Origin of the sequence: Bacillus sp. V26 (assembly GCF_034296245.1) — a bacterium.
GTDB classification, from domain to species: domain Bacteria; phylum Bacillota; class Bacilli; order Bacillales; family Bacillaceae; genus Bacillus; species Bacillus halotolerans.
On the sequence record NZ_JAXKQF010000003.1, the window covers coordinates 403,513 to 503,306 of the forward strand.

The following is a 99,794-nucleotide window of genomic DNA, read 5'->3' on the forward strand; positions in this document are numbered from 1 at the left end:
AGTTTTGTTTGCGATCTGAAAACCCGCCATTATTTCGCCTCCTTGCCCGGCCAAATGTGGTAATAGTAATATGATTGAACAGCGGTGAAGCCCATTCTTTCATATAGGCGGATCGCTCTGACATTATGAAGCTGCGTCCCCGCTGTTACCGTTTTATGCTTCAGCGTCTCCGGTTGTTCTATGAGATGCGCCAATAAATGAAACGCGATACGCTTGCCTTCATACCCCGGCTTCACAGCCATCAAATCAAGCACATACTCATCACCTTTTGATAAACCTTGCAGGTAGCCGATTATTTCCCCATTATATTTAGCGGCAATATTGATATCCGCTCTCCCCATCAGATTGTTTCGTGTCCACTCTTGAAAGATTTTGTTCGCCGCCTCACGGCTGAGATAAGGATCGTGAAAATATCTGCTTTTCGTAAATGCGTCGCTGGCTAACCGGCAAATCTCTTCGGTGTCTCCAGGCTCAGGCTGAACCAGTTCAAAAAATGGCGGCGTTTTTTCAAATATAGACGGGGTCTTCGCCAGTTTAAGCAAACTGCCGACAAAATAAGAGGAAGGCTGCTGCTGAATGACATGTACTGCCCCGATATCCTCTGCCGGTACACGCACAAACACAAAATCCGTTTCATCCGTTTGCCGAACAGAATAAAAGGCCTGAAATAGCCGTTTCAGCTGTCCTGTGCTGTTGGCCGCGAGAAGCTTTACGTTCATGACTTTTTTCTGAAGCATTTTGCTTTCCCAAAGGGCGTCTTCATACAGCATCACGCCTTGAAGCTGGCTGTTTTCAAATAGGCCGAGCGAAAATTGATACGACCCGTCAAGTGTCATCTGTTTGCTTTGGAGAAATTCCATAATCGCCTCTTTGGAAACATTCTCTTTTATCGTATACACCTAACCAGCCCCTTTTGCGATGTCCCGCACGGCCTCTATCACGTCGTTGACATCTTCGTCAGACATTGATGGATACAGCGGGAGTGACAGGGTGCGTTTGTAATACTTCATGGCGAGCGGGTAGTCTGTTTCCTCAAATCCGAATTCCTTTTGATAATACGGATGAATATGCACTGGGATAAAATGAACACTGGTCCCGATATTGTATTCATCCTTTAGAGCCGTAATCATTTCATCCCGAGTGACGCCGGCCTGTTTTTCATCAACTTGCAGAACATATAAATGCCAGGCGTGCCGTCCTTCGTTGTGAACAAACGGCGTGATCAGCCCCGGGATTTGCTGAAAAGCGGCTTGATACTGACCTGCAATCTCTTCTCTCCGTTTTTGCATATCATCCAGCCGTTTCAGCTGATGAAGCCCCAGCGCCGCCTGCAGATCAAACATGTTCATTTTGTAGCCGGGCGACTCGACCTCATAGTACCAGCTGCCATTTGAAGAATAACGGTTCCACGCGCCTTTGCTCATGCCGTGAAGGCTCAGAACCCTGATTTTATCGGCAAGCTCCACATCATCCGTCGTCAGCATGCCGCCTTCCCCTGTCGCCAGGTTTTTGGTCGCGTAGAAGCTGAATGCTGTCGCATCCCCGATGGAGCCGATCATTCTCTGCTTATAAGTGGTGTATACTGCGTGCGCCGCATCCTCGAGCACAAATAGACCGTGCGTTTGGGCAATGGCTAAAATTGCGTCCATGTCACAGGACTGCCCCCCAAAGTGGACGGGTACAACGGCTTTCGTCCGCGGTGTGACCGCCGTCTCAAGCTTTTTCGGATCAATGTTAAGCGTCTTTTCATCTATATCCGCAAACACCGGCGTTGCTCCGGTATGAATAATCGTATTGGCGGTTGAGCTGAACGTCAGTGGAGAGGTTATGACTTCATCACCCGGTCCGACCCCCTTTGCTTTTAAAGCCAAAAATAAAGCAGCGGTACATGAATTCAGCGCCACGGCGTGCTTAGCTCCGACAAACGCGGCAAACTCCTTTTCAAACTGCTGAACCTTCGGGCCTTTGGAAAGCCATCCGGATTCAAGCGTTTCTGTGACCTCCTGAATTTCTTCCTTTCCGATCAGCGGCAAGGAATAAGGAAGAAAATGATTTCTCTTTTGCACCATTTCTTTGCGCTCCTATCGTTTTATTCAGAATGATCCCGCCTGTAATCAACCCCTGTTTTTGCTTTCAGTTCCGAAAACAAGGCGAGCGTCGACTCAGTAACCGGGTAATTAGAAGCCGTAAATGACAGACGCGCCGCTTCTGCCTTCTGATACATGGCGGGATTTTGAAGAACCTCAATCAGGGTGCGCGCTAATTCCTCCGGTTTTTCAAATATAAAATCGCCAAGAGACTCGTAATACGGATACGTGCGGTTTCCGGTCGATTTCCCGATCAGTGCGGGCTTTTGAAACAGCATGGCCTCAAGGCCCACCGTTGAGGTTTGTGTCACAGCGGCGTCAGCATACGCCAGAATATCGTACAGATCCATCTCTTTTTTGATGACTCTGCATGCTTTATGTTTTTTTGCCGCCGCATGATACAGATCCAGCTTGTTTTTTCCGATTTCCCATGGGTGAGGTTTAATGATGATTTGCAGCTGTTTTTGCGTGGTAAGCTCCGCTAACACACTTGAATAAAATTCCTCGGAAAAGGGCTGTGTCGCGATCAAAACGATTTTTTTAGACGGGTGAAAGGCCAGCTTTCGATAAAATACTGACATGTCCATAGGTGTCCTGTTAAAGATTTCGTCAAAGCGGGGATGTCCCGTTATGAGAATCTGTTCTGGTTTGCAGCCTTTTTGCTGATACCAACCAGCTTCATATGCGCCAAAAACAGCCTGATAGGTTGTAAAAACGGGCAAGAAGGCTTCATCACCCATCAGCGCTCCATGCTGAAGGCAGACGCTCACGGCCCCTCTCCTTTCGCACATAAGAGCGAGCACCCTGCTGTAAATGTCTTCTGTCGTTCCTACAACAACGGCAGAAATGTTCTCTTTCTTGAATAAAGCATCTACTGTGTCAATGGCTTCCATGAACAAAGGAATATCCTTGAAAAGCCGTTCACGAAATGCTTGATCACCGAATGCCGGGTGGTCATCATAAGCCGAAAGAATCGAAAAAGCCTTTTCAAGATACGGCTTCGGATCGCCTTTTTCACATGAAGCAGCCACTTCAGGCTTGCTGATCACAGGCAAATCGCAATAATTCGGCATACTCCATCTTGCCAAAACAGCTGTTTTCTCAGGATCAAATTGGTAGTAATTAGCGTTTACAAAACGAAGGTGATCAAAATGCAAGATCACTTTTCCCTTAACAGGCGCGTCATTTGTTTTGGCAATGCTCTGTTTTTTCTCTTCAAAAAACGTCTGAATCTGGCCTTCATCGATATGCTGATCCGCAGGCCCGAATAATTCCGGTTCTTCTTCCATCATCACTCTCAGCTCAGGGCTGATGTATTGGTAAAAATTACTGATAAGCCCGAGCGGAATCCCCTTGTAGCGAAGCCTGTCAAAAAGCTCCGCATACTTCCGGTACAACACCCAATAATTGCTTAAATAGGCCGACAAACTCTCACCCCATTCCAAGCTTTTTTAATGATTCACGCAGTTCGCGGCAGTTGCGCTGCGGAGGAAGATTCCGAACGAACTCGTTTTTTTCTGACTCAAACAGCTGAAAATGAATGGATTGGTCTGTAATATAGTTCAGATCAAGCTCCTCGGCCAGCGGGTAAAACGGATAAAAATGATTGACTCTCCAAAAGAACCGGGCATCACCGATCCGATAAAACGCCGGGCTTTCATCCCAATAAGAGCCAAACGCCTCCTTCACCTTCTCAAGCACCGAATACCTGTGCATCACCGAGCAATGGTCAATTGCGCACGGAGCGTTCCACGTTACTTGACTGGCGGGCCTGACAGTTTCTTTTATAATGTCTCGATTCTGGTTTAAATGATAGGTTTTCGAGCTTGAGTAGATCACAGCCTTTTCCGGGTGATCATCGAGTTCACGCACCATCTTTAACAGCCGATCCGGCATATAGATGTTGTCATCCGTTGCATAGGTGATATATTCACCCTCTGCCATCTCAATCGCTTGATTGATCAGGGCCGCGTATCTCGTTTTTTCCGTTCTTTCCTTCACTCCAGATACATCGCTTTGATAGAAATGCACACGGTTATCATTCAAAAAGGGACGGATTTCATCCAGCGTCTCTTCATTTGAGTTGTCATCCATAATAAACAATTCAAAATCAGAAAAAGTTTGTGAGAGTATGCTTGAAATGGACTTTGCCACATAATCGCTTTTGTTATAGCTCGTCATAATCACTGAAACTTTCGGCAAATCCTACACCTCCTTCTTGAATTTTCACACCTGAAACTAACGTTATCTTATGTTGCTTAAGCGCAAGTTGCGCTAGGAATACAGACTAATATGCGAAAAGATTGTGTACGTCCATTGAAAAAACAGTGATCGGCCAGAGAAATCGGCACGCTCACTGTTCTTTTTTTCAGCATATTCCAAGCTTTGGCCTCATAAGGTGAAAGAGATAAAAATCGCAATAGCGACTAAGATCGTTTGTCATCGGAGGTGAGTCATCTCGGATCGTTTATTTATACATCCGGAACATGTTCTGAATGGTTTTCATAAAAAGGAGGAACGATATGAAACCGAAAAAAAATCAATATCAGCAAATGCAGGGATATGATATGCAGGGGTATTCGCCTCAATTCGGCCCAAATCCGTACCCGCAGCCGCAAGGGCAAGGCCCGCAAATGCAAGGCCCACAAATGCAGACTATGGGACAAATGCAGCAAATGCCCATGCAGCAGGGGCAGCAAGGCTTCGGATTCCCCACTCAGCAGCAAGGCCAGGGCGGCGGGTTTCAAATTCCATCGGGGCCGACGCCATCGGGCGGCCAAAACATTCCCGGCATGCTGCCTGTCGAGGAATCATATATCGAAAATATACTGCGCCTGAACAGGGGAAAAACAGCTACCATCTATATGACATTTGAAAACAGCAAAGAGTGGGGATCAAAGATTTTTCGCGGCGTCATCGAGGCTGCGGGCCGGGATCACATTATTATCAGTGATCCAAAGACAGGAACCCGCTATCTTCTGCTGACGATCTATCTTGATTACGTTACCTTTGATGAAGAAATTGCATATACGTACCCATACTCGATGTCATCCTATTCGCCAAGATAAAGAAATAAAGCCAATCTCTCATATCATGAGGATTGGCTTTTTTATTTATAGATATTTGACGGCTGCGACAACGATCATGATCCAAGAAATAATGAACGCCACACCGCCGAGCGGCGTGATTGCCCCGAGAATGGAAATTTGCGTCACGCTGAGGATGTATAAGCTTCCGGAAAACAGCACAATCCCCGCAAACATCAGCCAGCCGGCTGTTGTGACGCTGCCGATGCCAGACAGTTTATCCGCAAGAAACGCGACAACAAAAAGCCCCAGCGCGTGATACATATGATACTGCACGCCTGTGTGCCAAACCTGAAGATATTTATCAGGAATTTTCCCTTCTAATCCGTGTGCGCCAAATGCCCCGAGGCCCACGGCAAGCATGGCATTAATAGCGCCTAATATGATAAATACTTTCATCTATTCTCTCCCGCCTTTTCGTTAAACTCATATCAATTATCATATCGCACCTGTATGAAAATTCAATGTTTGTTCTCTGATGACACGAGATTGTCGGATTTTCTCCTGCGCCAAAGCTGAAACTGATCCATCGCTATTGCAGCAAGCGTCCCTAAGACAAGCCCGTTGCTTAACAGAGAAATAAACACCGGATGCATATCCTTTAATGCACTTTCTGGCACAAACATAATGCCGACACCTGTAAGCAGTGAAATGCCGATCACAGCCCGCACTCTTTTCAGCTCTGATTTCTCATAGGAATCAAATTCAGTAAACGCCAAACCAACCATTGCCGAGAACACAACAAAGTTTACCGCGAATCCAACGGGTGACGGCAGACTCGCAAACGCATTCATAAAAAACGGAATCACGCTGATGAAAACGACCAGCATACTGCCGAGGACAAACGGCTTTTTAGAAGGCATCTTTGTCGTTTCAATAAAACCCGCGGCTCCCGAAATCGGAACCGGTGCAATGGCTCCAGACAAACCGCTCAGCAAATGGCTGAATGCAGCCGCAAAACCGGCAGGGCGCTCATGACGCTTTCCATCTGTCTGTTTGCCGAATTTTTTCACCGCAATGTCCACAACCTTCATACTTGCCAGCATGTTAACGATCAGCAGGATCGTAATAAAAACCGAGGTGATGGCTAGGCCGCTGTTAAATAACGGAGCACCGAACGGAAACAGAGACGGCAGCTGAAACAGCCGATCCGGCATTTCGATCGGTTTCGCAACGCCCGCAGCCGCAAACAGCACCCATCCGCCGAAAAGGGCCAATAAAATAGAATATTGCCTTAAAAAAACGATATTAGAATTTGACATGATAAAAGCTGCGGCGACGACAACCAGCGCGAGGACAAATACAAGACCGTCCACGCTGTCTTTTAAATAGCCGATGCCGAGAAGCCCTTTTATTATCGGCTGGCTCAGCTGCATGACGAGCAGCAGCAAATAGACCCCTGTCACAACTGGAGTAAACAAGGCAGCAAGCCGATCAATGACCTTGAAGACACTTAACAAAAAGAAACATACAGCGCTTACAAGAAGCGCCCCCTGCAAGCCGCGCAATGTTTCGCCATATGTCGCAAACACCGTTCCGGTCAGGCCGCCGTAGATCGTGTACACTCCCCACCACAAGCCGGCAGGGCTTTCATTTATAGGCAGTTGGTGTCCTTTCAAACACTGAATAACTGCGGCAATTCCCAATACAAAAAAAGTGCTTTGAATCAGCCGTGCAGAATCTGAATGATCCAGATGAAACGACTGGGCAACCGCCACCGGAACAACAATCGCCGCCGCAATCATAAACGCTGTCCATTGCAGAGCGCCAAGAACCAATTTCACGTAAGCTCAACCTTTCTGATTAAAAATCAAATAAAGACTCTCCGTTTCCATCCTCTTCCTGCTTATCTTTTTCCTGCTTCCGATATTTGTTTAATCCCGCGCTGCCCATCATTTTTTCCATCAGCAGCTGGTCTGTCGAAGGCGGCGCCGAAGGACTTGCCGTGACACTCGGCTGAATGCGCGGCGCGCTCCCCGTCTCCGGCTGATCCAGCACGACGTCGCACAAAGAACGGACGACCGCCACGTGACGCTTCAGCTCCTCATCACCTTCAGCCGTCTTTGCTTTCTTCAATTCCTCTTCCATCTTCTGAATCAAAGCGGATATATGAATGTTCATGAAAAATCCTCCAAAAATAAAATGTAGTCTCCCTGCATTTTATCAAATTCCCGCCGCAAACGCAGACAAGAGTTTGTTATTTTTTCTGACAAGCGCCTCGCATTTGACAAGCAGAAGACAATTTTCACATAATGAATCACCATGACCCGCAGGAAGGAGAGAGAATATGAACAGTATCCCCTCGATTGTCAGCAGCCATCAAGCATTTTTCGCGGCAGGGCATACAAAATCAATTGACTCAAGACTGGACGTCTTAAAGAAATTGAAACACACCATCAAAGCGTATGAAGCAGACATCACAGCCGCTCTCTATCAGGATCTTCACAAATCTGAACAAGAAGCATACTCAACGGAAATCGGCATCGTTCTGGAGGAAATCAGCTTTGTGATGAAACGGCTGAAAAAATGGGCCAAGCCGAAAAGAGTCAAAACGCCATTGACCCATATCGGTTCCAAAAGTGTCATTATCCCCGAGCCGTATGGCACCGTCTTGGTGATTGCGCCATGGAACTATCCTTTGCAGCTGGCGCTTTCTCCATTGATCGGAGCCATTGCGGCCGGAAACACGGTCGTTCTCAAACCCTCAGAATATACGCCAGCTGTTTCGGCTGTTCTTTCCGATCTCATCCGCGACGTTTTTCCGGATCATTATGTCGCTTTGGCGGAAGGCGGGCCGGACATCAGCACAGCTTTATTACAGCAGCCGTTCGACTACATATTTTTTACGGGAAGCGTCGCCATAGGAAAAGTTGTCATGGAAGCGGCGGCCAAACAATTAATTCCTGTCACCTTAGAGCTCGGAGGCAAAAGCCCCTGCATCGTGCATAAGGATGCTGACATCAAGCTTGCCGCCAAACGCATCGTCTTCGGGAAATTTACGAATGCGGGCCAAACCTGCATCGCACCGGATTATTTGCTCGTTCACGAAGACATCAAGACAGTGCTTGCGGAAGAAATGAAGCGTGTCATTGGCGAGTTTTACGGACCGCAGCCCGAACTGAATCCGGCTTATGGCAAGATCGTCAGTGAACGCCACTATCAGCGGCTGCTGAGCTTTCTGAAAGACGGTGTCGCGCTAAGCGGCGGCCAAGCCGATCACAGGCACCACAAAATAGCGCCGACCATCCTCGATCAAGTCACAGATGATTCCCCTGTGATGCAAGAGGAAATTTTCGGGCCCATTCTTCCGCTGTTTACATATCGCGGCATCGATGAAGTCATTGAGAAAATCAAGTCGCGTCCCAAACCGCTCGCCCTGTATGTGTTTACGGCAAACCAAACAATTGAACGAGAGGTATTAGAAAACCTGTCGTTTGGCGGCGGCTGTGTCAACGATACGTTAATGCATGCCGCGACACCGTATTTGCCATTTGGCGGCGTGGGAGAAAGCGGAATCGGCAGCTATCACGGATTTGACAGCTTTAATACATTTACGCATAAAAAAAGCGTCGTCAAGCAAACGAACCGCTTCGACTTCGCTTTCCGTTATCCATCCTCCAAAAACGGCTTGCGTTTGATTCGAAAAATCCTCAAATAAAAAAGCGCAGGCCATCTGCGCTTTTTATAAATCCTTTATACACCAATCAATCGGAGCCTTCCCCATTTTCTCCAAGAAGGCATTTGCCCGTGAAAATGGCCTGCTGCCAAAAAATCCGTTTCTTGCTGAGAACGGGCTGGGATGCGTCGATTCAATAATAAAATGCTTGGACGTATCGATCCGTTCTTTTTTCATTTGGGCATGCCGGCCCCACAATATAAAGATGATCGGCCGCTCTCTTTCATTCAGCACGTCAATCATCCGGTCAGTCAGCCGCTCCCAGCCTTTTCCCTTATGGGAATTCGCCTGTCCGCGCCGCACCGTAAGCACGGTATTCAGCAAAAGAACTCCCTGCTTCGCCCAGCTGACGAGCGACCCGTGATTCGGTATGCTGCAGCCGATATCATCCTGAAGCTCGAGAAAAATATTTTTCAATGAAGGCGGCTGCTTCACGCCCGGCTTTACGGAGAAGCTTAAGCCTTGCGCCTGTCCAGGCCCGTGATACGGATCTTGGCCGAGAATGACCACCTTGACATCATCGTACGGCGTATAGTGCAGCGCATTAAAGATATCGCGGCTGTCCGGATAGACCGTCTCCTCCATGTATTCCCGCTTCAGCATTTCTCTCAGCTCTTGATAATACGGTTTTTCAAACTCTTCCTTCAGCTGTTCCCACCAGCTGTCCTGTAAAAGCTGTTTCAAGATGCAAACCTCCTTACGAACGATGAAGTCTGGAATAGACAGGTTTGCCATCCCAAACAATCTCACTTTGTGCTTCCCGCCTCTTCATGTCAGGCTCTTCAAGCAGGACGGCAAAGTTTTTCGTCGGCAGTTCCCCTAGTCCGTGCTTCTCGCTTAAACGATCCAAAAATTGCTTCCGCTTGGCGCCAAGGTCTGCGGACTGATTGTCTCCCGCGTCACTGAATGCATATATCACACTGGCACAAGGCACACGCTTGACCCGGTAATCCTTCGCTGCACGCAAGTAAAAATCCCAGTCCCAATAATTATGCACATCAGCATCGAAATACCCGATCTCATCGTGCAGGAAACGTCTGTACATGCTGCCCGACGGCACGTAGGTCGAGAACACTCTCATATCCTCATAATCAGCGGTATACGCAAATAACTTCCGCGAAATCGGATATCTTGTCCCTTCTCTCTCTTCAAACGACACAATTTCGGCATCAGAATGAACGAAATCTGCCGTTTCCATTTCTTTCGCCATTCTTTCCAGATGGCCCGGCGTGAAGAAATCATCATCATCACAAAGCATGATACAGTCGCCTGACACCTCTTTGACACCCGCATTTCTCGCCGCCACATGGCCTGAGTTCTTCTCTAAATCAATCACAACAATCGGCAGCTCCGGATACAGTGCTTTGGCCCGCTCAACCGATTCCCCGGCATCATTGACAATAATGACTTCATACGGCTTCATAGTCTGCTGCGAAATCGACTCCAGCAGCTCGCACAAAGCCGGAATCCGATTATAGGTCACAATTACGATAGAAATCTTCATGATGCTCTCCTTCTCATTTTCATAGTCATGTACTATTAAAACATATATTGGATGGGAGATCAGTGGGAAGATCCTACCGAACTGTGAAATGGAAACTACAGAAACAGCAAAGTGACGCCTACCAGAAGCACCATAATCAGCATCAGATCTGCGCATACACGAACGACATCTTTCAGGCGGACGCCATTCGGCAGGACGAGATGCCACAGCTTCGATTGATAGACCGGCAGCAGCACCAATGCGTAAGAAAGGCACAAAAAAGTGAATGCCGGCGGAACAAAAGCACAGCCTGCATCGTCCCAATCCCTCACAATTTCAGAAACACTCGTTCCATCTGACAAGAACAAACCAATCAGCAAAGCCAGCAGAACAAAGGACCCCAATTGAACATCAAACAGACGCATGCGTTGGTGGCAAGCAATCCAGAGCGCCCAAAACCAGCCAATAGAATAGAAGAATAATAAAAAAATGATTGCACCAGCAGTAAAAACAACATCTGGCAGCCTATCGAGCAAAAAAACAAGCGGTACGGACACAGCCATAATCAAAAGCATGGAGGCACCCACAAACAAAAATACAGCCACATGAATAACAAAACCATATAAACAAGAGCCGAGTCTCATGACAATCCCCCTTATTACATAGAAATTCTATGTATATACCTAAAAAATCAGGCAAGCTGGCGCCTGCCAAAATAACAGCCTATTCGCCCGCACGCCGGAAATAACAGCGTAGCACAAGCACACGCCCCTATAAACCAAGGTGTCAGCAAAGATTGAAACAGTGCAGCAGGAACGAGATCAAACAGAAAAACAAACATAAAAATAACGTTCGGCACCATGGAAATAAGAATCGTATGCAAAACAAGCCGTTCACCCCGTTGCCCGAACTCCCTGACGCCTTGGTACCCAATCAGCACCCAATAGAGAATATAAGCAGCTAAAATCAGCCACATAGAAACAGAAATGCCTTTCCACACTGCATGAACAAAGGGAGATTCTAACCATGCATGCAATGCCGTAATGGTAATACCTGCTGCAAATAAAGCACTATTGCAGAAAAGATGGAATAATAAAAACGTACGGGCGGATACAGGCTGTTCTTTCTGAAAGGAAGACACAATCTCATCCGGTGTGCCAAATTCCCGAAGCAAACATTCCATGGCTTCCGCCTCACTCTTCCCCTCTTGAATGGAGTGAAACAAGTGGTGGTCAATATGGTTTTCGATCTCTTCGATCATCGCTTCACAATCAGAAACCCCTTTAAGCCCGTTTTTCACTTTATATAAATAAGTCTCTTTATCCATTCTGTCCGCCCCGCTTCAGCATTCGGTCCATCATCGCTGAAAACACGCTCCATTCCTTTGTGCGCTCTGCAAGAATCTCTCTGCCGTCTTCTGTAATCCGATAATACTTACGATCCGGCCCTTTCTCCTGCTTCTCCCAATAGGAAGAAATATATCCTTGCCGTTCAAGTTTATGAAGGGAAGGATACAATGTTCCCTCTTTCATCTGCAGTTCATGATCGCTGCGGCTTCCCATCTCTTTTACAAGCTCATAGCCATACATCGGCCTCTCATTCAGGAGCGTTAATACCAATATCACAGTGCTGCCTTTAATCAGCTCACGATTTAACATGACAAAACCCCTACCTAGTTTTCTTATGTAGCATTTTACGAAATCACCCTGATATTGTCAATTGATTCCTATAAACCTTTCATATTGTGATAAGCAGAAAATCTAACTATAATGAGATATAAAACATTGATGGAGGTTCAACACATGTCTATGCATAAAGCACTCACGATTGCCGGCTCCGATTCCAGCGGCGGCGCGGGAATTCAAGCTGATTTAAAAACATTTCAAGAAAACAACGTATACGGGATGACGGCCTTAACGGTGATCGTCGCGATGGACCCAAACAACAGCTGGGACCATCAAGTCTTTCCGATCGATCCTGACACGATTCGCGCCCAGCTCGCAACGATTGTAGACGGCATCGGTGTGGACGCCATGAAAACAGGAATGCTGCCAACCGTTGAAATTATTGAGCTTGCGGCGAAAACAATCAAGGAAAAACAACTGCAAAACGTCGTGATTGATCCGGTTATGGTTTGCAAAGGGGCAAATGAGGTCCTTTATCCAGAGCACGCGCAAGCCCTGCGTGAACAATTGGCACCGCTCGCTACCGTGATTACGCCAAATCTGTTCGAAGCCAGCCAGCTCAGCGGCATGGGTGAGTTAAAAACGATTGAAGACATGAAAGAAGCGGCGAAAAAAATCCACGCCCTCGGTGCTCAATATGTTGTGATTACAGGCGGAGGCAAGCTGAAGCACGAAAAAGCTGTAGACGTTCTGTATGACGGAGAAACAGCGGAAGTCCTTGAAAGCGAAATGATAGATACGCCTTATACACATGGCGCCGGCTGTACGTTCTCCGCAGCAGTGACAGCAGAACTCGCAAAAGGTGCGGAAGTCAAAGAAGCGATTTACGCGGCGAAAGAATTTATTACTGCTGCGATTAAAGAGTCCTTCCCGCTGAATCAGTATGTCGGACCTACGAAGCATTCTGCATTGCGCCTGAATAAGCAATCATAAGCGTAACAGGCTGCCTTATAAAGAGGCAGCCTGTTTTTATGTTCAATCTTACATATTGGGACGCTCTGTCGCATTCCATTTCACATCTTCGTAACCGCCCGCCTCAAAAATGTCTATATCATAAGAGTCTTTGTGCGTTTGATCTGCCGCTTCCATACTTGAAAGTAGTCCTCTTTTGCAACAGAAAAAACTGCCGATCACATCGGCAGCCTGTTTATTTGGTTTTTAAATTGTTCGCAGATGACCTCAAAAATGTTTCTATCGACTGAACAAAAAGCGCATATTCCTTCATTTGTTCATATGCCCTTGAAAGGGTTTCTGCCGCTTCACTATGCGGCGATGTTCCCCGTAGCATTTTTTTCAGCTGAAGAAGCACATCCTTATATTCTTCCCGCTTATCCTCAACATGATCCGCAGCCTTTTCTAAACATTCCGGTGTTATCTTCTGTTCATGTATATTCAAGAAAACAACTCCTTTTACAGAAAAAAATAGTAGGTTATCGTTGAAGAATAGCACAGATGGCACAGATTTCACATAAGAAAATAGGAGGATTTTCTACATAATTGTCCAAATTCCGACTTTCATTTCAGATTTTCCATTTGATCTCGCTGTCACTTCATCATTTCCCGGGAAAGGAAAATATCTCGCACTGAATACCTCTTCCCCATGATTGATAAAGACTTCCACTGATGACGCGTCGATAAACATGTGTACTGTGTGAAGATTGCTGATACGGCAATGTCTCGCTTCTGTTTTTGTATCGTCAAAGCTTGTGCGCGTCAGCGTGATAAGCCCTTCTTCCTTCTGAAAAGAGAATGTGGCAGTGGCGCGGATATCGATTTCAAAACCAGACTCCGTATTAATGTCTTCAATCAAAATCTCAGCTCTTTCAGGATTTTCAACTGGCAGCGTACCAGACGATCCATACATGTTGATTTGAACTTCCTGCCCATTTTTCCGCATCGCTTTCAGCTCAGGAAGCGGCTGCTGAATCAGCTTCTCCCCTGATAGCGTCAGCTGTCTCGGCAGCGTCATGCAGTGAATCCAGTGATAATCTTTCGTCGGATGATAATTCTCATCCTGATCAGGTACAGCCATCCACGCAAACAGTATCCGGCGTCCCTGATCGTCTTCAAGTGTTTGCGGCGCGTAAAAATCAAAGCCTTGATCAAGCTCCGTAAACACAGCATGCATCAGCCCCGTTTTTTCATAATCAAGCCGGCCTACAAAATATCCGGATTGATACACATTTTGATAATGATAGCCGTCCGCTTCAAGTCCTTGGGGCGAGACAATCAGCACTTCGGAGCCTTGAAGAGAAAACAGGTCAGGGCACTCCCACATATACCCGAAACCGTTCAGTCCGTTGAGACCGGCACCTGTTATCGGGCCGAGAAACGCCCATTCTGTCAGGTTATCGGAAGTAAACAAAACAGCTTGGCCTTTCATGTTCTCCGTTTGTGCACCGATCACCATATACCATTTTCCTTCATGCTCCCACACCTTCGGATCGCGAAAATGAGCTGTATAGCCTTCCGGAAGGCGGGCGACAACCCCTTTTTTCTCAAAGGTCAGCCCATCATCCGATACAGCAAGGCACTGATACGTTTCCCGATTCCCATCCTGATCCCTGACATTTCCTGTGTAAAACAGATAGAGCCGGTCATCTTTGACAACAGCGCTGCCCGAGTAGCAGCCGTTTTTATCAAACCAATCACTCGGAGCCAGCGCAATCTCTTCCCGCTTCCAATTCACAAAATCGCGTGTCGTATAATGCCCCCAAAACTTTGCGCCGTGCCCCGTCTGAAACGGCTGCCACTGAAAAAACAAATGATAGACTCCTTTCCAATACACAACGCCATTTGGATCATTCAGCAAACCAACCGGAGGCATGATGTGAAAGTGCTGGCGGTGCGGATCGCTGTCAGCGATATGTTCTTTTTTCTCAACTTCTTCATAAGCCCGGCGACGCAGCTCCTGATCATGTGCCGTCATTTTTTTCTCTCCTCATCTTCGTTAATTTTCATGACAAACGCCGCAATGAATGCTGATACTGCTGCAATAACCATTCCAATCATATAGTTTACTAGATTTCCAAAGCCAAACGGTGCTGCAATGGCGATCATCGGAATGCCTGTTAACCCGTAAGCGTTTGCAGCAACATGTGTAAATACGACATACGCGCCGCCCAACGCGCCCCCGATCATCGCGGCGATAAACGGCTTCCGGTATCGAAGGTTCACCCCGAAAATGACGGGCTCAGTAATACCAAGAAAAGCAGAAAATGCCGCCGGAAGAGCGATTTCCTTCGTTTTTGCCTTTTTCGCTAAAAAGAAGACGGCAAGGCCTGCCCCGCCTTGGGCGACATTCGCCATAGACCAAATCGGCAATAAATAGTTCCTGCCAAGATCTGAAATAAGCCCCGCCTCAATCGCATGGAAGCTGTGATGAACACCTGTCAGGACGATCAGTGAATAGGTGCCGCCGAAAAGCAGGCCTGCGACAAAACCGGCATGATCGTACACATATGTTAAAGCAACAGTAATACCGGAGCCAAGCGCTCTTCCTAGAGGACCGATGGCAATAAATGCGACAAAACCGGTGACAATGACAGTAACAAAAGGCGTAACAAGCAAATCGACCGCATGCGGAACCACTTTTCTTGTCCATTTCTCTACCTTGCTCATGACATAAACAGCCAGCAGAACAGGGATGACGGTTCCCTGATAACCGAGAAGCGCGATATCAAACCCGAAAAGATGCATATAATCAGGTGACGCTTCCGCCAGACCCCATGGATTCAAAAGAGTGGGGTGTATCATGATTCCCCCGATGACCGCTCCTAAATACGGATTGCTTCCAAACTCTTTTGAAGCGCTGACCCCGATCAAAATCGGCAGAAAGATAAATGCCGCGCTTGAAAACATATCGAGGAGTTGCAGCAGCGCAGAGTCCTTACTCATCCAATGAAAGGCATTGACCATTCCCAATAATCCCATTAACAGACCGCTGGCTACGATGGCTGGAATGATCGGAACAAAAATATTCGAAAGCGTTTTCGCGAATCTTGCCGCAGGGTTCAGTTTCTCTTTAGCAGCATCCTGGTGATTCACATGTTCTTCACGCTCTACATCGGCTTCCTTAGAAAAAGCGTCATACACTTTATTGACAAGGCCTGTTCCAAAAATAATCTGGTATTGGCCTGAACTGCTGAAAGCGCCTTTGACGCCTTCAAGCTCTTCTATTTGCGATTGGTCAATCTTTGATTCATCCCTGATCACTAAACGCAGCCTTGTCGCACAATGAGCCGCGCTGATGATGTTTTCTTTTCCTCCGAGAAGCTCAATGAGGCGTTTTGCAGTCTCTTTAATATTCATCTATTTCTCCCCCTTTTATAAACAAAAAAGACCTAAAATTCGCCAACGAATAAAGGACACAGCGATCCTTTTTCATTTACGCAAATTTTAGGTCTTGCCTGCTTTACCAGTCACAATCCCGCTTATTCGAATGAAGAATACGCTTTCATCATAATTGATGATAGCGTTTTCGTCAACTGTTTTTTTAGATAAAAAGTGATGTAAAACAATTAGACAAAAAGTCGTAAATATTAGTTGTGAAAAGTTTCACAATGTCGTGCTATACTATGCTCATCTATCAAAGAAAGCAGGAAAAGACAATGGAAACTCAAGCATTGCAAAAGGTTGAACAGTATGCTTTAAGAAAACAAAACATATTCGTTTCAAGCAAAATCCGTTATTTGCTCAGATCCATTTTAGCCAGCATGTTTATCGGTTTTGGCATTACAGCCGCAAGCAAAACAGGCAGCTATTTCTCTATTGCTGACTCACCGTTTGCCTTTCCGGCTGCCGCTGTGACATTTGGAGCTGCTATTGTATTAATTGCCTACGGAGGCGGGGATTTATTCACCGGCAACACCTTTTATTTCACTTATACCGCACTCCGGAAAAAAATCCGCTGGCGCGACACCCTGTACCTGTGGGTTTTCAGCTATACCGGCAATTTGATCGGAGCCGTTTTGTTTGCGATTCTTATCAGCGCAACCGGGCTTTTTGAGGGGGCATCCCATTCCTTTTTGATTCATCTGGCAGAGCACAAGATAGAGCCGCCTGCCTCAGAGCTGTTTTTCCGAGGAATGCTGTGCAATTGGCTTGTATGTCTCGCTTTTTTCATTCCGATGTCTCTCAAAGGAGAAGGGGCAAAGCTGTTTGCCATGATGCTTTTCGTTTTCTGCTTTTTTATTTCCGGTTTTGAACACAGCATTGCCAATATGTGCACATTTGCGATTTCACTTTTGATCGATCACCCTGATACAGTCACACTGGCGGGAGCAGTCAGAAACTTAATTCCTGTTACACTCGGCAATCTGGCCGCAGGAATTGTGATGATGGGCTGGATGTATCACACGCTGAATGCCGATCAATAAAAAAACTTCCAGAGATCACTCCCTGCAAGTCAAAGCGGTTTTTCCGAGAGATCTTGAAGACGCTGGACATGCAGCGTGATATAGCCGGCCTCGGACTCCGACAAATGTAATTGATATTCATTTTTCAGAAACTCCGCCAGCTCCAGCGCACATTGATAGGCAAATGAATACTTTTTTTGGATGAAATAAAGCATCTCTTCGTCCATGACATGAAACGCTTCATTTGATTCCAACCGGCTGACCGCGTATCGCAAATGCGTGACAAGGCGTTGATAGGAAATGCTGTTTTCATCCACCTTTCGATTAAAGTAGTTTTCTATTTTCTCTATCATTTCTTTGATCATCGTCGTATGCTTCAGCGCTGAATACATACTCTCTGCATCCATCTTTGCCGTATGGATGTGAAGGGCAATATAACCCGCTTCATCTTCAGGCAGAGACACGCCCAATGTCTCTTTTACATGTCCGATCGCCCACAGGCCGATCTCGTATTCTTTTTTATAGAGCGCCTTTATCTCATGCAATAATTTATTTTGCACAAGCAGCCCATTTTGAATCCTTTCGATCGCAAAGGACAAATGGTCAGAAAGCGCAATATGAATATGGTCGCTCAGCGGCGCCGCGAGCTCCCCTTCCGCATAGCTGATGATATCCTCAGCTATGTCAATATGCTCCTCAGGCAGTGTTTGCAGGATTTGTTTAAATTTTTCATTCTCGTCGTGCACGACAAAAATCTTTTCTACTTTATTCATAGGGATGAGATCATTTTTCTTTTTTTGAAAAGCGATGCCCGGACCCATGACGATTTTTTCCTGATCATCCTCTTTGATTAAAGCCGCATTGTTGTTTAATACCTTATAGATTTTCAAGAGGCTCTCTCTCCCGCCAATTAGCTTTTATGACTGGGATTTTACCTCCTTTTGACCGCCATGTAAAGCTGCGGGCCGGCCCTCTCCTGCTTTGGCGATTCCTTGAAGGCTTGCAGACATCTTCTTTTATAGAGAGCGGCGGCTTTCGCTTTCTGTTTTTCTTCGTCATTCACAGCCATCCGCCATTCATAAAACGAAACCAGTCCTGCGGCTTGCACCGCCGCTTTTCTTTGATATGTACGCTGAGCCGAATAAATAGCGGCAGCCGCATGTTTTCGGTCCGGCGCCACCCAGTTCATCAAAAAGACCATCCACACCCGTAAAGATACAAGCAAACGTTTCATAAAAAAACATCCCTCCGCTTCTTTTTGGCAGGCAGCCTTTTTAGCAGCCCGTTTTTTCAGCCGCAGCTCACAGGAAAAGACGGCCGATTTCTTTTCTCGCAAACTAGCAGCTCTAGCAAAACTCATGACTCTATGATAGACCGTGGAAAGAGAATTCTTTGTCACAATATGAGTGAAAAAACAAACTAGTTTTAAGAAGTTTTGTTGAAAGCTGAAAGAAATGAAATGAAAATTGGAGAACCGCTTTAAAAAGTTTATACACAAGTTATCCCAAAGATAAGAACAACTTAATCACAAGAGATATCCACATGTCCACAAACCCCATCTATATTTTGTATAAGAACATATATTCCCAACTATATATATACACAGCTTTATTCACTTATACACAGGGTTCTGTGTATAACTCCTTCCTTATACACAACCAAAATCCAATAAATGGTCCAAATGACACAAGGATTTTTTTGAATTTTCAAGAAATATATACTAGATCATCACCATTTTTTCTAAACACAAAGGGGGAAACACATTGAAAAACGGGATTATTCGTTTTCTGCTTCTAGGTTTGGTTTTATTCTTTACGTTATCCACAGGCATTACAGGTGTACAGGCAGCACAGGTATCTTCAAAAGGATCGGCGGATCTGGAAAAGGCCGAGGTATTCGGTGATATTGACATGACAACAAGCAAACAAACAACGGTGATTGTGGAATTAAAAGAAAAATCCTTAGCAGAGGCGAAAGAAGCGGGAGTAAACCAAACGAAAAGCAAGCTCAAAAACGCCCGCTCAAAAGCAAAAAATAAAGCCGTGAAAGCGGTGAAAAACGGAAAAGTAAAACGAGAATATGAGCAGGTATTCTCCGGATTTTCTATGAAGCTTCCAGCTAATGAAATTCCAAAACTTCTAGCAGTAGATGATGTTAAAGCTGTGTACCCGAACGTCACTTACAAAACAGACAATATCAAGGAGAAAGACATCACCATCTCCGAGGACGCTGTCTCTCCGCAAATGGATGACAGCGCGCCATATATCGGAGCAAATGATGCATGGGATTTAGGCTACACAGGGAAAGGCGTCAAAGTGGCTGTTATTGATACAGGGGTTGAGTACAATCATCCTGATCTGAAGAAAAACTTCGGACAATATAAAGGATACGATTTTGTAGACAATGATTACGATCCGAAAGAAACACCGACAGGCGATCCAAGAGGCGGAGCCACTGACCATGGAACACACGTGGCCGGAACTGTCGCTGCAAACGGTACGATTAAAGGCGTAGCGCCTGATGCAACACTTCTCGCTTACCGCGTTCTCGGACCGGGAGGAAGCGGCACAACAGAAAACGTCATCGCCGGTGTAGAACGTGCAGTTCAGGACGGAGCAGATGTGATGAACCTGTCTCTCGGAAACTCGTTAAACAACCCGGATTGGGCGACGAGCACAGCGCTTGACTGGGCCATGTCAGAAGGCGTTGTCGCCGTTACATCAAATGGCAACAGCGGACCAAACGGCTGGACAGTCGGATCGCCAGGCACATCCAGAGAAGCGATTTCTGTCGGCGCAACGCAGCTTCCGCTCAATGAATACGCCGTCTCATTCGGCTCTTACTCTTCAGCAAAAGTCATGGGCTATGACAAAGAAGAGGACGTCAAGGCGCTTCACAATAAAGAGGTTGAGCTTGTCGACGCTGGCCTCGGCGAAGAAAAGGACTTTGAAGGAAAAGATCTGAAAGGCAAAGTGGCACTCGTCAAACGGGGCAGCATTGCTTTTGTGGATAAAGCAGATAACGCAAAAAAAGCAGGCGCCATCGGCATGGTTGTGTATAACAACCTGTCCGGAGAAGTTGAAGCCAATGTGCCAGGCATGTCTGTGCCAACGATTAAGCTTTCATTAGAAGACGGCGAAAAACTCATCAGCGCCATGAAAGCAGGCGAGACAAAAGCAACATTCAACTTGACGGTCTCAAAAGCGCTCGGTGAACAGGTTGCCGATTTCTCATCCCGCGGCCCTGTGATGGATACGTGGATGATTAAGCCGGATATTTCCGCGCCAGGCGTCAATATCGTCAGCACCATTCCGACACATGATTCTGACAATCCATATGGCTACGGGTCAAAACAAGGAACAAGCATGGCATCACCTCATATTGCCGGAGCGGTTGCCGTCATCAAACAAGCTAAACCGAAATGGAGCGTTGAACAGATCAAGGCTGCCATCATGAATACCGCCGTCACATTAAAAGATGGCGACGGAGAAGTATATCCGCATAACGCTCAAGGCGCAGGCAGCGCAAGAATTATGAACGCGATCAAAGCCGACTCGTTCGTCACACCGGGAAGCTACTCGTACGGCACATTTTTGAAGGAAAAAGGAACCGAAACGAAAAAAGAAACCTTTACAATTGAAAACCAATCTTCCATTAGAAAATCATACACGCTAGAATACTCATTTAACGGAAGCGGCATTTCCACATCCGGCACAAGCCGTGTTGTGATTCCGGCTCATAAAACCGGAAAAGCCACTGCAAAAGTAAAGGTCGACACAAAGAAAACAAAAGCAGGCACCTATGAAGGAACAGTCATCGTTAGAGAAGGCGGAAAAACCGTCGCCAAGGTTCCTACATTGCTGATCGTAAAAGAGCCGGATTATCCGAGGGTAACGTCTGTCTCAGTTAATGAGGGCTCTGAACAAGGCACCTATGAAATTGAAACCTACCTTCCTGCGGGAGCGGAAGAGCTGGCATTCCTCGTCTATGACAGCAACCTTGACTTTGCAGGCCAAGCAGGTATTTATAAACATCAAGATAAAGGCTATCAGTACTTCGACTGGGACGGCACGATCAATGGGGGCACAAAGCTTCCAGCCGGTGAATATTATATGCTCGCCTATGCAGCGAACAAAGGCAAATCAAGCCAGGTTCTGACCGAAGAGCCGTTTACTGTTGAATAAAAAGCAGCCCTGCCGAGAAACATCGGCGGGGCTTTTTTCATTCAGGCTTTAGCGGCTTCATGCCTCAGCAAACGCCTCCTGTAAAAGGCGATAAGAATGAAGTTTATCCTCAAATCGGTTCGTAATGGTCACCGCCATGATTTCCTCTGTACCATAAGCCTTACTCAAGGACATCAGCTGTTCCTTGACCTGTTTTTTCGTACCGACAATCATTCGGTTTCTGTTATCAGCAATTCGTCTTTGTTCATAAGGAGAGTACGTATTTTGCCGGACAGCTTCATAATCAGGAACGCCTTCTAAAGGTATGCCCTGCTCACCCGCCAAGAGAGTAAAATCAAGCACTGCCCCCAGCTGCTCCGCTTTCTCCTCTGTATCCGCACATAGAACAAAAACAGCAACTGCCGCCCGAGGTGTTTCTCCTAACACAGACGGCTTAAATCGTCTCATATATTGTCTGACCGTATCCTCCCCGCCCTCGCCATTGATAAAATGGGCAAACATATAGCCGGCACCCGATTCAGCGGCGAGCAGCGCGCTTTCTCCAGATGAACCGAGCAGCCACACATCAGGCGCAGTTGAAATATGCGGTGCAGCCGTTAAATTAGGAAACCGGTGACTGTCATCCGCCAAATCATGCAAATACATGGTCAGCTCCTTGATTTGCTGCGGATACTGATCAGCATTGCGTTTCCCGCCGTCATTCAGCGCCCAAGATGCAATCGGCATTCCTCCCGGCGCTCTGCCTAGGCCGAGATCAATTCTTCCCGGTGTCAGCCCCTCCAGCACACGGAAATTCTCCGCTACTTTATAGGCACTGTAGTGCGGCAGCATGACACCTCCTGATCCCACCCTGATCCGGTTCGTTTTCGCCGCAATGTGGCTGATCAGCACCTCTGGACTGGACCCTGCCAGACGCTTTGAAAAGTGATGCTCTGAAACCCAAAATCTCTTATACCCAATATCCTCAGCCGCCTGAGCAAGCTCAACAGTTTCCCGTAATGCCGTTTCTGCAGAGCTTCCCTCGGACACCGGAGATTGATCTAATATACTTAATGATAACATCCCTACCACCTCGTCCTCATCGTATCACTGATCCATTATTTTTTCTTCTAAGCCGCTCACACTGTTCATCAGTGTCCCCCGATCAATCGTCATTTATTTGTGTCACCTTGTCTCTATTTGTCGAGATATGTTACACGTGAAACATAAAAACCTCTCCGCCAGCGGAGAGGTTTCACATTTAGTTCTTATTAAAGCCTTTTTTCTTCACATATTCATTTAAGTACGTACGCGGTTTCTGCTTCATAAAGTTCAGAATTTGATCAGACCACGTTTCCACCCGCTGACCGTTTGTTCTTTCTCTATAATAATCAGAAATGGTTTTGTCATATGCACTCATATGTTCACGAAAGTCATCGTCATTCACATTATACGTATTTTCATGATAAACAGCCTGCTTCGGCAATCTCGGTTTTTTACCGGATAGGTTGGCAGGATGTCCTACAGCCAGGCCAAAAAGCGGAAGCACATGGTCAGGCGTTTGCAGCACCTCTGTCACCTTGTCCAGTTCATTCCGAATGCCTCCGATATAACATATGCCAAGCCCCATTGATTCCGCGGCGATGCTCATATTTTGAGCCGCAAGCGCAGCATCAATTAAACTGACCATAAACATTTCCGTATTTTCCAGCAGCTCAGAAATAGGTTCGCCTTTTTCTTCAGCCAGTTTTTGATGACGGTACAAGTCCGCACAAAACACAAAAAAGTGCCCGTTATTTTCTACATAAGGCTGATTCCCCGCAAGCACAGACAGCTCACGTTTTTTCTCCGGATCGGAAACACCGATAATCGAATAAGCCTGTACATAGCTGGACGTAGGCGCAGCCTGCGCGCTTTTCACTAATGTATCAATTTCCTCAGCTGTCAGAAGCTGATCAGTAAAAGATCGGATCGACCGATGGTTTAAAATGGTTTCAATTGTGTTGTTCATCACAAGGACCTCCTTATCTGTTTATCATATCCCAAAAAAAGTGAAGCCAAAAGTGAAATGCTCTGAAACAAAAAAGACAGCCCTTTAAAGGCTGTCTGCATTTTATGAATTAAACAAATAACTTCTGTATCTCGTCAACTGAACACTCGCATTATACACAATGCCGAAACCGATTAACGTGGCAAGCGTCGAGCTCCCCCCATAGCTGACAAACAGCAGCGGAATCCCGGTAACAGGCATAATACCGATATTCATCCCGATATTCTGGAATGTGTGGATAACAATTAACGCCGTATAACCTACGCAAAAGAAAGAAGCAAAACGGTTGAATGGATGGATCTTGTCAATCAAAACGACAAGTCTATAGATTAAGAAGAAGAACATGATAACAACAATGGCACAGCCTAAAAATCCGAAGCTTTCTCCTAAAATAGCAAAAATAAAGTCAGTTTGTCCCTCTGGTACATAAACCTTCAAGTTATGAACACCATTTCCGATAATACCGCCTGAGCCGATAGCCATGACGGCCTGATCAACCTGCCAGCCGCTATTTGCATCTTCCTGAGTTGTTCCATTTGAATCAGAAACCCAAGATGTAACCCTGTTAATTTGATACTCTTGAATACCCACTGACTTAGCGACATCAGGAAAATTAATCATGACTAACAACGCAAGAGAAATAAGTAAGATACCTGAACCGCCAATGATCGCGATCAGCTTCCAGTTTACTCCTGACATAAAGACCATGACAATCACAATGAACATACAGATCCCAGCTGTACCAGCATCCTGCAGAAGGATAAGTCCGATTGGCACTACTGCAACGCCTGCTATCTTCAACAAAAGATAGACATCATCTCTAAGTGAACGAACTTTTTTAGGATTCGCCTTAGATATAACCGAGGCCACCATCATCATGAGCCCTATCTTCATAAATTCAGAAGGCTGCAACGTAACAGGTCCAAATTGGAACCAGCTCTTTGCACCATTTTTCACAGGGGCGATAGACTCAGGGCTGATTCTTAATATCAACAGCAATAAGATTCCAAATATAAACACATATAAACTAAGTTTTTCCAGCTGCTCTAAATCGAAATAAAGTAGTGCCGTTATTGCAACAATGCCCAATACATAATAGACGATTTGTTTCTTCCAAGCACCGTCTCCATACTGCCCAAACTGACCGGCAGCATAAATTGATACTACGCTTATGATAAAAAACACACCTAATATAAAAATCAAATCCCCCTGGTAGAAGGGGCTTTGCTGTTTCTTATATCGACTCATTCTATCCCGCCTTACATTTTCATCGGAAAATCACTAATGTTTATTATACATGAACCAAGTTCAAGATGACACGTGAAGCTCGTTTCCTTTTTTGTTTTTTGCGCGCATTTGCGGCGCTTTTTCAGCTACACGAAATATGACGTATGATAAACCGAAATGTTTCGATTGACACAAAACTTTTCAAATGAAAAAACCCTATTTCTCAAGGGTTATGAATGCAGTCTCTTAATAAATATGTATTTATTGAAGGTTCCTATCGTACATCAAGTTCCCAGAAAACCAATGCCTAAGTAAACAAACTGTTCCATTCACGGTTTCCATACATTCTCCTAGCGGATTGGCGATAAAAAATAAGGCAATAGTGCCAGACCATTTCTGCAAATACCTGTATCAATTTCTGGAAAACATGGTATAATAATTGTAACAAAATGTTCACAAAACAACCACAAAACAGACACAATTCATTTCCTCTACTTCATTTTTGTAAACGCTGTCACAAAATGAAAGGAGACGGGTATGATGGACATGTTTTTTGCTTATTTATTGGTTGCCAGCGCTACTCCCCTCTTTATTTGGCTCGATAACAAAAAAGTCGCACTCTCTGCTATTCCGCCAATTATTTTAATGTGGGTATTCTTCTTCTTTTACGCAACAGAAAGCCTTTCTCCACTCGGACACACTCTCATGATTATCCTGTTTGCCGTCAACGTTATTGTCGCTCATATCGCGGCCTTTATCATTTATGGCCTTCCTTACCTTCGCAGAAAGCGAAGCAGCAGCTGAAACAGCAAAAAACCCTCTTCTGACGAAGAGGGTTTTTGCTTATTCGTTGTGGCCTGAGTGCTCTGAGTGTTCAGCGCCTCCAGGAGGATTTCCGTCCATATGGTCACCGTGATGATAGTGAGCCGCGAAAATCCAGATGGATCCAAGCACGATAACGATCGCGCCGAAGAATCCGAACAGCGTGTTTCCGACTTGGATACCGCCGTTTTCGCTCTCTGTCATGTGCATGAACATGAGAAGCTGGAGCGCCGCCTGAATGAAGGCGAAGCCGAAAATGATCCAAAGTTTTGCTGATGGACTCAATTCAGTATACACTGCAACCCATAGAGCCAGCAGGGTCAAAACAATAGACAGTGCAAAACCTACAATGTGCTTCCATGGAAAGTGACTGTGTTCAGCAGATTTGTTTGCCATTTTACAGACCCCCCAATCCCATGAGATAGACACCTGTAAAGATGAAAATCCATACAACATCTAAGAAGTGCCAGTACAAGCTTGAGATAAAGATTTTAGATGAAGTTTGCGGAGTTAAGCCGCGTTTCTTCAACTGAATCAGAATTCCTGTAATCCAGAAAATACCGATTGTTACGTGAGTTCCGTGAGTTCCAAGTAAAACAAAGAATCCAGACCAGAACGCACTTGTACCGAGAGATGCTCCTTCATGTACATAGTGGACAAACTCGTTGATCTCACAACCGACGAAGCCGGCGCCGAGAAGAAGAGTAATAATTGTCCAAATGACTACGCCTTTTAAACTTCCGCGGCGCATTTCATGAACAGCGATCCCGCAGGTAAAGCTGCTGATAAGCAGCAAGAACGTCATAATCATTACCAGATTCACTTCAAACAGTTCGTCCGGTAAGACACCTCCTGCTGTTCTGTTTTGAAGAACGAAGAAGGTTGCAAATAGTGTTGAGAACAACACAATTTCTGCCCCTAAAAAGATCCAAAACCCGAGAATATTAAGTCTACCGGTTTCAGATTGATATTCCATAGGCGCGTTAGAATTGCCGTGTTCTGCATGTTCCATAACTCACGCCTCCTTATTCGGAAATCTTTCTTTCCGTCTCTTTTATTTCATCAACACTAACGTAGTAGCCATTGTCGTATTCGAATGAACGCAGAACCATGCAGAGCAGGACTCCGATCAATCCGACTACGCCCATCCAGTACCATTCAAAGACAAGTCCAAAGCCGGCGATACCGAAGGCAACAGACATAAAGAACGGTCTGCCTGAGTTGCTTGGCATATGGATTTTCTTGAATTTGCTTTCAGGGTATAATTCAGTTTTTTCTTCTTTCATATGCAGGAATGCATCTTGAGATTTGACTTCAGGAAGCACCGCAAAGTTGTAGTGCGGCGGAATCGCAGATGAAGTCGCCCAATCAAGCGTACGTCCCACACCCCATGAATCTCCGCTGATTTCCCGAGTAGAGTAACGGAAGCTGTAGTAGATGTTATAGCAAAGGATTAAGAATCCTACACCCATCATGAAAGCTCCGACTGTTGAGATAAAGTTCAATGTTGTCCAGCCGTCATTCGGTCCGTATGTGTAAATACGGCGAGGCATGCCTTGAAGCCCCAAGAAATATTGCGGGAAGAAACAAATATTGAACCCGATCATAAAGATCCAGAAGAACCATTTTCCGATTTTTTCGTTCAGTTTGTGGCCGAACATTTTTGGATACCAGAAAATAAATCCAGCGAAACAAGCAAATACTGTACCCGCGATCAGCACGTAGTGGAAGTGAGATACCAGGAAGTACGTATTATGGTATTGATAATCCGCTGCTGCCATCGCAAGCATAACCCCTGTAACCCCGCCGATAACGAAGTTAGGAATGAACGCAAGCGCCCACAGCATAGGCGTTGTAAAGCTGATTCGGCCTTTATACATGGTAAAGAGCCAGTTAAAGATTTTAACCCCGGTCGGAATTGAGATTGCCATTGTCGTAATTGAGAAGAATGAGTTAACGGACGCACTGTTCCCCATTGTGAAGAAGTGGTGAGTCCAAACTAAGAAACTCAATACGGAGATGGCGATAATAGAACCGACCATCGCTTTGTAACCAAACAGTTGTTTTCTAGCAAAGCTTGAGATAATTTCTGAGAAAATACCGAACGCCGGAAGAATAACGATATATACTTCAGGATGTCCCCAAATCCAGAACAGGTTGGCCCAAAGCATTGGCATACCGCCTGCTTCCAGTGTGAAAAAGTGAGCGCCGAACAAACGATCAAATGATAATAGTGCTAAAGCTACTGTAAGCACAGGGAAAGCAAACACGATAATAACCATTGTGATCAGTGTTGTCCATGTGAACATTGGCATACGCATCAGTGTCATGCCTTTTGTTCTCATTTTTAAGATTGTGACCATAAAGTTGATCCCTGTCATCAGGGTACCGATACCGGCAATCTGAAGTCCGAGGAGGTAGTAGTTCTCACCCGGCCCAGGGCTCATGTCGTTACTTGCAAGCGGCATATAACTTGTCCAGCCTGCGTTCGGAGAACCTCCGATAACGAAAGAAATATTGAAAAGCATAGCCCCTACGAAGAACGTCCAGAAGCTCAGGTTGTTCAAGTAAGGAAATGCAACGTCGCGAGCACCGATTTGAAGAGGTACAACAACGTTAATAAGACCGATTAAAAACGGCATCGCCATGAAGATAATCATGATCGTACCGTGAGTCGTAAAAATTTCATTATAGTGGTTTGAGTCTAAAAAACTGTTATTCGGAAGCGCTAGCTGGGCACGCATCATTAAACCGTCGACACCGCCGCGGAATAACATAATTACAGCAGAGATAATATACATGATTCCGAGTTTTTTGTGGTCAACAGTTGTTATCCATTCAGACCAGAGCCATTTCCATTTCTTGAAGTAGGTAAGTACAACAATGATGGCGATGGTAGATAGTGCAATGGAAACTTGTGCGCCCAGAATTAATGGGTCACCTGTTACAAAAAATTCATCCCATTTAAATTTCATGCGGGCTTCCTCCTTTCCTGATCAATATCATTCTTCTGTATCATCAGACTTCTTAAATTCATTTTCCTTTACGTTTTCAAACGGATCTGTTTTAGAGTGCGGTGAAACGGCTTGATAGCCAAGGCGTTTGCGGGCCTCCATCGCGTATTCTGCGTCTTGTCCGTGATCAACGTATTTTAAGTGAGTAGAAGAGAACGTTAATTCGTCCACATTTTCAGGAAGCATCAATTGATCATACTTCTCTTTTGTCAGCTTAGGAGCCTCATTTTGAGTCTTTTTCACCCAGCTGTTAAAGTCTTTTTCTGTTACAGCATTCACATCAAACTCTTGGTCGGCAAAATGTTCACCTGTGAAGTTCGCGTTGCGGCCTTCATAAGTTCCCACTTCATCAGCCTGTAAGTATTGATCCATCAGCATTCCTGCCATCGCGTATTTTTGTCCTCCAAGCTGAGGAATCCATAGCGATGCCATTGAATCTGCAGATGAGATTTTAAACAAGATCGGGCGGTCGACAGGAATGTTTAAGTAGTTGACCGTTTCAATATCCTGTTCAGGGTAGCTGAATACCCATTTCCAGTCTACCGAAGTAGCGTAAACAACAAGAGGCTCTTTATCCTTTGTTGCTTCAGGAGCTTTTTCTAACGAATATATCGTCTGTACGGTTGGCACAGAAAGTGCGATGACGATTAAAATTGGGATCACTGTCCAGACTACTTCTAAGAACGTGTTACCGTGAATTTCTGGGTTATAAGATCCATTATCTTTGCCTTTACGGTCGCGGTATTTTACTAAAATAATGGTAAATAGAACAAAGACGACCCCGACAATAAACAGCATAAATCCGATAGATAACAGGATTAAATCACTTTGCTGATCAGCCACAGGCCCTTTCGGATCTAGTACTGAAGCATTGCTGCATCCCCCAAGGACGAAAACCACAGTTAACAGCGCTAATACAAGTAACGGTTTTATTGCTCTGAACAAGAAGATCACCATCCTTCCTATTGATGTAATAAATCTGAAGTGCATACTTCCTCAAAATCTTTTCTCTACTTTGTTATGCTATCAAAAACTTCACTTATTAGCTTTATTTTTTTATAAACTTCAGCCCATTTTCGCTTAAATGTCATAAAATCGACAAAAATTGCTCCAACTTTATTCATATCTATCGCTTAAGATGAAAAGTTTCTAGTTATTTCCGCATATAAGTAAAGAAAGATGATGAAGAACTAATTCTACTGACAAATAAAGGTTTACCACAATAAAAAACCAAGGTCAATCAAAAATTTCATTTTGTTAAACTTTCTACAAGGGAATTAATTTTTCCTTGCCTAGCATCTTTTCACACGATTACCATTTTAACGCAACCAATATTGAAAGAAAAGGCTCAATAGACCGGCGATATGCTCTGAACTGATCCCGCTTTTTTATTAGCACATTCAATTGTTTATCTTATACAAAAAGGAGGAATGATATAAGCAAATAAATTTAAAATAGGATGTGTTGCATGATGAGTTTCATAATTTCACTTATCGTCGCTATTATTATCGGATGGGTTGGCAGCCTGTTTGTAAAAGGAGATATGCCCGGAGGAATTATCGGGTCGATGATCGCAGGTCTTATCGGTGCCTGGATCGGCCACGGGCTGCTTGGAACATGGGGACCGCACCTTGCCGGATTTGCCATTATCCCGGCGATTATCGGTTCAGCCATTGTTGTATTTCTAGTAAGCCTCTTAGCAAGAAAAAGAGGATAAGAGCGACAGAGCCCAAAGCGTCACGTTTTGGGCTCTTTTTTCAATAGTAAAAAGCCTCTCCCTTAACGGTTGAGGCTTTTTACTTGTTTGACGCCTAAACAATGGATAAACCTGTTGAAGGCCTGTTTTCCTTCGGGTGTCTGTTTAAATACGCCGGCATGTTCAAGAATGCGTGCGAATACATGGCCAAGCTCTTCTTTTATAACCTGTTCCGCATTCTCTTTTGTTATGGTTCTTCTTTCCATCAGACGAAGAGCCCAATCCTTATGTTTAGCCGTCAGCTCATTTTCTTCTAATGCTGTTTTCGGATCAGCAGAGCACAAGGACGCTGCCGTTGCTTTCATTTCTTCCTGTAAACGGCCCGGCAAAATCGCTAAGCCCATAACCTCAATCAGGCCGATATTTTCTTTTTTAATATGATGAACCTCCTGATGAGGATGGAAGATTCCTAATGGATGCTCCTCATCCGTCCGATTGTTTCTCAGCACGATGTCGAGTTCATATGTGCCTCCCCTGCGTCTTGCAATCGGTGTGACCGTATTATGTGGCGTATCCCCTGTGAAGGGGACTATGCCGGCTTTTTCATCTGAATATCGCTGCCATGCACGGAATATATGGTCCGCTGCCTCAGCGACAATATGCGGATCGTCTCCCTGAAGCCTGAGCACAGACATCGGCCATTTCACTAAGCCCAGTGACACGCCGGGATAACTGTTTAATTCATATCTGTCCGTCATTTCGGCACGCGCCATCGGAAAATCGTGCGCCCCGCCCTGAAAATGGTCGTGGCTTAGAATGCTGCCTCCGACAATCGGCAGGTCTGCGTTTGATCCGATAAAATAATGCGGATATTGCCCGAGGAATGAGAGCAGTCTTTCAAACGTCTTTTTGCTGATCTCCATCGGTTCATGCTCACCCTTTAAAACGATGCAATGCTCCGGATAATACACGTATGGCGAGAACTGCAAATACCATTGCTCGTCTCTGAGAATAACAGGAATCATTCTGTGATTCTGCCGGGCCGGATGGTTCACACTTCCCTCAAAGCCGACATTTTCCTTACAAAGCACACACGGCGGATAATCCGTCTGCGTCTGTTCTTTGGCAGCCGCAATCGCCTTCGGGTCCTTTTCGGGCTTTGACAGGTTAATTGTCATTTCCAGCTCGCCATATTCGGTCGGCACCGTCCAATGAACGTTTTTGGCGATTCTGTCAGACCTGATATAATAGACATCCTCTGCATACTGATAAAACTCTTTTGTCGCCTGTTTCGGTCCGTATAACGCCTTTGTCTCTTCAAACTTGCGGATGACCTCAGACGGAGGCGGGACAAAACAGCCCATCAGCTTTGCACTGAGCAAATCTCGATAGGTGTCTGTATTTGCTTCTATACGGCCGGTTTCTGCCGCCCACTTGTAAATGGGAGAAAGCAAGTCAGGAAGACGCTTGCTCTGCTTAATGAGTGTGCTTGAGACCGGCTGGGGATGTTTGATGTCCAGCGCTTCATAAAGTCGGTTTCTCGTATATTCCTGATCCCAAATCGATATCAGCTTTCGTTCCAGCCCATACTCTATCAGCTGTTCCAGATGTTCAAAAATGCTCATGTGTCACTCCCCCTTTAATTCTCTCGCTCCTTCTCCAATATCAGCGACATAAAAATCCGCTTTCAGTCCTGTTTTTTCTTGATATTTGTCTCCAACCTTTTGGATAAAGTCATCAACAAATTCATCCTTTACAATACTGATCGTGCAGCCGCCGAAACCCGCTCCCGTCATTCTTGAGCCGATCACTCCTTCTTGCTCCCACGCTGCAAATACGAGCTCATCAAGTTCCGGGCATGTCACCTCGTAATCATCCTTCAATGAAAGGTGGGATTCCTTCATTAACCGCCCGATTTCCTGAATATTGTTTTCTTTAAACATGTCGGCTGTCTTGATGGCGCGGTGGTTTTCATATACGGCATGCTTTGCGCGGCGTCTGTTCGTTTCATTTTGGATCAGGCCAGAGTGAGCGTCGAAGTCAGAAGGCTTGATGTCGCCAAGTGATGTAATGTCGAGCTCCTTTTGCAGATCCAGGAATGCGTCACTGCACTCTTGGCGTCTCGCATTATAGCTTGAGTCCGCCAATGTCCTTTTTTTGTTCGTGTTCGCAATAACCAGCGCAAGCCCGGAGACATCGAGTTTGCTATATTCATAGTCCAGCGTATCGCAGTTCAGTAGGATCGCATGATGTTCTTTCCCCATTCCGATTGCGAATTGATCCATAATTCCGCAATTGACCCCGATAAATGTGTTTTCCGCATGCTGTGCCATTTTGACAAGCTCCAGCGCCTCGAGTTGAGGATGAAAATAGCTTTGGAGCACGACCGCCATCAGCAGCTCAATGGAAGCGGAAGATGAAAGCCCTGCCCCGTTTGGAATATTCCCTGAAAACACGATGTCAAAGCCATGCGGAATCGAATAACCCCTTTGCTGAAATTCATATATGACGCCTTTCGGATAATTGGCCCAGTCATCTTCTTTTTGATAACGGATGCCGTCAAGACTGCATTCCTTTATGCCGGCTTCCTGAAAGTTGTCCGAATACAATCTGACCAGCCCGTCTTTTCTTTCTGCAACAGCAGCATATGTACCCATGGTCAGCGCGCACGGAAACACGTGCCCGCCGTTATAATCCGTATGTTCTCCAATCAGATTCACTCTTCCCGGTGCGAAAAAAAACCGTAATCCCTCTTTCTCTCCGAATACACTTGCAAATATCCCCTTCAATTCTTCCCGCATGTGCATCACCTTTCATGGTTTTTATTATTTGTTTCCCGGTCTTTCTGTAACGAAAACGGAAGATCATATGCTGCCGCCCTTGTCATACCCCTTCTTCTTTTGTCTTTTTAAAGACGAGCCATTTGCTTGCGACATAGTTGACGACAACAATCACCGCATTGTCGAGTATTTTGGCCAGCGTTTCATTTGTATGGAACTGTCCGACAAGGATGATCATCATGCCAAGGTCTATGCCGAGAGACAGCACCCGAACGCTGAAAAAGGCAGTGAGCTCTTTCAGCAGGCTTTGCAGGTCATCTGTCTTCTGCTGAAACACATATACTTTATTTGTGATGTAAGCAAACAGAACAGACAAAATCCAAGCAGCTACTGTTGCAGCTTTATAATCCACATTCATGATCTCTACCAATATATAAAAGCTGGCAATATTCACGATTGTCGTGAAAATCCCCATAATGATATACATAATCATTTCTCTATACTTCACCGATGTTCCTCGCTTTCTGAAAAACTTTTCAAATTTCTTAGCTTTGCGTATTCGCGGTTAAAAGTAACAAAAACGGAAAGCGCGTCAAAAAAGCTGCGGAATGTGGCCGGATGGCCCAATACACGCGATTGTTTGATGATTCCGTCGAGCACCGCACATATTATTTTAGCCGTATACTCAGGATCAATACTGTCGTCAACCAGCTTTCTCTCCTTCAGCCAATGAATATATGACGTATTTTCTTCCACCCACAATTCGTATAGCCCTACATAAGCCTTGCATTTTTGGACAGCTTTAAAGGTCGGCATATTCATTGCAAACGAGGTGATGTCCCATGATGGTTTATTTTTGTAGTAAGAAAACAGCAGCTCTGCGGCATGTTTTGCAGCCTCATACAGCGTCAGCGGTTTCGCAGATGTCCGCTCGATTTCATCCAGGTAACCGATGATAATCTGTTTTTTCATTTGATGATTTTCGAAGATATGCTGCAGGAAGTCTTCCATGTTGTCAAAATGAACATAAAATGCGCCTTTACTGTACCCGGCAGCTCTGCTGATTTCTTCCACAGACACAGGGTCATACGCTCGGTCAATCAATAGATTCAGGCCAGCCTCTATAAATTTTTCAAATGTTTGCTCTCTTTTAATTTGAAATTTGTTTTTTTTCATATTTTTCTCCAGCCGGTATGATTACCCTTATCTTACACCGGATCAATCTTTTGCGGTATTTATTTCTTTCCAGAGGTATGCTATTCGGTTGTTAAGGGGTCATATTTAATAGGCAATAGGATTTATTTTCATTTACATACTATCCAGTCAGTATTTAATTGTTTATTATTATAAATAAGGTTCATTGGTTATATTAGTCATTTTTTTAGGGAATAGGTAGGTGATTTTTCCTTCAGTTTGTGAACACCGAGCAACTATGTGTGAAATTTGTTGTACTCGCCTCATCATCGCACCGGCTTGTCTTTTATTGCCAGGATGTTGCAGGAAAACATTTTATACAATTGGAGGTTACTATGAAAACTCAAGTTAAAAAAGATTTGGACAAAGATTGGCATATGTTGATTCAAGAAGCTAGATCCATTGGGTTAGACATTCATGATGTGAGGCAGTTTTTAGAATCTGAAACAGCGATGAGAAAAACCAATCACAAAAAAACCGTCCGCCAAGACTAATCCGGACAGGCGGATCTTTTACCTCTGGCTTTTCTATCATCTGATCTGAGTTTTCACCATTTCCTCTATTCGATAGCTTATATACTGCGCCGATTTTGAGGACAATCGGTGTTTCAGCCTAAAATATGACAGACAGCTGGTGATGCGGTCACCTCTTGGCACATGCATTGTCATAAAGAGGTGATGCGAACATGAAACCGGACTTTAGAAAAAGAGCAGCTTTGCATAGGCTGCAATTGGTGAGGTTTTGAAAGCAAACTTGTTTATATGCGGCAGCTGGAAAACCTTCGCCCGTTTTATACCCCCGCGTCTTATCTTCACGTTTCCTGCTTTTTTCGTCCACTTTATGATCCTGAAGAATAAATCAGACTTTCTGTACATACCTATTGGTGTACCTTTATGCTTATTTTTCAGCAGAATAAAAGGAGGAAAGCCATGTACAGATCGCAAGCTGATTACCAAAAGATTGCTGGGTCTCCATCTTTTCAAGCCTTTTTGAAGCAGAAACGGGCCTTTATTGTTCCAACTGCGATTTTCTTTTTTGTCTTTTATTTTTCACTCCCTGTTTTAACGTCTTATTTCACCTTTTTGAATACTCCGGCAGTTGGTGCTGTTTCATGGGCTTGGCTGTTTGCCATCGCTCAATTCGCTATGACGTGGACACTCTGTACGGTGTATTCCCGAAAGGCAGCTCGTTACGACCAATTTGTAAACGCTTTAAAAGAAGAGCTGAAGGGTGAACAGACATGAACCTGACAGCGTTTCTGTTATTTGTAGCGATTGTCGGTCTAACGCTTGTGATTACGTATTTTGCCGCGAAACAAACAAAAACGACGAGTGAGTTTTATACGGCCGGCGGCGGGCTCACCGGTGTTCAGAATGGACTGGCAATTGCCGGCGACTACATGTCTGCCGCGTCGTTCCTCGGCATTGCCGGAATGATTGCGTTATATGGGTTCGACGGATTTTTTTACAGCATCGGTTTTCTTGTCGCTTATCTCGTTGTCCTCTATATCGTGGCGGAGCCGCTTCGGAATCTCGGAAAGTATACGATGGCGGACATGATTGCGGCGCGTTTTAAAGAAAAGAAGATCCGCGGTGTCGCCGCTCTCAATACCATCGCCATCTCTACCTTTTATATGATCGCTCAGCTCGTGGGGGCAGGGGCGCTGATTAAACTGCTGCTTGGGCTCGATTATACCGCGGCCGTTCTGATTGTCGGAGTGCTCATGACCATTTATGTCGTGTTCGGCGGAATGATCGCGACGAGCTGGGTTCAGATTATCAAAGCCGTTTTGCTGATGGCCGGCACCCTCGTCATCTCCATCATCGTTTTTTCTAAATTCGGTTTTAACCTTAATACAATGTTTGAGCAAATGAAAACCGCTACCCCGCTTGGCGCTGATTTTTTAAATCCAGGGAACAAATACAAGGTCCCGCTTGAAACCCTGTCGCTGAATTTGGCACTTGTGCTGGGGACCGCCGGCCTTCCGCATATCTTAATTCGCTTTTATACAGTTAAGGATGCCAAAACTGCCCGGGCATCAGTCGTTTCAGCAACATGGATCATCGGTGTGTTTTACATTATGACGGTATTTCTCGGATTTGGCGCGGCCGCGTTTGTCGGTTTTGACGCGATTACAGCGGCCGATCCAGCGGGAAACATGGCGGCGCCGCTTCTGGCAAAAGCACTCGGGGGAGATTTCCTGTTCGCGTTTGTATCAGCCATCGCCTTTGCCACGATTTTGGCAGTGGTGACAGGCTTGGTGCTGTCTGCCGCTTCAGCGTTTGCCCATGATATCTACAGCCAGATTATCAGAAAAGGAGAAGCAACTGAGAAAGAACAGATGAAAGCGGCCAGATGGGCATCTGTCGCCGTGTCAGTGCTGTCTATCATTCTTGCGATTTTTGCTCAATCCTTAAATGTCGCCTTTCTTGTCGCATTGGCATTTGCCGTTGCCGCCAGCGCAAACCTTCCGCTGATTGTGTTTACTGTGTTTTGGAAAAGATTCAATGCCTCAGGCGCATTATGGGGCAGCCTGACTGGGCTGATCAGTGCTCTTGTCCTCGTGTCGATGAGCCCGAGTGTGTGGGACCCGGCCGGAGGTGCTATTTTTGCAGGCGAGCCGCTTATCCCGCTGTCTAATCCGGGCATCATTTCGATTCCGCTCGGCTTCCTCGGTGCGTGGCTTGGAACGCTTCTGTCTTCTGATAAAACGGCTAATGAAGAGACATTTGTTGAAATACAGGTGAAGGCGCATACGGGAATTCATATGGATCAGGATTAAAAAAAGCTCTCTAAACAGATTTTTGTTTAGAGAGCTTTCTTAGGTTACGTTTTCTGTTGTTCCTGAGAAATCGCATTTTCAAATACTTCCTTGCCGGCTGCTCCCGGAATCACGGTGTCGCCGATGACAAAGGTTGGTACGGCTGTAATGTCAGCTTCTTCATAGGCGTGCTTCAGAGCTTGCCGCTGCACGTCCTGATATGTTCTTGCTTCCAGCGCAGCTTTGAATAATGCTCCGTCTAAGCCAACTTCCTCCGCCAGCTTCGTTAAGATATCAATCTCTCCGATGTTTTGGCCCTCTTGGAAAAATGCTGCAAATACACGGGTATTGTACTCATGTCCTTTGTTGTATTCTTTGGCAAAGTGAAAGCCTTCAAAAGCCAAGTCTGTATATGGGTGAGGCGAGACGTTTGGAAATTTGATATCGACTCCCAATTTCTCCGCCATCGGTCTGATCGAGGTTTGCCACATATACTTCTTGGAAGGGTCGTTTACAGGATCAAGCTGCGGTGAAGGACTTGGACGCAATTCAAACGGCATCCACTCGACTTCAACATCCTTTCCTTTTATCGCCTCTTCAAAAGCGGCTTTTCCAATGAAACAAAATGGGCAGACGTAATCTGAATAAACTTTTATTTGTACTGTCATGATTGTCTCCTTTCGTATAGGTTGATTTTAAACTGTAACAATAAAAGTTACAACTGTTTTTTAAAAAAGAAGCCTGCATGGCTTCCTTTTACGATTCAAGCAACCGCTGAGCGATATATTCTCCTTTTTTACACCCGCCGGGAATTGCATATAAAGCAGAACCAATCGTTTGCGTATATTCATTTAACGCATCCTTTGCCGAAAGTGCCTTCAGCATGGGAATGAACTGATTGTCGGGATTTTTTTGAAAGCTGATAAACAGGAGACCTGCATCCATATAACCGGTTTTGGAGTCAATGCCTTCCGTGTAAGAAAAAGCTCTTCGCAAAATTTGTTTCCCTGTAGATTTCGCAAGGCTGACGTGCGAATTTGACGGAATTTGATTCAGCTTGACGGGGTCTGTTTCCTTTTTTTGGCCAAAAGGCGCCCCGGAGCTTTTTCTGCGGCCGAAAGTATCCTCTTGATCCTTCAGGGAAGAGCGGTCCCAAATTTCAAGGAACATTTTGATTTTCCGAAAAGCCATATAAGTTCCGCCTGTCATCCAGTCAGGCTCGCCAGACTGAATCCACACGATCGAGTTCATCAATGTGTCATCCTTGGTGCTTTGGTTCCCTGTTCCATCTTTAAACCCAAATAGATTGCGCGGCGTTTCTCCATTTTTGCCCCCGCTTAAAAAGCCTTTGTTTATAAAGCGGACTTCACAGGTTCCCACCGCTTGATTCAGCAGGTTTCGCAGCGCGTGAAACGCCACTTGTTCATCATCTGCGCATACTTGGATGCAGATGTCTCCGTTTCCCTGCTTCGCATCGAGATTGTCATTCGGCATCGCCGGAAGAGCAGCAAGGTGTTTCGGTTTCTTGCCTTTCAGTCCGAAACGATCCTTTCCATCTTTTTCGAAAAAGTCAGGCCCGAAGCCAAAAGTAACCGTTAAGTTGGAAGGCGGTAAATCAGCCGATTCACCCGTATCCTGCGGCGGCAGATATTGATTTTTCTGCTCGCTCGACATTTTGTTTCCTGATGTCAGCATTTGTGTCAGGCTGGTCCAGTTTCTGAATAACGTGATGATATCGCTTTTCTCCTTCGCCGTCACATCAAGCGCGGCAAAATACACGTACGTCTGATGGGCAGTGGTGATTCCGGCCTGATGCTTTCCGTAAAACGGAACAACCTGGTCATCCTCTTTTTCGTCCTTCTCCGATGGCTTAGCCGCGGTCTGAACAAGCGGAGCGAGACCGCCGAGGCCGCTGGCGCCAATCGCCACGGCCGCCCCAGCCATCGCTCCCCATTTTAAAATGTCCCGTCTGTGAATTTGTTCTGGCTTTTTCTGTTCATCGCTCATGCTGTTACAAAACTCCTTTTATAGCACATTCGCAATCTTCGACATGGTTTCAGAAAGAGTCGTCAGCTTTGTGCTCAGCTCTCTGATTTGATCTTCACTTAATTTATCATAAGACGTATAGGCCTGATCATTCGTTTTGTATTTTGCCATTAAAACTTCAAATTCGCTGAATTCGGTATCCAGCTTTTCCGTCAGATCAGAGTGGTCTTTTACGAGCGCGCTTTTCACAGTTTGATACACAGCCTCGGAGCCTTCAACATTTGCCATAAGATCGACTAAATCGATTCGTGAGTAGCGCTCCTCTTCACCCGTAATTTTAGAAATACCTGCTTCGTTCAGAAGCTCCATCGCGCCAGCCACAATTTGTTCAGGCGTTAATGTCAATGATTCAATCGAACCGTCAAGCTCTTTTACATCCTTGACAAGCTGGTCAGCCGTTGCCTTTTCCCCGGAAATATTTTTATCCTTCCAAATGGCTTTCTCAAGCTTGTGGAACCCTGTCCATTTGTCTCCTTCTTCTACATCGTTTTCACGGGCATCCATTTTCGGGTCAAGATCTCCGAGGCTTTCGGCAATCGGTTCAATTCTTTCGTAATAGACGCGCGCTTTCGCATATAACGTCTTTGATTTTTCAATATCGCCTGCCTTCACGGCAGCTGTAAATGCTTCAGTCGCCTTCACAAGCTGATCGCTCTGCTCTTTGACGTATTCTTTATATTCATCTGCCGCTTTTGCCAGCTGATCGCTTGCCTTTTTGCTGCTCTTCTTCGCTTCTGTCAGGTCTTCTAAGGACGCTTTCAGTGACTCGGATTCTGTCTTGATTTTGTCTGAATCCGGTTTGGATTTTTGTGCTTCTGTGTAGATTGGCTGAAGATGCTTTTCGATTTCTGTGTATTCGAACGGATAGTCGCTGCGAATATCATTTTCAAAAGAAAGCCAGTAGCTGTTTAATTCTTTCCCCTTCTTTTGTATCTCTTTTTGATCGGCTTTTTCAGCTGATTCATTCAGCTCGGAAATCATGTTCTCCATTTTATCAACGGAAGTTGCGATCTCTTTGCTTACTCCGCTTTTATCAGATGACGCTTTTTCTTTAGTTGACGAAGTGTCATTGGCTCCGCATCCCGCACACAGTGCAAGGATGCATCCGGCTGTTACAGCAATCTTTGTGATATTCATTTTGTCAGTTCCTTTCCGTTTGTATAATGTTTTGCCGCTTCTGAGATAAGCGTGATCAGTAAAAATAGCAAAATCAGCAATTGCGGAATCGTACTGTACACCGACGGATAAATTCCGAGAACGGACACAGACGGCAGCCAGCTTTCTGCGTCAGACGGAAGAATCCCCGCGAGCTGCAGGCTGTGGACGCCTGTTCCGAGAAATTTCACGCACATATACAGGACAACCGCCATTGACAGCAGAAAAAACGGCTTCAATGGAATGCGCATTCCGAGCTTCATCATAAGAACACCGACGATGACGAGAACGACAAGCCCCGTGGCTGTCCCGCCGATCAGCTCAGTGAGAGAGAGCTTTCCAACAAGGCCGATGAAAAAGATGACTGTTTCTAGCCCTTCCCTCACGACTGCCAGAAATGCAATGAGCGCAAAGGAAAGCAGGCTTCGTTTTTTCAGCGCCTGTGATTTCTGGATATTGATTTTTTCTCTCCACTTGTCCATCGAGGCGTTTCTATGCAACCACACCCCGACATACAAAAGCATGACAGCGGACAGCAAGCCGGTGATTCCGCCTAGCAAGAAATTGTTTTCTCCGAATACATTCGAGGAGAACAGGAGGGTGACGCCGATTCCGGCTGCTAAGGAAACGAACATGCCTGCTGACGCGCCGCCCCAGATCCAAGCGGAAGAACGGGTGACACGGGCTTTTTTTGTCATGGTCAAAAGCGCCCCGATGACAAGCAGCGCCTCCATTCCTTCTCGAATTGGGATCAAGGCCGCGTCCCACCAGCTGTAGCTGCTCGAAGCAATCGGCTCAAGCAATTGAATCATTTCGTCAATTTGTTTTATGACCTGATCGGGATGGCTGTCGATTTCAGCCTTCATGAGTGCCAGATTTTCCTCCGATGTGGTATACGCTTCTTTGGATTGGGATACGACGTCTCCTTCTACGGCCAGCCAAGATGTGATTAAGTTGTCGATAGCGGCTGACGCTTCACCCATCTGTTTTTTTTCTATCAATTGTTTTGTGTCTTTTAAGCTTTGAATATAGGCTGTTAAGGACGTCCTTGATTGACCCGAGGATGCCTTCTTCAGTACAACAGCCTGCTGGTAGGTTTCTAAGTGAGAAGAAAGCTCTTCAAGCTGTGTTTCGAGTTTGTTCGCGTCTTGATTAATGAAAGAAAGAGAAATCATAGCGATATTCGAGTCCATTTTGCTGTGGGATGAAAGGTTTTCCTTCTTAATAGATGGTTCTTCCTTTTTCCACGCCGATTTGAAGGTCTCAAATGTTTGCTGTGCGGCATCTATATCTCCGTCTCGTACAGATTTGATCATTTGCTTGTTTAATTCAAGCAGGGAAGCAATCGGATCATTTTCCGCATGCACCGCCGAACCGAAAAACATCAACAAGCTGAGTAATATAAGTGTCAGCCCCCGTGCCATCATGTTCCTCCTATAATTGAAAATGATTATCATTGTATATCATAATCATAGCCAGTTCCCGATCTTTGTCAATGAAAATTTGAAGGTCTGAAAACCTTGGCGGAACAGCAAAAAGGCTGCCCTTTACAGGACAGCCTTTTGAAGGCAATTCGGGTTATCTGCCGGTCTTATATGTGTGAATAACATCGTAAAATTTGCGTGCGGCTTCTTCCGGATCCTCCGTCAGACTGATTGCGCTGATCATACTGACACCATCAGCCCCCGCTTCGATGACGGGAGCGGCATTTTCTATTGTGATGCCGCCGATGCCGACAATCGGAATGCTGATGCCTTGACGTCTCACCGCTTCAATCAGAGACACACCCTGTACAGCTCTCGTATCCTTTTTCGTTTCCGTCGGATAGATCGGCCCGAGACCGACATAATCTGCTCCATCCTCCTCGGCTTGCCTCACCTCAGACATCGTATGGGCGGACACGCCAAGAATCATATCGCCAATGGCGTCACGGACCTCTTTTGCTTTCGCATCCTCTTGGCCGATGTGCACACCGTCTGCCTTCAGCTTCAGTGCCAGCTCCACATCATCATTGACAATAAAAGGGACGCCGGCTTCACGGCATGCCGCCTGAACCTTTGCGGCGAAGGCAATCCGCTTCTCTCCTGACAAAGCGCCTTCGCCCTTTTCACGAAACTGGTACAGAGTGGCACCGCCTTTTAATGCGTTTTGCACGACTGCCACAGGATCGGCTTTCGTATTGTTTGAACCCATAATGAAGTAAACAGATAATAGCTTTTTCATCATTTCCCGAGAAATACGTGTCATGAGACTGTCACCCTTTCTATTGTCGCTAGCTCTAGTACATCTTGTTCAGAGACAGAAGACAGCTTGTTCAGCAATTCAATCTGAAAACTCCCCGGACCTTTGTCAGCTGTCTGCTGCGCGGCAAGCTGTGCCGCAACACCATATGAGGAAATCGCAGCGATGGCAGCGAATAACGGATTTTTTTCCACTGCACAAAATGCACCGACAACTGAAGTCAGAAGACATCCAGCGCCTGTCACCTTCGTCAGCAGCTTGTGGCCGTTATGAAGAGTGTATACGTTAGATGCGTCGGCAATTACATCGACTTCCCCAGTAATCGCAATGACCGTGTTCAGTTTTTGCGCCGCCTGTTGAGCCAGACGGATGATGTCGCCTCCGCCTTCACCGGCATCGACTCCTTTGATCATCCAATCCGAAACACCGACGGTATGTGCAATTTCCGCGGCATTTCCCCTGATTGCAGAGAGGCGCATCTCACGAATCATCTCACGTGCCGATTCAGTGCGGAACGGTGTCGCTCCAGCACCGACGGGATCAAGAATGACGGGTACGCCATGTTCATTCGCTGATTTACCCGCAATGATCATAGCTTCGACGGTTTCTTTGCTTAGCGTTCCGATATTTAAAACGAGCGCGCCCGCGATTTTCGCCATGTCGGCGACCTCTTCCTTCGCATAAGCCATTACGGGTGATGCACCGAGGGCGAGCAGGCCGTTCGCTGTAAAATTTGTCACAACATTGTTTGTTATACTGTGCACCAGAGGGCTATGCTTCCGGACGGCTGTTAGACGTTTTGCTGCTGATTGTGCATCCATATTAGCATCATCCTTTACTCTCTCTTTTTTTCGGATCCCACAAATACGATTTCGTATGTTCAAGCCAAGCTCTTGCCGCAAAGGACAAATAGCGGTCCTTTCTCCATATAATCGCAAGATGCCAAGGGATGACCGGATCGACAAGCGGAATGACTTTGACCTTTTCCGGATCAAGGCCGCGGCATATGCGTTCCGGCAAAAGTCCGATCCCCAGGTTGGCTGACACCATCTCACTGATAAAATCCCATTGTGAGGTTTCGTAAATGATATGGGGCCGGAATCCGGCCTTGATACATTCCATCATAATTCGATTGTGGAGAACAAAATCCTCCCTGAAGAAAATAAAAGGCTCTTCCTTCAAATCCTGTAATCGGCTCTCTTTCTCACCCGCCAGCCGGTGGGAAGGGTGTACGACAAGCATTAATGTTTCTTTTACGATCGTAAATGAATGAAAAATGTCTTCGTTTGCGGGGAGAACAACAACACCGATGTCAAGAGAACCGTCCCCAACGCCTTCTTGGACTTTGATAGAGCCGTCCTCAACAAGCTGAAAGGTCACATTCGGATAATTTTCCCGAAAATCGCCGAGCACTCTCGGGAAAAAACCTGAGCCGATCATCGGCGGCAGTCCGATTCGCACATGCCCCTTCTTGACCTCCATAATATCATTTAACTCGGATGTCAGGTTTTGAAATGATTTAATGATTTCCTGCGCCTGCACATACATGCTATGGCCGGCGTCCGTCAGCTCCACCTGTCTGCCGTTTCGATAAAAAAGCTCGATCCCAAGCTCTGCTTCTAAATTTTTGATCATTTTCGATATCGTCGGCTGGGAAACATAAAGTGATTGGGACGCCTTCGTAAAACTTTTCAGACGGGCGACCTCCAGAAAGTATGTTAAATGGCGGATATCCATGAACTTCACCTCTTCTATAGACAAAAGGAATACTTATTATGCTTTATATATATTTTACCTATAGAGAGACCTTATGTACAATATGAATATAAGGGAGGCATCAATATGAAAAAACTGTTGCTAACCGTTATTCAAATCGCTCTGTTATTTATATTTGCTCGGCTGATTAATTGGGTGACAGCCCTTCTTCATATAAATATTCCCGGCAGTATAATTGGGATTGTGATTCTTTTCACATTATTACACTTTAAAATCATCAAGCTTGAATGGATAGAGCTTGGCGCGGCGTGGCTTCTTGGGGAGCTGCTTTTATTTTTTATCCCGTCTGCCGTCGGAGTGATTGAATACGGAGACATTATGTCAAAATTCGGTGTCAGCATTTTGCTTGTTGTCATCATCAGCACGTTTGTCGTGATGGTGTCCACAGGAACGCTTACACAAATCATTGCGAAAAGAAAGGAGAAAAAACATACGTGTTCATCGGAATTGTAAGTTTGTTATTAACGGTTTTGGTGTATGTAGGAGCAAAAAAAGTATATTCGCGTTTTCCGCGAGTCTATACGTCGCCGCTATTGGTGACGCCCGCTGTGTTAGTCGGTCTGCTGCTGCTGGTGAATGTCCCGTACGAGACATATAATCTCGGCGGTGAAGTGCTGACCGATATGCTTCAGCCGGCTACCGTGGCATTTGCGATCCCGCTTTATAAATATTTCCCTGTTTTAAAGAAATACGCAGTGGAAATTATTTTAAACGTCGCCTTCGGCTCATGCATCGCGATTATTTCTACAGCTCTTATTGCGAAATGGCTTCACCTCGGAACTGGCTTGATTGACAGCCTCGTTCCAAGATCAGTGACAACGCCGATCGCTATGAACGTATCTGAAATGATCGGCGGAATGCCTGCGGTCACAGCTATATTTGTCATTTTGACTGCATTGTTCGGCACCGTCATCGGGCCAATGGTCATCCGCTATTTCCGTATTGATAACGAAATTGCGCGGGGCGTGCTGCTCGGCACAAGCGCACATGGAGCGGGCACATCCAAAGCATTTGAGCTTAGCTCAGTGTCCGGCACGATTTCCAGCGTGTCAATGATCCTTGCGGCGATTATGACGCTTTGTGCGGCGCCGTTTTTACTTTCATTTATGTAGGAAGAAAAAACTGTCCTGACAAGGGCAGTTTTTTTGTGTCTCCTTCCATTGAAAAGCTGGGAAATTACAATATAATGTAATTTGTGGATACTAAAGGAGGAGCCCTCATGCGCAGTTTGCAGGTGAAACGGCATTACGCCGCGTTAAAAGGATTTTATTTATTTGCTTTCCTGGGCACAGGCAGTATCATTCCGCTGCTCAGTATGTATTTAACAAAGGAACAGCATTTAAGCGGCTCACAAGTTGGCTTGATTATGTCACTCGGCCCGATTGTGATGATCTTTTTCCAGCCGTTTTGGGGTATGCTGAGCGATTATACGCAAAAAACTAAAAGCCTGCTTGCGGTTTGCACCTCGGTAACAGGTGTCATTGGGCTCGGCTACATCGCATTTGACGGCTTTCCGCTGTTTATTCTGATTGCGGCCTGCTTTGCAGCCTTTCAGAGCACAATCATTCCATTGTCAGACAGCATTTCTTTACGCTACACACAACAAACAAACGGAAACTACGGCGGAATCCGCCTGTTTGGTTCTCTCGGCTTCGGCACTGCGGTGTTTGTCATGGGACAGGTGACGAATCAGCTGTACCCCATCCACGTCATCTTTATCTTTGGCTGTGCCTTTCTGTGCATGGCAGCCATATTGGCCTCACAGATGCCGGGCCAGCAGAAAACAAAAACAAAGATCAATATCCGCAAAGGGTTCCGGGAGCTGGTCAGCAACAAAACTTTCCTCATCTTTATGATCATCACCTTTACGACATTTGCACCAAATTTAGCGAACAATACATACTTCAGTCTGTTTCTCGACAAAAGCGGCGCGTCTCTTTCCGCCATTGGCCTTTTATTTTTTATCGGAGTGATCTCAGAAATTCCGTTTATGAGGTTTGCGCAGAAATTCATAGATAAAATGGGATTGCTCAATGTCATCATACTGTCCGGCGGGGTTTCATTATTCAGATGGACGCTTTACTTCACAGAGCCTTCGTTATGGATCATTTATGCGACGGTATGTCTCCAAGGTGTTTCTATTGGTTTATTTATTCCGGCGGCGCTGCAATACGTCAAAAAGATTACCCCAAGCCATGTGGAGGCGACAGCGCTAACCATGTACGCCGCCATCGGCAACGGATTCGGCAACTGGTTCTGTACGTTTGTTGGCGGATACATTTTTGACTACGTTTCCATTTTCGCGGTCTATCTGCTCTTCGCCATTCTCAGCATAGCGGGTGCAGGGCTGACATTATATTTAATAAAAGCAGAAAAAAATAAACATACGCTTCATCAGCCGGCTGTTACTTTTAAACCATAACGACTATAATGAATAAAAAGAAAGGAAGTGTGCTATGAACGGGCAAGAGCGGAGCAGCATTTCTAAAGGATTACAGGTTGATATTGTCTTGAAAGCGGATCAAAAAACAGGAAAACTGACGCGAGGCACAGTGAAGGATATTTTGACGAAATCAAGCTATCACCCGCACGGCATTAAAGTCCGTCTGGAAGATGGCCGTATCGGACGCGTCCAGCAAATCATTTCTACATAAAAAGCTGCCCTGAACCGGGGCAGCTTTTTTCTTTTTATTTTTTCTGCAGAAAGACAACTTTTAAGTAATTGCCTTCCGGATATGCTGACATCGTTTTAAAGTCCTCCGGCAATGTAAATTCCTCTATGATCGTATAGCGTTCATTTGTTTCTTTGAACGCGGCATCGATAAAGCCTTTGAATTTCTTCATTCCGAAGGCGCTGCTGTTTGTAGAGGCGACAATGATGCCCTTGTCGGCTGTAATGGCGATCGTTTCCTTCAGCAGATTTTTATAATCCTTGGCCGCGCTGAAGGTGCGTTTTTTTGTGCGGGCAAAGGATGGCGGGTCGAGAACAATCAGATCAAAGCGCAGATCCTTCTTCGCCGCATATGAGAAGTATTTAAAAACATCCATCACTTTAATATCGTGCGCCTCGTAATCCAGCTTGTTCACGCTGAATTGCTCGATCGTTTTGGCCAGGCTTCGATTTGCCACGTCCACGCTTGTTGTTTTCTCCGCTCCGCCTAACGCCGCCGCCACTGAGAACGCACCCGTATAAGAAAACGTGTTTAAAACGTTTTTTCCACTGGCATAGCGGTCTCTGATCGCTTTGCGCACATGTCTTTGATCTAAAAAGATGCCTGTCATGGCGCCTTCGTTTAAATCTACCGCGTATTGTATCCCGTTTTCTTGAATGATGATCGGGAACTCGCCTCTTTCTCCCTTCACGAAGTCATCATCCTCGACATACTGTCCAGCCGTATCGAAGCGTTTCTTTTCGTAAATCGCTTTATATTCAATATCCAGTTCATCCAGAGCGGCAATCAGCGTTTCTTTAAAGGTGTAAATGCCTTTGCTGTACCATTGGAGCAGCAGGTACCCGTCATAATAATCAACGGTGACGCCGCCGATGCCGTCGCCCTCACCATTGAAGAGACGGAAAGCCGTTGTTTCAGGCGCCGCAAAAAGGTTTGCACGCGCTTGTACCGCTTTTGTTAATTTGCTGAAGAAAAATGCTTGGTCGATTTGCTCATTTTTATTGCGGGTAAGCGTCCAGCCGACCCCTTTGTTCTGCAGGCCGTAGTAGCCCCTTGCGAGAAACTCGCCGCTTTCAGACACGACATCAACGAGGTCGCCTTCTTTGACGTGCCCCGCACTGCCAGTGAGAGCTTCCTTTTCGATGAGCGGATAGCCTTTTTTGATTTTTGCAGCATGTGCTTGCTTTAAGGTGAGTAGCTTCATATATGTTCGTCCTCTTTCTGTTTGCTTTTTCTTATCGTACCACAAAACGCCAAGATGTCTTCATTGACAGAAAGGAAAGGTTTTTCTACGATAGACAAAAAGAGTTTCTAGGAGGAACAGCATGGCAAAACGAATTGACCATACAGGCATTATGGTAAGAGATATTAACGCGTCCATTTCATTTTATGAAGAGGTTCTCGGCATGAAATTGAAGGACCGCATCACTCATACGAACGGTATTATCGAGCTTGCTTTTCTTGGCTTTGAAGATGGTCCGGAAACAGAAATCGAACTGATTCAAGGCTACAGCAGCGAGCTTCCCGCCGAAGGTAAAGTGCATCACATTGCCCTGCTGACTGATGACATCGCGGCCGAATATACAAAAGCGGAAAGAATGAATGCGAAATTTATCGACGAAGAGATCACAACACTTCCAAACGGGTATCGGTATTTTTATATCGAAGGTCCTGACGGCGAGTGGATTGAGTTCTTTCAGCGGTAAGAAAAGCAGCATACGCTGCTTTTCACCTAATTATTTAAACGCTTACAAATCAAGAAGCATTTTCATTCCCCGAACCTGCTTCACTCTCTTCCTTCCATTTTTGATGATCCCATATTCTGAAAAACGGATAGTAGATAGCACATGTAATGAGCAGGTTCACCAGCTGCATGACCGCGCCCGATACTTTTCCGCCTGTCGCCAGGTACCCTGATATGAGCGGCGGCATGGTCCATGGCACGGCGATTCCAGCGGGCCTTGCCACCAGTCCTGTGCTCATGCCGATATAAGTGGCGGTAATTGTGAGGAGCGGGGCTATGATGAACGGAACGATAAGGAGCGGGTTCATCACAATCGGCATGCCGAAAATGATCGGCTCGTTGATGTTAAAGAACGCGGGCCCGATGCCTAAGCGGCCGAGCTGCTTCATCTGTTTGCTCCGGGACCGCACAAGCATAGTGAGTACAAGTGCCAGCGTCGCCCCGCTTCCGCCGACATTGATCCAAATTTGAAAAAACTGAGTCGTAAAAATACTCGGCAGCGCCTCGCCCGCTTGAAACGCGAGACGGTTTGCATCCATGGCGCCATACCAAATCGGCGCCATAATACCGCCGATGATCGAAGCGCCGTGAATGCCGCACGACCAAAGCAGCATTTGCACGAATTCAGCGATCAGACTCCCGCCGAGGCTGCCGCCAAGGATGGAAAGCGGTGTGCCGAGCAGGTCTCCGACGACATTGTGCAGGCTTTCAAAAGGTGTCATTTCAACCAAAAGACGCGCCAGCCATATAAGAAATACGATAATAAAGCCGGGAATCAGCGCGACAAATGATTTGCTTACTGCCGGCGGCACGCCGTCAGGCATGTTAAACACAATATTTTTTTGAATGATGTACCGATAGACTTCAGTCGAAAACAAGGCGATGATCATGGCGACAAACAGTCCCTTGCTGCCGAGCAATGTAATGGGAATTCCGCCTCCGACCATGATTGATTCTGCTGAGCCATCCGGTGTAAAAGGCACCTCGAACGGCGTTGCCAATAAGAAGGCTGCAATTGAAATCGCTCCGGCCGACAAGGCATCAACACCGTAGCTTTCCGCCAGCCGATAGGCGATCCCGAAAGCTGCAATCATTGCCATAATATCGAATGAAGCATTAACAGGATAGCCGAGCTTATCCGCCCACTGTTCCCCAAACACGCTCGTCATAAAATCAGCATAACCGGGAATCGGCAAACTGGTTAAAATCAAAAAGACAGAACCGATAATAATCAGCGGCATGGTCAAAACAATTCCATCACGCAAAGCGCTGAGATGCCGCTGCCCGGCAATTTTCCCAGCGACAGGCATGATTTTTTCTTCCATCACCCGAGTGAACGCGCTCATCTGAAAAGCCCCCTTTTTTCACTGCTTTGTAAACAACCTTTGCAATGTTTTCTTTATCTTGTTTTGAAAACGCTTACAAATTCATGCGGAAAATTTCCTCTTTCTGTGGAAAAAATCTGCATTCTTCTGAACAACCCTGTCAATGAAAAAATCTTTCCTTCTTATTATCAAAATCACATTTTCCTCCGATATATATATCAAACATCATAGAAAAAGGAGAAGAACCATGAAAAACACGTTTTGCAAACTTGTTGTATCAGTCACTCTGTTTTTCAGTTTTCTCACCCTAGAGCCTCTTGCACATGCAGAAACCAGCAGCGAGAAAGAGGTCATTGTGGTCTATAAAAACAAAGACGGCAAGGAAACCGTCCTGGACAGTGATGCTGAGGTTGAGCAGCAGTATCAGCATCTTCCGGCGGTAGCTGTTTCAGCAGATCCAGAGACAGTAAAAGAATTCAAACAGGATCCTGATATTTTGTATGTCGAAAACAATGTCACGTTCACTGCAGCGGACAATACAGACCTCAAAGTACTGTCAGAGAACGCCGACACCTCTGACAACTTCGAACAATGGAATCTTGAACCGATTCAGGTCAAACAGGCTTGGAAGGAGGGGCTGACAGGCAAAAACGTCAAAATCGCTGTCATTGACAGCGGGATCTCCCCCCACGACGACCTGTCGATTTCCGGCGGGTACTCAGCTGTCAGTTACACCTCTTCTTACAAAGACGATAACGGCCACGGAACACATGTCGCCGGGATTATCGGCGCTAAGCATAACGGCTACGGAATTGACGGCATCGCACCGGAAGCACAAATATATGCGGTTAAAGCGCTGGATCAGAACGGCTCGGGAGATCTTCAAGGTCTTCTCAAAGGGATCGACTGGTCGATAGCGAATGGAATGGATATCGTCAATATGAGCCTTGGCACGTCTTCAGACAGCCAGATTCTTCATGACGCCATGGACAAAGCATATGAAAAAGGCGTACTGCTCGTTGCCGCAAGCGGAAATGAAGGAAACGGCAAGCCAGTGAATTACCCGGCGGCATACAGCAGTGTCGTTGCAGTGTCAGCGACAGATCAACACAATCAGCTCGCAGCCTTTTCAACAACAGGAAATCAAGTTGAATTTTCAGCACCGGGAACAGACATCACGAGCACGTATTTACATCAATATTATGCGACGGGAAGCGGCACATCCCAAGCGACACCGCACGCCGCTGCCATGTTTGCATTATTAAAACAGCGTGATCCTGGTAACACGAACGTGCAGCTTCGCGCCCTCATGCAGAAAAACATCGTTGATCTCGGAATGACGGGCCGCGATCAGCAATTCGGCTATGGCCTGATCCGGTATAAAGCCCAGCAGGCAGATAAAGCGTATGCGGCGGCTGAGCAAGCGGTCAAAAAAGCCGAACAGACAAAAACACAAGCCGATATCGACAAAGCGAAAAAGCTCGTCAGCAACCTGCCTAATTCCAGCGCCAAAAAAGCTTTGCAAAAAAGACTGGATAACGTTCAGGCATACAGAAATGTAAAAGACGCGAAGGACAAAGTGGCAAAGGCAGAAAAGTATAAAACCCAGCAAACCGTTGATACAGCACAAGCCGCGATCAACAAACTGCCGAACGGCACGGATAAAAAGAACCTGCAAAAACGGTTAGATCAGGTCAAGCGCTATATCGCATCAAAGCAAGCGAAGGACAAAGTCGCCAAAGCGGAAAAAAGCAAAAAGAAAACAGATGTCAGCAGCGCTCAATCGGCAGTCAGCAAGCTTCCGGCAGGCTCAGAAAAAACGTCCCTGCAGAAGCGACTCAACAAAGTGAAAAGCAGCAATGTAAAAACGGCGCAGCAATCAGTCGCCGCAGCGGAAAAGAAATCAACTGACGCAAACGCGGCGAAAGCCCAAAAGGCCGTCAATGAACTTCAGTCCGGAAAAGACAAAACGTCATTGCAAAAACGGTTAGATAAAGTGAAGAAAAAAGTAGCGGCAGCTGAAGCCAAAAAAGTCGAAACGGCCAAAGCCAAAGTGAAAAAAGCGGAAAAAGACAAAACAAAAAAATCAAAAACAGCCGCTCAGTCCGCAGTCAATCAATTAAAAGCATCCCATGAAAAAACAAAGCTGCAAAAACGGCTGAACGCCGTTAAGCCGAAGAAATAATTAAAAAAACCTTTAAGACGTAACACTCGTTTTAAAGGTTTTTTCGTCTGTTAAACTGTGTACGCAACCTTTTTCCCATTTGCTTCACAGGCTTTTCATACTATTGCTATCCTGCTGTGAACAGCATAAAATGAACGTTACTACAGATATCAACTGCATATTGCGGGATTGTGACTGGCAAGCAGGCAAGACCCAACGATGCAAAGGGAGTATTAGTGCCTAGAAAAAGAAAGGCATTTTAACTCTTCTTTTCGTGTTGGGCTCGTAACGGCGCCAATGACATTTCTGCTTTATATGTTTCGTAATGCCCCGTCACCCGACGAGGGCATTTTTTGATGGCTCTGCATGCTTTACATTTTTCTCACTTTTTTCATTTTGATTGTCAACTTTTCATTTGATACGATGAACAAGCCGACTTTTCTTCAGCAGGGGAGGTTTTTATTGTTTGCAAAAAGAAATTGCGAAAGAATTATTGCTCCTCGCAGGAGGAAAAAGCAACATTATCAGCATCAGCCACTGTACAACTCGTCTTCGTTTTGAAGTAAAGGATGAAACGAGAATCGACATACGTGCTATTGAGAATCTGCAAGGTGTGCAGGGCACCTTTTTCAGATATGGCCTGTTCCAGATTATTTTTGGGGCGGGTATCGTCAACAAAATTTATAAAGAAGTCGTTTGTGTGTGGGAGGCAGCGCCTTCTGAAGAGGCTGTTCAAGAGAAACATGCCAGACGCAAACTGAACCCCGTCACAACATTTGCTAAAACGCTGTCCGATATTTTCATGCCGATTATCCCGGCGATAACAGCAAACGGTTTGCTCATGGGGCTGATCGGCATGATTCAGGTCTTTCACTGGTTCTCTGCCGACAGCCCGTGGATCAAAATGCTGGATCTCGTGTCCAGCACTGCCTTTATTCTGCTGCCGATTTTGGTTGGCTTCAGTGCCGCCAGACAATTTGGCAGCAACCCATTTTTAGGGGCATTGATAGGAGGGCTTCTGACTCATCCCGATTTGCTTGATCCATCCATGCTCGGCAGCAAAACCCCCGCTTCCTTGGACATATGGGGGCTGCACATTCCATTGATGGGCTATCAGGGCGCCATTATACCGATTCTTCTCTCCATTTATATCATGAGCAAAATTGAGAAGCTTTTAAAAACGATTGTGCCCAAGTCACTTGATGTCGTGATCATTCCCTTTATCACTGTGATGGTGACAGGGTGTCTCGCGCTGATTGTGATGAACCCCGCCGCAGCTATCATCGGCCAGGTCATATCACAATCGATTGAATACATTTATCACCACGCGGGCATTGCTGCCGGAGCTCTTTTCGGGGGCATCTATTCCACTATCGTTCTATCAGGCTTACACCATAGCTTTTATGCGATTGAAGCGACTTTGCTTGCTGACCCTCATGTGGGTGTAAACTTTTTGGTGCCGATATGGTCAATGGCGAATGTGGCGCAAGGCGGAGCGGGACTGGCGGTTTTCTTCAAAACGAAGCAGTCAGGCCTGAAGAAAATCGCGCTCCCCGCTTCCCTTACCGCGTTTTTAGGCATTGTGGAGCCAATTGTTTTCGGAGTAAATGTGAAGCTGATCCGCCCCTTTATCGGAGCCGCTATTGGAGGCGCTCTCGGCGGGGCGTATGTAGTTGGGGCACACGTCGTTTCGAATTCCTACGGACTGACCGGCATCCCGATGATTTCAATCGTGCTGCCGTTTGGCATTGCGAATTTTGTTCATTATATGATCGGTTTTTTGATCGCGGCCGTCTCTGCTTTTATAGCTACATTGTTTCTCGGGTTTAAAGAAGAGACAGAATAACTGGATTTATTCGATTTCATTCATAAAACGGGGGATGAAAGGACAAAAAGCTATGAAAATTAAAAGAATATTAAATCATAATGCAATCGTCGTAAAGGATCAAAATGAAGAGAAGATTCTCTTGGGTGCAGGAATTGCGTTCGACAAAAGAAAAAATGATATTGTCGATCCGTCTAAAATCGAAAAAACATTCGTCAGAAAAGATACACCTGACTATAAACAATTCGAAGAGATTTTAGAAACATTGCCGGAAGACCATATTCAAATCTCCGAGCAAATTATTTCCCATGCTGAACAAGAACTGAACATCAAAATCAACGAACGGATTCACGTTGCGTTTTCAGACCACATCTCATTTGCGATCGAACGCCTGAGCAACGGAATGGTCATCAAAAATCCGCTGCTGAATGAGATCAAAGTTCTTTATCCGAAGGAATTCCAAATTGGCATGTGGGCTAGAGCGCTAATTAAAGAGAAACTGGGCATTGAGATTCCTGAGGATGAAATCGGCAATATCGCCATGCACATTCACACAGCGAGAAACAACGCCGGCGACATGACACAGACACTTGATATTACAACGATGATCCGTGATATTATCGGCATTATTGAAACCCAGCTGTCGATCAACATTGTGGAGGATACTATTTCTTACGAAAGGCTTGTGACCCATTTGCGCTTTGCCATTCAGCATATCAAAGCAGGCGAAACCATTTACGAGCTGGATTCAGAAATGATCGCCATCATTAAAGAAAGATTCAAGGATGCTTTCCTATGCGCCAAAAGCATCGGCACATTTGTGAAAAAAGAATACGGCTTTGAATTTCCTGAAAAAGAATTGTGCTATATCGCCATGCATATTCAGCGCTTCTATCATCGGTCAGTGGCCCGCTGACAAACAAAAAACGCTTTTGATCATCTCAAAAGCGTTTTTTCATATATAGATTATTGATTGATAGCCGGGTTTCCGATCGTATTCCACTTTGTATAGGACATGTAATGGAAATACTCATCGCGATACGGATGTTTTGTATTGGAGTTCCAAGGCTTTTCTCCGCCGCAGAAGTGGACGATTGCCGGGTTTTCTCTCGTTTCATTATATTGCTTCCGTCCTAACAGTGTCGGAGGTGTTTTCAGTTTTAACATGATGTATGTTTGAGCGTTCCAGCGCGGATGAAGCTCATACCACTTATCATATAAGATCGCGTTCAGCGCATCTTGGTCATGTAACACAAGAAAATCTTCAGAACCGTTTTCATTGATAAAGTTGAGAACTTTTTCTGTGATGTTTTGCTTTCTCCAAGGTTCCATATCAATAACCATAATACCCGAGTTAAAATATTTTCCCGTGTCAGTGATATTCATTTCTTTCAAACGTTCATGCTGCCCCGCATCTTCCACAGCAGCAACGGTGTATGGAGCGATGTCCAAGTCCCATAGTTTCGAAATATCCTCAAGGACAAGTGCATCACAATCGACATAAATCATCCGCTTAATGCTCTCATCCTTAATTAAGTCAGGAATCGAAATGCGGTAATACGCCGCTTTTGTAATGTGGCTGCTTTCCACCGCATGTTCATACTGGTTGGCATCCACTTCTAAAAACTCAATCGGCACGCCGAACTTCAATGTGGTTTCTTCCAGCCTTTTTTTGTTATCAGGCTCAATTCCCCCATCAATCACATATAGCTTTACTTTTCTGTTCTGGTCCATGTTTGTCAATAAAGAAACGAACATCCCACCTAAATGACGAGCATAATTATCATCTGCGCATGATACGATATGCATAATTTCATCTTTCTTCAATGGTATTCATCTCCCTTTGTGTTGTACAAGTTACATTCCCTTTTTCAGAAAATTAAACACTAATCTCCATTATTTTTTTAAATAGAATGTGCTATACAACAAAAAAGGTGTTATTTTTTGAACATCCGATAAAGCCAATAAAGGATGAAAAAGCTCGCGATCGTAATGGCTTCAGCTGAGGCGATATACCAAGGCCAAGGCCCGAGAACATCCAATAGCGAAGAGCCGCCCGGCTTTTTCGTTAAATACATATAATTCGCTTTCAGCCAGCGGTCAACCAGATAAATGATTCCTCCGTACAGATTGACAATCAATACAGTCACCCATAAAGAGCGCTGTCTGAGTCTGTACGTGCCAATCACCGCCATAAGCAAACAGGACAGAAACACGGAGCCGTGCGAAATAAAAAAGAGAATATACCGCACATGCGGAAATGAGAACATACCAAGGTCTGGGGTCAGAAGCGCCTGAAGCGAGCTTCCGATGCCGACAAAATACAAAAACACAAACAGCTTTCTGCTCTTTGTCACCAGCATAATAGCTGATAAATACACAGACAAGTCACTCAGCTGAAGAGGCAGAGAAGTCCGCACCGACCACCTGCCCGCGGCGATCATCCATATTTGGTAACCAATTTGTGAAGCAAGCAAAAGAAACACAAACAAATAGCGCAGAAATGTACTGAATGCCGGCCGGCTAAGTGGCCGGCGGAACAAAAACAAAAGAATGGCAAGCATGCCGATCAATCCTAATGTCATTGCATGCTCTGTCGAAAACAGATGAAACGGATCGTGTTTATACACGCCTTGAACATATTTTTGCACAACTGCACCCCCGTCTGCGGGTTTTTCTTTATTGTGGTGTTCTTTTGGCTTTTTTTATGCAACCGAAAAATATAGGCTTGAAGTTCACCATCGTCTCTGCTACAATTCATTTCATAGCTAATGATTCTGATAATTTAAGGCGGCGACAAATGGAACGTTTAGATAAACAGCAGCAGCTTCGCAAAGAAGAGCATGACACACTCAGCAAGCTTAAACAAATGCCCGTTGAGTCACTAAACCTGGAAGCCATTTCGATCGCGACGAACCTGTATCGGTCTGCGCAAAGGCTCCGTGTCAAAATGGAGACTGAGGTTCTTTCTTCTTACAAATTATCTTGGACCGCTTTCTCCATTCTTTACGATCTATGGGTATGGGGCAAACTCGAAACGAGAAAAATCGCTGAGCTGTCAGGCATTTCAACAGCAACAGCAAGCAACGTGATCAAAACGCTCGAAAAAAAGGGCTTTTGCTCCAAAAGCATCGATCCCAGAGATCGGCGACTGGTTTTTGTCACAATCACTGAATCCGGCAAACAAGCGATCGAAGCACTCTACCCCGAGTTTCACAAAGGGGAAACGGAATTGATTACGGGCATGACAAAAGAGGAGCAGAAAACCCTGACAGGACTGCTTAGAAAAGTAGCGGACAATCTTCATACATCATAAGCTTTGACGGGAATCCAGTAGCGGTTTGTCTCCCTGTTTCAGAGAGCCGGCGGAAGGTGCGAGCCGGCACACAGGCAAAAGCGAATTACCTCCCCGAGCTTTCTTTGTGAACGTTAGTAGCAAAGGACGGGAAACCGTTATTCGAATGAGCGGAAGACAATGTCTTCAACCAGGGTGGTACCGCGTGCATTGAGCCACGTCCCTTATCGGGATGCGGCTCTTTTTGTGTTTCTAAAAAAGGAGGAAGAACGATGAAAACATTTGATCAGCTCACAGCAGCACAGCAAAAAGAAGTCGAAAGACAGCTTGATCTATATATGACAGGCGCCCAAGAAGTCATACCGCCGGAGGAATTAAAGGCCAAGCTTGTCAAATCGATTGCGGCAGGCACACCGCTAAAAATTAAACTCGGATTAGACCCTTCTGCACCGGATGTTCATCTGGGACATACGGTCGTTTTAAACAAGCTTCGCCAATTTCAAGAAAACGGCCACATTGTGCAGCTCTTGATTGGCGATTTCACAGGAAAAATCGGTGATCCGACAGGCAAGTCCGTGGCCAGAAAACAGCTGACTGATGAAGAAGTCCAGCACAACGCCAAAACATACTTCCAGCAATTCGGGAAAGTGCTTGATCCAGAAAAAGTCGAGCTGCACTACAACTCGAAATGGCTGAAAACATTGCATCTGGAGGACGTTATTGACTTGGCAGGCAAAATAACAGTAGCCCGCCTGATGGAACGCGATGACTTTGAAGAACGCATCGCCATGCAAAAGCCGATCTCCCTGCATGAATTCTTTTACCCGTTGATGCAGGGATACGATTCCGTCGTTCTGGAAAGCGATATTGAATTAGGCGGAACAGACCAGCATTTCAATGTGCTGATGGGGCGGCATTTTCAAGAACGATACAACAAAGAAAAACAAGTCGTCATCCTGATGCCGCTTTTGGAAGGCTTGGACGGTGTAGAGAAAATGTCGAAATCAAAACACAACTACATCGGCATTGACGAACATCCGAACGACATGTACGGGAAAACAATGTCACTGCCCGACAGCCTGATGAAAAAATACATTCATTTGGCAACGGACTTGGAGCTTGAAGAGAAAAAACGGCTCGTGAAGGACTTAGAAACCGGCGCCGTTCACCCAAGGGATGCCAAAATGCTTTTAGCCAAAACGATTGTCCGAATGTACCACGGATTAGAAGCCGCTGAAGCAGCCGAACAATCTTTCAAAACAGTCTTTCAGGAAAACAGCCTGCCTGAGGATATTCCGGCTGTGAACTGGAAAGGCGAGAAAACGATCGCGATGATCGATCTGCTCGTCACTCTTGATCTTCTCTCTTCGAAAAGCGAGGCGCGCCGCATGATTCAAAACGGCGGTGTCCGGATTAACGGAGAGAAAATAACAGACATTCACGCCGACGCAGAGATAGAGGAGAATATGATCATCCAGGTCGGCAAACGCAAGTTTTTAAAACTCCTATAATTTCATTACCTGACGCTTATGAAATCGGCTTTCATAAGCGTTTTTTTTGCAGGTATAAAGAACTGTCTTTTCAAAAATACGACTTAGTTTGCAGGAAAATCCTTTAGCATCCCGAAATATTCCCCATCCAAACATTAGGGGAGGTTCATGTTTATGAAAAAGCTTTTGACTGTAATGACGATGGCCGTTTTAACGGCCGGCACGGTTCTCTTGCCGGCACAGAGTGTCACCCCTGCTGCACATGCTGTTCAAATATCAGATAGCCAGCGGGAGCTCCCATTCAAAGCAAAGCGCGCATACTCAACCATTTCTCAGCTTAGTGAAACAATCGGCCCCAGAATAGCCGGGACATCTGCCGAAAAAAAGAGTGCCTTATGGATCGCTTCATCCTTGAAAAAATTAAAACTCGATGTGAAGGTTCAAACGTTTGGCATTCCTGACCGACTTGAAGGAACGCTATCCTCAGAAGGCCGTGAGATTCTCATTCGGGCGGCATCCGGCTCTACACCAACTGAAGAAAAGGGCCTCAACGCTCCGCTGTATCACGCCGGTTTAGGATATCCTGATGATTTCTCCGCTGACGCCAAGGGGAAAATCGCTTTGATTTCAAGAGGAGACCTGACATTTTATGAGAAAGCCAGGAATGCCGAGGCGGCCGGCGCAACAGCTGTGATCATTTACAATAATAAGGAAAGCCTTGTGCCTGTCACCCCAAATCTATCAGGAAATACAGTCAGCATTCCTGTCGTCGGAATTAAGAAAGAAGACGGTGAAACTCTTATCCAGCAAAAAGAAGCAACCTTACAACTAAAAGCATTCTCAAACCAAACCTCTCAGAACATCATCGGTATCAAAAAACCAAAGAACATCAAAAATCCTGATATTGTGTACATTACAGCCCATTATGACAGTGTTCCTTTCTCGCCCGGCGCAAATGACAACGGATCAGGCACATCTGTCATGCTGGAAATGGCACGCGTCTTGAAAAGCATTCCTTCTGACAAGGAAATCCGCTTTATCGCCTTTGGCGCTGAAGAGCTCGGCCTGCTCGGCTCCTCTCATTATGTAGATCATCTATCAGAAAAAGAGTTGAAACGAAGCGAAGTAAACTTCAACTTAGACATGGTCGGTACAAGCTGGGAGAATGCGTCTGAGCTGTATGTCAACACATTGGACGGACAATCTAACGATGTTTGGGAATCCAGCCATACGGCCGCTGAAAAAATTGGATTCGACCGCCTGTCTCTGACACAGGGAGGCTCATCCGATCACGTACCGTTCCATGAAGCCGGCATAGATTCCGCTAACTTTATTTGGGGAGATCCGGAAACAGAAGACGTAGAGCCGTGGTACCATACCCCTGAAGACTCTATCGAACATATCAGCAAAGAACGCCTTCAGCAGGCTGGCCACCTTGTGACAGCCTCTGTCTATGAAGCTGTGAAAAAAGAGAAAAAACCAACCGGCAAGAAGGCACATATCAAGGCAAAAGCCTCTGATATTTATGAAGATATCAAATAAAAAAAGACGGCACATTGCTGCCGTCTTTTCTAATCCACTTCTTTCTTAATCCCCAGCATTTTTTCATCTAAATAGTGGGCAATCTCAGCCGCTTCCTTCAGCTCATCGGTTAAATGTTTAGGGACGTCGTTGTTCAGTTTATAGTAGATTTTATGCTCCAAGCTCGCCCAGAAATCCATGGCGATGGTGCGGATTTGAATTTCTGCTTTGACGTATTCCACTCTGTTCGTTAAGTTCACAGGCATTTCAATAATCAAATGCAGGCTTCGGTAGCCGTTCGGTTTCGGATTCTGAATATAATCCTTTACCTTTACGATCCGCAAATCCTCATGCTGCTTCAGGACGTTCACGACATTATAAATATCAGAAATAAAGGAACAAATGATACGCACACCGGCAATATCGTGGATGTTTTCCTTCATTTCCTGTGTCGTAATCTCGCAGCCCTTTCTCATGAGTTTATTTACGATGCTTTCAAAGCTTTTCACACGTGATTTTGTATGCTCAATCGGATTGTGGCCGTGAATTAAATTATATTCCTGACTGATAATCGAAAACTTTGTATCAAGTGCATCTAGCGCAAATTTATAAACTAACAGTTCGTTTTTCCAGTCTTCCATGACGGTTTTTAAATCGTCCATATGTGTTACAGATAAATCCATTTTCGTCATCTCCTTTAACGGATCTTTATCCGCTGTCCATGTACTAGACGTGCCTGCCTGCTGCTAGGTTCTATGAATTTTTTTACAAAATCCTGTCGAATGTAACAAAAAAAGACCGCACGAAAAAGCGGTCTTCTTACTTACCGGAAATAGCTGATCAATAATCCAATTGACAGCAGGAATCCGAAAAATGTATTGGTTTGCGCTGTGGATTTCATCGCCACAATCATATTCATCGGTAATTCTTTTTTGACGAAGCCTTTCACCGCCTGAACCGGCTTAGGCACGCTCAAAAAGACGACAAACAGCCATGGGCTTGCAGCTCCGGTAATAACCAAGCCGACAACCCAAATATAAGCCACAGCAAACGATGCAGCCAGCAGAGTGACGGCTCCTTTATGCCCCATCAGGATCGCCAATGTTTTGCGTCCGCCTTTTTTATCCTCTTCGATATCACGAATATTGTTCGACAGGTTGATCGCGCCGACAAGAATCGCAATCGGAATCGAAATCAAAATGCTTTGCATATTGATCTTATCTGTCTGAATAAAAAACGAAATCAGCACAAACACCGAACCCATGCAAATGCCTGAGAATAACTCACCGAACGGTGTATATGCAATCGGCAGAGGCCCGCCTGTATACAGGTAGCCGATCGCCATTCCAACGAGACCGATGGCAGCCAGCCACCAGCTGCTGCTCATGCAAATATAAACACCGAGTAAAATGGCAATGCCGTATGAAGCGAGAGCTAATTGCAGAATCGTTTTGGGCTTCATACCATGTCTGACAATTGCGCCGCCGATTCCGACAGATTCAGCTGTATCTAACCCGCGTTTAAAATCGTAGTATTCATTGAATAAGTTCGTCGCGATCTGGATCCATAAGCAAGAAAACAGCATAGCCAGAAACAGCAGCAAATCAACCTTCACATAAAACATCGCCAAAACTGTTCCGAGAAGCACAGGAACAAACGACGCCGTTAATGTATGCGGACGCGTTAATTGCCACAGGATCTGCCCCATACTTTCTTTTTCCGGCGCTGTCTGACCCTCACCCTTATTTGTTTGGTTCATCTTCCTCTTCCTTTCTATTAAAAGGCTTACTTTTTTTCAGCCGGCCACTTGATGAAACTTGCGTTTTGCTTCCTTATCTATCATAATGACTTCTCCACCATTTCACAAGATACCTTAAGCGGGCGTTTTCCTTCTTATTATACGCTTTCTGCCCTGATTTCATTAGAGTTCTGCCTGCGCCTTTACAAACAGGAGCGGAAAAATTTTTTTAAATCATTTACGCTTTTTAAAAGTTAAAAAGTTCTCTTCATAACATTTATTCTTTCCTTTATAATGAATCAGTCAGAGAAACTTCATTCATACTCTTTCAAAGATAAAAATTCACTTCTGAAGGCAGAAGCCGATATATAAATTTGAGGGATATTAGGGAAAATATGAAACTTTTTGCGCATCCGCTCGTCATATACTCATGTAATTGTCGAAAAAACGGGAAGGGAATTTGAATATGCTGCAATTAATGAAACAGCTGTATGAAAAACCCGCTGTCAAGTGGACATGTCATACAGGCTTTTATTTGTTGATACTGCTTGTTTTGTTTTTTATGTATGGTTTTCACACCGCGAATACCGGTTCTTATATTTATAACGATTTCTAATTGGAGAGAGAATAACAATGAAACTTTTAGATGCTATTCAAACACATGCGGAAACTTATCCGCAAACCGAAGCCTTCCGCTCTCAAGGCCAGTCGCTCACATATCAGGAACTTTGGGCGCTGTCTGACCGTGCGGCTGCCGCGATCAAAAAACGCGTTTCTGGAGAAAAGGGTTCTCCTGTTCTGGTGTACGGACATATGGAACCGCACATGATTGTCTCCTTTTTAGGAAGCGTCAAGGCGGGACATCCTTATATCCCGGTTGACTTGTCCATTCCGTCCGAGCGGATTGCGAAAATCATTGAAAGCTCGGGCGCCGAATTGCTGATTCACGTATCTGGTCTTCCTGTTGATATTGACAGCGGGCTGATTCAGACAGTATCAGCGGAAGAACTGCTGGAAAACGAAGGCACTATCAGCCGTGATCAATGGGTGACGGAACACGAAACGTTTTATATCATTTACACTTCCGGAAGCACGGGCAATCCGAAAGGCGTGCAGATTTCTGCCGCAAACCTTCAAAGCTTCACAGACTGGATTTGCGCGGACTTCCCGATCAACGGAGGCAAAACGTTTTTAAACCAAGCGCCGTTTTCATTTGATTTATCCGTCATGGATCTTTATCCGTGCCTTCAGTCAGGCGGTACTTTACACTGCGTGACAAAGGACGCCGTGAATAAGCCGAAGATCTTATTCGAAGAGCTCAAAAAGTCCGGGCTGAATATATGGACATCGACGCCATCCTTTGTGCAAATGTGCCTGATGGATCCTGGATTTTCACAAGATCTGCTTCCTGAGGCGGACACATTTATGTTTTGCGGAGAGGTTCTCCCGGTTTCTGTAGCCGAAGCGCTGCTTGAGCGTTTCCCGAAAGCGAGAATCTTTAATACGTACGGTCCGACTGAGGCGACAGTCGCTGTTACGTCCGTTGAAATTACAAGTGACATCATCAGCCGGCACGAATCTCTGCCAGTCGGCTTCGCCAAACCGGATATGAACATTTTGATTATGGATGAACAGGGGAACCAGCTCCCGGATGGAGAAAAAGGCGAAATCGTCATTGCAGGCCCGAGTGTAAGCCGCGGCTATCTCGGTGAGCCTGAGCTGACAGATAAAGCATTCTTCTCTTATGAAGGCCAATGGGCATACCGAACTGGCGATGCTGGTTATACACAAGATGGTCAGATTTTCTGCCAAGGCCGCTTAGATTTCCAGATTAAACTTCACGGGTACCGGATGGAGCTGGAGGAAATTGAGTTTCATGTGAGACAGTCTCAGTACGTGCGCTCAGCTGTTGTGATTCCGTATCAGCCAAACGGAACTGTCGAATATCTGATAGCTGCAATTGTTCCTGAGGAGCACGAATTCCAGAAGGAGTTCCAGCTGACGAGTGCGATTAAAAAAGAGCTTGCCGCTTTCCTGCCGGCTTATATGATTCCGAGAAAGTTCATTTATCAGGATCACATTCAAATGACGGCTAACGGCAAAATTGACCGGAAACGCATCCGCGAAGAGGTTCTTGTATGACGCCTTACAGCTCGTTTTTATTCTTTATATTGCTTGGCATTCTTCTTCTGCCGACCATCATTCTCGGCTTGAACGGAAAAAGATTTCAGGCATACAACATGTTTATATCCATTCTTATATTGGCTCTGATTTTCTCGCATGACTTACACGGCGTCATCGCCCTGTGTCTGTTTACCATATGGCAGGTGCTCCTGATCAGCGGCTACCTGGCGTACCGGCAGAAAGCGAACAGCGGCTTTGTCTTTTGCTCGGCTGTTATCGCGTCTATTCTGCCTTTATTCTTGTCAAAAATATGGCCGTTTCTTTCTCATCCGCAGCCGCATCATCCGCCGCATAACCTGATCAGCTTTTTAGGGATTTCGTATTTAACCTTTAAAGGCGTTCAGCTGATTATGGAAGCGAGAGACGGGCTGCTGAAGGAACAGCTCCCGCTTCACCGCCTGCTGTATTTCATCCTGTTTTTCCCGACGATTTCTTCCGGTCCGATTGACAGGTACCGCAGATTCGTCAAGGATGAGCAGAAGGCATGGACAAAAGAGGAATATGCCGATCTGCTGTATACAGGGATTCACAAGATCTTCATTGGATTCCTTTACAAGTTCATTATCGGTTATGCGATCAACACGTATTTCATCATGAACCTTCCCGCGATCACGCACAATAAGATCCTCGGGAATCTGTTATATATGTACGGCTACAGCATGTATTTATTCTTTGATTTTGCCGGCTATACGATGTTTGCCGTCGGGGTCAGCTATATTATGGGGATTAAATCGCCGGAAAACTTTAATAAACCGTTTATCAGCAAAAATATTAAAGATTTCTGGAACCGCTGGCATATGTCTCTGTCATTTTGGTTCAGAGACTATGTATTTATGAGATTTGTATTTTGGATGACAAAGAAAAAGTGGATCAAAAACCGTATGGCCGTCTCAAATATCGGGTATTTCCTGTTGTTTATGCTGATGGGGGTTTGGCACGGCCTTGCGCCGCAATATATCATCTACGGCCTCTATCACGCCGTCCTGATGACGTGTTACAACTTTTTCGAGAAGTGGAATAAGAAATATAAATGGCTCCCGTCCAACCGCTGGACAACGATTCTCGCTATTGTGATCACGTTCCATTTTGTTTGCTTTGGGTTTTATATTTTCTCAGGAAAGCTATTTCATCACCATCATTAAAGGAGATTAGAAAACTATGGATTTTAAACAAGAGGTATTAGACGTTTTAGCAGAGGTTTGCCAGGATGACATCGTAAAGGAAAACCCTGATATTGACATTTTTGAAGAAGGTTTGCTTGATTCTTTTGGAACAGTAGAATTGCTGCTTGCGATTGAAAACCGTTTTGATATTCTGGTGCCGATCACTGAATTCGACCGGGATGTATGGAATACGCCTAATCACATTGTAAACCAGCTGTCTGAGTTGAAATAATGAAAAAGCGTTTTTTCGGTCCAATTATTTTGGCGTTTATTCTATTCGCAGGCGCCATCGCAGTTCCATCTTCATGGCTGACAGGCTTCATCACCGATAAGCGGGTGAAAGAATCAGCAACAGCCTTGAATCCGAGTATGTTTCAAGGGCTATATTTACAAGATCAAATGCTCAAAAATCCGACATATCTTCCGATTTACGGGTCTTCTGAGCTTTCCCGGCTGGATGAGTTCCACCCATCCAATTATTTTAAAGTAAACAATGAGGGATTTACGCCTTACCTTGTCGGCAAAGGCGGGTCCCAGTCATTGATACATTCCTTAAACTTCGCTGCCCATATGGATCAGCTGAAGGGCAAAAAAATGGTTTTCATCGTTTCTCCGCAGTGGTTTATTAAGCGCGGGTCTGATGAACAGCATTTTGCGCCGAACTATTCCGCGCTTCAAGGGCTGGATTTGGCTTTTAACGAGCAGATCGACCCTGACGTCAAAAAGAAAATGATGAAGCGTATGCTGCGCTTCAAAGCTGTTCAAAACGATGCTGTACTTTCCGAGCTTTATAAGGCGATGGTGAATGGCCAGACATGGAAAGTGAACGCGCTGAAGCCGGCGGCAAAAGTATATTACAAGATGCTAGAAAAGAAAGACCTTTATTATTCAACGACGGAAACCACGGGACCAAAGCGGTATATCTCACAATCCGTGAAGGATAAGTCATGGTCTGAATTAAATAAACTGGCCGATGAATCAGGCAAACGCCACTCCGGGTCTAACGATTTTCACATCGACAATCCTGTTTATAAAAAGCTGAAGCCGAAAGTGCCTAAGCTGAAAGGAAAAAACAAAGGCAGATCGTATGCGAAGTCACCGGAATACGGCGATTTTGAGCTGATGCTTAATATCCTGAAAGACGCGGGCGCAGAGCCTATGTTTGTCACCATCCCTGTTAACGGAAAATGGTATGACTACACAGGCTTCCCGAAAAAAGGGCGCACGGACTATTATGAAAAGGTCAATAAACAGATTAAAGCGAAGGGCTTCCAAGTCGCTGATTTTTCAGGTCATGAATATGACCCTTATTTTATGAAAGATACCATCCACATCGGCTGGAAAGGCTGGGTGTATGTGGATAAGGCAATTGATGAATTCTATAAAACCGGAAAGGTTACTTCATCGTGAGCATCTATTAGGACGCGGCTGCATATTTCCTGCTAAGATTTGAAATAGTAAAGGAATCACAGCCAGCTTGATAAGAGGTGTTACAACAATGAAGATGACAGGCAATACGGTTTTGATCACAGGCGGTTCAGCAGGCATCGGGCTTGAACTGGCCAAACGGCTGCTTGAGCTCGGGAATGAAGTGATCATTTGCGGACGCAGCGAAACGCGTCTTGCAGAAGCGAAAAAACAGCTCCCAGCCCTCCATACAAAACAATGCGATGTCGCAGACCGCACGGAGCGTGAGGCATTGTTTGAATGGGCCCAGAAGGAATTTCCAAAGCTGAACGTTCTCGTTAACAATGCGGGCATTCAAAAGGAAATCGACTTTACAAAAGGGACTGAGGAGCTCTTTGTGGACGGGGATGAAATTGAGCTGAATTTTCAAGCGCCTGTCCATTTATCAGCTCTTTTTACGCCTCACTTGATGAATCAGCCGGAAGCGGCAATTGTTCAGGTAACGTCCGGGCTCGCGTTTAACCCGTTAGCTGTTTATCCGGTGTACTGTGCAACAAAAGCGGCGCTCCACTCCTTCTCACTCACGCTCAGACATCAGCTTCGCGATACAAGCGTTGAAGTGATCGAGATGGCGCCGCCTATGGTTGACACGGGATTAAATCAAAAGTCACGCGATAAGCAAGGTCTGACGTACCGCGGCATTACACCTGAAGAATATGTTCAATATTTCTTAGACGGCTTAAAAGAAGGCAAACAAGAGATTACAAATGAACGTGTCGAAGGTCTGCGGAATGCGGTCCGTGCCGATTACGACAGAGTATTTGAACAAATGAATGCGCAGGAGAATTAATTTCTCCTGCTTTTTCTTATAAATTTTTTACAAATTTGAGCAAACCTATTGCGATTATTTGGTGAAGGTATACAATAGAATATAAAATATTTTCAAATAAGTTTGATAATATAAACAATTTAACAACAGGGAGATTGACCATGACTAAACAAACGATTCGAGTTGAATTAACATCAGCCAAAAAACCGAAACCAGATCCAAATCAGCTTTCTTTCGGAAGAGTGTTTACAGACCACATGTTTGTAATGGACTACGCATCTGATAAAGGCTGGTACGATCCGAGAATCATTCCTTATCAAGCCGTTTCAATGGACCCGGCCGCAATGGTATATCACTATGGCCAAACGGTGTTTGAAGGCTTAAAGGCTTACGTCACAGAGGATGACCATGTTCTGCTTTTCAGACCGGAAAAAAATATGGAGCGCCTGAATAAATCAAATGACCGCATCTGTATTCCGCAAATTGATGAAGAACAGGTTCTTGAGGGTTTAAAACAGCTGATCGCTATTGATAAAGACTGGATTCCAAATGCGGAGGGCACGTCCCTTTACATCCGTCCATTCATTATCGCAACCGAACCTTTCCTTGGTGTCGCGGCATCTCATACGTATAAGCTCTTTATCATCCTTTCTCCGGTCGGCTCCTATTACAAAGAAGGCATTAAGCCTGTCAAAATTGCTGTGGAAAGTGAATTTGTCCGTGCGGTAAAAGGCGGAACGGGAGATGCAAAAACCGCAGGAAACTACGCTTCAAGCTTAAAAGCGCAGCAGGTAGCAGAGGAGAAAGGATTTTCTCAGGTTCTCTGGCTGGACGGCATTGAGAAAAAATACATCGAAGAAGTCGGCAGCATGAACATCTTCTTTAAAATCAACGGTGAAATTGTGACACCGATGCTGAACGGCAGCATTCTGGAAGGCATCACGCGCAATTCCGTCATTACCTTGCTTAAGCATTGGGGGCTTCCGGTATCAGAACGAAGAATCGCCGTTGATGAAGTCATCCAAGCCCATAAAGACGGCGTTCTTGAAGAAGCCTTCGGAACGGGTACGGCTGCTGTTATTTCTCCAGTCGGCGAACTGATCTGGAATGACGAAACACTGATGATCAACAACGGTGAAACGGGAGAAATCTCTAAAAAGCTGTATGACACGATCACAGGCATTCAAAAGGGTACAGTTCCTGATGAATTTGGATGGACGACTGAAGTCGCAACGCTCACTGAAAGCAAATAAACAAAAAACCGGCCCAAAACGGGCCGGTTTTTTTATGCTTCAATTTTGTTAAAGAATTGCGGCAGATGTGCTTTGTGCGCCTCCAGCATTTCGTCTAAGATCTGTTTGGCCACTGTGTCGGATGGTACGAGAGGGTTAATCGTCATGGCAAGCAGCGCTGTTTGGTAGTCGCCTGTGACAGCCGCTTCCGCCGCGACACGCTCAAATGATTTGATTTGCTGGACGAGACCGCGGACAGATACTGGCAGATCCCCTACGGCGATTGGCTTAGGGCCGTTTTTCGTCATCACGCAGTTTACTTCAACAGCGGAATCGTCTGGAATGCTTGCAATCGCACCGTTATTGACCGTGTTCACCGGCTGAATGTCGTGTTTATCATTGTAAATGGAGCTGATGAGATTGCACGCTGCATCGCTGTAGTAAGCACCTCCGCGTTTTTCAAGCTGCGGCGGCTTGATCGCCAAATTTGGATCTTTATAAAGCTCGAACAGCTCTTGCTCTACCTTTTGCACCACTTCAGCACGGGTGCCTTCCGTTTGTGATGCTTCAAGCTCGTGCTCGAACATTTCTTTTGTTTTGAAATAGTAGCGGTGGTAGCCGCAAGGGATCATGTCGAGTGCTTTTAAGAATTCTGGCTCCCACTCAGCGCCGGAGATGTTTTTCATTGTCATCGCGTTTTTCGGATCACCCATCGCTTCAATGACTTTATCCTTCACGCTGACGCCGTCTAAGAAGACGTCCATTCCGAACACCATATGATTCAATCCGGCAAATTGAACCTCTACCCGGTCAACATCTACATCGAGCGCTTTCGCTACGCCCATTTTGATGCCGATCGGGACATTGCAGAGACCGACGACTTTCTTCAGGTTGGAGTAGCGAAGCAAGGCCTCCGTCACCATACCTGCCGGATTTGTGAAATTGACGAGCCATGCGTTCGGACAAAGCTCCTCGATGTCCTTCGCAATCTCTAGGATGACCGGAATGGTGCGTAATCCTTTAAAGAGTCCTCCCGGGCCGTTTGTTTCCTGACCGATGACGCCATATTTTAATGGAATGCGCTCATCCTTGGCTCTCGCCTGCAGCAGTCCGACCCGGAATTGAGTCGTCACAAAGTCTGCATCTTTCAGCGCTTCCCTCCTGTCCAAAGTGAGGTGAATGTCGATCGGGACACCGGCTTTTTCAACCATCCGCTTGGCGAGCGTGCCGACAATGTTCAATTTTTCCTCGCCTTCAGGAATATCAACGAGCCATAATTCACGTACAGGCAGCTCTTTGTACCGTTTGATTAAACCTTCCACAAGCTCCGGTGTATAGCTTGAACCTCCGCCAATCGTTACAATTTTCAATCCTTTTGTCATATGCTTGCTCCCCCTTGCACGGTGATTTTTTCATATAGCTCAATGAATTCAGCCGCCAAATCCTTGACTGTCATGGCATTCATTAAATGATCCTGTGCGTGGACCATCAGCAGTGTCATTTCTGTTTTTTCTCCGCCTGCTTCACTTTGGATCAGTTCTGTCTGATAATGATGGGCTTTTGATAATTCATCCGCAGCTTCTTGAAGCTTACTCCGCGCCTCTTCGCTGTCGCCGTTTTTCGCGGCGGCGATCGCTTCCATTGCGGAGCTCCTTCCGTTTCCTCCGTGAAGAATGATTTGAAAAATAATTTGCTCCATTTTCTCATTCACGCGACTCACTCCTTTCTTTACAAAGCCGCCTCTTTGTCGTCTGAAACAGCAGGCGTTTGAACGAGCTCTAATTCGTTTTCTTCTTTCAGTTTCTGTTTATCCCACATTCTGAAGAACGGGTAGTAGACAACAAAGGAAACGGCGATATTAATGGCTTGCATGACCGCGCCTGATATTTTGCCTCCTGTCGCCAAGTAGCCTGAAAAGATCGGCGGCATGGTCCACGGGACTGCGATACCCGCAGGTTTGGCGACAAGTCCGGTGCTCATTCCGATGTATGTGAGTGTCAGTGTGATAAGCGGCGTGACGATAAACGGAATCAAGAGCATCGGGTTCATGACGATCGGCATTCCGAAAATGATCGGTTCGTTAATATTGAAGACCGCCGGGCCGACCGCAAGCTTTCCGAGCTGCTTCATTTGTTTGCTTCGGGCGCGAAGGAACATCGTGACAACCAGTGCAAGAGTGGCACCGCTTCCGCCGATATTGACCCAGATATCGAAAAATTGCTGGGTGAAAATCTTAGGCAGCTCCTCACCTGCCTGGAACGCGATCCGGTTGGCATCCATGGCGCCGTACCAAATCGGTGCCATAACGCCGCCGACAATGTTGGCGCCGTGTAGACCGCAGGCCCATAAAAGCATTTTGACGGCTTCTGCGATAAGGCTGCCCCCGAGGCTTCCGCCAAGAATGGAGAGCGGCGTCCCCAGTAAAACGCTTACAATATTATGAAGGCTTTCAAACGGTGTCGCTTCAACAATTAGTCGGGCTGCCCAAATCAGGAAGATGACGGCAAAGCCGGGGATTAAAGCGACAAATGACTTGCTGACCGCCGGCGGAACACCATCCGGCATTTTAAAAACCATATTGCGCTGGATAATGAGACGGTAAATCTCTGTTGACACCATCGCGATAATCATGGCGACAAACAGGCCTTTACTTCCCATCAGCGAAAGCGGAATACCGCCGCTGACCATCATCTCTTTCGTCGAGCCATCCGGCGTAAACGGCACTTGATACGGTGTCGCTAAGAGGAAAGCCGCAAGGGAGATGGCACCGGCCGACAAGGCATCGACCCCATATTTCTCCGCCAGCCTGTAGGCGATGCCGAATGCGGCGACAAGCCCCATAATTTCAAAGGTGGCGTCAACCGGGTAAGCGAGTTTCTCAGACCAGGCGCTGCCGAACGTTTTTGCCATAAAATCGGCATATCCGGGAATCGGGAGGTTGCCGATGATGAGGAAAAAGGAGCCGATGATAATAAGCGGCATTGTTAAAATGATACCGTCACGGAGCGCCTGCAAATGACGCTGTCCCGCAATTCTTCCCGCTATAGGCATGACCTTCTCTTCTAACAACTGATTGACTTTATTCACATAGCCCGCCCCTCTCTATGACGCGTTTCCAAGCTGTTCAGCCGATTTCAGCACTTCCGCTCCGTTGCACGTCCCATAATGGACTGTGTTAATGACGTCTACCGGAACACCCTTTGATTCTCCTAGTTTTTTCAGCTGAGGAAGCATGTAACGGACTTGCGGGCCGAGGAGCAATACATCCGCTTTATCGATATGATTTTGTACAGAATCACCTGATACTGCCCAAATGGTATAGTCTTTTCCTTGTTCCTGCGCGCTTTTTTCCATCTTGCTGACGAGTAAGCTTGTTGACATGCCTGCTGCACAAACGAGTAATATATTCATGTAAAAGACCCCCTAAGAGTTTGATAGAATTTGTATGTCCTGCTGTTGATAACATCATATTATGAAATCGCTTTCATAAACACTCAAGGTTTTTCCGCAGGAAACGGAAAAAAGGTATATCCAGGCTGTCAGTTTATCGTTTTTTGTCAAACACTTCGGAGAGCTCTTGGTATGTGCGGCTTTTTAACAGCTGGCTTACCGCTGCCGGATCATCCAAAATACTGCCGAGCAGTTTATACATGCTTTGCAAATCCGCTTTGTTTTCCTTTTCGACACAAAGCAGGCAAACAAATTGAACCCGTTTATTCTCCCAGTCTATCGGCTTTTTGAGCGTACAGACGGCCCAAAATGTCGTTTGCGTCTGCGGGACGAGCGGGTGCGGAATGGCCACGAGGTTGCCGAAGCACGTTGGCGACATCTCTTCTCTATCAAATATAGAATCTATGATTTCCTTATTCGCATAGCCGCCGTCTACTGCTTTCTGACCTAAAAATTGAATCACTTCTTCTTTCGAACGCAGATCCTTCTGGAAAAAAACGAGATCCTTTTTGAGATAGCTGACAGCTTTTTCTTTCTCATCATTCAGGATGGATTCTATTTTTGTAAAATCGGTTCCGCCTAAGATGGTGTTTACCTTCAGTACAGGCACAGGGAGTTCTTTTTTGATCGGAATGGTGCTGACGACAAAATCAATCGATTCATAAGACAACTGGTCAAGACTGTAATATTCAGCCGTGCCGAGAATATCGATCCGTTTGCCGAAGTGGGAGCGAAGTTTTTCCCTCAGAAGCTGGGCGCTTCCCGCACCTGATGCACAAACGATGATGCAGCGCTTCGGCGGGCTTTCTGTTTTCTTCCGTTCAATTGCGGCGCCGAAGTGCAGCGCTAAATAACCGACTTCATTTTCATGAATATCGATGCCCGTTTTTTCTTTTATGACGATTCCGGCGATGATTCCGGCCTCAAAGGCGAGAGGATAATTTTCTTTGATCGCTGCCAACATCGGATTTCGCAGATTCATGCCATACCGGTTGCGGGTGACCGCGGGTTTTACATGCAGTGCCAAGCCAATTTTCAGCTCTTGATCATGCAGGATGCCGAGCTTTAATTCTCGGTCGACCGCTTCGATCATGGAGGCAGTCAGCCGATCTGTTTCTTCATCCATTGAAAATTCGCCTTCTCCGCACTGCGGCTGTGTCATTCGTTTCGTGCCGAGAAGATGCATGGCAATATAAGCCGTTTCATTTTCCGGAAACGTGACGCTAAGGGCTGATTCCAGTTCTTTCACAATTGCTTCAGCAGCCTGGTATTCTTTTTGATGCAGAATGTGATCCATATCTTCCGGGAAAAGAGAAACATAGTGTGCCGTTCTGATCCGCTTACAGGCGATGGCGATATGAATGATGAGGTTATTCAATCCAAGGTTAGACAGAGGAATCCGGTCGTTTTTAATCTTTCTCATAATCACAGAATGGATGATCTCAATTTCTTCCTTTGGCAAAATATCAGCCTTTTCATTCAGAAAATCAATCTCTGTTTCTCTTTCATCAACAATGTACTCCGCCATACAGTACCTCATCTGCACCTCGTCTCCGCGCAGCTTGAAGCCGTAATTCGGGCGTGTTTCCATGACAATGCGGTAAGGAAGCAGCCGTTTCTTCACTTCCTTTAAATCGGTTTGGAGTGTAGATTTTGAGATAAAAAGTTCTTCGGCCAGCTCATCCAGCTTGAGATAATGCTCCGCCAGCAGCAGCCGTTTCATGAGATATGTAATCCTCTCCTCGGGAAATACCGGCAGCCCCTTTTTCTGCTGAAACGCGTCTTGCAGCAGCGTTCTAAAGGTCTGCTCGTCATGAATGCGCAGCTTGTATCCCGAGCCTCTTACCGATTGAACCAAGGCGCCATGGCCGCTTATCACATCTTGGAGTTCCTTTATATCATTGCGGACCGTCCGCGTCGTCACATGTAAATGTGCGGCAAATACCGAGCTTGTCACCGGAGCTTCTGCCGCCATCAATAAGCGCAGAATTTCACGAAGTCGCCCATGCAGCATGAGAAAAACCTCCTATCAAGATAGATGCAGGAATTACATAAGTAGGCAGAAAGGATGTGGTGAAGGGAAAGCGAAATGTATATAAATTCTATAATGGGGAGAAATGCAAGTCAATGAACATCGGGAGGACAAGAGGGAAAACAGACCCATAAAAAAACAGCCGGGATCAGCCGGCTGTTCGGGATGCGGACATGTTCTTTTGTTTAGACGCCTTGCGGTCCTTCATGATTTTTCGAACAACCGGGTAAATGACCGGCGCCCATTTGATAACGGTTTTGATCATTTTTTTCAAAGCTCCGATTCTCCCTTCTTTTTTCTCAACCATTCCCCTGATTCCCCTTTGTTTAAACATGCTAACGCGACACGTACCTGTTTCCCGTCACCCAGAAACGCCACGGATAATCGCGCGCCTCTCCGCTGTTGTCGATGCCGATCCGCGGGCCGGTTGACATGTCTTCCGGTGTGTACCCGCTTTCAATGTAAAGCGGCTGTTCCGTGATCCAGCGTCCGTAGTCATTCATCGTGACGCCAAGCGCTTTCGTTAACTTTCCGGGACCATTTGTCCATTCTCTCGGACGCCGGCCCGGCCTTCTTTCCTCCATTAACAGCTGGCCTTCATGAGGCTCAATTGCCCTGATTAATACCGCTTGCGGAACATCCTCTTCTGCGGCAACGACGTTCAGCAATGTATGGGTGTGCATCACATACGTATACACACGGCCAGCTTCAGCAAACATAATCTCAGTCCGCTTCGTACGGCGGTTGTTAAAGCTGTGGGCTGCTCTGTCCCCGGCTCCCATATAGGCCTCTGTTTCCACAATAAAACCTGAAGCTGTCCCTTCATCCGTTTCCTTTACCAAAAGACAGCCGAGAAGAGAAGGAGCCAGTTCTAGGGCCGTTTTTTGATAAAACGTGATGGGCAGCGGATTTCTTTTTCTGGTCACGAATGTCGTACTCTCCTTTTTTCGTTTTGGTAATTGTACCATTCCCGAAGCAGCTAAAAAAAAACTTCAGTTTTAAAATTCTTCCATTAAGGGAATATTGTTACCGTTCAAAAAGGAGGCTCAACCAATGAAAGATGATCATCAAAAAGAGTATCACGGCACAAATGTCGAAGGCAGTGAGGATGCGCTTTCTCATAAGACATCCGGGAAAAACGAGTCAGAGGATACCTTGACGAACAGACAGGGGCATCCTGTCACCGACAACCAGAATGTGAGGACGGTCGGGAACAGAGGGCCGACAACGCTGGAAAATTACGATTTTCTCGAAAAAATCAGCCACTTTGACAGGGAACGCATTCCCGAACGTGTTGTGCATGCCAGGGGTGCAGGCGCACACGGGTATTTCGAAGCCTATGGCAGTTTTGGAGACGAGCCGATTTCAAAGTACACACGAGCGAAGCTTTTCCAGGAAAAAGGCAAGAAAACGCCGGCATTTGTCCGTTTTTCCACGGTGAATCACGGAAAGCATTCACCTGAAACCTTACGGGACCCGCGCGGTTTTGCCGTTAAGCTTTATACTGAAGACGGAAACTGGGATTTGGTCGGGAACAACCTGAAAATCTTTTTTATTCGCGATCCGCTGAAATTCCCGGATCTTGTACACGCGTTTCAGCCTGATCCGGTGACCAATATCCAAGATGGTGAACGTATTTTCGACTTCATTTCTCAATCTCCTGAAGCGACACATATGATCACATTCTTGTTTTCGCCTTGGGGCATTCCTGCCAACTACCGGCAGATGCAGGGTTCAGGCGTTCACGCCTACAAATGGGTAAATGAGGAAGGCAAGGGCGTTCTTGTGAAATACCATTTTGAACCGAAACAGGGCATCCGCAACCTGACACAGAAGGAAGCAGAAGAGATTCAGGGGAAAAACTTCAACCACGCGACACAGGATTTGTATGAAGCGATTGAAAACGGCGATTATCCTGAGTGGGAGGTGTATGCCCAAATCATGAGTGATGACGAGCATCCGGAGCTCGACTTTGATCCGCTTGATCCGACTAAGCTGTGGTATAAAGAGGACTTCCCGTGGAAGCCGATCGGCAAATTAGTGTTAAACAAAAACCCTGAGAATTACCATTCTGAAGTAGAACAGGCTTCATTCGGTACAGGGGTCCTTGTCGACGGGCTTGATTTTTCTGATGACAAATTGCTTCAAGGCCGGACGTTTTCCTATTCCGATACGCAGCGGTACAGAGTTGGCGCAAACTACCTGCAGCTGCCAATCAATTCACCGAAAAAACACGTCGCGACCAACCAGCAAGGGGGGCAAATGCAATACCGCGTGGATATCGGCGAAGGTCAAAATCCGCATGTCAACTATGAACCGTCAATTATGGGCGGGCTGAAGGAAGCGAAGCAAGATGGTAAAGACCACACCCCGCATGTCGAAGGTAACCTGAAGCGGGAAGCGATCGACAGAACGAACAATTTCGGACAAGCCGGTGAAACGTACCGGAGATTTACAGAGTTTGAGCGCACTGAACTCATCACAAATCTGGTCAATACGCTTTCAACCTGCAGAAAAGAAATTCAGGAGCAAATGATTGAGAATTTCACAAAAGCCGATCCGGACTACGGAAAACGCGTTGCGGAAGGGCTGAAAAAGGCTTCAGAAAATAACAGCAACGGACCGATCGGCACGACAGAAACGGCTCAAGCCGCCGAGCAGGCTGAACAGGAAAGCCATCCGTCTGATCCGTATTAACACCAAAAACAGGACTTTTTGAAGTCCTGTTTTTTATTTCCCTATTGAAACGTTTTGACTCATTGTGTTGTACTGGAATAAAAGAGGTGGTGAGAGCATGGAAATACAGCAGCCGCTGATTCCTCAGCAAAAAACAATCGGTGCTTTAGATCACGCCGTTTTCTTATGCATGGTATTTTGTTTTTGGTTTTCGGGTTATATTTACGTTCCTGTTTTCAGCCTGTATTTGGAGGATCTGCACTTTTCATACGGAGCGATCGGCATGATTCTCGGAAGCTACGGGGTGACCCAAATCCTGCTGCGGTTCCCGCTTGGGCTTCTGTCAGAAATTCTTTTTTCTCTGCGCAAGCCATTGTTAATCGCTGGCTTTGGATGTTCCATTCTCAGCAGCGTGCTTTTTCTTGCGTTTGATTCTTTTTTCTTCGTCCTGACCGCCCGGCTTCTCGCTGGGATTACAGCATCCATGTGGGTGATGGCGACGATTCTATACGCTCATTATTTCAAAGATGGCAGTGCCTCAAAAGCAATGGGCATCATGCAGTTTTTTACCGTCATGCCTCAGTTTGTCAGCATTGTGTTCTGCGGGCTTGCAGCAGCGCATTTAGGCAGGCAGGTTCCGTTTTGGATGGCACTGGCTGCTTCGGGCATCGGCCTTGTGATATGCTGTTTTATTAAAGATCCGTCGACTTTTCCCGCTAATCACAAGACGTTCCGTATGCCGCAATACATCAAAGACACATTGCGGCTGCCGAAGCTGAAGCTTTTCACGATTCTATCTATGACTGCACATGCCGTGCTATTTATGACGGTGTTTGGTTTTACGCCGCTTTACACGAACCAGCTCGGAATGGGAGACATCGAACTGCTTTGGGTGATGACCGCCTTTTTTCTCCCTCATGCAGCGGCTACCCTGAGCTTTTTGTTTTTGCGTTTTACCGGAAGAATCGCCTATGGCACCTTGCTGACCTGTTTTGCTGTCATTGGAGTCTGTTTGATGTTCGTTCCTTTTTCAGCTTCATTGCTCACGGTCTGCATGACCCATGCTTTCATCGGTCTGGCGCTTGGCTTTGTGTTTCCCCTATTGTTAAGCCGGGTCGTCGATATCAGCTCAGCGCGTTTAAAAATGTCAGCCATGGGATTTTATCAATCGTTTTATGCGCTGGGCATCTTTACCGGCCCCCTTCTCGCCGGAAAAATCGCACAGATTTTCGGTTTGGCCGAGGTATTTTATGGAGCCGGATTGATGGCATTGGCCGCTTTGATGATGATGCTGGCCACAAAGCGGAAACTGATCAGTTAATAGCTTTCATACCGGCGGAAGCGCCACACAGAAAAAACGGCCAGAAGCATGATGCACAGAATGGAGAATGTGAGCGACCATCCGAAAAAGTCCGCCGGCTCTCCATGAAGCAGAATATGCTCTGCCTGCTTGCAAAGCTCAGCCGGCAGCCATTTCGCACCATCAGGAAAAAGCGAGACAGCAAAGGAAACGGCAGCCGTCAGCCCAATTCCGGCTGCCGCGGCTGCTCCGAGAGACCGAAACATCGTGCTTCCGGCAAGCCCTGCAGTAACAATAAACATCATCCAAAGAGAGTAGAGCCCGAGGCTTGCTGCAAAGCGGCTGAACGATGCGTGCTCAAACAATATCCGGACGTAATAATAAGCAAGTCCGTACCCAGCTGCAAACGACGCGATCCCGATCATGCTTTGGGTGATCCATTTGGTCAATATATACTGGGCTGCCGTCACAGGCCGCGACATAATCAGAGCCGTTACACCTTGATTTCTTTCATTCGCCACACTGCCCATGACACTGAAGATGATCAGCGCCATGCCAAGCGTGTTGAATTGGGAAAGCGTGCTCACCATCACCTCAGATCCGGAAGGCATGGTAAAACTGATTTTCATACCGTCTGGAAGATTCCCCCCATGCGCAATGATTTCCGGCATATAATAAATGGTCAGCGGCTGCGTCAGCCCCACGATCATCATCGCGATGGGCAGCCAGATCAGCTTGCCGCTTCTCCAGCCTTCCAGCCATTCCTTTTGTAATAGCGTCATCATGACATTCATGCGTGCACCACCTTAAGATAGACGTCTTCGAGAGACTCGGTTTTCTGTTCAAAACAGGTGATTGTCAATCCCATTTGGATACAATCACTCAGCAATGTCCTGCCAGAGCCTGTATCGCTTAGCTCAAAAACAGCTTGAGACGGATTCTTATAGACAACATCGGATATATAAGGCCTCTCTTCAAGCCAGCCCTTCAGTTTCTCTTTTACAGTAAGAGTGAAAACATTCGTTTGATGCTGTTCTTTAAGCTGCTGTAAAGCGCCTTTCCATGAAATCTCGCCATTTTGCATGATCACGACTTGATCACACACCTGCTCCGCATCGTGCAAAACGTGAGTAGAAAACAAAACAGCCATATGTTTTTTCAGCTCCTGCATCATATCCAGCACCTCGATACGCCCAGAAGGATCCAGGGCAGATACCGGTTCATCCAAAATCAAAAGCTTCGGTTTATGAAGCAAAGCCTGAGCCAGACCGAGCCTTTGTTTCATGCCGCCAGAATAACCGCCGATTTTTTTGTTTGCCGCGTCCTGCAAACCGACAAACTCCAGCATTTCGCCTATTTTCTCAAGGCTTTTTTTCTTTGAAAGGCCAGACAGTCTCCCGGCAAAGGTTAAAAATTCATTTGCCGTCATCCATGAATAAAAAGCCGGGTACTGCGGAAGATAGCCGATCATACTGCGATCTGCTTTTTGCTCCCCGTACAGCTTGACCGTCCCGGAGGTGGGTGACAGCAGTCCGGACAGCATTTGAAGCGTTGTGGTTTTACCAGCCCCATTCGGTCCTAATAGAGCGACACACTCGTTCTCCATGACTTGAAAGCTGACATTCCGTACAGCTTGATGATGCCGGTATGATTTGCATAATGACTCAATAGATAGCATGCTCGCTCACCTTTGCTTTCTGCCGACGGTAAAAAATAAAATCGGCCCAATAATATTGATGCATATAATCACTGCTGCCCACATCCATTTCGGCCCGTTTGTCCGCTCTTCTTTCACACAGCTGATCAGGGCAAACACTGCCAGCACGGCCTGTAACACAATCAGCGGTACAATCATTTCCCAAGAAATATTCATTAGCTGATCCTCCTATTTTTTCGGTCAGGCCTTATCACAAAAAAGTAATAGCAAATCAGAGGCATCGGCACTTGAATCAGTCCGACAATTCCCCACACCCATGCCAGACGATCCCGTTTTTTCGCATCAATGAATAAAAAGATTCCCTGTGCCAATGCAATCAGATAAGCAAACACAAAAATCGTCAAATCTGTTTGGGACATCAGTGTTTCACCTCACGTTCGCCAAGGTATCGTTTTTTCTCAGCTGCAATCAAAATCGGCAGGACAGCCAGCGCACAGACCTGAACCACGACAAAAGCAGCGGGAACTTGAGTAAATGCCAGAGTCGCCGCGCTTACCACCATCAGGGCAGAGAACACAAATAAGATAACTTCTTTCAGCACGCTTTTTCTTCGTTCGGCTTTCATTTGTGACAGCTGATCAAGCAATTCTTTTTGACTCGGTATATTCGGGTTGGCGCATTGGTCAATTTTCTGCAATTCCGATTTTAAATGAACAGATTGCTTTTCTTTATTCATCAGTCCACTCCTTTCTGATTTGCTGGAGCCCTTTATGGACTCTGGACTTTACCGTGCCTTCTTTGATATGCAGCATCATCCCGATATCAGCATAGGTATAGCCGTAATAGTGCCTTAATAAAACGGGCGTGCGCAGCTTCGGGTCAAGCTGAGAAAAGAGATCAAGCGTCTCGCTCCACTCAGAGCCTTTCGTTGACACGTCCCACTTGATCTTGCGTATCGTTTCCTCTGTAACAGCCTGATTTCGTTTCCATTCTCTCTTTCTCTTTTTCTGGTGATCAAGGTAGAGTCTTGACGCGATAGAGATCAGCCAAGTGGAGAATTTGGACCGGCCTTGAAAACTCCCCAGATGGACGTACCCTTTCAGAAAGGTTTCCTGAACTAGATCCTCGCTGACGTCAGGGTGAAGGGAAAGCTTTAACAAGTATTTATATAGAAAAGAATAATAATGCTGAAAAAGGGCTGTAAACGCCTCGTCGCTTCCCTCTTTCGCCTGCTGAATCAATTGCTGTTCTTCATTTGTATCCAACGGCCGCGATCCCCCCTTTTTTTGTTATCTTGCCTTATGAGACGACACCGGATTCCAGAGCGTTCAACTTTTTTTATAATTCTTTTGATCTATTGACTTCACTGGCCTCTCATCAGTTTTCGTGAACATCTAAATTTGTAAAGCGAAGTACAGTCTGTTAAGCTATGTTTTTATGTCTATTTCAAAATTTCATTATATATGGAGGACGATGCATTGAAAGTAGAAAGGCGAACGATTGAATATATTCCGAATGAAGAAAGACATGGTAAAGCAAAAGATTTATTTCCCGTATGGTTCGGGGCCAATATGCATATCACCACGTTAGTGACCGGTACTCTTCCCGTTGCAATGGGACTTAATCTGTTTTGGAGTGTTGCCGCTATTATTTGCGGAACCTTAATCGGTGCCATATTTATGGCTTCTCATTCCGCGCAAGGACCCCAACTCGGCATCCCGCAAATGATTCAAAGCCGTGCCCAATTCGGCGTAATCGGAGCGATTCTTCCCCTCTTCTTAGTCATGTTTATCTACCTTGGTTTCTTCGCAAGCAGTACAATTCTGGCGGCCGGGACCTTAAGCAGCTTTGTTCCCATCCCGGGATCATGGAGCATTATAGGCTTAAGCGCCGCATGTTTTTTACTCACCATTTTCGGTCATGATTTGATTCACAAAATGCAAAAAATCCTTTCTTGGACCTCTTTTGCCGTATTTTTTGCTGCAACGATACTCATTTTCCAATTACCGATTCCGGCAGGCAGCTGGATGCCCGGGACGGTCGACTTGCCCGTTTTCTTGGTGGCAGTCAGCGCCGTAGCAACTTGGCAGCTTGCCTATGCGCCTTATGTCGCCGATTATTCCAGATATCTGCCAATTAAAACACCGGCGTCCCAAACGTTTTGGTACAGCTATGCAGGAACATCTGTCAGCTCCATCTGGATGATGCTGCTCGGCGCGCTGCTGACCACAGCACTTCCTGATTTTACGACAAACTCTGGGACCCAGATTGTGCAATTGTTCGGTCCCTTCTCGTTCATTATGCTGATCATTGTTTTATTTGGCCAGATGGCGATTAATGTCTTTAACTTGTACGGAGCTTTTATGTCCACAACGACTACGCTTGAGCCGTTTCTGAAATTAAAAGTCACACCGAAAATCAGAATCATCATGATCCTTGGCGTCACCGTCGTCGGAACAGTCCTAAGCCTTCTCGGGCAAAGCAATTTTATGGAGCTGTTTTTGAATTTTATCTTTTTTATCAGTTATTTCTTAATTCCATGGACGGCGATCAATTTAGTGGATTACTACTTCGTCCGCCATGGGAACTATGAGGTCAAAGCGATGTTTGATATCAACGGGCCATATGGAAGAGTCAATTGGATCACAACGATTGCTTTCATTCTATCCATCTTGTTAGAAATTCCGTTTATCAATACATCCTTTTACATCGGGCCATTGGCAAAAATGTTTGGCGGCGGGGATATCGCATGGATTATCGGCTTAGCCGTGCCTTCTGTTCTATATTATGTACTCATGAAACCGCGCCTGAAAAAACGAGCGGCTTATCAAGAAAAGCTGTCTTCCCTATGAAGACAGCTTTTTTCATTCAAATCGTTTCCATACACGAGGCAACATGTCAGAGAGCTCGCGGGCGAGCAGCGTATGGGCAGAGTGTTCGTCAGTCCAAAGCTCGGCGCATGCACCGTGCAAGTATACGGCATTTAATACGGCATGTTTCGGGTCTTTGTGGCAGCAAAGCATGCCCAATATCATTCCCGGCAGTGTGTCGCCGGTTCCGCCTTTGGCGAGTGCTCCGTTTCCGGTCGGATTGCTCCAGCAGTCGCCATCGGGAAACGCGATGATGGTTTGATTTCCTTTTAACACGATCACCGTTTGCAGCTGAACCGCCCACTCCTTGGCATATTCCGCTCTTTTATTTTGTAAGTCTTTCACCGGAACCCCTGTCATTCGGGAAAACTCACCAGGATGCGGCGTAAGGATGACGGGCGCCTCCCGTTTCGGATACGTGCGCTTTGTCAGCGCCCCGGCATCCAAAATAACGGGGCAATCCTTCTCAAGAATATGATCAACGGCCTGCTGCACCCTCTCTGTTTGCGGAAGCCCCGAACCGATCGCAATGGCCCGGTACGTCTCTTCAAGGCGAGAGCCCGCCGCTTTTTCCCAGCCGTCACGCCAATACGTGGCCTCCGGCAGAACCGGAACGATCAGCGGGATCACGCTTTCAGACGTGCCGATGACAAGCTTGCCGAGACCGCTCCGCATGGCACCAAGCCCGGCTAAAAGCGCAGCGCCCGGCATGTCGTCGCTTCCCGCCAGCAGCAAAGCCGTACCGTACGTACCTTTATGGCTCGCTTCATCTCTTTCAGGGAGCGCAGCCCTTACATGCTCTTCCGTCCAAATCGGAACATTCATATCCATACCTCCTCTTATTATCTCTTCTTATTTTTCCTGCACTTCTTCTTTTTCAAACAAAAAAAGACAGCCCCAGAGGCTGTCTTTTATTTTACAGGAACGTCGAGATGATAAAGCCGGCGATACCGTTCGTTCGTCGCAAGCAGTTCCTCGTGTGTTCCTTCCATTTCTGTTTTTCCGTTTTCCAGAAAGACGATTTTATCGGCCGCTTCCACTCCCGCCAAGTGATGCGTAATCCAAAGAATCGTTTTACCTTTCAGCACCTCAAACACGGTTTCCATCAGTTCGCGTTCCGTGATAGGGTCCAAGCCTACTGTAGGCTCATCAAGTATAATGATCGGCGTATCCTGCAGCAAAATCCGGGCGAGCGCGATCCGCTGCCGCTCTCCTCCTGAAAATCGGATTCCGGTTTCCTGAACTGAAGTATGATATCCGTCAGGCAGCGACTCAATGTAATCATGCAGCTTCACCTGCTTTGCGGCGCGGCGCACATCCTCGTCGCTCGCCTTTCCGTTTCCGAGCCTGATGTTATTCAAAATGCTTGTATCAAACAAGTGAGGCTTTTGATTTAACACAGCCACCGCATTAGCAATCTGATCCTTTACAAGCGCTGTTTCCACTCCGTTTAACGTTACCGAGCCTGAGTCAGGTTTCAATGCACCCTCAATTAATGCGAGTGATGTTGATTTTCCTGAGCCGCTCCGGCCGAGCAGCGCCATTTTTTCTCCTTGGCGCAGCGTAAAGGAAAAATGGTTCAGTACTTGGCTGCTGTTGTCATAAGAAAACGTCACATCGCGAAACGCCAAAGTGACGTCTTTGAGATCAAGCCTGTCAGCCGCAGACTCTGTTTGTGAAGCTTCAGGCTGAGGAGCCACCTTGTTCATTCTTCTGATAGAATCCTGATAACCCGGCACTTCACCCAACGCATCAGAAAGCGGCAGAAAAGCTTCTGTCAGCGGGAACACAACAAGCACAAAGGCAGCAATCATCGTTTTGGCGAGTTCGCCATTTGCATGCTGCCCCGCCGTCCAAAACAGCATCAGCAAAATAAGGCCGGCGACAAGGCATTGCGCGGCGAAATCCCGCCATCTTGTAAAACGATGTTTTTTGCGTTCCAGCTCAAACCAAGCGTTTTCTTCTCTTTCATAGGAATCAATAAAAGCATGCCGGCGTCCGCTGAACATCCAGTCGCTGACACCCATCACGGCATCTGTGAGACGGCTGTACAGCACATTTCGCCCGCTTTTCAGCTTGGCATTCTTCGCCCGCGTCACAAGCAAAGACACGACCGGAAACAGCACAACCAGAACAAACAAATAAAGCGCCAGCAAAATGGCAAACGGCCAGGAGAAAAAGCCGAGCGCAATCACTGAAACAGCATACAAAAGCAAGGCTGAAACGGCAGGGAAAATGGTTTTTAAGAAGGCATCCTGCAAATGCTCAATATCCTCAGACAAAATGCCGAGCATATCTCCTGTGCGAAAACGCGACCGCAGCATCAAAGCGCCAGGCTCAAGCATGTTGTAAAGGCGGACGCGCATGTCGGACACGATTTTCAAAATGATATGATGCCCGATTAGGCGCTCCACATAACGTGACACAGACCGGGCGATCCCAAAGGTTCGAACGGCGACAATCGGCACATAAATGAGCAGGATGTTCTCCGGCCTTGTCGCCGCCTTTGAAATTAAAAACCCTGAGGTATACATGAGAAAAGCAGCGGAAAAAATCGTCACCGCGCCCAAAAAGACAACAAGAACAAACAGACGGGCATTTTGCTTGATATACGGCAGAATCCATTCTTCTTTCTTCATGCTCTTTCCCCCAGTTGTGCCTTCACGAGTTTGGTGTACACACCGTTTTTCGCCAGCAATTCATCGTGAGTCCCGATTTCTGCTACCCTGCCTCCGTCCAGCACGATAATTTCATCCATATCGAGCATCCAATGGAGGCGGTGTGTCGCGAGAAAGACGAGCTTATCATCAAATAAATCCAGCATCGTTTCTTTTACTTCATATTCTGTTTCGATATCCAAATGGGCGGTCGGCTCATCCAGCAGCAGAATCGGGCGGTTTCCCAAAAAGGCGCGGGCCAGCGCGACACGCTGAGCCTGACCGCCGCTGAGCGCCCGGCCGCCTTCTCCGATCCGCCCCTCTAATCCTTCAGGAAGGGTGTTTACAAACTCCGTCAATCCCGCTGAGGAAGCAGCGCGGGCTGTATCTTCAGCAGAAGCGCTTGGGTGATAAAACCGAATATTGTTCGCCAGCGTATCATCAAAAATATAAGGATGCTGCGGAATATAGAGCAGGTTTTTCTGCCAGTTCCCGTCCTGCAGATGCGAACGGCTTGAACCGTTCACACTGATAACACCGTCATCCGGCTCCAAAAATCCTCCGAGAATATCGATTAAAGTTGATTTTCCGGCACCGCTTGCTCCAATGATGCCGATTTTTTTCTTCCCTTTAAATGAAAGAGTAATATCAGACATCGCTCGGCCGGCTGAGACACCTGACAGCTTCAGTTCATCCTCATCGGACCATGTTTCAAGCTGAAGCGGTGCCTCTTCTTTGAATCCCGACTGAGATAATATGTCCTGAATCGTCTTGCCCGCTTCCTGACCATTAAGCGTCGCATGATAATCATTTCCCACTTCCCGCACCGGCAGAAAATATTCAGGTGCCAGAATAAGCGCTGTTAAAGCGGGGCCAAGCAAAATATCGCCATCAATCAAACGCAAGCCTAAAAACACAGCAACTGTCGCCACCGACAGCATCGTGAAAAAATCGAGAGCAAATGAAGATAAAAACGCCACACGCAGTGTGCTCATTGTCGCTTTGCGATACCGCTCACTGACGTGGAAAATGTTTTTGCTATGCGATTTGCTCAATCCTAAAAAACGCAAAGTCTCCAATCCGCGAAGAGAATCAACGAAATGGTTGGACAATGTCTGGTATGATTTCCACTGGCGATCCGCTTTTCGCTGTGCGACAAGGCCAAGAAGAATCATAAAAATAATCAGAATCGGCAGGGCCGCGACTAGAATAATCGCAGAAGTCCGATCCTGAAAAAACACGTAGATGACAACCGCAGCCGGCACAATCGCCATGCTGACCATTTTCGGCAAAAACAGCTCTAGATAGCGGCGGAATTGGCTGATGCCTTCCATCGCCAGCGTCACCATTTGCCCCGTCCCCTCTTTCTTTGCAAAGCGGGGGCCTAAGCGGAACAACTGATCGAGAAAGCTTTTCCTCAAATCAGCTCCCGTCCGGGCGGCATAATGATAGACGAGTTTCTGACGCGCCACTGTCACCCCGTGCCGCGCGACAAAAGCGATGAGGAAAAAGCCGATCACCGGAAACAGGGAGGCAATGCTCTTCCCGTTGAAAAGCCCGGTTACAGCTTCACTCAGCCACTCTGCCTGCATGATAATAGCGGCTGTCTGAATCAGCGTTAAGCAAGTAATCACGGTGAGAATCCGCTTCATTCCTTTATATCGAAACAGGTCTTTTCCCATTAATAAGTCATAGGCTCCTTATGACTGACGCGCTTCCGGAAGACATAATAGCTCCAGATCTGGCTGCCGATTACAAACGGCAATAGCGTTAATGCTGCAATTGACATGACTTTTAGCGAATAATCACCGGAAGAAGCGTTAGCTACTGTTAAATCGAACGCGCTTTGAATCGAGCTGACCATCACCCGAGGGAATAATGAAATGAAAATCATTCCTACGGTCAGAGCAAGCCCCGCGCCTGTCATCGCAAATGTCCAGCCGTCTTTCTTCTTGCGGATGAATAAAGCTGCAAGCATAAAGCAGATGACAATCAAAACAACAAGCGGTATTGTAATCTCGCCGCGGCGTGTAAACATGTCTGTCTCATAAGCAGAAAGGGCCGCGAAAGCAAGCACCGCCACAAAAACAACACCCATTATCTTTTGCGCCATTTGTCTGGCGCGCTGCTGCAAATCACCAATCGTACGCAGCGTGATGAACATTAATCCATGCTGGAAGCAAAGAAGTGTTACGGTCACACCGCCTAGTACAGAATATACATTTATATAATCAGATAAGTGCGCGTGAATGTTCATATCGGCATCAATCGGCATACCGCGGAATAATGTCGTAAATAACACACCGAGCACAAACGGAGGAATCAGACTGCCGAAGAAAACCACCCAGTCCCAAACCTTTACCCATTTCAAATGATCAACCTTGCCGCGGAATTCAAACGCGACCCCGCGGCCCATTAACGCAAGCAGCACAATGACAAACGGAATGTAATAACCGCTCAGCATCGTCGCATACCAGTTTGGAAACGCCGCGAAGATAGCACCCGCACCAGTTAAAAGCCATACTTCATTCGCGTCCCAGAACGGTCCGATCGTGTTGATCAGCACTCTGCGCTCTAATTCATTATGGCCAAGAAAACGGGTCGCCATGCCGACCCCAAAATCAAAGCCTTCCAAAAAGAAGAAACCTACAAACAATACAGCAACGAGTATAAACCAAAGATCATGAAGAGATGCCATGGTATACCTCCTGACTAAATGGATCTGTTGATACAGGAACATCATGATGATCATCATGCTCCGCGCCTTTTTTAATTTCACGGATAAACAAGAAGACGAGCAATGCGCCCAAAATCATATACATCACACCGAACGCGATGATTGAGAATAACAGGGAGCCCGCCGTTACGTTAGGCGACACGGATTGAGCCGTTGTCATCAAACCCATGACCGTCCAAGGCTGACGCCCGATTTCTGTCATAATCCAGCCCGCGGAGTTTGCAATAAACGGGAAGGAAATCAATGCGATCATGATGCGCAAATACCATTTGCTGTTTTCCAGCTTTTTGCGGCGGTTTAGCCAAAGGCCGCCTAACGCAGCAAGAATCATGACAACACCTGCTCCAACCATAATGCGGAAACTCCAGAACGTCGTTTTGACGGGCGGAATATAGTCGCCTTTTCCGTACACTTTTTCGTACTCTGCCTGAAGTGTTTTCATTCCTTTAACACTGCCGCTGAATTTTTGATAAGCCAGATAGCTCAATGCGTAAGGAACTTTGACTTCATTAGAGCTCTTTTCATTTTTCGTATCAATTGTGGCAAAGGCCGTCCAAGCAGCAGGGTCGCCGCTGTCTTCCCAAAGCCCTTCACTGGCAGCCATTTTCATTGGCTGCGACTCCATCAAGTGTTCAGCCTGCATGTGTCCGCTAAGACCGACGCCAAGGCCTGCACAAAGCCCGACAATCATTGCGAGTTTGAAAGATTGTTTAAAGAATGGCACTTCTTTTTTCTTTAATAGTTTAAAAGCACTGACACCGGCGATAAAGAAAGCCCCGGTGGCAAGCGCACCGAAAATGACGTGCGGGAATTCAACCCAAAGCTGCGGATTTGTAATCAGCGCGCCAAAGTCATTCATTTCCGCGCGGCCGTTTTTGATCGTAAAGCCGACCGGTTCCTGCATAAAGGAGTTCGCTGTTAAGATCCAGAAAGACGACATAATCGTTCCGAATGACACGAGCCAAATGCAGAGCGCATGAATTTTTTTAGGCAGGCGGTCCCACCCGAAAATCCATAATCCGATAAAAATAGATTCCATGAAAAACGCCAATAATGCTTCAATCGCAAGCGGCGCGCCAAATACATCTCCGACAAAACGGGAATAATCAGACCAGTTCAGTCCAAACTGGAATTCTTGCAAAATCCCCGTAACAACACCGACTGCGAAATTTATTAAGAATAAGTGTCCCCAAAACTTCGCCATTTTGAGGTACAGCTCATTTTTCTTCACAAGATAAAGAGTCTCCATCAATGCAACCATAAATACAAGCCCGATAGACATTGGCACAAACAAGAAATGAAACAACGTTGTTGATGCAAATTGAATGCGGGCTAATACTAATTCACTCATGCTTTATCCTCCATTTCCGGTTGAGAATGTTATATTGTTCACTACTTCACAAGCAGAACCGAAACTTTGATCAGTATTTCACAAAATAGACGAAAAAAATATTGTTCAATATTTCACAAATACGTCAAAAAGTCGTTCAATATGATTCAAGATTGCCAGACTGACGAATGGCACGATCTCTAAATGGTTCATATTAAGTACTTTACAACGATCCGCTTTAAAAATAAAGCCCAAAATACCTAAAAAGTCCCACACTATGTGACCGATTATTGTCTATTTTGTTGCTGATTTATGACGGCTGCTAGGATAAATGACCCTTTATTATCGTACATCAATGCCTCGCTCCTTGCGAATAAAATGCTTGACCGGCATCAGCACTCGTTTCTCGGCACTCCGGCACATCCGGAATTTAGTCAGAACGTCTCTTTTCATCTGAATCATAAAGAAGAAACAGTTTGAATAGTAAATTTTTAATATATTAATAATTTCAATTTTTTAGTATACTTAACATAGTGAACAATTTCACTGCAACAAGAATAGGGGAGGTTTTTCAATGGGAGAGCTTCAAACTCAATTGCAAATGCAAACGGATACAATTCACGAAGGGGTTCGAAAAGAGAATTGGTTTGCGAAAGCTATGAATATAAAAGTAGGCATCATACCGCTTCCTGTTTATGCCCTGCTGTTTATATTAATTACTATTTTTGTATTGCATCACGATGTGAAAAGCGACATCTTGACATCCATTGCCGTCATGGCGTTTTTCGGATTTACCTTTGCCCAAATCGGAAAATCGATACCGATTGTGCGCTCTATCGGCGGCCCGGCCATCCTTGCTACTTTTATTCCATCTGCTGTCGTCTACTATCACCTGCTGCCAAATGATATTGTCAAATCCACCACAGAATTTACAGAAAACTCAAACTTCCTTTATTTGTTTATTGCCGGAATTGTTGTCGGAAGCATCCTCGGCATGAAAAGAGAAACACTTGTAAAAGCATTTATGAAAATTTTTATACCGCTTATCGCCGGTTCTGTCGCGGCCGCCATTGTGGGACTGGCTGTCGGTACATTGCTCGGCCTCGGATTTCAGCACACCCTTCTGTACGTCGTGATTCCTATTATGGCTGGCGGCGTCGGAGAAGGCGCCATCCCTCTGTCCATCGGTTATTCCGATATCATGCCGATGTCTCAAGGGGAAGCGTTCGCACTTGTTCTTCCATCGATCATGCTCGGCAGCCTGTGTGCGATCATCTTAGCGGGCCTGCTCAACAGAATCGGCAAGAAAAAACCGGAATGGACCGGCAACGGTAAAGTTGACCGTTCAGAAGATTCACCAGCGCTGGAGGAATCGCAAAACGGCCAGCACATGTTCAACCTTTCTCTGTTTGCGTCCGGCGGAATCCTTGCCGTTTCCTTGTATTTGGTCGGTATGCTCGCCCACGATTTTTTCGGTTTTCCGGCCCCTGTTGCCATGCTGCTGTTAGCTGTTTTGATCAAGCTGTTCAGACTGGTCCCTGCCTCAATTGAAAACGGCGCGTTTGGCGTGTCCCGCTTCTTTTCAACGGCAGTCACCTATCCGCTGCTCTTTGCAATCGGCGTGTCCATGACGCCATGGGACAAGCTTGTTTCCGCCTTTAATCTCAGCAATATCATTACGATTCTGTCTGTCGTAGTCACAATGATGACAGTCGGCTTTTTCACAGGAAAATGGCTGAACATGTATCCGATCGAAACAGCCATTATTAATGCGTGCCATTCAGGGCAAGGAGGCACCGGTGACGTTGCGATATTAAGTGCCGCTGAAAGGCTTGAGCTGATGCCTTTTGCCCAGGTGTCTACTAGAATCGGCGGGGCCATCACAGTGTCCTTGACCTTATTGCTGTTACACCAGTTTTATTGATACGCTGCAAGCAAGTTCTTCATATAATGAAAGAGCTTGCTTTTTTTGCATTTCCGTGTTTTTACAAGTTTCTGCCGCATGCTATAGTAATAGTTGGAAAGATTACGATAGAAAGGACTCTAGCATGCCTATGGGAACCAGTCTTTTTCTCTTTATCATTCTCGGGCTGGGCATTCAGCTGATATCAGCCCTTGCAGCAAAGCTTCTTCCGGCATTAGAACTCTGGATCGATATTGTTCTTTGGATCGGTGCTGCTAGCTTTATCTTCTCTCAACAGTCTTTCATAGATGGCATCGTCTCTCTGGCATTGATGTTCACCAGCTACTGGACCGCATTGGATCTGACTGTCCCCAGCTGTGTTGAAAAACCATCAGGCGAATGGCAGGAAATTGAGCTTTCAAGAGACCACACACGCCTCCTCTCGGACATTGCTCTGATTGTCATTGTGTTTGCGGGCGCTATTGTTTTCTTCATTTACGGACCTGACACCAGTGTTCTAAAATATGTGATCCTGTTCGGTTTCATCTCGGGCGGCGCGGCACTGGTAAAACGCATATTAAATTTTCTAAGTGTAAAAGTCTTTTATTCATCGTCTTTAGAAACATGGCATATCAGTTCACGATATGAAAGCCGCACCTACCCGCTTTCAGACCTGAAAGACATCCGGCTTGAATCGACGGCAGATCTATTAAAGCTTCATCCGCTTTTGACCATGTATTCATCCCGGCTCGATATGACAACAAGCTTTCAGCAAGTCATAAGGCTCTCTCTTCCCGGAGAAACGCTGTTTCTGACCGTGAAAGATCCTGAAAAGTGGAAAGCGATTCTCGGGGAATTTCTAGATTCCGAAACCAAAGAGGAAACGGTTATTACTGTCCTGCCGATTTATCATCGGAAAAATGTGAAACGGCTTTTAGGTAAACTTTATTTTGCCGTAAGCGTAAAAGGGATATCTGTTTACGCCATATTGGTGCTCGGTTTATATGCCTTACACGCCTCCCCTTGGGTTATGGCTGGTGCCGTGATGTTGTACTGGGTTTTGAATATGTATCTATCTGACCGGGTGCTGCGGACGGCAATGGATGCCAGGCCTTGTCTGAATTCAGACGTTCAGGCAGCGGCAGATAAGATTTTTAGAAAAGCAGGCATTTCGCATGTGGAGATATACGAAACGGATAGCGATGAATACAACGGCATGGCAGTCGGAATGAATGTAGGAAGATCAATGGTGATTCTGACAAGCGCTACATTAACCCTTCCGCCGCATGTCATTGAGGGTATTCTTGCTCATGAAGCTGTTCATATTAAAAAACGTGATGTGCTGTCCATGCAGCTGTTGCGCTTTTTATACCTTGGGGCAGTCATCGGGATCATTCTTTTACTTGAGCATTACATCGCTCATCCCGGCGCTTACAAAATCGCACTTTGGGCGCTGATCATGGGAATCATCATTCTATTTCAGCTTTATCAGTCATTTTGTTCCCAATGGATGGAGGTGCGCGCCGATCACATTGGCGCTTCATTGCTGGAGGGCGGATACAGGCAGATGGCCGAATCCTTAAAGATCCTGGCGGTTCGCCAGGATGAAGATCTGCAAAAACAAAACACCTACTGCTCTGATATAGATGAAGACGAAGTTAAGGTGAACTCTCTCACCCGCGATAACAGCTGGCTTTTCAGAATCATAGATTTTCAGTTTTCTCCTCATCCGCCTATGTATTGGCGTGTCAGCGCATTGCTTTCAAACAAAGGACACGGCATGGTCAAGCGCTGGCTGAGAGATCGGCTGAAAGAATCCATCTCCCTTAAATGAAACTTTTCAGGCTTCAAAACGTATGAAAAATAACTGTTTAAAGGGGGACGCCATATGATTGTGATTCTTATCGCTTTGATCTTCGGTATGATCGTCATTTATCAATCGGCTCGATCAACCGCTTCAGAAAACAAAGGACGCCAGCGGGCGGACAGCGGTTTTTTCGGATTTTCCGATGGCGATTCCCGCCATGATGGATGCGGCAGTGACGGAGGCTTCGGGGATTCCGGCTGTGACGGCGGAGGGGGCGGCGGCGATTAATCGCCGCCATTTTTATTTCATCGACTCGATGTACGCGCCAAATGACGCCCCTGACATTCCCGGGGATACACGTACGCGATGGAGGGCGTACATCCCCTGATCTCTGGAGGCTGCTCCCGGTTCAGTCGTCACTCCCATTTGATAACCGGTTTTTTCAGCGGCCTTCAGGGTATCTTCGTTGTAGCGCCCAACCGGATAGCTGATGATGGCGGTTTGCTGATCGAACATCCTGTCAAACAGCTTTTTTGAATCTGCCATTTCGCTATGCTGCTGCTCTGGCGTTAAACCGTTCAGCTCAAGGTGGTCAATCGTATGGCTTTCAATCGATATGCCATGCTGTGACATTTCCTTCATTTGATCCTCTGTCAGATGATGTTTATGTCCAATCGATTTGCCGATCATAAAAATCGTCGCCTTCATGCCATACTTCTTTAATACCGGATACGCGTCTTTGTAATTATCGGTGTATCCGTCATCAAACGTGATGAGCACACATTTCTCACTCGGCTTCTTATCCTGAGCCAGCATGAGATACGCCTCTTTTGGGGTTAATGTCTGGTAGCCGTTATCGTGCAGCCATTTCATATGTGCCTCAAATTCTTTCTTTGGCACACGGAGACTGTTGCCTGAAGAGATGCTGTGGTACATCAAAATCGGCAGCTTTGCCGGTTTCTCTGTTTTGATCCATGCGGATGTATCATCTTCTTTTTTCTGCACATGTACTGTCTTTTCTTCCGGTTTCTTTTGTTCTGCTTTTGGCATCTGCTGCTCCGCGATTGCTTCTTTTTCAGCGCAAGCGGCAAGAGTCAAACAACTAGCCAAAAAAAACTGCTTAAGATAAAACGTTTCATCGGTTTCCTGCTTTCTGTCTATTTCTTCCTCCTTTTCATCGGTTGATTTGCGGGATTTTCAAGTGAAAAAACCAGACATGTAGCCATGTCCGGTGCAGATTAGGAAAACTAATTCAAAATCAAAGACGTTAAAAGACCAAGAGCAGCAATTAATCCTGTCATCGGACCGCTGTCTTCATACGCCTCGGGCATCATCGTGGATGCAATCATTGCGATGATTCCTCCGCCCGCAAAAGCAGCGATTGCCGACATCATCTCCTCAGTAGCGCCATCGAGGAAGTAATATCCTGACCATGAGGCAAAAATAGAAATTATCAGTACCGCCGCCCAAAGCAGCAAGATCTTCTCCTTTGAATATCCGCTGTTCTTCATGCCGGCCGTGCTGGACAGCCCTTCAGGTATATTGCTGATAAAAATCGCAATCACCAAAAGGAAGCTGACGGATTGTTTTTCAAGAAGGCTGGCTCCAATCATAATAGATTCGGGGACAGCATCCATGATGGTGCCGATAAAAATCGCGATCCCCCCGCTGCCTGCAGCTGCTTGTCCCGATCTTTTTCTTTGAGACGCGCCTCTTTTCGAAACCGCGTAATCAAATAGGGTAAACACGACAGCGCCTGCTATAAATCCGGCTCCTGTCGAGACAATTCCGCCATTCTTCACCGCGTCCTCAAGAAGTTCATAGGCGGCAGCGCCGATTAATACCCCTGTGCCAAAAGCCATGATATAACCGATGATACGCTTGCGAATCGGGAGAAACATAGACGCCAGCGCACCCAGCAAAACAGCAGAGCCGGAAATCCCGCCCCACATCGCCGCATTCCACATTTCTATCTCTCCTTTCTACAAACCACTACCCGCCGCGGTTTTTGCTGTAAACCTTGAGATAGAGAGGGAATGCAAAAAACCGGACATCGCTCCATGTCCGGTTCTCCAGCTTAACGGATTCTGATTTCAGTTTCACTGTCAAAGAAATGCCCTTTATTCATATCAAACGCAACTGTCAGCTCATCCCCTGACTGAATATCGAGACGGGCGTCGATCCTCGCAATAAAATCCTGGTTATCGATTTGCGAATAAATCATGATCTCAGACCCCAGCAGCTCCGCAACATTGATTTTCGCTTTAATTGAAGAGCTCTTATACGATTCCACGACAATCAATTCATCATGAATATCCTCAGGGCGGATGCCGAAAATGACTTCTTTGCCAATGTAGCCTTTTTCACGAAGCACTTTCATTTTCCCCTCCGGCACGCTCAACACCGAAGAACCGATTTTGATTGTGCCGTCAGACAGCTTCCCTTTGAAAAAGTTCATCGCTGGTGACCCGATAAAACCGCCAACGAATACATTTTCAGGGAATTCGTATACATCCTTCGGCGTCCCGATCTGCTGGATTTTGCCGTCCTTCATGACCACAATCCGAGTCGCCATCGTCAGTGCTTCTGTCTGATCATGCGTGACATAAATCGTGGTGGTTTGCAGTCTCTGGTGGAGTTTAATAATTTCCGCTCTCATTTGCACCCGAAGCTTTGCATCCAGGTTTGACAAAGGCTCATCCATCAAGAATACCTTTGCATCCCGCACGATCGCTCTTCCCAGCGCAACCCGCTGTCTCTGCCCGCCTGAGAGCGCTTTAGGTTTGCGGTGCAAATATTCTTCCAACCCGAGAATTTTAGCGGCTTCCTCCACTCTTTTTTTGATTTCAGGCTTGGGCATTTTGCGGAGCTTCAGCCCGAATGCGATATTATCGTATACCGTCATATGCGGATAGAGCGCGTAGTTTTGGAACACCATTGCGATATCCCTGTCCTTTGGCGCCACATCATTTACCCGTTTTCCTTCAATATAAAAATCGCCTTTCGAAATTTCCTCAAGTCCTGCGACCATCCGCAGTGTCGTTGATTTTCCGCAGCCGGACGGGCCAACAAATACGATAAATTCCTTATCCGCAATGTGAAGATTAAAGTCGTCTACCGCCGCTTCCTTTTGATCATAATATTTATAAATGTGCTCCATCCGCAATTCAGCCATCTAACATCCCCCTTTGTTATTGTAAACGCTTTCTCAAATCAAGTGTATCAGCATTTATCCGACACTGAAATGGGCAGCATTCATAAAATCACACGGCCGTTTTCGTGCATATTTCCAGTTTATTCTGAACCTTCGCTTTGCAGGCAGATAAAATACGCAAGCAGAGCGCCTGTATAGGTTTTAATGTCTATTCCTGACCGCTCGATAAATTTATCAATCCGGTACTGCAGGCTGTTGCGGTGCAGATGCAGTTTTTTCGCTGTTAATGTCACGTTTGAGTTGTTTTCAATAAACAGCTTGATTGTTTTTCTCAGCTCAGGTTCATTTTCAAATAATAGCTCGGCTTCTTCACTAAGCAGTGATTTCAGCTGTTTCTTTTCTTCCTCCAATAATAAAAAAGGGAACATGATATCAAACGTCACACGCTGAACCTGCGGCAGCCGCTTTTCAGCGAATAGAAAATACGTTTGTTCACGGGCATAATGTTTCCGTAAGCGCTCATCCGTTTCATAAAACCTTCCGGCGTAAAAACGGACACTGAAGTAGAAATCACTTTCAAGAACCCTGGCGAGCGACTCCAATTCGTCTTTCCCGGCTGCCGCTTCACTTTCCTGCTCGACAATCACGCCTCTGTCCTCATGCATCCAAACGATCACAAAAGACACCGGCCAAAAATGGCGCATCGCTTCCGCAAATGATGCCCGTTCAGTTTTGCCGATCAAATGAAAATGAATGAACCTTGTCCTCTTCTTGATATTCGGCGGCACTTCTCCTTTCGAGAATAGAAACGTAAACCACCTGTTTTCTTCCGGCGATTTGAAAGACATGTGATCCGCCTCTTCCGCTAATGTTAAAAATGACTGGAGCAGCAATGTCTCCTTTTGGCTGATCTCCGTTTTTGGGATCGAGATATATTTCTGACTGTTTTCATCAAAAAAACACAAGCAGTCTTCCTGTGTACAAAGCTTGTCAGACACAATCGAACCGGGATAAATAGCCAGCAGCGACTTCATATGGTCTCCTCTCCTATGTAAGGATATGTATTTTCAGTATAAGGCGAAATGCACATGTTCTCCAGCTTCTTTTCGTATTAGATGGCCCTCTTTCGTTTACGGCAACGGCAATAAAGAGGATATGCATGAACTGAAACGCGATACAGAAGCAATGGTTCTAAACAAATAAATCCCTCTGCAGCTGCGCAGAGGGACCTCCTTATTTTGAAATATCCACAAACCCTTCACCAAACACATCGCGCACGTCATGAACAATCACAAACGCTTTTTTGTCACAGCTTCTGATGATTTTCTTCAGCATAGAAAGCTCCTGTTTGTTAATGACGATATACAAAATCTCTTTTGACTCGCCCGTATAGTTTCCCTTTCCTGATAAAATGGTGACGCCCCGGTCCATCAGCGTATTAACCTGCTCGGCAATTTCACCTTTATTTTCCGATATGACAGTAATCGCTTTTTTTGTATTTAGTCCTTCAATAATGAAGTCCATCACTTTTGTTCCGATATACAGCATCACAATCGTAAACATCATTTTTTCCGCACCAATAATAAAATAAGAGCTGAAGACAACAATTAAATCAAAAAAGAGCAGGGCGTAACTGATATTCCAATCTAAATATTTATTGGCAATTCTGGCCAGAATTGCGGAACCGGCTGTTGTGCCGCCGACCCGAATGATCATGCCGATCCCGACACCCGCAAACACCCCTGCGAAAATCGTGTTAATGATCAGCTCATCAGACGGTGTGCTCCACCCGTGTGTCAGATGCAGAAAAAGCGAGTTTGCTGCCACGGCGATAATCGTATAAACCGTGGTTTTCCCGTCGAGAAATTTATATCCGATCAATAGCAGAAAAGCGTTTAATATAAAGTTTGTCACCCCGGGAGACCATTGAAACACATAATACAAAATCAGCGTAATCCCAGTAACGCCGCCTTCCCCAAGATCATTGGGAATCGCGAATAAATTCACAGCAAGCGCGAAGAAAAAAGCGCCAATCACAAGCATCAGCACATCAAGCATTTTCTTTTTCATCACAGAACACTCCTTCATCAGATAGTATCAACAAAAAAACCCAGGAGTACGCTCTCGCAAAAGAGCAGAAACTCCTGGGCTTTTATCCCACCGTGTCATAACAGCCAGACTGTTATGTGTTTTCTCTCGGTCACAGGCCAATATGCATTGCGGAACCCTAGAAAACCAATGTTTTAGTATATCCTTTTCACTTTCCAATATTAGCATTATAAGGGACTGAGCAAATAGGTTCAAGGGGTATTTGCGGAGATTTAAGTGCAAATTAAAATTCAAGAAAATACAAATTAGCTATTAACATATGAATGATATAGACGATAAGAAAATATGCATGTATTTTCATAAGAAAATATAACTAACAATGATAAATAATATAATAAATTCATAATTTTGTATTGACTAAGTGAAATAATATAGGCATTATAGTACATATGTTTTGTGTATTTAATGACATAGGAGGAAATATAATGGCAGGAAAACTAGTCCCTTGTAAAGCTTGCGGTCAAGAAATTGCAAAAGGTGTAAAAAAATGTCCTAACTGCGGTAAGGATCAGCGTAACTTTTTTATGAGACATAAAATCATTACGTTTATTCTCGCAGTTGTTGTTATCATTATTATCGGTAATGTTATTGGCGGCGGAGGCGATTCAGAAGCCACTTCCAAAACATCAAGCAGCAGCAAAGCTGAAACTGAAAAAACATACAATATCGGTGATACTGTTAAGACTGAGAAAACTGAAGTGACAGTTACAAAAGTAGAAGACAGAGATTCTGTTGGCACTCAATATATTGAAAAGAAAGCATCTGATGGAGGTACTATTGTAGCTGTTCAATATACAATTAAAAACGTATCCAAAAAGCCGATAAGTTCTTTTTCAATTCCAACTGTTAAATTAGTTGATGGTGATGGCACTTCTTATGATTCTGATATTGATGCTTCTTCAACCTATGCAACTGAGACAAAAGTTGATAACTCTAAAATATTGAGTGATCTAAATCCTAATATTAAAGTAACAGATGTGAAAGCTTTTGAAGTCGACAAGGAAGCTTATGCAAAAGGAACTTGGAAACTCAAATTCAGCAATGATGTGATTGTGAAAATCAAATAATAGCAGACAAGGGTGCCTTAACAGGCACCTTCAGGCTGTCGAGAAAATCTCGACAGCCTTTATTTTTTCTTAAAATATCCATTCTCATGTAATAAAATAAAAGAAAGACTTACAAGGACGGTGTCTTTCTCATGTTGCACACAAGAAATTCTTCTCA

At 45.9% G+C, this 99,794-nt stretch carries 100 protein-coding genes, 1 riboswitch and 1 other annotated feature (1 of these 102 running past the window's edge); of the genes, 35 read left to right on the forward strand and 65 right to left on the reverse strand.

The annotated features are described in order from the left end of the window. The 5 genes in view from UJ203_RS12825 to spsA are tightly spaced (at most 20 nt apart) and all read right to left on the reverse strand, a layout consistent with a single transcriptional unit that may run on beyond the window. Nucleotides 1–30 carry the start of an N-acetylneuraminate synthase family protein gene (locus UJ203_RS12825; protein ID WP_322011308.1) on the reverse strand. The gene continues 1,092 nt to the left of window position 1, outside the view, so only the first 30 of its 1,122 coding nucleotides appear in the window; it begins with the start codon at nucleotides 28–30; its stop codon lies off the left edge, out of view. Next, nucleotides 30–899 carry a GNAT family N-acetyltransferase gene (locus UJ203_RS12830; protein WP_322011312.1) on the reverse strand — a complete coding sequence of 290 codons (870 nt, stop codon included), beginning with the start codon at nucleotides 897–899 and terminating at the stop codon, nucleotides 30–32. Before UJ203_RS12830 ends, UJ203_RS12825 begins: the two co-directional genes overlap by 1 nt. Further along, nucleotides 900–2,069, reverse strand: coding sequence for a DegT/DnrJ/EryC1/StrS family aminotransferase (locus UJ203_RS12835; protein WP_305934283.1), 1,170 nt, complete (start codon nucleotides 2,067–2,069; stop codon nucleotides 900–902). Between the two features lie 20 nt (nucleotides 2,070–2,089). Then, complete coding sequence (locus tag UJ203_RS12840; protein WP_095712754.1) at nucleotides 2,090–3,514, reverse strand: CDP-glycerol glycerophosphotransferase family protein; 1,425 nt, start codon at nucleotides 3,512–3,514, stop codon at nucleotides 2,090–2,092. A gap of 4 nt (nucleotides 3,515–3,518) precedes the next feature. Further along, nucleotides 3,519–4,289 (reverse strand): spore coat dTDP-glycosyltransferase SpsA, encoded by a 771-nt coding sequence (gene spsA / locus UJ203_RS12845; protein WP_188323361.1) that lies wholly within the window; start codon nucleotides 4,287–4,289, stop codon nucleotides 3,519–3,521. Nucleotides 4,290–4,609: 320 nt separating this feature from the next. On the opposite strand from spsA, the gene gerQ reads away from it, so the two are divergent. Further along, nucleotides 4,610–5,155: a spore coat protein GerQ gene (gene gerQ, locus UJ203_RS12850; protein ID WP_024123267.1), complete on the forward strand. Its 546-nt coding sequence runs from the start codon at nucleotides 4,610–4,612 to the stop codon at nucleotides 5,153–5,155. Nucleotides 5,156–5,200: 45 nt separating this feature from the next. On the opposite strand, the gene UJ203_RS12855 is transcribed toward gerQ, so the two are convergent. From UJ203_RS12855 to UJ203_RS12865, 3 genes are all read right to left on the reverse strand, one after another. After that, the gene (locus UJ203_RS12855; RefSeq protein ID WP_010332332.1) at nucleotides 5,201–5,572 is read right to left on the reverse strand and encodes a DUF423 domain-containing protein; all 372 of its coding nucleotides are present in this window, start codon (nucleotides 5,570–5,572) and stop codon (nucleotides 5,201–5,203) included. A 62-nt stretch (nucleotides 5,573–5,634) separates the two neighbouring features. Further along, complete coding sequence (locus UJ203_RS12860) at nucleotides 5,635–6,957, reverse strand: purine/pyrimidine permease (RefSeq protein ID WP_322011325.1); 1,323 nt, start codon at nucleotides 6,955–6,957, stop codon at nucleotides 5,635–5,637. A gap of 19 nt (nucleotides 6,958–6,976) precedes the next feature. Then, a complete protein-coding gene (locus UJ203_RS12865) occupies nucleotides 6,977–7,294 on the reverse strand; it encodes a YwdI family protein (protein ID WP_193659882.1) in 318 nt (105 codons plus the stop codon). Between the two features lie 166 nt (nucleotides 7,295–7,460). On the opposite strand from UJ203_RS12865, the gene UJ203_RS12870 reads away from it, so the two are divergent. Beyond that, nucleotides 7,461–8,831: an aldehyde dehydrogenase gene (locus tag UJ203_RS12870; RefSeq protein WP_322011327.1), complete on the forward strand. Its 1,371-nt coding sequence runs from the start codon at nucleotides 7,461–7,463 to the stop codon at nucleotides 8,829–8,831. A 24-nt stretch (nucleotides 8,832–8,855) separates the two neighbouring features. On the opposite strand, the gene UJ203_RS12875 is transcribed toward UJ203_RS12870, so the two are convergent. The 5 genes from UJ203_RS12875 to UJ203_RS12895 form a co-directional block, all read right to left on the reverse strand. Further along, the gene (locus UJ203_RS12875) at nucleotides 8,856–9,533 is read right to left on the reverse strand and encodes a uracil-DNA glycosylase (RefSeq protein ID WP_322011329.1); all 678 of its coding nucleotides are present in this window, start codon (nucleotides 9,531–9,533) and stop codon (nucleotides 8,856–8,858) included. A gap of 13 nt (nucleotides 9,534–9,546) precedes the next feature. After that, nucleotides 9,547–10,353, reverse strand: coding sequence for a glycosyltransferase family 2 protein (locus UJ203_RS12880; RefSeq protein ID WP_322011331.1), 807 nt, complete (start codon nucleotides 10,351–10,353; stop codon nucleotides 9,547–9,549). 95 nt (nucleotides 10,354–10,448) lie between these two features. After that, nucleotides 10,449–10,976 carry a hypothetical protein gene (locus UJ203_RS12885; RefSeq protein WP_322011333.1) on the reverse strand — a complete coding sequence of 176 codons (528 nt, stop codon included), beginning with the start codon at nucleotides 10,974–10,976 and terminating at the stop codon, nucleotides 10,449–10,451. A gap of 47 nt (nucleotides 10,977–11,023) precedes the next feature. Then, nucleotides 11,024–11,659, reverse strand: coding sequence for a permease prefix domain 1-containing protein (locus UJ203_RS12890; protein ID WP_322011335.1), 636 nt, complete (start codon nucleotides 11,657–11,659; stop codon nucleotides 11,024–11,026). Next, nucleotides 11,652–11,990, reverse strand: coding sequence for a PadR family transcriptional regulator (locus UJ203_RS12895; RefSeq protein WP_044159912.1), 339 nt, complete (start codon nucleotides 11,988–11,990; stop codon nucleotides 11,652–11,654). The genes UJ203_RS12890 and UJ203_RS12895 overlap by 8 nt, the downstream gene beginning before the upstream one ends. 144 nt (nucleotides 11,991–12,134) lie before the next feature. Here UJ203_RS12895 and UJ203_RS12900 point away from each other — a divergent pair, with 144 nt between their 5' ends. Beyond that, complete coding sequence (locus tag UJ203_RS12900; protein WP_322011338.1) at nucleotides 12,135–12,950, forward strand: bifunctional hydroxymethylpyrimidine kinase/phosphomethylpyrimidine kinase; 816 nt, start codon at nucleotides 12,135–12,137, stop codon at nucleotides 12,948–12,950. Between the two features lie 214 nt (nucleotides 12,951–13,164). On the opposite strand, the gene UJ203_RS12905 is transcribed toward UJ203_RS12900, so the two are convergent. The 3 genes from UJ203_RS12905 to scrA form a co-directional block, all read right to left on the reverse strand. Further along, entirely contained in the window at nucleotides 13,165–13,413 is a 249-nt protein-coding gene (locus UJ203_RS12905; protein WP_024123279.1) for a hypothetical protein, read from the reverse strand. Between the two features lie 93 nt (nucleotides 13,414–13,506). Further along, nucleotides 13,507–14,946 (reverse strand): sucrose-6-phosphate hydrolase, encoded by a 1,440-nt coding sequence (gene sacA, locus UJ203_RS12910; RefSeq protein WP_322011341.1) that lies wholly within the window; start codon nucleotides 14,944–14,946, stop codon nucleotides 13,507–13,509. Then, the gene (scrA, locus tag UJ203_RS12915) at nucleotides 14,943–16,328 is read right to left on the reverse strand and encodes a PTS system sucrose transporter subunit IIBC (RefSeq protein ID WP_322011343.1); all 1,386 of its coding nucleotides are present in this window, start codon (nucleotides 16,326–16,328) and stop codon (nucleotides 14,943–14,945) included. Before scrA ends, sacA begins: the two co-directional genes overlap by 4 nt. 299 nt (nucleotides 16,329–16,627) lie before the next feature. On the opposite strand from scrA, the gene UJ203_RS12920 reads away from it, so the two are divergent. Then, a complete protein-coding gene (locus UJ203_RS12920; protein ID WP_105954447.1) occupies nucleotides 16,628–17,395 on the forward strand; it encodes a formate/nitrite transporter family protein in 768 nt (255 codons plus the stop codon). A 29-nt stretch (nucleotides 17,396–17,424) separates the two neighbouring features. Here UJ203_RS12920 and sacT read toward each other — a convergent pair whose 3' ends face one another. Both sacT and UJ203_RS12930 read right to left on the reverse strand, forming a co-directional pair. Next, nucleotides 17,425–18,264, reverse strand: coding sequence for a sac operon transcriptional antiterminator SacT (gene sacT / locus UJ203_RS12925; RefSeq protein WP_322011346.1), 840 nt, complete (start codon nucleotides 18,262–18,264; stop codon nucleotides 17,425–17,427). Nucleotides 18,265–18,305: 41 nt separating this feature from the next. Continuing rightward, entirely contained in the window at nucleotides 18,306–18,608 is a 303-nt protein-coding gene (locus UJ203_RS12930) for a hypothetical protein (protein WP_059292278.1), read from the reverse strand. A gap of 529 nt (nucleotides 18,609–19,137) precedes the next feature. Between UJ203_RS12930 and UJ203_RS12935 the strand changes: the two genes are divergently transcribed. After that, complete coding sequence (locus UJ203_RS12935; protein ID WP_322011349.1) at nucleotides 19,138–21,558, forward strand: S8 family peptidase; 2,421 nt, start codon at nucleotides 19,138–19,140, stop codon at nucleotides 21,556–21,558. 57 nt (nucleotides 21,559–21,615) lie between these two features. Here the strand turns inward: UJ203_RS12935 and UJ203_RS12940 are convergent, their stop codons facing one another. From UJ203_RS12940 to UJ203_RS12950, 3 genes are all read right to left on the reverse strand, one after another. Continuing rightward, a complete protein-coding gene (locus UJ203_RS12940; protein ID WP_322011351.1) occupies nucleotides 21,616–22,620 on the reverse strand; it encodes an LLM class flavin-dependent oxidoreductase in 1,005 nt (334 codons plus the stop codon). 178 nt (nucleotides 22,621–22,798) lie between these two features. After that, nucleotides 22,799–23,548, reverse strand: a complete 750-nt coding sequence (gene nfsA, locus UJ203_RS12945; protein ID WP_202853337.1) for an oxygen-insensitive NADPH nitroreductase — start codon at nucleotides 23,546–23,548, stop codon at nucleotides 22,799–22,801. A 102-nt stretch (nucleotides 23,549–23,650) separates the two neighbouring features. Further along, nucleotides 23,651–24,835, reverse strand: coding sequence for an FtsW/RodA/SpoVE family cell cycle protein (locus UJ203_RS12950; protein ID WP_059292274.1), 1,185 nt, complete (start codon nucleotides 24,833–24,835; stop codon nucleotides 23,651–23,653). A gap of 516 nt (nucleotides 24,836–25,351) precedes the next feature. Between UJ203_RS12950 and ywcE the strand changes: the two genes are divergently transcribed. Next, on the forward strand, nucleotides 25,352–25,618 hold the full coding sequence (gene ywcE, locus UJ203_RS12955) for a spore morphogenesis/germination protein YwcE (RefSeq protein WP_081638379.1): 267 nt from the start codon (nucleotides 25,352–25,354) through the stop codon (nucleotides 25,616–25,618). A 39-nt stretch (nucleotides 25,619–25,657) separates the two neighbouring features. Here ywcE and qoxD read toward each other — a convergent pair whose 3' ends face one another. The 4 genes from qoxD to qoxA are packed head-to-tail and all read right to left on the reverse strand — an operon-like array spanning nucleotide 25,658 to nucleotide 29,604. Then, nucleotides 25,658–26,032: a cytochrome aa3 quinol oxidase subunit IV gene (gene qoxD / locus UJ203_RS12960; RefSeq protein WP_024123290.1), complete on the reverse strand. Its 375-nt coding sequence runs from the start codon at nucleotides 26,030–26,032 to the stop codon at nucleotides 25,658–25,660. 1 nt (nucleotide 26,033) lies between these two features. Then, a complete protein-coding gene (qoxC, locus tag UJ203_RS12965) occupies nucleotides 26,034–26,648 on the reverse strand; it encodes a cytochrome aa3 quinol oxidase subunit III (protein WP_003236031.1) in 615 nt (204 codons plus the stop codon). A gap of 13 nt (nucleotides 26,649–26,661) precedes the next feature. Then, a complete protein-coding gene (qoxB, locus tag UJ203_RS12970) occupies nucleotides 26,662–28,611 on the reverse strand; it encodes a cytochrome aa3 quinol oxidase subunit I (RefSeq protein WP_010332354.1) in 1,950 nt (649 codons plus the stop codon). 27 nt (nucleotides 28,612–28,638) lie between these two features. After that, nucleotides 28,639–29,604, reverse strand: a complete 966-nt coding sequence (gene qoxA, locus UJ203_RS12975; protein WP_081638380.1) for a cytochrome aa3 quinol oxidase subunit II — start codon at nucleotides 29,602–29,604, stop codon at nucleotides 28,639–28,641. 517 nt (nucleotides 29,605–30,121) lie between these two features. Between qoxA and UJ203_RS12980 the strand changes: the two genes are divergently transcribed. Then, on the forward strand, nucleotides 30,122–30,367 hold the full coding sequence (locus UJ203_RS12980) for a GlsB/YeaQ/YmgE family stress response membrane protein (RefSeq protein ID WP_010332356.1): 246 nt from the start codon (nucleotides 30,122–30,124) through the stop codon (nucleotides 30,365–30,367). 62 nt (nucleotides 30,368–30,429) lie between these two features. Here UJ203_RS12980 and galT read toward each other — a convergent pair whose 3' ends face one another. The 4 genes from galT to UJ203_RS13000 form a co-directional block, all read right to left on the reverse strand. Continuing rightward, on the reverse strand, nucleotides 30,430–31,971 hold the full coding sequence (gene galT, locus UJ203_RS12985; RefSeq protein WP_322011359.1) for a UDP-glucose--hexose-1-phosphate uridylyltransferase: 1,542 nt from the start codon (nucleotides 31,969–31,971) through the stop codon (nucleotides 30,430–30,432). 3 nt (nucleotides 31,972–31,974) lie between these two features. Beyond that, nucleotides 31,975–33,147: a galactokinase gene (locus tag UJ203_RS12990; RefSeq protein ID WP_202853339.1), complete on the reverse strand. Its 1,173-nt coding sequence runs from the start codon at nucleotides 33,145–33,147 to the stop codon at nucleotides 31,975–31,977. A gap of 82 nt (nucleotides 33,148–33,229) precedes the next feature. After that, the gene (locus UJ203_RS12995) at nucleotides 33,230–33,613 is read right to left on the reverse strand and encodes a GtrA family protein (protein ID WP_202853354.1); all 384 of its coding nucleotides are present in this window, start codon (nucleotides 33,611–33,613) and stop codon (nucleotides 33,230–33,232) included. A gap of 17 nt (nucleotides 33,614–33,630) precedes the next feature. Continuing rightward, the gene (locus tag UJ203_RS13000) at nucleotides 33,631–34,302 is read right to left on the reverse strand and encodes a helix-turn-helix domain-containing protein (protein ID WP_322011361.1); all 672 of its coding nucleotides are present in this window, start codon (nucleotides 34,300–34,302) and stop codon (nucleotides 33,631–33,633) included. A gap of 353 nt (nucleotides 34,303–34,655) precedes the next feature. Here UJ203_RS13000 and slrA point away from each other — a divergent pair, with 353 nt between their 5' ends. From slrA to UJ203_RS13015, 3 genes are all read left to right on the forward strand, one after another. Continuing rightward, nucleotides 34,656–34,814, forward strand: a complete 159-nt coding sequence (gene slrA / locus UJ203_RS13005) for a transcriptional regulator SlrA (RefSeq protein WP_322011362.1) — start codon at nucleotides 34,656–34,658, stop codon at nucleotides 34,812–34,814. Nucleotides 34,815–35,249: 435 nt separating this feature from the next. Next, a complete protein-coding gene (locus UJ203_RS13010; protein ID WP_024123298.1) occupies nucleotides 35,250–35,564 on the forward strand; it encodes a DUF485 domain-containing protein in 315 nt (104 codons plus the stop codon). Further along, nucleotides 35,561–37,102, forward strand: coding sequence for a cation acetate symporter (locus tag UJ203_RS13015; RefSeq protein ID WP_322011365.1), 1,542 nt, complete (start codon nucleotides 35,561–35,563; stop codon nucleotides 37,100–37,102). Before UJ203_RS13010 ends, UJ203_RS13015 begins: the two co-directional genes overlap by 4 nt. A gap of 44 nt (nucleotides 37,103–37,146) precedes the next feature. On the opposite strand, the gene UJ203_RS13020 is transcribed toward UJ203_RS13015, so the two are convergent. From UJ203_RS13020 to cidR, 7 genes are all read right to left on the reverse strand, one after another. After that, entirely contained in the window at nucleotides 37,147–37,749 is a 603-nt protein-coding gene (locus UJ203_RS13020; RefSeq protein WP_095712732.1) for a DsbA family oxidoreductase, read from the reverse strand. Between the two features lie 88 nt (nucleotides 37,750–37,837). Beyond that, entirely contained in the window at nucleotides 37,838–39,088 is a 1,251-nt protein-coding gene (gene efeB / locus UJ203_RS13025) for an iron uptake transporter deferrochelatase/peroxidase subunit (RefSeq protein ID WP_322011367.1), read from the reverse strand. Nucleotides 39,089–39,106: 18 nt separating this feature from the next. Further along, nucleotides 39,107–40,264 carry an iron uptake system protein EfeO gene (efeO, locus tag UJ203_RS13030; protein ID WP_322011369.1) on the reverse strand — a complete coding sequence of 386 codons (1,158 nt, stop codon included), beginning with the start codon at nucleotides 40,262–40,264 and terminating at the stop codon, nucleotides 39,107–39,109. Further along, a complete protein-coding gene (locus UJ203_RS13035; RefSeq protein WP_322011371.1) occupies nucleotides 40,261–41,706 on the reverse strand; it encodes an FTR1 family protein in 1,446 nt (481 codons plus the stop codon). The genes efeO and UJ203_RS13035 overlap by 4 nt, the downstream gene beginning before the upstream one ends. Nucleotides 41,707–41,860: 154 nt before the next feature. Continuing rightward, nucleotides 41,861–42,529 carry a thiamine phosphate synthase gene (gene thiE, locus UJ203_RS13040; RefSeq protein ID WP_322011373.1) on the reverse strand — a complete coding sequence of 223 codons (669 nt, stop codon included), beginning with the start codon at nucleotides 42,527–42,529 and terminating at the stop codon, nucleotides 41,861–41,863. Beyond that, nucleotides 42,526–43,344, reverse strand: a complete 819-nt coding sequence (gene thiM, locus UJ203_RS13045; protein ID WP_322011375.1) for a hydroxyethylthiazole kinase — start codon at nucleotides 43,342–43,344, stop codon at nucleotides 42,526–42,528. Before thiM ends, thiE begins: the two co-directional genes overlap by 4 nt. Before the next feature lie 7 nt (nucleotides 43,345–43,351). Further along, a complete protein-coding gene (gene cidR, locus UJ203_RS13050) occupies nucleotides 43,352–44,260 on the reverse strand; it encodes a cidABC operon transcriptional activator CidR (RefSeq protein WP_010332370.1) in 909 nt (302 codons plus the stop codon). A gap of 105 nt (nucleotides 44,261–44,365) precedes the next feature. Here cidR and UJ203_RS13055 point away from each other — a divergent pair, with 105 nt between their 5' ends. The 4 genes from UJ203_RS13055 (at nucleotide 44,366) to UJ203_RS13070 (ending at nucleotide 46,953) form a co-directional block, all read left to right on the forward strand. Next, nucleotides 44,366–44,752: a CidA/LrgA family holin-like protein gene (locus tag UJ203_RS13055; protein WP_003222205.1), complete on the forward strand. Its 387-nt coding sequence runs from the start codon at nucleotides 44,366–44,368 to the stop codon at nucleotides 44,750–44,752. Then, nucleotides 44,734–45,411: a CidB/LrgB family autolysis modulator gene (locus UJ203_RS13060; RefSeq protein WP_105954463.1), complete on the forward strand. Its 678-nt coding sequence runs from the start codon at nucleotides 44,734–44,736 to the stop codon at nucleotides 45,409–45,411. The genes UJ203_RS13055 and UJ203_RS13060 overlap by 19 nt, the downstream gene beginning before the upstream one ends. A gap of 107 nt (nucleotides 45,412–45,518) precedes the next feature. After that, entirely contained in the window at nucleotides 45,519–46,721 is a 1,203-nt protein-coding gene (locus UJ203_RS13065; protein ID WP_322011378.1) for a major facilitator superfamily domain-containing protein 6, read from the forward strand. 34 nt (nucleotides 46,722–46,755) lie between these two features. Then, nucleotides 46,756–46,953 carry a YwbE family protein gene (locus UJ203_RS13070; protein ID WP_010332373.1) on the forward strand — a complete coding sequence of 66 codons (198 nt, stop codon included), beginning with the start codon at nucleotides 46,756–46,758 and terminating at the stop codon, nucleotides 46,951–46,953. Between the two features lie 34 nt (nucleotides 46,954–46,987). Here UJ203_RS13070 and UJ203_RS13075 read toward each other — a convergent pair whose 3' ends face one another. After that, a complete protein-coding gene (locus tag UJ203_RS13075; RefSeq protein WP_322011382.1) occupies nucleotides 46,988–48,175 on the reverse strand; it encodes a class I SAM-dependent rRNA methyltransferase in 1,188 nt (395 codons plus the stop codon). Nucleotides 48,176–48,296: 121 nt separating this feature from the next. On the opposite strand from UJ203_RS13075, the gene glxA reads away from it, so the two are divergent. Further along, complete coding sequence (gene glxA, locus UJ203_RS13080; RefSeq protein ID WP_010332375.1) at nucleotides 48,297–48,677, forward strand: glyoxalase GlxA; 381 nt, start codon at nucleotides 48,297–48,299, stop codon at nucleotides 48,675–48,677. Between the two features lie 49 nt (nucleotides 48,678–48,726). Here the strand turns inward: glxA and celB are convergent, their stop codons facing one another. Continuing rightward, nucleotides 48,727–50,061, reverse strand: coding sequence for a PTS cellobiose transporter subunit IIC (gene celB / locus UJ203_RS13085; protein WP_322011385.1), 1,335 nt, complete (start codon nucleotides 50,059–50,061; stop codon nucleotides 48,727–48,729). Nucleotides 50,062–50,287: 226 nt separating this feature from the next. On the opposite strand from celB, the gene UJ203_RS13090 reads away from it, so the two are divergent. The 3 genes from UJ203_RS13090 to UJ203_RS13100 all read left to right on the forward strand — a co-directional run bounded on the left by UJ203_RS13090 (nucleotide 50,288) and on the right by UJ203_RS13100 (nucleotide 54,945). Then, on the forward strand, nucleotides 50,288–52,225 hold the full coding sequence (locus UJ203_RS13090) for a S8 family peptidase (protein ID WP_322011387.1): 1,938 nt from the start codon (nucleotides 50,288–50,290) through the stop codon (nucleotides 52,223–52,225). Between the two features lie 445 nt (nucleotides 52,226–52,670). Then, nucleotides 52,671–54,050 (forward strand): sucrose-specific PTS transporter subunit IIBC, encoded by a 1,380-nt coding sequence (locus tag UJ203_RS13095; RefSeq protein WP_059335207.1) that lies wholly within the window; start codon nucleotides 52,671–52,673, stop codon nucleotides 54,048–54,050. A 52-nt stretch (nucleotides 54,051–54,102) separates the two neighbouring features. Next, a complete protein-coding gene (locus tag UJ203_RS13100; protein ID WP_248338087.1) occupies nucleotides 54,103–54,945 on the forward strand; it encodes a PRD domain-containing protein in 843 nt (280 codons plus the stop codon). Nucleotides 54,946–54,995: 50 nt separating this feature from the next. Here the strand turns inward: UJ203_RS13100 and UJ203_RS13105 are convergent, their stop codons facing one another. Both UJ203_RS13105 and UJ203_RS13110 read right to left on the reverse strand, forming a co-directional pair. Continuing rightward, nucleotides 54,996–55,856 (reverse strand): glycosyltransferase family 8 protein, encoded by an 861-nt coding sequence (locus UJ203_RS13105; RefSeq protein ID WP_044159962.1) that lies wholly within the window; start codon nucleotides 55,854–55,856, stop codon nucleotides 54,996–54,998. Nucleotides 55,857–55,966: 110 nt separating this feature from the next. Next, nucleotides 55,967–56,680, reverse strand: a complete 714-nt coding sequence (locus UJ203_RS13110; protein WP_322011394.1) for a TIGR02206 family membrane protein — start codon at nucleotides 56,678–56,680, stop codon at nucleotides 55,967–55,969. Nucleotides 56,681–56,829: 149 nt separating this feature from the next. On the opposite strand from UJ203_RS13110, the gene UJ203_RS13115 reads away from it, so the two are divergent. The 3 genes from UJ203_RS13115 to UJ203_RS13125 all read left to right on the forward strand — a co-directional run bounded on the left by UJ203_RS13115 (nucleotide 56,830) and on the right by UJ203_RS13125 (nucleotide 60,356). Next, nucleotides 56,830–57,345 (forward strand): MarR family transcriptional regulator, encoded by a 516-nt coding sequence (locus UJ203_RS13115; protein WP_248338080.1) that lies wholly within the window; start codon nucleotides 56,830–56,832, stop codon nucleotides 57,343–57,345. After that, nucleotides 57,340–57,552, forward strand: a binding site (T-box leader). (Overlaps the previous gene by 6 nt.) A 44-nt stretch (nucleotides 57,553–57,596) precedes the next feature. Further along, nucleotides 57,597–58,835 (forward strand): tyrosine--tRNA ligase, encoded by a 1,239-nt coding sequence (gene tyrS, locus UJ203_RS13120; protein WP_322011397.1) that lies wholly within the window; start codon nucleotides 57,597–57,599, stop codon nucleotides 58,833–58,835. Nucleotides 58,836–58,988: 153 nt separating this feature from the next. Beyond that, nucleotides 58,989–60,356 (forward strand): M28 family metallopeptidase, encoded by a 1,368-nt coding sequence (locus tag UJ203_RS13125; protein ID WP_322011399.1) that lies wholly within the window; start codon nucleotides 58,989–58,991, stop codon nucleotides 60,354–60,356. A gap of 29 nt (nucleotides 60,357–60,385) precedes the next feature. Here UJ203_RS13125 and ywaC read toward each other — a convergent pair whose 3' ends face one another. Both ywaC and UJ203_RS13135 read right to left on the reverse strand, forming a co-directional pair. Further along, nucleotides 60,386–61,018: a GTP pyrophosphokinase YwaC gene (gene ywaC, locus UJ203_RS13130; protein ID WP_059292252.1), complete on the reverse strand. Its 633-nt coding sequence runs from the start codon at nucleotides 61,016–61,018 to the stop codon at nucleotides 60,386–60,388. A 140-nt stretch (nucleotides 61,019–61,158) separates the two neighbouring features. Then, a complete protein-coding gene (locus UJ203_RS13135; protein ID WP_044159973.1) occupies nucleotides 61,159–62,094 on the reverse strand; it encodes a 1,4-dihydroxy-2-naphthoate polyprenyltransferase in 936 nt (311 codons plus the stop codon). A 445-nt stretch (nucleotides 62,095–62,539) separates the two neighbouring features. Here UJ203_RS13135 and UJ203_RS13140 point away from each other — a divergent pair, with 445 nt between their 5' ends. The 7 genes from UJ203_RS13140 (at nucleotide 62,540) to UJ203_RS13170 (ending at nucleotide 68,909) form a co-directional block, all read left to right on the forward strand. Continuing rightward, complete coding sequence (locus tag UJ203_RS13140; RefSeq protein ID WP_010332387.1) at nucleotides 62,540–62,689, forward strand: teichoic acid D-Ala incorporation-associated protein DltX; 150 nt, start codon at nucleotides 62,540–62,542, stop codon at nucleotides 62,687–62,689. A gap of 17 nt (nucleotides 62,690–62,706) precedes the next feature. Then, nucleotides 62,707–64,215, forward strand: a complete 1,509-nt coding sequence (gene dltA, locus UJ203_RS13145) for a D-alanine--poly(phosphoribitol) ligase subunit DltA (protein WP_322011403.1) — start codon at nucleotides 62,707–62,709, stop codon at nucleotides 64,213–64,215. Then, on the forward strand, nucleotides 64,212–65,399 hold the full coding sequence (gene dltB, locus UJ203_RS13150) for a D-alanyl-lipoteichoic acid biosynthesis protein DltB (RefSeq protein WP_105954474.1): 1,188 nt from the start codon (nucleotides 64,212–64,214) through the stop codon (nucleotides 65,397–65,399). The genes dltA and dltB overlap by 4 nt, the downstream gene beginning before the upstream one ends. A gap of 16 nt (nucleotides 65,400–65,415) precedes the next feature. Then, entirely contained in the window at nucleotides 65,416–65,652 is a 237-nt protein-coding gene (gene dltC / locus UJ203_RS13155) for a D-alanine--poly(phosphoribitol) ligase subunit DltC (protein WP_044159978.1), read from the forward strand. Continuing rightward, nucleotides 65,652–66,830, forward strand: a complete 1,179-nt coding sequence (dltD, locus tag UJ203_RS13160) for a D-alanyl-lipoteichoic acid biosynthesis protein DltD (protein WP_322011406.1) — start codon at nucleotides 65,652–65,654, stop codon at nucleotides 66,828–66,830. The genes dltC and dltD overlap by 1 nt, the downstream gene beginning before the upstream one ends. 88 nt (nucleotides 66,831–66,918) lie before the next feature. Then, on the forward strand, nucleotides 66,919–67,677 hold the full coding sequence (locus UJ203_RS13165) for an SDR family oxidoreductase (RefSeq protein WP_322011408.1): 759 nt from the start codon (nucleotides 66,919–66,921) through the stop codon (nucleotides 67,675–67,677). A 140-nt stretch (nucleotides 67,678–67,817) separates the two neighbouring features. Then, on the forward strand, nucleotides 67,818–68,909 hold the full coding sequence (locus tag UJ203_RS13170; protein WP_024123332.1) for a branched-chain amino acid aminotransferase: 1,092 nt from the start codon (nucleotides 67,818–67,820) through the stop codon (nucleotides 68,907–68,909). Nucleotides 68,910–68,941: 32 nt separating this feature from the next. On the opposite strand, the gene licH is transcribed toward UJ203_RS13170, so the two are convergent. From licH to UJ203_RS13205, 7 genes are all read right to left on the reverse strand, one after another. Further along, nucleotides 68,942–70,270 (reverse strand): 6-phospho-beta-glucosidase LicH, encoded by a 1,329-nt coding sequence (gene licH / locus UJ203_RS13175; protein WP_044159985.1) that lies wholly within the window; start codon nucleotides 70,268–70,270, stop codon nucleotides 68,942–68,944. Then, on the reverse strand, nucleotides 70,267–70,599 hold the full coding sequence (gene licA / locus UJ203_RS13180) for a PTS lichenan transporter subunit IIA (protein ID WP_024123334.1): 333 nt from the start codon (nucleotides 70,597–70,599) through the stop codon (nucleotides 70,267–70,269). The genes licH and licA overlap by 4 nt, the downstream gene beginning before the upstream one ends. A gap of 17 nt (nucleotides 70,600–70,616) precedes the next feature. Beyond that, nucleotides 70,617–71,975, reverse strand: a complete 1,359-nt coding sequence (gene licC, locus UJ203_RS13185) for a PTS lichenan transporter subunit IIC (protein ID WP_105954479.1) — start codon at nucleotides 71,973–71,975, stop codon at nucleotides 70,617–70,619. Between the two features lie 15 nt (nucleotides 71,976–71,990). Continuing rightward, nucleotides 71,991–72,299, reverse strand: a complete 309-nt coding sequence (licB, locus tag UJ203_RS13190) for a PTS lichenan transporter subunit IIB (protein ID WP_024123336.1) — start codon at nucleotides 72,297–72,299, stop codon at nucleotides 71,991–71,993. A 133-nt stretch (nucleotides 72,300–72,432) separates the two neighbouring features. Beyond that, entirely contained in the window at nucleotides 72,433–74,352 is a 1,920-nt protein-coding gene (licR, locus tag UJ203_RS13195; protein ID WP_322011415.1) for a transcriptional regulator LicR, read from the reverse strand. A gap of 166 nt (nucleotides 74,353–74,518) precedes the next feature. Then, nucleotides 74,519–74,677, reverse strand: a complete 159-nt coding sequence (locus tag UJ203_RS13200) for a hypothetical protein (RefSeq protein WP_044159993.1) — start codon at nucleotides 74,675–74,677, stop codon at nucleotides 74,519–74,521. A 28-nt stretch (nucleotides 74,678–74,705) separates the two neighbouring features. Further along, the gene (locus UJ203_RS13205) at nucleotides 74,706–75,296 is read right to left on the reverse strand and encodes a DNA-3-methyladenine glycosylase (protein WP_101864293.1); all 591 of its coding nucleotides are present in this window, start codon (nucleotides 75,294–75,296) and stop codon (nucleotides 74,706–74,708) included. Between the two features lie 127 nt (nucleotides 75,297–75,423). Here UJ203_RS13205 and katX point away from each other — a divergent pair, with 127 nt between their 5' ends. Both katX and UJ203_RS13215 read left to right on the forward strand, forming a co-directional pair. Beyond that, nucleotides 75,424–77,067, forward strand: a complete 1,644-nt coding sequence (katX, locus tag UJ203_RS13210) for a catalase KatX (RefSeq protein WP_322011418.1) — start codon at nucleotides 75,424–75,426, stop codon at nucleotides 77,065–77,067. 97 nt (nucleotides 77,068–77,164) lie between these two features. Further along, complete coding sequence (locus tag UJ203_RS13215) at nucleotides 77,165–78,367, forward strand: MFS transporter (RefSeq protein WP_322011420.1); 1,203 nt, start codon at nucleotides 77,165–77,167, stop codon at nucleotides 78,365–78,367. Here UJ203_RS13215 and UJ203_RS13220 read toward each other — a convergent pair. The 6 genes from UJ203_RS13220 to sigY are packed head-to-tail and all read right to left on the reverse strand — an operon-like array spanning nucleotide 78,364 to nucleotide 81,268. Continuing rightward, nucleotides 78,364–79,140 carry an ABC transporter permease gene (locus tag UJ203_RS13220; protein WP_322011422.1) on the reverse strand — a complete coding sequence of 259 codons (777 nt, stop codon included), beginning with the start codon at nucleotides 79,138–79,140 and terminating at the stop codon, nucleotides 78,364–78,366. The two genes, UJ203_RS13215 and UJ203_RS13220, sit on opposite strands and share 4 nt — an antisense overlap. Next, nucleotides 79,137–80,024: an ABC transporter ATP-binding protein gene (locus UJ203_RS13225; RefSeq protein ID WP_322011424.1), complete on the reverse strand. Its 888-nt coding sequence runs from the start codon at nucleotides 80,022–80,024 to the stop codon at nucleotides 79,137–79,139. Before UJ203_RS13225 ends, UJ203_RS13220 begins: the two co-directional genes overlap by 4 nt. Before the next feature lie 6 nt (nucleotides 80,025–80,030). Beyond that, complete coding sequence (yxlE, locus tag UJ203_RS13230; protein ID WP_024123344.1) at nucleotides 80,031–80,219, reverse strand: sigma Y negative regulator YxlE; 189 nt, start codon at nucleotides 80,217–80,219, stop codon at nucleotides 80,031–80,033. Next, nucleotides 80,219–80,422 (reverse strand): transcriptional regulator, encoded by a 204-nt coding sequence (locus UJ203_RS13235; RefSeq protein ID WP_185848467.1) that lies wholly within the window; start codon nucleotides 80,420–80,422, stop codon nucleotides 80,219–80,221. Before UJ203_RS13235 ends, yxlE begins: the two co-directional genes overlap by 1 nt. Next, nucleotides 80,422–80,739 (reverse strand): YxlC family protein, encoded by a 318-nt coding sequence (locus UJ203_RS13240; protein WP_105954486.1) that lies wholly within the window; start codon nucleotides 80,737–80,739, stop codon nucleotides 80,422–80,424. The genes UJ203_RS13235 and UJ203_RS13240 overlap by 1 nt, the downstream gene beginning before the upstream one ends. Next, entirely contained in the window at nucleotides 80,732–81,268 is a 537-nt protein-coding gene (gene sigY, locus UJ203_RS13245; protein ID WP_095712702.1) for an RNA polymerase sigma factor SigY, read from the reverse strand. Before sigY ends, UJ203_RS13240 begins: the two co-directional genes overlap by 8 nt. 213 nt (nucleotides 81,269–81,481) lie before the next feature. Between sigY and UJ203_RS13250 the strand changes: the two genes are divergently transcribed. Continuing rightward, nucleotides 81,482–82,855, forward strand: coding sequence for a cytosine permease (locus UJ203_RS13250; RefSeq protein WP_322011429.1), 1,374 nt, complete (start codon nucleotides 81,482–81,484; stop codon nucleotides 82,853–82,855). A gap of 12 nt (nucleotides 82,856–82,867) precedes the next feature. Here UJ203_RS13250 and UJ203_RS13255 read toward each other — a convergent pair whose 3' ends face one another. From UJ203_RS13255 to cydA, 5 genes are all read right to left on the reverse strand, one after another. Beyond that, nucleotides 82,868–83,698: an NAD(P)H-hydrate dehydratase gene (locus UJ203_RS13255; protein WP_322011431.1), complete on the reverse strand. Its 831-nt coding sequence runs from the start codon at nucleotides 83,696–83,698 to the stop codon at nucleotides 82,868–82,870. Between the two features lie 86 nt (nucleotides 83,699–83,784). Continuing rightward, the gene (gene cydC, locus UJ203_RS13260) at nucleotides 83,785–85,512 is read right to left on the reverse strand and encodes a thiol reductant ABC exporter subunit CydC (RefSeq protein WP_322011434.1); all 1,728 of its coding nucleotides are present in this window, start codon (nucleotides 85,510–85,512) and stop codon (nucleotides 83,785–83,787) included. Next, nucleotides 85,509–87,212, reverse strand: coding sequence for a thiol reductant ABC exporter subunit CydD (cydD, locus tag UJ203_RS13265; RefSeq protein WP_322011435.1), 1,704 nt, complete (start codon nucleotides 87,210–87,212; stop codon nucleotides 85,509–85,511). The genes cydC and cydD overlap by 4 nt, the downstream gene beginning before the upstream one ends. Next, a complete protein-coding gene (cydB, locus tag UJ203_RS13270; RefSeq protein ID WP_105954492.1) occupies nucleotides 87,212–88,228 on the reverse strand; it encodes a cytochrome d ubiquinol oxidase subunit II in 1,017 nt (338 codons plus the stop codon). The genes cydD and cydB overlap by 1 nt, the downstream gene beginning before the upstream one ends. Next, nucleotides 88,212–89,618, reverse strand: coding sequence for a cytochrome ubiquinol oxidase subunit I (cydA, locus tag UJ203_RS13275; protein ID WP_322011438.1), 1,407 nt, complete (start codon nucleotides 89,616–89,618; stop codon nucleotides 88,212–88,214). The genes cydB and cydA overlap by 17 nt, the downstream gene beginning before the upstream one ends. Nucleotides 89,619–90,171: 553 nt before the next feature. Here cydA and cimH point away from each other — a divergent pair. From cimH to UJ203_RS13290, 3 genes are all read left to right on the forward strand, one after another. After that, complete coding sequence (cimH, locus tag UJ203_RS13280) at nucleotides 90,172–91,521, forward strand: citrate/malate transporter CimH (protein WP_322011440.1); 1,350 nt, start codon at nucleotides 90,172–90,174, stop codon at nucleotides 91,519–91,521. Nucleotides 91,522–91,645: 124 nt separating this feature from the next. Continuing rightward, nucleotides 91,646–93,334 carry a M56 family metallopeptidase gene (locus UJ203_RS13285; RefSeq protein ID WP_322011442.1) on the forward strand — a complete coding sequence of 563 codons (1,689 nt, stop codon included), beginning with the start codon at nucleotides 91,646–91,648 and terminating at the stop codon, nucleotides 93,332–93,334. Nucleotides 93,335–93,391: 57 nt separating this feature from the next. Further along, nucleotides 93,392–93,595 carry a hypothetical protein gene (locus tag UJ203_RS13290; protein WP_044160384.1) on the forward strand — a complete coding sequence of 68 codons (204 nt, stop codon included), beginning with the start codon at nucleotides 93,392–93,394 and terminating at the stop codon, nucleotides 93,593–93,595. A gap of 12 nt (nucleotides 93,596–93,607) precedes the next feature. Here the strand turns inward: UJ203_RS13290 and UJ203_RS13295 are convergent, their stop codons facing one another. The 5 genes from UJ203_RS13295 to UJ203_RS13315 all read right to left on the reverse strand — a co-directional run bounded on the left by UJ203_RS13295 (nucleotide 93,608) and on the right by UJ203_RS13315 (nucleotide 98,531). Then, nucleotides 93,608–94,468 (reverse strand): polysaccharide deacetylase family protein, encoded by an 861-nt coding sequence (locus tag UJ203_RS13295; protein ID WP_415859191.1) that lies wholly within the window; start codon nucleotides 94,466–94,468, stop codon nucleotides 93,608–93,610. 86 nt (nucleotides 94,469–94,554) lie between these two features. Further along, nucleotides 94,555–95,274, reverse strand: a complete 720-nt coding sequence (locus tag UJ203_RS13300) for a ZIP family metal transporter (protein WP_322011445.1) — start codon at nucleotides 95,272–95,274, stop codon at nucleotides 94,555–94,557. A 110-nt stretch (nucleotides 95,275–95,384) separates the two neighbouring features. After that, a complete protein-coding gene (msmX, locus tag UJ203_RS13305) occupies nucleotides 95,385–96,482 on the reverse strand; it encodes a maltodextrin ABC transporter ATP-binding protein MsmX (RefSeq protein ID WP_010332420.1) in 1,098 nt (365 codons plus the stop codon). Nucleotides 96,483–96,601: 119 nt separating this feature from the next. Then, entirely contained in the window at nucleotides 96,602–97,495 is an 894-nt protein-coding gene (locus UJ203_RS13310; RefSeq protein ID WP_322011448.1) for a PucR family transcriptional regulator, read from the reverse strand. 199 nt (nucleotides 97,496–97,694) lie between these two features. Further along, nucleotides 97,695–98,531: a YitT family protein gene (locus tag UJ203_RS13315; protein ID WP_003218811.1), complete on the reverse strand. Its 837-nt coding sequence runs from the start codon at nucleotides 98,529–98,531 to the stop codon at nucleotides 97,695–97,697. Nucleotides 98,532–98,600: 69 nt separating this feature from the next. Beyond that, nucleotides 98,601–98,703: riboswitch (guanidine-I (ykkC/yxkD leader) on the reverse strand. A 391-nt stretch (nucleotides 98,704–99,094) separates the two neighbouring features. Here UJ203_RS13315 and UJ203_RS13320 point away from each other — a divergent pair. After that, a complete protein-coding gene (locus tag UJ203_RS13320) occupies nucleotides 99,095–99,637 on the forward strand; it encodes a DUF4352 domain-containing protein (RefSeq protein WP_142367090.1) in 543 nt (180 codons plus the stop codon). The last annotated feature ends 157 nt before the right edge of the window (nucleotides 99,638–99,794 follow it).

Bases quoted from the DNA above. Each gene is read 5' to 3' on its own strand.
- UJ203_RS13065 (WP_322011378.1), top strand. From the start codon at position 45,519: ATGCGCAGTTTGCAGGTGAAACGGCATTACGCCGCGTTAAAAGGATTT.
- katX (WP_322011418.1), top strand. From the start codon at position 75,424: ATGAAAGATGATCATCAAAAAGAGTATCACGGCACAAATGTCGAAGGC.
- msmX (WP_010332420.1), bottom strand. From the start codon at position 96,482: ATGGCTGAATTGCGGATGGAGCACATTTATAAATATTATGATCAAAAG.
- UJ203_RS13220 (WP_322011422.1), bottom strand. From the start codon at position 79,140: ATGAATGTCATGATGACGCTATTACAAAAGGAATGGCTGGAAGGCTGG.
- sacA (WP_322011341.1), bottom strand. From the start codon at position 14,946: ATGACGGCACATGATCAGGAGCTGCGTCGCCGGGCTTATGAAGAAGTT.
- UJ203_RS13320 (WP_142367090.1), top strand. From the start codon at position 99,095: ATGAGACATAAAATCATTACGTTTATTCTCGCAGTTGTTGTTATCATT.
- qoxD (WP_024123290.1), bottom strand. From the start codon at position 26,032: ATGGCAAACAAATCTGCTGAACACAGTCACTTTCCATGGAAGCACATT.
- nfsA (WP_202853337.1), bottom strand. From the start codon at position 23,548: ATGAACAACACAATTGAAACCATTTTAAACCATCGGTCGATCCGATCT.
- UJ203_RS13255 (WP_322011431.1), bottom strand. From the start codon at position 83,698: ATGAATGTTCCGATTTGGACGGAAGAGCATGTAAGGGCTGCGCTCCCT.
- UJ203_RS13310 (WP_322011448.1), bottom strand. From the start codon at position 97,495: ATGAAGTCGCTGCTGGCTATTTATCCCGGTTCGATTGTGTCTGACAAG.
- UJ203_RS12900 (WP_322011338.1), top strand. From the start codon at position 12,135: ATGTCTATGCATAAAGCACTCACGATTGCCGGCTCCGATTCCAGCGGC.
- cydA (WP_322011438.1), bottom strand. From the start codon at position 89,618: ATGAGTGAATTAGTATTAGCCCGCATTCAATTTGCATCAACAACGTTG.
- UJ203_RS12835 (WP_305934283.1), bottom strand. From the start codon at position 2,069: ATGGTGCAAAAGAGAAATCATTTTCTTCCTTATTCCTTGCCGCTGATC.
- tyrS (WP_322011397.1), top strand. From the start codon at position 57,597: ATGAAAACATTTGATCAGCTCACAGCAGCACAGCAAAAAGAAGTCGAA.
- licR (WP_322011415.1), bottom strand. From the start codon at position 74,352: ATGCTGCATGGGCGACTTCGTGAAATTCTGCGCTTATTGATGGCGGCA.
- UJ203_RS13090 (WP_322011387.1), top strand. From the start codon at position 50,288: ATGAAAAACACGTTTTGCAAACTTGTTGTATCAGTCACTCTGTTTTTC.
- UJ203_RS13070 (WP_010332373.1), top strand. From the start codon at position 46,756: ATGAACGGGCAAGAGCGGAGCAGCATTTCTAAAGGATTACAGGTTGAT.
- UJ203_RS13100 (WP_248338087.1), top strand. From the start codon at position 54,103: ATGAAAATTAAAAGAATATTAAATCATAATGCAATCGTCGTAAAGGAT.
- UJ203_RS12940 (WP_322011351.1), bottom strand. From the start codon at position 22,620: ATGTTATCATTAAGTATATTAGATCAATCTCCGGTGTCCGAGGGAAGC.
- UJ203_RS13215 (WP_322011420.1), top strand. From the start codon at position 77,165: ATGGAAATACAGCAGCCGCTGATTCCTCAGCAAAAAACAATCGGTGCT.
- celB (WP_322011385.1), bottom strand. From the start codon at position 50,061: ATGAGCGCGTTCACTCGGGTGATGGAAGAAAAAATCATGCCTGTCGCT.
- UJ203_RS13140 (WP_010332387.1), top strand. From the start codon at position 62,540: ATGCTGCAATTAATGAAACAGCTGTATGAAAAACCCGCTGTCAAGTGG.
- ywaC (WP_059292252.1), bottom strand. From the start codon at position 61,018: ATGGATTTATCTGTAACACATATGGACGATTTAAAAACCGTCATGGAA.
- UJ203_RS12890 (WP_322011335.1), bottom strand. From the start codon at position 11,659: ATGGATAAAGAGACTTATTTATATAAAGTGAAAAACGGGCTTAAAGGG.
- cydD (WP_322011435.1), bottom strand. From the start codon at position 87,212: ATGGGAAAAGACCTGTTTCGATATAAAGGAATGAAGCGGATTCTCACC.
- UJ203_RS13035 (WP_322011371.1), bottom strand. From the start codon at position 41,706: ATGGCACGGGGGCTGACACTTATATTACTCAGCTTGTTGATGTTTTTC.
- UJ203_RS12920 (WP_105954447.1), top strand. From the start codon at position 16,628: ATGGAAACTCAAGCATTGCAAAAGGTTGAACAGTATGCTTTAAGAAAA.
- UJ203_RS12855 (WP_010332332.1), bottom strand. From the start codon at position 5,572: ATGAAAGTATTTATCATATTAGGCGCTATTAATGCCATGCTTGCCGTG.
- cydC (WP_322011434.1), bottom strand. From the start codon at position 85,512: ATGAAGAAAGAAGAATGGATTCTGCCGTATATCAAGCAAAATGCCCGT.
- UJ203_RS12950 (WP_059292274.1), bottom strand. From the start codon at position 24,835: ATGAGTCGATATAAGAAACAGCAAAGCCCCTTCTACCAGGGGGATTTG.
- UJ203_RS13135 (WP_044159973.1), bottom strand. From the start codon at position 62,094: ATGAACCAAACAAATAAGGGTGAGGGTCAGACAGCGCCGGAAAAAGAA.
- yxlE (WP_024123344.1), bottom strand. From the start codon at position 80,219: ATGAATATTTCTTGGGAAATGATTGTACCGCTGATTGTGTTACAGGCC.
- UJ203_RS13300 (WP_322011445.1), bottom strand. From the start codon at position 95,274: ATGTGGAATGCGGCGATGTGGGGCGGGATTTCCGGCTCTGCTGTTTTG.
- cidR (WP_010332370.1), bottom strand. From the start codon at position 44,260: ATGGATATCCGCCATTTAACATACTTTCTGGAGGTCGCCCGTCTGAAA.
- qoxB (WP_010332354.1), bottom strand. From the start codon at position 28,611: ATGAAATTTAAATGGGATGAATTTTTTGTAACAGGTGACCCATTAATT.
- UJ203_RS13200 (WP_044159993.1), bottom strand. From the start codon at position 74,677: ATGGTTGAGAAAAAAGAAGGGAGAATCGGAGCTTTGAAAAAAATGATC.
- UJ203_RS13240 (WP_105954486.1), bottom strand. From the start codon at position 80,739: ATGAATAAAGAAAAGCAATCTGTTCATTTAAAATCGGAATTGCAGAAA.
- slrA (WP_322011362.1), top strand. From the start codon at position 34,656: ATGAAAACTCAAGTTAAAAAAGATTTGGACAAAGATTGGCATATGTTG.
- UJ203_RS13285 (WP_322011442.1), top strand. From the start codon at position 91,646: ATGCCTATGGGAACCAGTCTTTTTCTCTTTATCATTCTCGGGCTGGGC.
- UJ203_RS13055 (WP_003222205.1), top strand. From the start codon at position 44,366: ATGAAAAAACTGTTGCTAACCGTTATTCAAATCGCTCTGTTATTTATA.
- UJ203_RS13010 (WP_024123298.1), top strand. From the start codon at position 35,250: ATGTACAGATCGCAAGCTGATTACCAAAAGATTGCTGGGTCTCCATCT.
- UJ203_RS13115 (WP_248338080.1), top strand. From the start codon at position 56,830: ATGGAACGTTTAGATAAACAGCAGCAGCTTCGCAAAGAAGAGCATGAC.
- licB (WP_024123336.1), bottom strand. From the start codon at position 72,299: ATGAATATATTACTCGTTTGTGCAGCAGGCATGTCAACAAGCTTACTC.
- thiE (WP_322011373.1), bottom strand. From the start codon at position 42,529: ATGACACGTATTTCTCGGGAAATGATGAAAAAGCTATTATCTGTTTAC.
- UJ203_RS12865 (WP_193659882.1), bottom strand. From the start codon at position 7,294: ATGAACATTCATATATCCGCTTTGATTCAGAAGATGGAAGAGGAATTG.
- UJ203_RS12885 (WP_322011333.1), bottom strand. From the start codon at position 10,976: ATGAGACTCGGCTCTTGTTTATATGGTTTTGTTATTCATGTGGCTGTA.
- efeB (WP_322011367.1), bottom strand. From the start codon at position 39,088: ATGAGCGATGAACAGAAAAAGCCAGAACAAATTCACAGACGGGACATT.
- cydB (WP_105954492.1), bottom strand. From the start codon at position 88,228: ATGGCATCTCTTCATGATCTTTGGTTTATACTCGTTGCTGTATTGTTT.
- UJ203_RS12930 (WP_059292278.1), bottom strand. From the start codon at position 18,608: ATGAAACGTTTGCTTGTATCTTTACGGGTGTGGATGGTCTTTTTGATG.
- UJ203_RS13315 (WP_003218811.1), bottom strand. From the start codon at position 98,531: ATGAAAAAGAAAATGCTTGATGTGCTGATGCTTGTGATTGGCGCTTTT.
- UJ203_RS12980 (WP_010332356.1), top strand. From the start codon at position 30,122: ATGAGTTTCATAATTTCACTTATCGTCGCTATTATTATCGGATGGGTT.
- dltA (WP_322011403.1), top strand. From the start codon at position 62,707: ATGAAACTTTTAGATGCTATTCAAACACATGCGGAAACTTATCCGCAA.
- UJ203_RS12870 (WP_322011327.1), top strand. From the start codon at position 7,461: ATGAACAGTATCCCCTCGATTGTCAGCAGCCATCAAGCATTTTTCGCG.
- qoxC (WP_003236031.1), bottom strand. From the start codon at position 26,648: ATGGAACATGCAGAACACGGCAATTCTAACGCGCCTATGGAATATCAA.
- ywcE (WP_081638379.1), top strand. From the start codon at position 25,352: ATGATGGACATGTTTTTTGCTTATTTATTGGTTGCCAGCGCTACTCCC.
- UJ203_RS13235 (WP_185848467.1), bottom strand. From the start codon at position 80,422: ATGTCCCAAACAGATTTGACGATTTTTGTGTTTGCTTATCTGATTGCA.
- dltB (WP_105954474.1), top strand. From the start codon at position 64,212: ATGACGCCTTACAGCTCGTTTTTATTCTTTATATTGCTTGGCATTCTT.
- glxA (WP_010332375.1), top strand. From the start codon at position 48,297: ATGGCAAAACGAATTGACCATACAGGCATTATGGTAAGAGATATTAAC.
- UJ203_RS12880 (WP_322011331.1), bottom strand. From the start codon at position 10,353: ATGAAGATTTCTATCGTAATTGTGACCTATAATCGGATTCCGGCTTTG.
- cimH (WP_322011440.1), top strand. From the start codon at position 90,172: ATGGGAGAGCTTCAAACTCAATTGCAAATGCAAACGGATACAATTCAC.
- UJ203_RS13170 (WP_024123332.1), top strand. From the start codon at position 67,818: ATGACTAAACAAACGATTCGAGTTGAATTAACATCAGCCAAAAAACCG.
- thiM (WP_322011375.1), bottom strand. From the start codon at position 43,344: ATGGATGCACAATCAGCAGCAAAACGTCTAACAGCCGTCCGGAAGCAT.
- UJ203_RS13075 (WP_322011382.1), bottom strand. From the start codon at position 48,175: ATGAAGCTACTCACCTTAAAGCAAGCACATGCTGCAAAAATCAAAAAA.
- UJ203_RS13015 (WP_322011365.1), top strand. From the start codon at position 35,561: ATGAACCTGACAGCGTTTCTGTTATTTGTAGCGATTGTCGGTCTAACG.
- dltC (WP_044159978.1), top strand. From the start codon at position 65,416: ATGGATTTTAAACAAGAGGTATTAGACGTTTTAGCAGAGGTTTGCCAG.
- galT (WP_322011359.1), bottom strand. From the start codon at position 31,971: ATGAGCATTTTTGAACATCTGGAACAGCTGATAGAGTATGGGCTGGAA.
- UJ203_RS13125 (WP_322011399.1), top strand. From the start codon at position 58,989: ATGAAAAAGCTTTTGACTGTAATGACGATGGCCGTTTTAACGGCCGGC.
- scrA (WP_322011343.1), bottom strand. From the start codon at position 16,328: ATGAATATTAAAGAGACTGCAAAACGCCTCATTGAGCTTCTCGGAGGA.
- UJ203_RS13225 (WP_322011424.1), bottom strand. From the start codon at position 80,024: ATGCTATCTATTGAGTCATTATGCAAATCATACCGGCATCATCAAGCT.
- UJ203_RS12990 (WP_202853339.1), bottom strand. From the start codon at position 33,147: ATGCGGGAAGAATTGAAGGGGATATTTGCAAGTGTATTCGGAGAGAAA.
- efeO (WP_322011369.1), bottom strand. From the start codon at position 40,264: ATGAATATCACAAAGATTGCTGTAACAGCCGGATGCATCCTTGCACTG.
- gerQ (WP_024123267.1), top strand. From the start codon at position 4,610: ATGAAACCGAAAAAAAATCAATATCAGCAAATGCAGGGATATGATATG.
- UJ203_RS12895 (WP_044159912.1), bottom strand. From the start codon at position 11,990: ATGTTAAATCGTGAGCTGATTAAAGGCAGCACTGTGATATTGGTATTA.
- UJ203_RS12995 (WP_202853354.1), bottom strand. From the start codon at position 33,613: ATGTATATCATTATGGGGATTTTCACGACAATCGTGAATATTGCCAGC.
- UJ203_RS13020 (WP_095712732.1), bottom strand. From the start codon at position 37,749: ATGACAGTACAAATAAAAGTTTATTCAGATTACGTCTGCCCATTTTGT.
- dltD (WP_322011406.1), top strand. From the start codon at position 65,652: ATGAAAAAGCGTTTTTTCGGTCCAATTATTTTGGCGTTTATTCTATTC.
- UJ203_RS13165 (WP_322011408.1), top strand. From the start codon at position 66,919: ATGAAGATGACAGGCAATACGGTTTTGATCACAGGCGGTTCAGCAGGC.
- UJ203_RS13000 (WP_322011361.1), bottom strand. From the start codon at position 34,302: ATGAAAAAAAACAAATTTCAAATTAAAAGAGAGCAAACATTTGAAAAA.
- licH (WP_044159985.1), bottom strand. From the start codon at position 70,270: ATGACAAAAGGATTGAAAATTGTAACGATTGGCGGAGGTTCAAGCTAT.